Here is a 115343-nt window from a genome sequence, read left to right on the forward strand (position 1 = left end):
AAAATAAAAAAAATTCACAAATGTGAATTTAAAATTTTTTAGCAACTTCAATAATTTTATCTGCAATTTGACCAATTGCTTCATCTGTGTTCATTGTTGAAACTGGCGCAATTTTTGTTCCAGCAAATAATATTGGTTCATTCACTGTTGAACCAACAAATTCTCAAGTTCCTTTTAAGAATTCTGTGTGATTACCTCATGGATATCATCCAAAAGGGGCACCTTGTGTTGTTAAAATTTGAACTTTCAAGTGATCTAATAAACCAATTGCGTCACCTTTTTTAACATATTTATATGAAAATGTTTGATCTGCAAGTAAAACATGATCTAAATAATTTTTAATTAGTCCACTTACATTAAAATTATTCATTGGACTTGAAATAATTACTTTATTCACTTCTTTTAATTGATTAATATATTTTAATGCATCAGCTTCATTAAAATAATTTCCAAAATTATCCCTTGAAATTGTTTTTTGTGCCATTGGTTCGTTATTTAAATCCAATCTAATAATCTCATCATTAGGATTTAATAAACTATATTCTTTTATAAATCTATTTGTTAATGCCACTGAAAATGATTTTTCCAGTGGACTTACAGTACCTGTTATTACTAATACTTTATTTGACATATTATTTTTCCTCCTGATAGTTTTATTTTATAACTAAATTATTGAAAAAAATTTTTATTATTTTAGAAAATTCTATTTATATTTTCAAAAAAAGTTATAAAATAAAAATTAGTAATAAAGGAAATAAGAAATGCAAAAAGTAACTATTATTACGATTGCTGGGGGAAGTGCTAGTGGTAAAACTACTGTTGCACAAGCCATTGCAAATCAAATTTTTAAAAATGAACCAATATGCCATATTTCAATGGATAATTATTATAAAGATTTTAGCAACCTTTCTTTTGAAGAAAGGCAAAATTTAAATTTTGATCACCCAAATTCTTTAGATATTGATAGACTTTGTAAAGACTTAGATGATTTAAAAGAGAATAAGTCAATCGATGTTCCGCAATATGATTTTAAAACTCATTCTCAATCAGGGAATTTTACGACATTGGAACCATCAAATATTGTAATTTTAGATGGAATTTTATCATTACATATTGAAGAAATAAGAAAACGAAGTGATATTAAAATTTTTATAAAAACAGATGATGATGTTAGATTTATTAGAAGATTGTTAAGAGATGTTAATGAAAGAGGGCGTCAATTAAATGATGTTATTGCTCAATATTTAGAAACTGTTAAACCAATGCATAAATATTTTGTTGTTCCTTCAATTGATTATGCCGATGTTATAATTCCATATTATGAAGGAAATACAATAGCAATTGATTTAATTGCTTCTAAAATTAAAAATTTACTAAAAATAAATTCAACTACAAATTTAAATGTAGCAATTAACAAATAATTATTTATTGAAATATACAGAAATGTATATTTTTATTTTTTCAAGTTTTAAAAATGTTAAAATTATTATTAGTTATAAAGAAATTTTGTTTTATAAAAAATATTTGAGGTGAGTTATATTAAAAGGGGTTTAAATATTAAAAAATTTTTAATTATTCCTGCAATATTATTTCTTTTTTATTCTATAATAACATTTTTTATTTCTTGAAAATGAGACTGAGAAATTCAATCATATGTGGGAAAAATGAATTATAGTGTTTTTGAAAAAATATTTGAAAATTTTTATGATGTTTTTGGAATTTTTCCATTGCTTGTAGTAATTTTTATTCTATTAGCAGTAATTTGAGAGTCATTTATCTTTTATAGTAAAAATAATGCAAAAAACAATATAATAAGAAATAATCGATGAATTTCTTATTTATTTTATATTTTTACTTAATTTTGTTGAGTAATTGTAACCGCAACTTATATTTTTATTAAATTAACAATGGATAATGGATAATGGATAATGGATTTGGAATTGGAGTAGATACTAGAATTTTAGATACAATTTGGTATCAAATTGGAGTAACAATAGCTATTAAATTAATTGAATTGGCAATTATTACTTATACAACTTATTACTTAAGAGTGAAATTTTCAAAAAGAGAAGATGTTTTGCAACAAGAATTTTGAATCGATAGTATGAAAGGTTTAGTCTATATAATTATTTGTTATATTATGATTGGTTTGTTTAAAACTATTTTTGGTCACCCATTTTATTACTCAACAATTTTTGATCAAATATTAGTGCAAGCAAAAAATCTTGGTTATAATTACACAGTTTCAGTTATTTGAGGTTCTGGACCAGAAGGAACAGAAGCTGTAAAATATTATGAGTGATGACAAGTGAATAATTTTTTGGATAATATAAAATATTGATTTGATTTTGACAGCTCAACTAAAATGACAGAAGGATGATGAAATCGAGATTTTCCATCTGGCCATACAGTATCAACATTATCAATACTTAGTGTTATGTTTTTATTTATAAATCCAAGTAAAAATAGAGTTTTAAATAAAAATAAAATAAGTTTTATATATTTTATTGTTTTTATTCATCTCACTCTAATGAAATATGCTTTAATGTTGTATAAAGTTCATTGACCAACAGATTTAGAATTTTCATCAATTTATGGAACAATTGCTTTTTATTTTGCTATTTTATTTACAGATAAAATTTTAAGATTAGCTATTAATAGTTTTAAGACTAAAAGATTAAAACAATCTTTAAAAGGAACAATAATTTTTTAATTCTAGAGTTGGATATTTTTTATATGGTAAAAATAAAGAAAAAAATTACAAAAATTTTAAAAAAATATAAAATTATAGAACATGAAACTAAAAAACAACACTTCAAAAGAAAAGCTTGAATAACTAATATTTAATTTTTTAATTAAAAAAGTTCTTTTTTTGAGTAAATTTGAGATAAAAAAAACATTTTTGAACAAAAATGGTTAAAGTATTTAATGTTTTTTTACAAAAAAAAACATTTTTCTATGTATAAAGCTAGTTTTTATGGGGCTTTTTCAATAAAATTTATTTTTCCTAGAAATTATGATATATTTATTTTACTATATATAATGAGGTAGAGATATGGCAGAAAATAGTAATTTAAATTATACAGAAGATAGTATACAAATTTTAGAGGGTCTTGATGCTGTAAGAAAAAGACCAGGAATGTATATTGGTTCAACAGACTCAAGGGGATTACATCATTTAGTTTGGGAAATAGTGGATAACTCAATTGATGAGGCACTTGCAGGAATTTGTACTGAAATTAATGTATCAATCGAAAAGGATGGTTCGATTACTGTTAAAGATAATGGTAGAGGAGTTCCAATTGGAAGCTATAAAGGGACAAATCAATCAACGCCTGAAATTATTTTTTCAGTTTTACATGCTGGGGGAAAATTTGGTGGAGATGGTTATAAAACTTCAGGAGGCTTACACGGAGTGGGCTCTTCTGTTGTAAATGCATTATCAAGTAAATTTAAAGTAATTATTCACAGAGATGGTTTGATCTCACAAATAAAATTTGCAAATGGGGGAAAACTTGTTCAGCCTTTAAAACAAACAGGTAATTCAAAACAAACAGGAACAACAGTTAATTTTTTACCAGATGAAACAATGTTTTCAACTGTTAAATTTTCTTTTTCAACAATTTCTGAGAGATTAAAAGAATCTGCACTTCTAAATTCAGGATTGAAAATAACTTTAAGAGATAATAGAAGTGATAAATATGTTGAGTATATTTATGAAAATGGTCTTACTGAATTTGTAAAAGAACTAAAAGGTGATCAAAAAGAAATAATTAGTCAGCCAATTTTAATTAAGGGAAATGAACAAGAAATTGATGTTGAAATTGCCATGACTTATACAAGTGATTTTTCAGAAACAGTTTTAGGTTTTGCAAATAACGTTAAAACAAGTGATGGAGGTACTCATATTACAGGTTTTAGAACTGGATTAGTAAAAGCATTAAATGATTATGGTAAAAATCAATCAATTCTAAAAGAAAAAGATAAAAAATTGGATTCTACAGATATAAAAGAAGGTTTAATAGCAATTGTAACTGTAAAAATTCCAGAAAATTTAATTCAATATGAGGGACAAACAAAAGGTAAACTTGGAACTGTGGAAGCCAAAACAGCATGTGAAAGAGTTACAGAAGAAAGCATTAATTTTTGGTTGCAAGAAAATAAGATAATTGCAATTTCGATTATTGAAAAAGCATTACTTGCTCGTAGAGCGCGTGATGAAGCACGTAAGGCTCGTCAAGCAGTAAGAGATCAAAAAAATAAATTAAAATCTAGAACAATGCTTGGAAAATTAACTCCAGCACAAGGAAAAAATAAAACTTTAAACGAATTATATTTAGTTGAAGGTGATTCAGCTGGTGGTAGTGCTAAATCGGGTAGAGATAGAAAATTTCAAGCGATCCTGCCATTACGTGGTAAAGTAATAAATGCTGAGAAAACTAAATTAATAGATTTACTAAAAAATGAAGAAATTACAACAATTATTAATGCAATTGGTGCAGGAATTGGTAGTGATTTTGACATTTCGGATGTTAATTATGGGAAAATAATAATAATGACCGATGCTGATACAGATGGTGCTCATATTCAAACATTACTACTAACTTTTTTTTACAGATATATGAAAGAATTAATAATTAATAAAATGATTTATATTGCTATGCCTCCATTGTTCAAAATTACAACAAGTTCAAATAAAAAGGATTTTATGTATTTGTGAACTGAAGAAGAACTATCACAACATATGAAAAAATCTAAATCTAAAATAGAAATTCAAAGATATAAAGGTTTAGGTGAAATGAATGCAGATCAATTATGGGAAACAACAATGGATCCAGAATATAGAAAATTGATTCAAGCAACAATTGATGATGCTCTATCTGCTGAAAATGCTTTTAGAACATTAATGGGAGATAATTCTGAAAAAAGAAAAGAATGAATTGAAGAAAATGTGAAATTCACTTTAGAAGAAAATGTTGATTTTATTTAATATAAAATAAAATTGGAGGGTAATTCAAATTATGCAAGTTTTAACTTTTCAAAAAAAAATTAATTATATTTTAGAAAAAATTGCAGAATATAATAAGATAAATAATGATATTAAACGTTTTGGTATTTTTAATAGTTTTAATATTTTTCATGAAATTGATGGTGAAAATTTGTATTTTGATATGAAAAATACAGACGATGAAGGTGGTATTTCATTAGCTTCTATAATCTCAGAACAGTGGATTCAAATTAATACTTCATTAGATAATGAAATTAATTGATTGATAAAAACAATTAATCGTTTTATTGAAAAAGCAAAAGAATCAATGAAAAAAGCAAGAGAACTTGCAAAACCACATGTAGGAATATTGATTTATGATGAATTTACCGATTCCTATTATTTAAATCCAATTACAGGTCCAATTTTATTAAGATCTAAAGAAATTGCAAAAGAAATTTCTTCAACAAGAATAGATATCTTCAATATTTTTATCAATTTGAAATCAATTTTTCTGGAAGATCATCAATTGGGAGAGATTATTGGAAAATCTTCAGAATTCATTATTGAAAAAATACATAAATCTTTAAAATTTATTAAAGAATCAGAACTAAAACTTGCAAGAATTGAAGGAATACCAAGATATGTTGCCAACTTAATACAAAATAATGATAAATTATTATTTAATTCATATGCAACTGTTGATTTTGGTCTAGAAATAATAAAAATAAATAAAGTAAATGAAGTTTTAATAGAAGCTGAAAAACTCAAAATTGATCAATTAGAAAAAATATATCTTCAAGTGAGAAGAGATGAGGAAGTATCAAAAATCATGATTGATTTAGCTAGAAGTTTAATTTCAAAAAATGATCCTAAAATGTATTTTCAAGAGGGGTCATCAGGGTTATGGTTTCTTTCAAAAGAAGGAAAAAAAACAATTCAAAATTTAAATATCATTGATTTTATTGATAATGATATTAATGAAATTAATTTTGAGATTAACTAGGAGGAATGAAAAATGTCAAATAATAAGGAAAAGGGAATTTTAAATTACTCACTTGAGGATTTGATGAGTGATAGATTTGGAAGATATGCAAAGTATATTATTCAAGAAAGAGCACTTCCAGATGTAAGAGATGGCTTAAAACCTGTTCAAAGACGTATTTTATTTACTATGAATGAATTAAACTTAACTCATGATAAAGCATATAAAAAATCAGCACGTATTGTTGGGGATGTAATTGGTAAATATCACCCACATGGAGACACTTCTGTTTATGACGCATTAGTGCGTATGTCTCAACATTGAAAACTTAATGTCCCATTAGTGGATATGCATGGTAATAATGGTTCAATTGATGGTGATAGTGCAGCTGCTATGCGTTATACTGAAACAAGATTATCAAAAATAGCAAGTACTTTACTTGCAGATTTACAAAAAAATACAGTATTATTTGCTCCCAATTATGATGATAGTGAAAAAGAACCAACAGTTCTTCCAGGTTATTTTCCAAATATTTTAGTAAATGGTGCAACAGGTATTGCAGCAGGTTATGCAACAAATATGCCACCTCATAATATTGGAGAAGTAATTGACGCTACAATTGCAACAATAAAAAAACCAAATATTAAACTTGATGAAATTTGTAAAATAATAAAAGGGCCAGATTTCCCAACAGGAGGAATTTTAATGGGCCAAGAAGGAATAGAATTTGCTTTTGAAACCGGTAAGGGAAGAGTTATTCTTCAATCAAAAATGCATAAAGAAGAAAATAAAATTGTAATTGATGAAATTCCTTATGAAGTAGTAAAACAAGATTTGATCAGAAAAATTGGAGATGTAATTGATGCAAATCAACAAATTGAAGTAAAAGAAGTTAGAGATGAAACAGATAGAACTGGTTTAAGAATTGTTATTGAGTTATCAGAAAAAGCAGACTATGATTTAACAAGAAAATTTTTATTAAAAAATACTCCTTTGCAAATTTCTTATAATTATAATAATGTTGTAATTGTGGATAAACAACCAAAGCAATTGGGAATAATTTCAATATTAAAAGCTTATATCAGCCATTACAAGGATGTTTTTACAAAAAAAACTAAATTTGATTTAGATAAAGCAGAAAAAAGATTAGAAATAATTGATGGTTTAATTAAAGCAATTTCTATTTTAGATGAAGTAATTAAAATAATTAGAGAATCTTCAAACAGAAGTGATGCTATTTTAAATTTAATTAATAAATATCAATTTACAGAAACACAAGCAATTGCAATTGTAGATTTAAGATTATATAGATTAACTTCAACTGATGTTGTTAAATTAGAAGAAGAAAAAAATGAACTTGTTAAATTAATAAGTGACTTTAAACAAATTCTTGGAGAGCCAAAAGTTTTAGATAATAAAATTATTAAACAATTAACAGAAACTAAAAATGAATTTAATGTTGCAAGAAGAAGTGAAGTTGTAAAAGAAATCGAAAATATTGAAGTAGAATTCAAAAAAACAATTGTTGAAAAAGATTATACAATTTGAATATCACAAGATGGATATTTAAAGGCAATTGAAGATTCACAATTAGGAAAACATCCAATGAGTGATTTTAAAAGGAAGCCAAATGATATTTGAATATCGCAAGTTCCTGCTTCAAGTTTAGATTTTTTATTGCTTGTTTCAAGTGCTGGAACTTACTATTCAATTCCAGTTTATAAAATAACTCCAAGTAAATGAAAAGAAACAGGAATGCATATTAATCAAGTAGCAACAATATCAGGACAAGAAAAAATTTTGGCTGCTTTTGTTGTTCATAAGTTTGCAAATGCTAAACAAGAAATTCTTTTAGCAACAAAAAAAGGAATGATAAAACGTACTCCTATTGAGGATTTAGAAACAAAAATGTTTTCAAAACCTTTTAGAATTATGAAATTACAATCAGAAGATGAATTAGTATCTGCATCATTGGTTACTTCAAAAACAAAAACAGTTACAATGTTAACAAGAACTGGTTTTGCTGTTAGATATGACATTTCTGAAATTCCAAGTGCAAGTGCAAGTGCAAAAGGTGTCAAATCAACAGTGGTAAAAGATGAAGATATTGTTGCAGGAAAAGCATTTTCAGAAGGTAATATTTTAATTATTACAAACAAAGGAAATGTTAAAAAAATTAAACAAGATCATGTTCCAATTATGAATAGACCAAAACGTGGTGTAAGATTGTATCCTTGAAATAAAAAACGAGATGAATTTGCTACTTTTTTATATAATGTACAACAAAATGATATTTTAAACATTTTAGATGAAGAAGATAATTTAACTCAGTTACATGTTAAAAATTTTAAATTTGCAGATTCAGAAGATGTTCCTGAGGATTTGGATATACCTGAGATTATAACTTCAACTTTGGAAAAATCATTTATAATTAAAAATGGTGATATTCCACCTGCTCCAAAAAGTGGTGATGATGAAAATAATGGAAGTAAGGGACATTCAACACCAAGTTCAAGTAGAAATTTAAAACTAGAGAATAAAGAAAAAACTAATCAACCAAAAGGTGATAAAGTTTTAAAATCAAAAACAGAAGAAATTGTAAATATTGTATCAGAACAAAAAGAATTAAAAACAATAAATGATGAAGATACAAGTGAATTGAAAATTGATGTAGAAGATTTAATATAAAATGACAAATAATTGTCATTTTTTTGTTTTTTAATAAATAAAAATTTTTAATTATTTTAAAAAGATAATTTACAAATAAAATGGTATAAATAATATGGACTAAAAATAGCACATAAAAAAAGAAAGACTTTTGTCTTTCTTGCCTAAAAGATCACGTACTTAACATACGTTTAAAATTCAAAGTTTATTTGATTCTCCCTAAAAATCTTTAAATAATAATAAATAGAATTTCAAAAAAAGTCAATAGAAAAAGGTGTCAAAGAAATGTATATTTCAATTGATGAATCTGGTGTTGATAATCCTGTTATAAATAATTATATGATTATAGGAGGTTTTTTTGTAAGAGCATTTCTCAAGCTAGATCTATTCATAAAAAAATTGAAAAGGAAATTAAATTAAAAAGAGGATGAATTGTTGAAAACTCAAAAGAATTAAAAGCAAAAAATTTGAATTATAAGGAAAAGATATTTATCTTAAATGAAATTACAAAAATTAAAAACTTTGTCCCATTTTGTATTTATTTTGATACAAAAAATAAAAATTTATTAAAAAATTTAAAAATCCAAATGAAAAGTATAATTTTTTATTAAACCAATTATTAGATAATTTATACTTTGAACACTTAAAAATTAATAATATTGTTAATTTAATAATTCATTTGGATAATAGAACAATAAAGACAAGTTTCAAATTATCTGTAAAAAAATATATTTCAAATAATTCAAATTTAGGATATAAAATAGAAATTTTAGAAGCAAAATTTTTAAATTTAAAAAATAACAGAGATATTCAAATAGCAGATTATATTGCAATTTATTATTTTGGAAAACTAAATTATCCACTAACAGATAAGGTCTCAAAAGATATTGATTCAATTTATAAAAAATTTATTTATAATTATCCATCAAATTATATTAAACATCAAACAATTATAACCAAAAAAGAAGTTGGTAATAATTTTGTAGTTTTAATTAAAAAAATGTAAATGAATATAGCTAATTTGAATTTGCAAATATCTATAGAAGATATTCAAAAAACAGTGTATAAAATGGAAAATATAACTTTAACAAAATTTGCAAATAACACTTTATTAATTCAAGGGAATAAATTAAAAATTAAAAATTTTTTTAAAGAAAATTTTAGTGATTTATTAGTAACTTTTAAAAAATTATTTTTTTAAATTTATTGTACTTATTTAATAAAAATTAATTAAAATAAAAAAGATGTTATTAATTTGGAGGTATTATGAAAACTTACAAAGGAAAAATTAATAAATTTCTTTTTAAAGGAAGCAACGGCTATGGCGTTGCTCTTTTTACTTTGTTTGAAAATTCAAAAAAAGCATTAATAATTGTTGGTACAATTTCGACAATGGAAAGTGAAGTTATTTATGAAATAACAGGAACAGAAGTTGAAGATTTTAAAAGAAAACAAGTTAACTTTAGTGTAACAAGTTTTAAGCAAACAAAATCATTCGATAAAGAAGGGTTAATAAAATATTTAAGTTCACCTTTATTTCCTACAGTTGGTAAAAAATTAGCAGAGCAAATCGTTGAGAAATTTAGCGAAAATATTTTTGAAGAAGTTCTTGAAAATAAGCAATTATTATTAGAAGTAAGTGGAATGACTGAAGCAAAAGCTGAAATAATTTATGATGTAATTGAAAAAAATTTTAGTGATAAAAATATTTTAAATATTTTTATTCAAAATAATTTAAAAATAGAATTTTGAAATGAATTAAAAAATGAGATTAAAGATGAAAATTTAATTGAAGATATTTTAAAAACATCATTTTATCAATATGCGTATGATCATAAATTTTTTCCTTTTGAAGAAGTTGACAAAGTTGCCTTACAATTTGGTCAAAATATTAAAGGTGAAGAAAGAGTTGCTTGATATTCACACGAAATAGTAAAAAAAATATTATTTTCTACAGGTAATACTTATACTAATTTTATAAATTTATATAAAGAATTTAGTTTAAAATTACCATTAAATATTTCTCAAGTAGAATTTGAACAATTTTTAGTTTATGCAAAAACTCAAAAAATATTGTATTTTAAGGATAAAAAAATATATACAAAAGAAAGTTTTGAAGATGAAGTTTACATTGCAAAAGAATTAGCAAACTTGAAAAAACGTTCTTCTTTTATTAATAATGATTTTGATTTTGACAATTTATTACAAATTGTTCAAGAATTTTTTAGTAATAAAATGAATAAACCTGACTTTAAGTATAATGTTGAACAAATTGAAGCAATTAAAAATTTTGTAAATAATGGTGTTTCAATTGTTACTGGTGGTCCTGGAACTGGAAAAACTACAGTTATTGCAGCTATTGTAAAAATGTATGAATTAATTTTTAAAAATGCTGAATTTGCAATAACTGCACCAACTGGTCGAGCAGCTGGAAAAATTAAAGATGATTCAGGTTATAAAACTTCAACAATTCATCGTCTATTACAGTATACAGGAAACGATAATTTTGAGGCAAATGAAACAAAACCAATATATAAGGATTTAGTTATAATTGATGAGTGCTCAATGATTGATAATCATTTATTTGCTTCTCTTTTAAAAGGAATAAAAGGTATTAAAAAAATAGTTTTAGTTGGTGATGTTGAGCAACTTCCAAGTGTTAGTTATGGGAATCTTTTTGAAGACTTAATAAATTGTAGTGAATTTTCTACAACAAAATTGAAAATTAATAATAGACAAAAAGAATCAGATGGAGGAGAAAATTTAATAATTAAGCTTGCAAACGTAGTAAGAGATGAAGAAATTGAAAATTTCGATTTTATAAATTCATCTAATGTGAATTTTTTATTTAATTCAGAATCAATGGAGTTATTAAAAAAATTAAAAACTAATTATTTAAATTTAAATCCGAATTCATTACAAGAACAATTAACAGATATTCAAGTTATTGCTCCAATGTATAAAGAACAGTTAGGAATTACAAATCTTAATAAAATTCTTCAAGGTATTGTAAATCCAAATAATTTAAATTCATACAAAAGGTTTGATTATGAATTTAGATATAATGATAAAGTAATGTACACAGAAAATGACCCATTTTTAGAATTATCAAATGGTGATGTTGGATTTATTAATAAATTTGAATATTTAAATAATAAATTAAGAGAAGCTGTTTTGACATTTAGTGAAAGAAAAATTGAAATGGGTTTAAAAGCCTTTAATAATGTAACATTAAATTATGTTTGTTCAATTCATAAAACTCAGGGTAGTGAATATAAAAATGTTTTTATTGTTTTAGACAATTCAAATAGAACAACAAATTTTTTTGTAAATAAAAAAATGATTTACACTGCGATCACTCGTGCAAAAGAAAAATTATTTATTCTTTCAGATAAACAAACTTTTATAAATGCTTGTTTAAAACAATCAATTCAAAGAGAAACAACTCTGAAAAATTTTATCATTGAGGAATTTAAAAATTATTTATAATAAAGAAGAGGTAAAATAAATGAAGAATAAAAATATTTTCATTACAAATATAATTTTGGCAATATTGATTATTATTACTCTTATAGTTACATTAGTACAATTACTTTCAATTGATGTTTCAAAAGAGTTAAATATTTGAAGTTGTAAACTTAATGATTTTTCAAAAAAACTTGAAACAAATATTTCAAATCCAATTGATTTAGCTTATTTTTTATTTGGGTTTATTGGATTTTCAGAATTAATAGCACACAATTCAATTTCAATGATTTTATTTGCTATTGGGTGAGTTGTATTTTTACCAATTTTATTCATATTATTTTCATTTTTTTTAACAACATATATAACATTATTTTGTGTAAAAAGAATAAGAAGAGAAATGGATTATAAAACTGTAAAGACTGCTGGAAAATGAGGAATGTATGCTTCTTTTTTATCTTCAATATTATTTTCATTAATAGCATTGCTTTTAGTTTCTTTTTTAGAACCTTCTTTTAATAAGAGTCAACTATCAAGCAATCTGCAATTAACTAAAAATTATGATGCTTTTTCAATAATTACTTTACTAACTTATTTAACAAATTCAACTATTTTTGGAGCAGCATCAAATGACTTTTTAGAATTTTTAGGTCAAAATTTTAATCTTCCTTTATTTATTACAACAGTTATATTTTTAGTAATTTTTTTACCAATTAATGGTTTAGCATTAGTATTCTTTTCTTCAATGTGAGTTTCTACTTTCATTACTGATAGAGGTGGAACACATTCTAAATTTTGATTGTGATTAAAAAATATTAGAATTGATTCAAAAAGAGAATATTATGGTCTTGTATTTAAAAATATTTGATTATGACTTCTTGTTGTTAGTTTCTTTATTACAATTTTAATGCCAGGCTTAATACACCCATATGAAAATCTAACTCAAATATTAATTGCAGTGTTTTTTATAATAATAGCACCATTAGTTTTTTTACCAATTATGGTAGGAATTTATATGGCTGCAAAAATTAAAAGATTTAATTATAATTTATTAATGTTTGTACAAATACTTGTTTTATTATTTACAGTTTTGGCATTACAAATTAATATTTGAATTTTTTTAAAAGCAGATATAAATGTATCAACAACAATTAGTTGTTTAGTACCGTTAATAACTATTTCTTTAGCAATGTTTGGATTTTTTGGATTTATAAAATTTCAAAAAAGATAATTAATTTTTAGAAACAATATCATTAATTGTTTTTCTGGTATTAATGAATCTTTACTATTTAAACAAAAATAATATTAAATAAACCTTTTAGGTGATTTTTTCTTTTTTTGATCTTTTTAAATTTATTGTCTTAAAATATTAAAGATAGGAGTTTTAATATGATAATCAAAAATGCAAAAATTGTTTTAGAAAATGAAATTATTGAAAAGGGTTGAATTGAAATAGAAAATGAAATAATAAAATCTATTAATAATGGAGAAACTGATTTAGACGGAATTAATGCAAATTTAAATTGATTAGTTCCAGGTTTTATTGACTGCCATGTTCATGGAGGATATGGAGTTGATTTTGAGACTGGTACTATTGAGGGATATAAAAAATTTGCAAAATTAGTAGCTCAAGAGGGAATTACAAGTTATGTCCAAGGAAGTGTAACTAATTCTAAAAAAAATAATCATAAATATTTTACTGAATTTAAAAAATTTATGAAAGATCAAGAAAAATTGAGTTCAAAATGTTTGGGATGTCATTTGGAAGGCCCATTTATTTCACCAGAAAAAAAAGGTGCTCATGAATTAGAACTATTAGAACTACCAAATATTAATTCATTGCAAGAATTAATTGAACTATCAGATAATAATATTAAAATTGTAACTTTTGCACCAGATCTTCAAGATGGTACTTTTACAAAATATTTAATAGAGAATAAAATAATTCCAAGTGCAGGTCATACAAATATTAGTTTTTCAGATTGTCGAAAAGATTTTAATTTAGGTGTAAGACACATTACGCATTTATTTAATGGAATGAGTGGTGTTTCACAATATGAACCTGGTTTAGCAACATGAGCTTTATATAACGATGAAATTTTGTGTGAATTAATAACAGATGGTATTCATATTCACCCAGATACCTTAAAATTAATTTATAAATTAAAAGGTCCTGAAAAAATTTGTATAATAACTGATGCAATGAATGCAAAAGGTTTAAGTGATGGTGAATATAAATTAGGGAATTTGGAAGTTATAAAAAAAGGAATGAAAGTTTCTTTAAAAGAAAGTGGTCTTTTAGCAGGTGCTGGGGCTACATATGATCATAATATTAGAGTAATGAAAAAAACAATAGAAAATTTATCAATGAGTGATTTAATAAAAATGACTTCAATTAATATTGCCAAACAATTAAATATTTTTGAAAAAACAGGAAGTATTGAAATAAATAAAAAAGCAGATTTGGTAATTTTGAATAAAGATTTATTTGTTGAAAAAACAATTATTGAAGGTAAAATTTCATATGAAAAGTAGTTCAATAAACCCCAAAAGTTTTTTAATAGTAAAATTTTTATTAACTGTTAGTTTATTTTTAAATTACACTATTAATTTAGTTGTTTTGTTAAATGTATTAAAAAGTCAATATAATAATTTTTGAATTGATAGAAATCTTTATTTTTCTTTACAAATTGTTCTATTTATATTTTCTGTAATTGCTTTTTTATTATTTATACTAATTAGATTTCACTTACACAAGAAAATGCAATATAAATATAACAAAAAGGAACTTATTCAAATATTTTTACTTTGTATATTTGTTTTTCTTATCATAACAATGAGTCTTATTGTAATTTTTATAGATAGTTATTATTCTATTAATAAACTTGCATTTGTAATTTCATTAACTATAATTGAAATTGCTTTTGGTATTACTTCTTCAATTCTTGAAAGTTTTTCAAGAATTAATGAACAAGCAATTGTTAATAGAGAATGAAAATTAGAACCAAAAGACAATTTACTTGAAGAGGAAAAAAATGAAATAAAATCTACACAAAAAAATAAAGTTAAAAATCCATTTTTAGAAGGAGAAGATATAGATGATTAAATTTGCAACTATAGGAACTTCAATTATAACAGAAGAATTTATAAAATCAGCAATTAAAAATCCAAATATTAAAATAACTTGTTGTTATTCAAGAGATAAAGTAAAAGCAAAAGAATTAATCAAGAAATTTCAATTATATGCAAAAGCAGTAGATCAATTTGAAATTTTAGTAGATGAAATTGATGCAATTTATATTGCTTCTCCAAATGGTTTACATTATGAACAAGCAAAATACTTTTTATTGCAACAAAAACATGTTTTTTTAGAAAAACCTTTAACATTAAAATATGAACAAGCAATTGAATTATTTGAAATTGCAAATAAAAATAATGTAATTTTAATGGAAGCTTATAAAACAGTACATGCTCCTCAATTTTCAAATTTAATTGAGTTTGTAAAAAATTTTCAACCTTTTATGGCAAGTTTTAATTTAAATAAATATTCTTCAAGAATGCAAAAAGTTAAACTTGGAATATATGATTCTGTTTTTGATGCAAATTTAGGGAAAGGTTCAACATATGATTTATTAGTTTATCCAGTTGAATTAAGTATTGCTTTATTTGGACCTGTAAAAGAATTAAAAGCAATGGGACAAAAGTTACCAAATGGAAGTGGTTTAAATGATTATGTAATTATAAAACATGAAAATGATGTAATTGTGAGTATAGTTTGTAGCAAAGCAAGTGAAGGGAAAATTAATAATCAAATTTTATCTGATAATGCAACATTAGTATTTAATAATGTAATTCAGTTGGAAAAAGTAGAACTATATAACAATATTGATTCTAGTAAAAAGGTATTATTCGTAAAAGATGAAAATCAAAATTTATTTGATTATGAATTATCTGTATTTTGTAAAATGATATTGACAAATAATTTTGATTTAAGAGATTATTTACTTGAGACTTCATGTGAAGCAGTAAGAGTTTTAAATTTGATTGAAAAAAATCAAGAAGAATTAGGAGAAAATTAAAATGAATTTAAATAAATATATTGATCATACATTATTAAAAGCTGATGCTTCAAAATTTGAAATTGAAAAATTATGTAAAGAGGCAATTGAATTTGATTTTGCAACAGTTTGTATAAATCCTGGAAAAGTTGCATATGCTAAATCAATTTTAAAAGATACAAATGTTGGAATAACAACAGTTATTGGTTTTCCACTTGGAGCAACAACAACTGAAGTAAAAGTTTTTGAAACAAAACAAGCATTAGAAAATGGTGCAACAGAAATTGATATGGTTATTAATATTGGTGCAGTAAAAGATAAAGATTGAGAATTTGTTTTAAAAGATATGAGAGAAATTAAAAATATTGCACCAAATAATAAAGTAAAAGTAATTTTAGAAAATTGCCTATTAACAAAAGAAGAAATTGTAAAATGTTGTAATTTAGCTCTTGAAGCAAATCTTGATTTTGTAAAAACATCAACTGGTTTTTCAACTTCTGGGGCAACCTTTGAAGATATAAAATTAATGAAATCAATTGTAAATGATAAGGCAGAAGTTAAAGCAGCTGGGGGAGTTAGAACTTTTGAAGATGCATTAAAAATGATTGAAAATGGAGCAACAAGATTAGGAACAAGTGGAGGAGTTTCTATAATAAAAGGTCAAGATAATAAATCAACTTATTAAATATTTTAAAAAATAAAAGAGGTGAAAAAATGAAAGAAATTATTTTAGCTGCAGGTTGTTTTTGAGGAACTCAAGCATATTTTGATAGAACAACAGGAATTGTTAAAACTGAAGTGGGTTATGCTAATGGTAATAAAGATAGCATAACTTATCAAGAAGTTTGTAAGGGAAATACTAATTTTGTAGAGGTATGTAAAGTTATTTTTGATGAATCAAAAATAACTTTTGAAAAATTATTAGAGGATTTTTTTTCAATAATAAATCCCACATTATTAAATAGACAAGGCAATGATATTGGAACTCAATACAGAACAGGAATTTATTATAATGGTGATGATAAAAGTTTTTTTGAAGAAAAAGTAATTAGTAAAATTTCTCAATTAGAAGAGAAATTATCTAAAAAAGTATATACAGAGTTTTTACCATTACAAAAATATGTTAAAGCAGAAGAATATCATCAAAAATATTTGGATAAAAATCCAAATGGATATTGTCATATTGATATTACAAAAGCAAAATAATTCATAAATGTTTTTTATGTTTAAAGGTCTTTATTTTCTTCAATAAATAAAAGCCATTTTTTGATATAATTATAGTGATTTTAATCATTTAAGGAGCTTTTTAATGAAAAAAAGTAATAGTGAACATCTAGATTTTGAATTAGATTCATCAATTAGAAAAAGAATTGATGCTTTAGTTGATTTAAATATAAATCCTTCGACAATTAATTTAATAACTGCTGAATTTGCAACATCAAGTGAAAAAATAAGAGAAAATATTGGAAGATACATTGCTAGATTACTTGAAATTGAATCTGCTAGATTGACAGAACAATTTAATAGAGATTCAAAAAATAATAACTATATAAATTTAAAACAACAAATGAATTTAAAAAATCGTGAAACAAATTTATTAAGAATTCAACAAGTTTTTGTGAGTAAAGATAAGCAAAAAAATGATGAAAGTTTTAAAAATAAATTACTTGTTAATAATAATCAAGATAAATTAATAGCAAATATTGATTTTAAAAATGCAATGATTGTAGATAATCAATTAATTTCTGAAGATGAATTGTTAAAAAATAAATTACAAGATTTAGCTAATAAGAAAAGAAAAATTGAATTGGCAATTTCAAATCAAAAACAAAATATTATTCTTGCAAAAAAGCAATATGAAAAAGCAATAAGTCAAGATGATCAAATAACACAAGAATTAAAGTTAAATGTTATTAAATATGCAAATCAAAAATTATTTGAAATTTCAGAAACTATTAAAAAATATAGAACAGTTAATGCGATTCCAGATGAGATAATTATGAATTTTACTGCTATGAATAATTATGAGTATAATGATAATCATACAAATATTTTTTCTAGTAATAAAATAAATTCAAATAATAATCAATTTGAAGAAGTAAAAAATAAAACATATACAAATGAACAACAAACACAAAAAACTTTTGATATTGATCTTGAAACTTTTTTTGATGTTCCAGGTTTTGATGAAGAATTTGAGAGAATTTTTTCACAAACTCCTGATATAACTTCAAAAAAAACTAAATCTTTAAAAGAAAAAAATATTAAAGAAACTTCAAAAAAAATAAGTAAAGAAAATAATAAAAAAATATTTGAAAATAAGAAAAATGATTTGTCAATTAAAAAAACTAATGTAGAAACAAAGTTAACAAATGAGAATACAAATTCTAATATTGAATTAAAGTTAAAAAAAGAAGACCAATATACTGTAGAAAAACCAAAAACAAAAGTTGAAGTTATATCAAAACCCAAAAATGTTAAGCAAAAAGAAAATATTTTAATTGATAAAGATAATCATGTTTCAGAGCTAAAAAAACCTTTAAATAATTTAGTTTCAGATGAAAAACTTAATGAAATGGATTCAGAAAAAATTATTAAGAAATTCAAGAAGAAAGCTAGAGCAAAAGATAGACAAATTGAAAAGATTACACGTGAAAAAGAAAAAATCCTAAAAGAACTAAAGAAATTAAAGGAACAAAATAAAATTGAAGAGTTAAGAAAATTTGAAAATAAGAAAAAAGAGTCAATTGAAAATACTGAAAGAATTCTAAAAAAAGATAAAAGAAAAGTGGAAACATCATTTCAGATATTAGAAAAAAAATGAAAAGCATTGGGTATTAGTAAACAATTATTTTCAAAACAAAAAGCATTTAATGCCGTAAAACATATTAAAGAAAAACAAGCATTAATAGAATCAGAAAAAATAAATGAAAATCCTGGTGCTTTGATTAATTTTATAGAAAATAATTTAAGTGTTTTAAATGAAACAATAAAATATGATATTGAAAAAAAAGCAGATGAAGATATGCTTATAGTAACAGAAACTTTTGATGATGTTGTTGAATTTGATAACAATAAAGAAAATAACTCTTCAAATATTAATAATACTTATGAAAAAATTAGTTTTTCAAATAATCTAAATGATGAAGATTTTGAATTTGAAAATAAAAATAATTGTATTAATGAAAGAATTAATTACTTACAAAAAAGAAAAGATTTAAATATAATTAATTTAGAAGAAATGAAAGAATTAAAAAATAAAAAGAAAAAATATAATCAACATTCAAAAAAACTTAATTTATCAAAATATAGATTAGTAATTAAATAAGGAGATTAACCTTGTTTTTTTATGCTAAAATGATTTTGTAGATTTTAGGTGAATTATGAAAGAACAATTAGAAATAAAAGATTTTAGCTTATCATGATATACAAAAAATAGTATAAAATCATTTTTTAAAAAAGTTGGACATTCTTTTGGTTTCGTAATAGTTTTAATGCCCATTTTTGGAGTTATATTTTCAATTGGAAATATAATCGCAAAGTATGAAAGTGAAGCAAATATTTTTGCCAAATTATTCACCTCAACAGGAAGTATTCTATTTTCAAATATTGGATTGTGATTTACAATTGCAATTATAATTGGTTTTACATCAAATAAGGGTGTTGCAGTTTATTCAGGTATAATATTTTACTTAATCTTTAATATTTTTATTTCATCTTTTATTTCAATAAAAAATGCGGAAAATAATTTATTTAATATTTGATTTTGAAAAAATCTTAATCAAAAAACTTTATTAACAAATTTCTTTTTTGGTAATATTAAAGTTTTTAATTCAGGAGTAATTGGAGGAATAATAATTGGTACAATAGTTACTATTTCTTATAAAAAATTTAAAAATATTACACTTCCAAAAGGACTAAGTTTTTTTGAAAAAGAACGTTTTGTTTTATTAATTACTCCAATTTTTGCTTTTATATTAGCATCATTGTTTATAATCATTTGACCATTAATCGGTATTGCTATGTCATTTTTTGGTTCTGCAGTGGCAAAATCCCCAATTGGTCTTGATGCTTTTATTTTTAGAACAATTCAAAGAATGTTAATCCCATTTGGATCTAGTTTATTGTGACAATCACCAATGTGATACAGTCAAATTGGGGGAGAATTAGCAAATTATCAACAAGATTTATTAATTGAATTTTTATTAAGACATTATGGTGAATCTTCATTACAATGAAAAGATATTTTAAAATCATTACCCCAAATTGATTGAAATTTAGCAGATTTACAAGAAAGTTTTAGCTTAGCATTAAGTCAAAACTCTATTTCTGTTCCTCAAGATTTTAATGAACAAATTAAAATTTGATTTGAAAATACTCAATACATTTGAGATAGAAATCCTGTGGGAGATCAGTTTATTTCAATTGAAGTTTTATCAAATAATTACATAACAATTGATGATTGTTGAAATGTTGGTCTTAGAGTAACAAGGTTTTTGACAGGAGGATTTGTAAATTCAATGTTTACTTTGCCTGCAATTGCTTTTTCAATGCTTTTAGTAACACCAAAGGGTCAAAGAAGAGCAGAGGTAGGAATGTATATTACAGCTTCTCTAACAGCATTTTTAATTGGAGTTACAGAACTAATTGAATTTTTATTTTGTTATTCATTACCTTTATTTTATTTTGCAATTTATTGTCCTTTTAATGGACTTATAGCTATGATAACTTCATTATTTAAAGTAAAAATAGGAACAACTTTTTCAACTGGTTTAATGGATTTTACTTTTAATGGAGTAATTCCAACAGTAAATGGCCAAAATACAAATATATGAATATTGCCAATTATTGGTATATTTTCTGCAATATTAATTTTTATTATTTCGCAATTATATTTCAAAAAGGTCAAGTTTAATCCAAGTAAAATTTTGGATAATAAAAACTCAGATAAGGATAAAGTTTTAGAAGTTTTATCAATTTTTGATGGAATAAAAAATATAATCAAAATTGAAATTAAAGATAATAATTTATTATTAACTCAAAAAAATCAAAAAATAGATGAAAATTGATTAAAATGATTTGATAGTATTAAAAATCAAAATCATGAATTGGCTTTGGAATTTAAACAGGATAAGACTAAAATAATTGAACTATTTGTGGTTTCATTGAATTCAAACTTTAAAATTAGAGAGTATAAGAAACAAGATTTAAATAAGTATAAAGAAATTAAAACAATATTTAAAAATAAGCAATAATTTTGCTTATTTTTAAATATTTTGATTAATTATTTTTATAATTTCTTTTGCAATATTTGATTTATGCATTTTTGTAATGTTGATAACTTCTTTAGTTTTTGTAATAATAATTTTTAATTCATTGTAGTCTGATTCAAGAGCATTTACTAAATTTATAATAAGCATATCCAAGTTTTTTTCATTTATTTTCACTCATGCTTTATTTAAGTCAAATTCATTTGATAATGAAAAGCCAACAAGAAATTGATTTTTCTTAATTTTACCAAGTTCTTTTAAAACATCGATAGCTTCAACTAAGTCAATTGAATTTAATTCATTTTGTTCTCTTTTTTCGATTTTTTTATTTATATAATTTTTAATTTTAAAATCATATAAAGCAGCAGAACAAATAACTACATCAGAGTTGTAATAATTTTCTTTCATTTTTTCAAGCATTTGATTATTTGTTTGTACATAAAAATTTTTATCATCACTTTCAATAGGTATTTGAGTATCTCCAAAAACAGTAATTAATTCTTTTGAATTAGAAGAAAGAATTTTTTTAAGTTCTAAACCCATTTTTCCACTACTTGAATTTGTTATATATCTAACTTTATCAATATAACTTCGTGTTTTTCCAAAATTTAATAAAACTTTTTTATCTTTAAGATTTTCAAATTGAGTTTCTTCATTAAAATAATCATTAATTATTTTACAAACATCTACAGGTTCAATTGCTCTTCCAATTCCATTATGTCCACTTGCAAGTCTTCCTATTGCAGGTTCAATTCAGTCAACATTACTTGTATTTAAAAGTATTTTCTTATTTTTCTCTAAAATAGGATTTAAATACATATTTGAGTTCATACTAGGAAATAAAATAGTTTTAATATTTGTTATTGCAAAAATTAAAGAACAAATATCATCTGCAATACCATTTGTGATTTTTCCAATATAATTATAAGTTGCAGGATAAACAACATTTAGATCGCTGTTAAAAGCAATTTTTACATGTTCTGCATAATGGTGATTATCAAAATAATATTCTTTTTCAAAAATATTGTCTATATAATTAAAATCTGAAAAATTGACAAATCTTTTTGCGTTTTCACTTAAAATAATATTTATATTATAGTTAGTTATTAATAATTGATAAAGTTCTTTTGCTTTGCTTGCAGCAATTCCTCCAGTAATTATTAAATTAATTGTTTTTTTCACTTTTCCACCTCATTATATAAGAAAAATATAAGTTTATTTATATAATAAATGAGATTAAAAAAAATTAAAGTTTTTTTCATTTTTTTTAAAAAAATATGGAAACTTTTGAATAATGTCTTTATAATTACATTGACTAGGAGTTGAAATTAATGGCAAGTGTTGTTGTGCGCGAAGGAGAGCCTATTGAAAAGGCTTTAAAGCGTTTTCAAAAAGTAGCTGCTTCAAATAAATCTGAAGCAAGAAAACGTGAATACCATTTAAGTAAAAAAGAAAAACGTATTTACAAACAAAAGCAAAATAAAAAATTTGGTTAATTCCAAATTTTTTATTTTTTAATACATTTAATTAATATATAATAATATTGTTTAAAAATCTGTACGAGAGGTAAAAAAATGGCAATGAACAAAGAAATATCAAAAAAAACAAAGAAAAATGTTGTTTTAATTTTAAAAGAAGTTGGTGATGAAAAGAAAATGTTTGTGGGTAGAAAAGTTCAAAGACCATCTGTTTTAAAAAGCAATTATAATAGAGTTGAATTAGCAAAACAAACAATGTTAAATTCAAAAAAGGGTAAAAATGTTACAGTGGAATTGCCTGTTGCAATTCAAGATTCAGTTAAAAATAAGGAGAGAATTGAAAACATTTTAAATCTTAGATCTTCAAATTCTCCTGAAGATATTAGAAAAAAATTATCAATTGAAACAAAACCACTTACAAAAAAAAGAGCTGAGGAATTAAAAGAAGAAAGAATTGCTTTTTTTCAAGCAAATATTAAAAAAAATCAAAAAGAAGTTTCTTTAACAAATTCTAAGTCAAAAAGAAGTTCAGTAACTTCACAAAAAGTAAATAAAGAGTCTAAGAAGTCTAAAACTACAAAAGCCAATGTAACTTCAAAAAAAACAGTTGCAAAGAAAAAATAATTTAAATGAGCTAGCTCATTTTTTTTATTTTTACTAGAAATAACGATAATACTAATTAAGGAGGAAAATATGTATTATTTAAAAGCAAAAGTCATATGACAAAATGAAAATGATTTAGTTGTAGAAACAAACAATATTGGTTATAGAGGTAAAAAAATATTTAATGAAAATCTGGAAATAGAAAAAGAATATAAGCTTTATTTAATAACTTATCATAATGATTTTATTCATCAATTATTGTTTTTTAGTGATAAAAAAGTGAGAAATTTGGCTAAGATTCTTTTAAATATAAAGAATATTGGCATTTTAACAATCATAAAAATTTTTAAAAATTTAAACATTGATGAATTTCTTATAATTTGCAAAGAACAAAATATTAATAGTATTATGATAAAAACAAGAATAAGTGAAGGTCTTTCCAAAAAAATTGTTCAAGAAATAAGAAATAGAATTTTTAATTAAAAATATAGTTCAAAGCAAATGAATATTATTAATTCATTGAATAGATTAGGCTACAGAATTTCAGATATTTATAAAGCAATTGATGGAATTGATATAAATTTTAAAGAAGAAATTATTTTAGAAATGGCAATTCGCAAATTAAATTCATATGAAAAATAATTTTTTTAGACCTTATTCTTTTGATGAATTTATAGGACAAAAAAATATAATTTCAAATTTAAAAGTTTTTATGGAATCAGCCAAAAGAAGAAACAAAAATTTAGATCATATTATTATTCATGAAAATAATGGGCTTGGTAAAACAAGTTTAGGATTATTAATTTCAAAAGTACTAAATTAAAAAATTTATATTCTAAATGGACCAAGTCTACAAAAACCAAGTGATATTATTTCACCGCTTACTAATCTTAAAGAAAATGAAATTATTTTCATTGATGAAATTCATGCAGTTTCAAAAGAAGTTCTTGAAGTACTTTATCCTGTTCTGGAAGATAATAAATTAAGTATTATTATAGGAAAAAAATATAATTCAAAAGTTGTGAATTTAAAAATTCCACCTTTTACATTAATTTGCGCAACAACAGAAATAAATAAATTAACCTCTCCATTTGTAAATAGATTTCCAATTAACTTTCATTTTCAACATTATAATGAAAAAGAAATTGAAAAGATCATAAAAATAAATTCATTAAAATTAAATATTTTATTGGAAAATGATGTTATTAGTTTTATTTCAAAGTATTGTCAAAATAATCCAAGAGTTTCAATAAACATTTTAAGAAGAATTTATGATTTTATTATTTTTGAAAATATTTCAAATATTAATATTAATTTTATTAAAAAAATTAAAAATATATGATTATGGATTAAATTCACAAGAAGTAGAATATTTAAAAATTTTAAGTAAATCAAATTTTTTAGGAATTGAAAGCTTCAACAAATTTTAGGACTACAACAACAAATTATAATTAATAATATTGAACCAATTTTAATTAGAAATTTATTAATTGTAAAAACATCCAAAGGAAAAAATTTAACAGAAAAGGATTAAAATTTTTAGAATCATTAGATAAAGAAACAATTGCTAATTAATGGTAAAATAAATTTATATTTAATAGATAGGGATTTTAAGATGAAGTTAGCAGTTTTTCATGTTTCAAACTTTATTATGCAAAATGAAATTGAATATAAAAATTCAATTAATTTTTTTGAGGAAAAAGGTTTTAAAGTAATTAGGCCAATAGAAGAATTTAAAAAATTTGATAAGGAAATTGCTTTACCATTTGAGTTTAATAAAGTTATAAAAAGAGATTGTGTTTTAGCACTTCCTTCTTTTTGCGAAAAAGATACAGATTACTTTTTAGATAAAATTGATTATAAAGATATTTCAAAAACCCAAACAACATTTTGTGGAAATTCATTTGTTACGCCAATATTAAATGCTATTTCAATTAAAAGTAAAAATCCAGTTTTTTATGGTCCAAATTTTATTACTCAATTTAATTTGGAAACAAAAGAAGAATTATATATTGATTTAATTCAAAAATTAACATCAAAAGAACAGTTAAAATACTATAAAGATGAAAACTACTTATTTCATGGAAGTAAAATAATTAAAGGTATTTTAATAGGGGGAGAAATTAATTCTTTAATAAAATTTTGAAATACTAAGTATAGTTTTAAAATAAATCAAAATTCAATTTTATTTATTGATGGAATTATTAATAATATTGATGAATTAACCAAAATATTAACTTTTTTAGATTTAAATAATGTATTTAAAAAAGTAAAGGCAATTATTTTTTGTGAAACAATCTTAGATGATAGAGTTATTTTTGAAATGTTAATTAAAAAATTTAAAAATATTAATAAAGCAAATTTGGTAGTTGGATTTTCTGGAATGTTTTCTAGTAAAATATCAATTATAAAATTGAATTCTGAAATTAAAATTGACTTTAAAAATAAAGTTATTATTCAATAATTTTATTTTTAAAACTACTTTTATTTTTTGAAAGTAGTTAAATTTTTTATTTTTTTTTTCAAATTAATGTTATATTATTAATTTGTTATGGAGGATGTATAAAATGAAATGATGATTTTCAAATTATGATGGTACTTTAAGAAGGGGGTCGGGTACTAAAATTGAATCAGAAGATTTGAAATTTATTGAAAAATTTCAAAGTCAAAACAATAAATTTAATATTGCAACAGGAAATATGCTTTGTGATATGAAGTCAGTTTTACCAGAAAACTTAAATTATGAATTTATAATTACAAATAATGGAAATTGTATTTGAGATAATAATGATAAAATTATTTTTTCAAAATCAATTGATATTGAAGAAAGAATTAAAATTTTGGAAATATTACAAAATTTAAATGAAAATTTAATTTGTACATTTAATTTATTAAATGAAAGAAAAAGTTTTATTTTTAAACCAAGTTTAGAAGTAAGCTCAAAAATGAGTAGATCAAAATATTTTAATATATTTTTACCAAAAATTGAAAATGAATCTGAAGCAATTGAGGAATTTTTGACTAATGAAAATATTAATTGTATTTCAATTTGAGGAGATGATGAGATTGTTAAAAAAATTTTAAATATTTTAAAACCAAATCTTATTAGAACAAAAGTAATGTATGTGAAACAGAATCTTATAGAAATAATTGATGTAAACACTTCAAAAAAAACAGCTATTGAATACTTGCAAACTATATATAATTTTGATAATGATCAAATCATTACTTCAGGTGATGGGGGAAATGACATTGAAATGTTAAAAATGACAAAAAATTCTTTTGCTATGTTGGACGGAAGCAATGTTGCAAAAATTGCTGCAAATCATATTATTTCACGAGTTCATGAAATAGATAGATATATGAAATAGATTTTTAAGCAAAGTATATTTATAATTTATATTTACTTTCAAATATAAAAGAATACTATATAAAAGAGGTGAAAAAATGTCAAAAAACTTAGATAATGTTATTGAAATTCTAGATTTCACTAAATATGATTTTGATGAAATTAAACAATTTTTGAATGAGGGAAAAACAATTAAAATTGCACTTGAATTGGGTGAAAATGTTAAACGTTCTTTAACAAAAGGTTATAGTGATCATTTTGATGCAAATATTGAATTAATTGAGGAAAAAGAAAATTGTGGAGTTTGTGGTTGTGGTAAACCAGCAAATGCTTTATTTTATTTTTATAAATAAAATAAAAAATATTTTTTAACATAAAATCTTTTTTATTTTTTTGTTACTATATTAAATATTGAATTTTTTATTTTCTCTATAATAATAAAAAGTGTTATTCATTTAAAGGAAATATAAAATGAAAAAATAAAGATTTTACTTTTTAAAAATGCATTCAAAATAAGTTGGAGAAGCCCATCACAAATAATTGGTCTTTCTGCATTAATAATGTTAGTATCAATGATAATTTCTTTATTGTCCTCAACAGGAACAAGAATTACAAATGCATATGAAGAATTGATAGTAAAATCAAATTTAAGAGATGTAGTAATGGAAATTGATTCAAATACATCACGTTTAAAAGAACCTCTTGACTATAATTTAAATATAAATAGTCAAGAGGTTTATCAACAGTGAATATTAAATAATTTATCAGATAAATATAATTTTTTTTGATCAAGAACTGATGGTAGAGTTTTTTCAAGTGCTATTTTAAATAATGAAAAACTTTTATTAAAAGTACTAGCAAAATTAAATCAAGAAGCTAATAATTCAGTTGATAAAATGATAATTTCTTCCGGAAGTCATTTAAACCCTGATGAAAAACTTGCAAGAAGAGAAATTATTGTTGGAGATTCTTTTGCAATTAAAAATAATATTAAAATTGGAGATATCATTAGAGTTCAAAAAGATGAATATGGAAGTGATTTATTTGTGAAATCAAATCCTGAAATTGCAAAAATAATTAATTAATGAGATTCATTTTATGAAATAGAGGATTCAGAATTTTTGGGAATGAATTGATTTACAGTTGTTGGTTTTGAAACAAGTGCAGATTTTACAATTTTAATTATCAATTCTTCAACAGTTTTACCAAATGTTTCAACAGAAGCAATTATGTATGTTCATTCAAGTTTATTTGGATTTTCAAAATTTAACTATGAAAATAATAATCTTCAAAAAACTTTATATACTTTTGAAAATAAAAATTCATTACTTTCAACTTCTTCTTCATCAGATGAAGAAATTTATTATTCTTTAAAATTTGAAAACAAAAATTTAGATGATGATTTAATTTTAAATTTAAATGATGATTTTAAAATTAATGGGGGAATTGAAAAATAAATTTCTTTTTTCTATTTAAATAATGATGGTGATTATAAATTTAGTTTAAGAACATCAACATTAATTCCAGTATTTAAATAAATCAAATCCCCCCCAAATAATTTACATGATCTTAAGTGCTTTTAATTTGACAACAATTGCATTATTAATAATAATATTATTAATATCTGTTTTTACAATTGTTTTAATTACAAGAAAACAAATTGATAACATGAAAAGGCAAATTGGTTGTTTAAAATCTCTTGGTTATAAAAAAAATGAAGTTATAATTAGATTTATTTCAACACCTTTAATTGTTTCAATCATGGGAACTTTATTGGGTTATTTTATATCTATTTTCATAAGTTCAGTTATTGTAAAATTTTTCTCCAATTATTTTAATATAGCGTTTATTGGATTTAGTTTTAATATTTTTGCTTTAATTTTATCAATTTTATTTATTTGAGCATTATTAAATTTTACTGTAGTAATTATGGCAATTTTTACAATAAAAAATTCTGCTTTAAATTTATTAAAGGGAAATGCAAGTAAAGGTATTTCAAAATTTGGGTTTTTCATTAAAAAAACTTCACCAAAATGAAGTTTTAATTCTCATTTAAGATCTGCACTACTAACAACATCATTGGGAAAATTTTTTGGAGTAAGCGCAACAATGTTGCTTGGTACTTTTATGTTAACAACAACAATCATAGCACCAAAAGTTTTAAAAGATAATAAAACTGCAACTTTTAATGGTTTAAATTTTGAAAATTAAATTGAATATACTGCACCAATTTCTTCTAATCCTTTATCTTTTTACAGAACATATAATTCTAATTTTGAAAGTGAAGATTGAGGATATAGTGATGAAAAATATGTAGAAACATATGCAGGAAAAGACAAGATTATTGCAAAAACTGCTTCACCAGTTACTAATGATGTAATTCCAAAAATTGATAGTAAAAAAATTATTTTTCAAATTTCTTAAGGAAATATACATTCATAATTTTATAATATTGATATTTTTGGTGATAAAACTGGTTTAAATAAAAACCCTTATTCTTGAAGTGTTATGAGTTATTTAAATTATAAAAATTTATCAACTTATTTTTTAAAAAATTTAGATCTAATTCATTTGGAAGAAGGATTAATAAATAATATCGGATTAAATATTCTTTTAAATCAATGAGTGGATTATGGAATTTTTAAAAGTGAAATACAATTATTAACTTCTCCTAAAGAATTAGCAAAAATTTTACTTTGATTTTATAAAAAATATACTTCAGGAATTTCAATAACTTTTAATCCAAATTTTACAAATGGTTTTGATTTATTAAATTGGGATAATTGAAATTGAAAAAGAGAAAATATTGATGATATGTTTAAAAAGAAAATTGATTTATGAAATGGAAATGATCAAGATATTTTTGAATTAACAAATAAAAATTTTATTCCTGATTTAAATAAAAAAAATAGGTATGGCTGAAATTAACTTTTATAGCAAAGATATTAAAAATATGTATATTGATAATTTTTCAGAAGTAGAAATTTTACAACTAAATCAGGCATTGGTTATGTGATATACAGCAGTTTTTCAAAATAGATTGGGTGTTGTTGTATTAGAAACAGTTTATTCAAGAGCACTTTATTTTGTGCAACAATATTTAAAACAGGCATATGAGAATGATGAATTATATAATATATCATTTAATTTAATTCCTTATGATCAATATTCAGAAGAAATTGGAACATATTTTGATGCTAACTTTTATAATAGAAACAATATTTTAGAAGATGCAAAAATATATGGAATTAATAGTGATACAAAATTACTTGATCTTAGATCAAAAAATGGAGAAATTTTAAATAATAACCTATTTAATCAAAACTTGGAGGAAAATGTTATTCCAATTATTATTAATGAAATAATTGCAAAAAAGGCAGGTTATCAAATAAATGATATTATTGATATTCAAGTATTGAAAGATGAAGTGTATCAAAATAATAAAAAATTAACAATTGAAGATTTTTCAAAAAATAATCAAGATTATTTTAATGAATATAGATCTAAAACAAATAGAACATATTATTCAAGTAGTGGAAAAAGTTTTGTTGATAATACAATACCAATAATAGGAAATGTTGAACCATTAAGTAATGTCAATAAAGAAACTGCATTTACTTCAACAAACACTAATCCAATTCATTTAAGTATGCTAGAAGGAAAAACTTATTTAACCAAAACAAGTCAATTATATAAAAATTTTAAAATTGTTGGAATTCAAAATGGTTATGGAAAGCCTCAAGGTTGAATTTCTAATGATGATGCTAATGAAATTTTAAATTACAATAAAATAAAAAAATATAATTTTAAAAATTATTTTATAAATGAGTGAGCTCACTTACCTGAATTTAACTCTATTTTCAATGAAGAAAAAGTAAAAGATTTTTTTCAAAATTCACCAGAATATGAAGATTTTTTAATAAAACTATCATTAACTCAAAATAACAAAAAAATATTTGAAATAAAATTAATGATTTTTTTAATAATTTATATCCTATATTTAATTATAAAAATTCATCAAATTCAGAATTTTTAGATTTAACACAAGGTTTTTCTTCTACTCAAAAATTTGCAGATTTCAGTTCTAGGGGTTTAAATGGAACATATTCAGAAGATAATGAGAGAAATATTCTTGAGTTTGTTGAGGGTCTTGGAATTGGTTCATTATCAACAATGATGCCATTAGAAAAAACAAGACAAATTTTAGATCAAATTACTCAAATTGTTAATATAACTATGATTCTATTTATGGTTATAGCATTAATTGTTTCAATTACAATAATCTTGCTGACAACAGGGTTAATAATTTATGAAAATAATCAATTTATTGCTACTATGAAAATACTTGGTTATTCAAACAAATATATTGTAAGACAAATTTTAGGAATGTACTTATTGCCAATAGTATTAATGTTTATTTTAGGAGTTACTTTAGGTTGATTTATTTTTGCTTATGTTGCAGATTTACTTGCTTTGTCAACTTCTTGGGTATTGCCTGTTACTTTTGTATGATGAATTCCATTAAGTGTTTTTGCAATTATTATGGCAATTTATATAATTAGTTTTGCAATTGGTTGAAAGAATATTCAAAAAATAAATCCACTTGAGGCATTAAAAATAATAGATTAATTATTTAATAGATAAATTTTGAAAATTGTTTAAAAATGCTTAAAACTATGTATAATATTATTTATTAGAAAAAACTTAAATTTTTCAATATCAAATTATAAAAGAACAAAATATATTCAACATATTGTTTTCAAAGAAGGGGATAATAATTTAAATTTAACACTATTTTAATTTTTTAAAGAAAAGGAGAAAAAAAGTGAAAAATTTAAGTAAAAATTTAGAAAAAAAGAAAATGTCATTTCGGTTATTGATTTAAATAAACAATTTAAGTCAGGTTATGGTATAAAAGATATTAATTTTTTAGTAAAAAAAGGAGCAGTTTTTGGTTATTTAGGTCCAAATGGGGCTGGAAAATCCACAACGATTCGTTCTTTAATGGGGTTTATAAAACCAAATAGTGGAGCATCAAAAATATTAGATTTAAATAAAAAAACAGAAAATATTGAAGAAATAATTTCTTATGATTCTTGAACTGATAGTGATAAAATTCAAAAAATAATTGGTTATGTTCCTGGGGAAATTGCTTTTCCAGAAAATATGACTGGAATTGAATTACTAAAAATGGTTTTTAAACTTAGAAATATGTCAGATTGAAATGATGTAAAAAAACAAATTTATTATTGAAAATTTGACCCAAGTTTAAAAATTAAAAAAATGTCAAAAGGGATGAAACAAAAATTAGCTTTATGTATAGCATGAATGCATAATCCAGATATTATAATACTTGATGAACCAACAACTGGTTTAGATCCTTTAATGCAAGAAAAATTTGTAAATCTTGTTAAGAAATCAAAAAAAGAAGGAAAGACAATAATTTTATCTAGTCATATTTTTTCTGAAATTGAAAAACATGTGATTATGTTTCAATTGTAAAAAGAGGAGAGATAATTTCAACAATAAATATTTGAAGATATTCAATATAATGATAAAAAAACTTATGAAATCAAGTTTAATAATGAAATACCAAGTAATATTTTAAAATCAGATAAATGAAATATTATATCAAATAATAAAAATTCATTATTTATTTCTGTTAAAAATATAAATGTAAATGAATTAATAAAAGAAATTAATAAAAGTGAAATAGAATTTTTAAAAGAGCATCCATTGGATTTAGAAAAATATTTTATGAAATATTATCAAAATGAAATAAAAAAAGATATTGTAAATACTATTGAAAAACATAGTGAAAAAATTTCAAATTCAAAAAAAATTCAAAAGCAATATTTGAAGTAATAAATAGATCTTACAAATCAATGTTAGTAATGTGATCTTTTTTAACTGCAATTACTTTAATCATGATAGTTGCAATAGTAGTAACTTTAAAAATAAATGATTCTTTTGTCCCAGTTCCTGATCCAGAAACCGGACAAACAATACCAGTAGATATTTATGTCAATAATTTAGTTCAACAAGTTATTGGAGATATGGTATTTGGAAGTATGGGTTATGTTTTAATTGTTGTTTTCGTTTTAATGAATTCTTCAAAAATAGTTGCTTCAGAAGTGGAAAAAGGAACATTAGTAAATTTATTAACAACAAATTTAAATAGAAAATCAGTAATTTTATCAAAAATGAGTACATTTATTAGTTTAATTTTTATTTCAATTCTTAGTCAATATTTAATAACAATTATTAGCTTACAAATAGTAAATCAATTACAATATGTTGATTTAGGTATTTTTACTTTAAAAGCATTTGGAGCATTCCTACTTTTACTATTTACTTCAGGGTTTGCGTTTCTTTTTAGTACATTATTTAATAGAAATTCACAAGCATTAGGATTAAGTGGGGCAATTGTAATAATTTCATGAGTATTTCAAATAGCTTCAAGTTTTAGAACTCTGGATTGAATGAAATATTTATCTTTAAATTCCTTATTTATTCCAGCTAATATTACAAATATAAGTGAGTTTTCAAATTATCTTGGACAATATTTAACTCTAGGAATTGGTTCAATTGACTTATATATTGGTGCATATTTTATCTTTATTAAAAAAGATTTACCTTTATAATATAAATTAAACCTTATTAAGTAGTCATTAAAAAAATTTTAAAAATGATGTATAATATTCTTAATATATTTAATGAGGTAAGTGTAATGGAAAATAAAGTTTATAATTTAAAAAAATCAAGTTTGGGAAAGATGGAATTTGTAGAAGGTACATCATTTTTAATGATCGCTGGAATTGGAGATAATGATAAAATATTTAGAGAAATTTTAATTGTAAAATCATCAGAAGATGCAATTAAAAAATTTCCTTCATGATCAATGGAAACTATCTATACTCATATTTCAGATAAATCAAATTTTCATAATTCTGTTGTAAATTGATTAATTGAAAATTGATTAGATGAGGGTATTATTACTTTTAAAAATTCAATGTATGAAAATTTTGGATATGATGAATTTAAACAAATGGATCCAATTGAATTTATTAAATCAGAGCCTGAAATGGTTCCATTATGTTTAGTGCATATTGCAGTTAGATTTACAAATGGTTATTTAAAAATTCCAGTCAATGAATTGGAAATATCAATAAGATTTGTAAAAAATGTTTTAGGAATTAATTTTTGAGAAGAGGGAAATCCAAAATCAAATGAACCTCAAATGTAAGAGATAATATTATCTCTTTTTTTATTTGTTATAATTAGTTTAAAGGTGAAAAAAATGAAAAAATTATTAACTGCAATATCATCAATTAATATATTTAGTTTATCTTTTTATGTTATTTCTTGTGGAGTTGATCCAACAGAAGTTAATTATGATAATGCAAATCATAGATATATTTTAGAAAATTCTTTTTTTAATGGAATAGAAGAAAATAAAAAATATTTTAAACTTTTACCAAATTTAGAAACAATTAAAGAAGAAAGCCAAAGCTCTCAATTAATTTTTAGTGATGATAATTATTTGAAATTTGATTGTAAATTATATAATTGCTCACCAGATGATTTTAATGGGGTTAATGTTTCAACTGATGAATATAATTCACCAACAGATTTAACTGATTTTAATCAAATTTTAAAAATTCAAACAGCATATGATGAATTAGCTTACTGATTTCAAATTATGCCATTTTCGAGTGAGGAAAAATATATTATTTATGATTTTTCCACATTATCTTTGAATGTTGATTATTCAAAAAATTTATATTTCTTTGATAAAACAGAAGAAAATTTTATTAAATTATTTTCTCAACAAATTTTAAATATTTCAAAACAAGCTGAAATAATAACTAAGGAATTTAACTTTATTATGGAAGAAAATACTTTAAATGTGGATTTATTTAATAAATACCTTTTAAAATCAACAGCAAAGTTTGATTCTGATTCAAAAGTTCTTATTTTTCAACCAAAACCAAAAAACCAAATTAATGAATTAAGTGAGCAAGAAGAAATAGAACAGGTTGAATATTACTCACCTTCTGAGATAGAATCAGAAATTAAAAGAATTTTATCTTTTTATCAACCAAATTTGGCTTTTAAAACTGAAGAACAAAAAAATAGTGATGAAAGCAATGAAGAAATTCAATTTTATGTTTCAAAAAAATCTTCAAATTTAGACTTTTTTAATATTAGTGATTCTGAAATTGTAGAAAATATTTGAATTGAAGAAGCAATAATCCCTGATCCTGAAACACCTGATCCTGAAACACCTGATCCTGAAACACCTGATCCTGAAGTAAATACAATAAGATTAAAAATTCCAAAAGCAAAAGAATTTTTATTTATAAATTATGAACAAAAATTTATTTTAAATAAAAAAAGTGATGGGGGAAGTAAATAATATGAAAAAATTACTACTTATATTTTCTTCATTTTCAATATTTTCATTTCCAGTTTTAGTTACAGCTTGTGAAGCAATTGAAACTTTTCCTTCAAAAAATTTCTCAACTACAACTAATGTTATTAATAAATTTTTTAGTGAGGAAATAAATAAAATAAAGCCATATAATTTTAAATATTTACAATTAATAAATAATTCATGAGAACATATTGGATTTGAATCAAATCTTTCAACTCATAAGGCAAATAATGTTATTTTTGATTCTAGTAATTTAACTATCGAGGAAAAGTCATTCGTAGATATTTTATCAAGCCTTTATAACCCAATAATAATGGATGATGAAATAAATTTTACAGGATTAACTTTTGCAATTGAAAATATTTTTTTAAATTCAATTACTTTGAATAAAGAATTTGAATCAGTTGCACAATCTGAAATTGCAATTACAATTAAGAAAGGTTGAAAAATATCTGGAAAATTATTATTAACATTGGAAACATCAAGTAATGATTTAATTCCTAAAGAAGAGACTTTTCAATTTATAAATAAAATTATTGAAAGTTTGAAATTTAATTTTAAAATTCAAGAAAATTATGAATTTGAGGAAACTGAAGAAATTGCAGATGATTACGATTTTTATATTACTGGTAACATTGATTCAATAATATTTGATTCTTTTAGAGAAGAACTATTGAAAAAACAATTTATTTTAAATGGTTTAAATTTAAAAAATAGTGATATTCAATATGAAGAAATTGAATCAAATGGGGAAGATTTAATAAAAACAATTACAATTGCGGGAATTAAATATAGGTTTGTATAAAAAAAATAAAATATTACAGTAATATTTTATTTTTTAAATATTACTTTACTTTCTAACATTTTATTAATTAAACTTAATTTTGAGTATAATTCATCACAGATCATAATTCCTTTATTAAAAATAATGATTTTTGAATTGCTATTTAAATTTTGAGGATTTAAATTAGTTATTTCATTTTCATCAATATCTGCACCAATGATTGTATTAAAATAATGTTCAATAATTTCACTTGCCATTTTTTTCTCTATAAAACTCTTATCTGATTCTAAAATTTCTAACTCATCTTCATAATTTTTGCTTTGAATTGGATTTTGTTTTGATCATATTTTTAATTTTTCTAAACTTATTTTATAATTTTCATTAATTATATATTCTATATCTTCAAGTAAAACATCTTCAATTAAAGTATCTTCTCCAATTTTACTTAATAGTGTTTCTAGAGTATCAACTGAATATTTAATATTTCTTGTTATATTATTTATTTGCATTTTAATTATAATTTCTGTTATTTTTTCTTGAATATTGTTTGGATTTTTATTTAAAGTTTCAATTAGTTCTGATTGAATTTCATCCCCGATAATTTTTAAATTTCCTTTTGCATTGTTATTAAAACTATATTTTGCAATAAAGGCCTTTAATTCTTCTAATGAATCAATATTTGCAACACTTTCTTTTATTCCATTTAAAATATAATTCATTATTTTTATATCAGGTTTAAAATCACCAAAAGTTTGATCTGAATTTTCTAAAAAGCCAAGACGCAGACTATCAACTTTTTCTAAGAAAAAATCTTTAAATCATTGACCTGAGATATTATTTATGAATTCTTTTAAAGTAGTTATTTTTTTCATTTTTTTCACCTTAGAAATATAATATCTTATAAAACAAAAATTTTATATATTATTATTATGTTATTATATTTTAAAGTAGGTATTAAATATGAAAAAAAATTCAATTCAAATCATTGATGATGGTTTTTTTTTATTAAATGAAAGACAAAATTTTAGATTTGATAAAAATATTGCAAAACAATTACTTGAAAACATTCAATTTCCAATAATTGTTTTAGATACTGAATTTTTTAATCATTCACATGATATTGGTGAGTTTGATACTAAATTGTATGATGAAAAAAATAAGGATTTAGTATATGTTATTCAATATTCTTTTGCAAAATCTTTAAAAGAAATTTCAAATAGAGATAATAAAAAAGCAATAAAATCAATAACAATAAAAAGAGGATATAGAGACTATTCATATGATTTTCATAGTCAGTACTCAAAAATGATTAAATCTTTCTTAAATATGTGCCGTAATAAAGAAATAAGAACAATTGTTTGTGCTGGAGCAAGCAACGATGTTAAAATTATAAATCAATGAATTAATGATAATAAAAGTTTATTTACAAGAAAACAATTAAATATGGCTTTTTATAATAAAGAAAAAAAAGAATTAAATGCAAATTACTTTGATATTTATCAAATATTGGAAAATTCATTTTCTTTTTCAAATACAAGAAAAAATGGTCTTGAATTTTGAAATAAAAATAATTTGCCTGTTGGAAAACAAAATGATGAGATGATTTCTTTAACAAGTACTAAAAAATTTTTTGATTGATTTGAAGAAATAAATAGTGATATTTTTAAAGCAGAAAAAGAAGAGATATATTCAATGTGCTGTAGTGCCTATTCTTTTTTTTCAAGACCTAAAAAAATGGATATGAGTTTTGAACAATATAAATTAATGAATAAAAATATTAAAAAAGTAATTGATCATTGTTATAACGATGTTTTAAAAGTATTAATTTTTTTAACATTTATCTATGAATTTACTTATCAACCCTATAATAAAAATAGTTATATTCAAAAATAAAAGGAGAAATTATGAAAATATTATTTATTGGTACAGGTGCAATGGGTGAAGCAGTTTTAAAGTCAGTTACTGATAATTTAAATAATGATGAAATTTCTATTATTAATAGAAATTTATTAAAATCTAAAAAAATTTCAGAAAAATATAACTGTAAGTTTTTGACACAGTTTGAAGAAATTAAGTCAATTAAATTTGATATTTATATAATTGGGGTTAGACCAATTGACATCAATCAAGTATTGATTGATTTAGATAAAATTGATATTTCAAACAGTTTGATAATAAGTATGGTAAATGCTTTATCAATAAGTACAATTCAATCTGCATTTATTAAATCAAAAGATATTTCGATTATTAGAATGATACCAAATATGAACGCTATAATTGGTAAATCATTAACTAGTTATACAACATTTGGAAGTGATATTAAAATAATTCAAAAAGGAGTAAATATTTTAAAAACTTTTGGCGAAATTTTTGGAATTAATGAAGAAAATTACCCATCATTTGTAACTTTAACAGGAACATCTCCTGCATATATATTTGCTTTTTTAAACGCTTTTGAGGAATTTGGTATTGAAAATAACTATGAACCAAAATTTTTAAAAGAACTTATTGCAAAACAATTTATAAACACAATTGAAAATTGAAAAAATAATGATAAAAAAACTGTTGAACTAATTTCTGAAATTTGTGTCCCTAATGGTTCAACAATAGCAGGCTATGAGGTTCTATTAGAAAATAAATTTAATAATATTGTTAAAAAATGTCTTAATAAATCAAAAGAAAAGTGTTAATTTTAGTTAAAATTTTATTATTTGGTTTACCTTAAAAATCAAACTTATTTATTTTATTGATTACGTGGAAAGAAAAATTTAGGGGAAAAATAACTGAATAAAGCATATTAAAACTACCACAAAATGGCAGTTTTTTTGTTTATGAAAAAAGGTTATTTGTTTTTGAAAAGGAGAAAAGCAATAATAATGAGGTAAAACTTTTACCGCTAAATCTTAGATATAATAAGATTAATAATATTAATATTAGAGACTTAAATTCAAATAAAGATAGTTTTAGAGAAAGTACTTAGAAGTAACAAAGGAATTATTGAAATATGAAGATATTTTACAAGATATGATACAAGAAAAAAAAATAATAAATTATGCCTAGATGATAATCATAAAATTTATAGATATATAGTTTTATGTATCAATATTTATTTTCAATATTTGAAATAATTGATAAAAGTTCAATATTAGTAATGGTTATTAAATATGTTTAGAAAGTAAATAAAATTTATCCTTTGATAAAATATGAAGTGAAAACTTATGTTATAAAATTAATAAATTAACTATAGTTAAAATTTACACTGAATCAATTAATCAGAACAAAAAATCTACTAATTCAATGTGAAATAGAGTAGAAAAATCAACAAGAATTGATAAAAATTATATATTGAAAAAATAATTATTTTTTAATATTTTAAAGTAAACTTCAAAATATTTAAATTTAAAATTATCTATTATATTTTTAATAAAAGCATATTAAAAATAGCAAAATATAGATTTTGAATACCTATATAAATTTAAAAAGTTTACAATTATTTATTTTTTTTGTATGATACTTATAAGTGGAGGATAAAGAGAGGAAAACTTATTTGAAAACATCGAGCAAAATAAAACATCGTTGTTATCATTAGATAATAAATTTGATGTTTAATAAGCACCAATATGTTGTTGTACATCAAGTAGTTTAAGTTGCTAGTTACTATATAATATTTGAGTTAGCTCAAATATTATATTTTTATAGTAGGAAAAAATGAGTTTGAATGAGAAGAAAATTAAAAAATCTATGTCAATTAATTGCAAGACTCAGTATATTTTAAAATAGGCTGGCAAAGTATTATCAAAACAATATTATATAGAATAGCAATGAATTTTTTGAAAAGAAAATTCTGAGCTGTTATCGTTGGATTTTACAAAAACTTTAAACAATAGAATACTGAAGATAATTATTTTAAATTAATATTTAAAAGAAAAAGTTCAAGATATTTTTATTCAAGTAAAATTAATAACTTGGATAAAGGAATTTATAAATATAATAAGTATTCACATTCAATAAGTTTAGTTAATCAAACTGAAATTAATTTGGATAAATAATTTTTTTAAATAAAAATATAGAAAATAGGTCTTTAATATTTTTTTATTTTTTTAATCAAAATATTAATTTGTATAAATATCAAGATTTGAGTACAATACTTTTTTTGAGAAGCAGGAGCAATTTCACAAAATGTTTCATTAATTGCTTAATCTTTACTTTTAGGATCTTGTGATTATGGTGGAATGATACCGTAAAAAATTGTTGACTTTTTAAAATTAAATAAATATTTTAATCAATCAGTAATTGGATTTACTCTAATACGAAAGACAGAATAGATGAAATATGTAAAATCTATAGATACTAATATTTATATAAAAGAAAATTTAATTTTCAGTTAAGTCTGATGAGCAAGTAAATGAAGACTACTTCTATGTAATAGATAATCAGAAACTTTGTGAAATTAATAAATATTTTTTAAATAAAAATTTAAAAGTTTTTAATGTCAGAAATTTTATTGAAATTAAAAATAATGGAATACCTATATTTATACTGAAAAATTTTAATTATAAAAATTGATTAAGCATAAATTAAAGTCTAATTTCAAAAAAAAAATAAGCGTATATTTATTTAAACTTATAATTAAATTTTAAATATAATTTACTATTATATGGATTATTGTTACTAATACTTTTTTATTTATTAAATATATTTAGAACCAATTTCATAGATAATATATTTTTTCAACCTAATTTTTATTTTACCTATAACGCAAAGCAAAATTGAAGTTAGGATTATGTTTTTATTAGAAAGCATAATCATGAAACTTTATACAAATAATATTAAAAGAAAATTTTCAAAGGAGGATAAATATGCTTAAAATTACTAATCTAGAATATTCAATTAAAAAGAAAAAAATTATAAGCATTCAGAAACTAAATATTAGAAGTGGAGAAAAATTGGCAATAATGGGTTTGAACGGCTCTGGGAAAATAACTCTTGTTGAAATTATATTAGGAATAAGAAAAGCATAAAAAGGAATTTTAGATTTTGATAGTAAATATATTTTAAATGCTGTTTTTCAAGAATCAAGTTTTGTAAATGATATAAGTTTAAAAGAAATATTTTACTTATATTGCAGTTTGTATAAAGTTCAAAAAAATCATATGAATTATTTTAAAAAATTTAATTTACTTGATATAGAAAATAATAGTTATAAAAAAATATTTGGTGGTCAACAACAAAAATTTAAATTTTTAATTTCATTATTAAATGAACCTAATTTACTTGTTTTAGATGAAATAACAACATCATTAATATGTCAGGAACAGTTTCAAAAGAAAAAACACAAAAAACTGGGGGAAACTTATTAGGAATGAGTGCAAATCCTTTCTTAAAAGCAAGTGAATGAGGATGACAAATTGATGGTCAAGGGTTAAGATATACTTTAAATGATTTATGAGATAGATATTATTTACCATTATTTATTTCAGAAAATGGTCTTGGTGTTGATGAGAAATTAAATGAAAATAACACTATTGAAGATGATTATAGAATCGATTATATGAAAGAACATTTTATTGCAATAAATGACGCAATAAATGATGGTGTAGATGCTATGTGAGGAGTTATTGATTTAGTAGCTGCTTTAACTTGTGAAATGTCAAAAAGATATGGATTAATTTATGTTGATTATGATGATTATCATAATGGAACTGGAGATAGATTTAAGAAAAAATCATTTAATTGATTTAAAAATTTTAAAGAAACATATGAATTATAGTTTTTTTACGGCTATTTAGTGAACATCTAAAATAAGATTAATAATATTTATTATTAACCTTATTAAAGATGTTGTTTTTAATAAATAAAAACCCATATAAATTTTGTATAGGGAATACTCGACTTTTTTAATCAATACAATCTTTTGTTACTATTAAATCAAAATTATTATGTAAAGTTAAAATAGTTGCTGATCATTTTTCACTAATTTTTTCAGAAAGCATCATTTTAATTGCTTCTTTTTTTTGAAGTTCCATTGGCAATCATTATTAATTTTTTACTGCTCATAACTTCTCTAGGACCAATTGTTACAAAATCACCACTAATTTTTTCTTTTAAATTTAAACTTTCTTCCAAACTACTTAATTAATTTTGAGGGATTTTAATAAGTCTTATTTTGGATCCAAATTCCACTTCACCTGATAAATTTCCACAAAAATGCCCATCAGCCCCTAAACCAATAAAAATAATATCTAAACCTCCATTAGATTTAACAATATCATTTCATTGTTCATAATTTTTTGTATTTAAATGAATAAAACTACTTTGAGATAAATCAATTTTATCTAAAATTATCTGTCTTAATTCATTTTTAGTTGCACCAAATTTTATTTCACTATTTTTATATTCGATTTCATCAAAATTATAAATTTTTTTATTTACAATTTTCTTATTCTTTAACATTTCTGCAAGAATTTCATAAGCTCTAATTGGTGTTTTACCCCCAGTTAAAGCAATATTTAATGGTTCGTTTGTTATTAAAATATCATATAAAATTTTTGCAGTATATTCACTCATTTCTTCATAATCATTTTTTACAATTAAATTCATATTTTTTACTCTTTTCTTTCTATAGATATATTTTAATAATAAAAGTATATAAAGTAGTTTATAAAATATAAAATACTTTACTTTTAGGAAAAAATTCCAAACAATTTGTTTTTTTCAGTTTATTTTAATGTATAGTTAGAGTAAAGGAGAAAACACATGGATAAAATTGTAAAAGTAACTATTACTAAAATTGTTGACTTTGGTGCATTTTGTGATGCAAGTATCGATGGAAAAACTTACAAAGGGTTAATTCATATTTCTGAAATAGCTGATAGCTTTGTGACTAATGTTTCTGACTATGTAACAGTAGGGCAAGAAGTTGACGGTTATGTTATTTCAATCGATGATAACAAAGATCAAGCAAAAATATCATTAAAAAGAGTTTAAACGATTTATTCACTGTTAAGTTTATATATATAATTGATCTTATTAGTATTTTTTATTAATGTGTTATCTTATATAAAAATTTAAAGTATTTTAATCAGTATAAAATTTAATGAAAAAAAACTTATAGATAAACCTATAAGTTTTTTTATTTGTTTTTATATACTATAAACTTCCTAGTATATCTGCAACTTTTGCTCTATATTCTTCAAGCTCTTCTCTTAAAGCATTATTTTGCTCAAGCAAATCTGTAATAACTTCTTCAATTCTTTCAAAAGCTAAATCACTTGTATTTTTTAAATTATTTAAAGAATCTCTAATCTCAGTAGAAGATACGTCTCTTTTACTTGACTTTGCCATATTGTGTTACCTCCGTTAAGTTCTTCCCTAAACATAAATTTATTATATATTAAATTACTATTAAATTCTAGATTTTATTTTATGTTATAAAAATTATTAAAATCTATTTTATAACATAAAATAATATAATTACCTTATAATTATTGTATGTAAGGATGTAAATAAAATATGGAATCAATATTTGAAAAATTGGAAAATACCTCAAAAGATTTTAAAGATACAACATTTAAATTAATAGCAAATCAAATTTTAAGTTGTTGGCAAACAGGTGCTTTTAAAAATCAAGAAACTTTGAGTAAAGAATGTTTTGTTTCTAATTCAATAATAACTAAATTTTCAAAAGGATTAGGTTATTCAGGATATAGAGAATTATTGTTTGAACTTAAAAGAGAGTACAATCATTATAGTTTTAAAAATGAAAATTTTGATGAATTTAAATTTGAAAACTTTATTTACTCATTAGGTGAATGAATAAAAGAAAATAGTAATTTTATAAAAAAAATTTCTAAGAATTTAATTAATGTTAAATTTGTGAAAATATATTCTTCTTATCAATCAAGGCTTGCAAGTAAATATCTATTCGAGCTTTTATTAATGCTTGGAAAAGTAACAGTTATTATTGAACAAGAATATAGTTTACTTGGTAATCCAATTGCTGATGAAAATTCATTAGTAAATATATTAATTTTAGCAGGTAGGGATAATGATACTTTAATTAGAAAATTTAATAATGATGTAAATAAAAATTCAAATTGTTATTTAATTACTACTTCAAGACAAGTTCAAAAAATGGAAAATTCATTTCAAGAAACATTATTAATAGACTTTGAATTTGATAACTCAAGTTTCTTTTATAGAAATATTGCGTTAGAATTATTATTTTTAGAAATTTTTCATCAAATAATGTAAACATTATTTTAAAGATTGTTTTAAAAAATATTAAAAAAGTGAGTTTTTGAGCTCACTTTTTATTTAATAAAACTTAAAGTAGTATTTTTATAGTTTTCTAAATTCATATGCATTGAACTAGAATGCTTTGCATTATCATAAATCACTATTTGACTAATTGGCTTTAACTCAATTTTAGTTTTTAAATAGTGCATTACAATTGAATTATGATACATTATAAAATCATCTTTTTTACCATGAATAAATAAAATTTTTAAGTCTCTTATATTTTGATTAACTAGTAGTAAATTTACATCTTTAATATCTGATTGAGTATATCTTCTAAAATTATAATTAATTCCTAATGACATCAGTCATCATGGAAGCTTCAAATATTTTTTTAAAAAAAATCTAATTTGAGGGACTGCTTCAGCAAATCCACAATCTGCAATCATTCAATCAATTTTATTATTTTGATAGTATTTATTTGCAAAGTATAATGCTGAGGAAGCACCCATACTAACTCCAAAAACTCCAATTTCTTCAACTTTATAACAACTTTTAACTCAATTTATAACTTCATTTAAAATTTTTGAATTTGATCAACCAAAATCAGATTTTGTTCCATAAGTTTTACCATGAGCATAAGCATCAAAAGTTATTATATTATATCCTTGTTCATAAAAATGGGATACATTTCTTAAACCAATATATTTATTTCTCTTAAAACCATGTAATCCAATTACTCACTTATTTGAATTTTTATTTCTTACAATTAATGCACTTATTTGTTCTTTAAACAATCCAATATTAAATTCCTTTATTTGTTCTTCTGAAATATTAAAGTTTTCAATATTTTTTACTTTTAAATCATAAATAAGATGTTCGTAAGTATTTAGTTCTATATTGTGTTTGTTTTTTCCACTTCTTTGATATTTAAAGAGATAGCCAAGAAATAATAGAACACATAATCAGCTCATTAAAAGAACAATAGGAAAAAATATAATAGTTAAAGTAATATTAAATCAATTATAATGATATTTTTTTATTTTTTTTAAACTTTTTTCATAGTTCATACCAAATCATTCCTTTTTTCTATTTTAGCAAATATAAATAAAAAACAAATTGATAAAATGAAAAATATTTTTGAATACTTTTACAATATAATAAATTCATTATTAAAAGGGGATAAATAAAAATGAAAAAGTTTTTAATTTTTTTTGGAGTTGTAGGAAGTTTATCTTCATCATTTTTATACACATCTGAATTTATTAATGAAGCAAAAACTAATATAGATTATATAAAGAAACTTAGAATTATTAACAATTTAGAAAGTGATGAAAAAATTGAATATAATAATTTTATAGTTCCTAAAACTACAGTTAATGGTGAAGAAACAGTAATGTATTATGGAAGAGTTTTGAAATACTTTTTTGCAAATAGTGTAGAAATTTCTAATGAAGTTTTGGAAAATCTAAAAAATCAATTTTCAAAAAAAAGTGAATCAATAAGTGCACTTTCAATTCAAAATTTATTAGCTTCAACAATAAATTTAAGTATTTATGGCTCAAGTAGTGATGCAGAGTTTTTTGCAGAATCTTTTGCAAAATGATTAGATACACCGGATGAATTAAAAAATAAAAGTTGAGAAATAACAAATAATTTTTTTACAAATATTCTTCCTGAACTTTTGAAAACAGGTGCAATTTTAAAAGATCAAGATACTAATGCTGAAAAAACTATTGTTAATTTAGTTTCTAATAATATTTCAACTATAAAATACAATATCAATTTAGAGGTAAAAGATTCAAATCCAGTTGATCTAAAGTATCAAACAACAGATTTAATTTTTTCTCAATCTTATTGAAAAGGAAGTTCTAACTATAATGGAGCATTAAATTACATTGCTAAGCAAACAAATAATCAATCAGTATTAGAAACATTTGAAATAATTAAAACTTGAATTAATGATAACTATACCCGTGCAAGTGAAGCATCTATTCAAAAATTTAATGATTTTAATAAAAATAATTTTAAAAATTTTGATGAATTAGATAAGGAATTAGTTAAATATTCAATTGATAATGAAGGAGTTAGCAGATTACCTTTTAAAAAAGTTTATGATAATTTAGAAGAAAATTATTTAATAAGTATTCCTAGTTACTTTAATGATTCAGAAAAATGAACAACAACAGATACAAAAAATTTAAAACAGTTAACTTTATTTTTATATAATATTCTTTCATCTTTAATTGAAAATGAAATTTGAGTTAGAAATCTACTAACAGGATTTATAATATCACCCGATTACCCGCTAATTGGCGCTTCAAATGGAACAATGGGTTATACAAGTACTGCAGGTTATACAAATAGAGCTACTGGTAAATATGCTAGTACTACATACTCATATATAGTTTTGACAGGAGTTAGTTTAACAATTAAAGAATTTAATAGTAATTATAAAATGGGATTTTGAAGTTCACCTATAAAATATAATGTTCTAATTCATGAATATGGACATGCAATTGATGCTTTTGGAAGTAGATTAAATGAGAACAGAAATACAAATTATAGTAATGATATTTCCTATAAAGAAATGTATTCTGGTAATATTTTTGGAGATTATAAACAAACTTCAACTTCAAATTCATATTCTGTAAAAACTTGAGTAATTATTGTTCTTGGAGTAATTGGCTCTTCAATTTTAATTATTGGAATAAGTTACACTGTTAATATAATTAGAAGTAAAAAGAAAAAAGTATAAAAATGAAATAAAACACTTTTTATGGTGCTTTTTTATATACAATAATAAAAGGGAGTGTTTTATGAATAAAAATGTTTTTTTCAAAAAAATTAATGAGATATTAACAAAATCTGGTTGTACACAAATAGAATTTTATGAACCAAAAGATGTAACTGTTGAACATCAATTTAAACAAATAAAATTAGAAAGTATTTTTAAAATTCATTATTTAAATACAAATTATAAATTTATAAATTTATATATTAAATTTAATGAAATTGATTTTTTATACAAGGCAAGTAATCAAAAAGATTTAACTCTTTATTTAGATTTAACAAATAAAACTATTGAAGAAAAACAAGTTTTATTAGATTCTTATTCACAAAGGGACAGTCAATTGGGATTAACAAAATTAAAACCAAGTTTACAATTTGGGCCAATTCTTTTTTTGGAAAAATTTAAAGATAATGAGTTTCATATATATATTGAAATTCTAAAAAATAAAAATATTTTGGATCAAAGTAATACCAAATTAGATTTTTTATATTTTGATACTGATTTTGAATTTTTTAATAACTTTTTACCAATTTTACTTTAAAAATTAGGAGAAGAAAATATGTATAAAAAAATAATTAATAATTTATATTTAGGTGGAATGAAAACAATTCCAAATGATGCTGATTTAGTGTTAAGTTGTGCTGAAGAAATTTTTAATGATATCAATGACTCAAATGAAGCCAAAAAAATTATAAAAAATAGTGTAAAATCAATATATTATAATTTTGAAGATTATCCAAATATTCAAGATATGGATATTAGTCTTATAAATGATGCAATTAATCAAATAGAATTAAATATTCTAAATAAAAAAATATATGTTCACTGTGTATGAGGAGTAAATAGGAGTGCTAGCATTGTTTTCATGTATTTGGTTAGAAATAAACTTATTGGTGGAAGAAACTATAAAGAAGCACAAAATGAATATTGAAAAATTTATCCAAATCATAGCCCAAATCCTGGATGAAAAACTTTTTTAGAATTTAATTTTCCATATAATTTCATAAAAAAATAATGCAATTTTATATTTTAATTGCATTATTTTCTTTTTTAATTTTTTAAATAAGCTATTAAAAATAGTATTCCACTAATTAAATTAAAAGATATACAAGTTGAAATAACATTTCATAATGAAACACACTTATTTTTTTAAATATTTTATTGTAACTAAAGCAAAACTGATAATTTGTAATACTGTTGAAAATAATAAAAAAATATTTTAAATATTTTTCATAAATCTCAAATATTTTTTATTTCATCATTGTTTATTAATTATTGAACAAATGTAATAAAAATTAATACTATAACAATAAAATTAATAATTAGTCCAGCAAGTATTAATTTTCTAATTTTTCTAATTTCATTATTTGTTTCCATTCATAAATTATAACAAATTAATTAGTGTTGATGCTATAGGAAATAATCCTGAAATACTAATATTTATTTTAAAAGTAGATAAGAGTTATAATTTTTATATTTTTTTTAATTTATAAAAATTATAATTTAAAAAGATTGCATTTTAAATTTAAACCAATATAATAAAAAAGTAATTAAATATTTTTTTACTAAAGATAAAAAAATTTTAACTTTACTTTTAGAAAAAAAATATATTAATTTTTTTTCATTAATATATAAAATTAAATCATTAGGGGGTAAATATGAAAGCTTTTAACTTTCAAATAAACTATAAATTATTTTTTGGATTTTTATCTTTTATAACAATATTTTCTTGTTATCTTTATAAAATAATTGATGGTTCAGAAGTAATAAATAACTATTCAGGAAACTATGAAATATATACAATTGATTTTTTTACAACGTTTACATTATTATCTAATGTTTTTGTTCAAGTTTGATTTTTATATGCTGGTTTCAATCATAAAAATGAAGGAAAAACTAAATTTCTAAGTCATACTACAGCAAATAGTTTAGCTACAATGATAACTGTAACTTTTCTTGTTTATAATTTTGTTTTAGTACCAATAGATACTGGGTTTCCAAAAGCACATTTTGATAGATATGTAACTGTTGTTGATCATATGATTACACCAATTGCATTTGTTATTTATGTAATATTTTTTATGGCAAATAAAGAAAAAATAAGTTTAAATCAATTTTTTATTAAAAAATTTTGAACACAATTTACTTTAGTTTTAGGATATTGTATTTTTGCAATGCTTAGAGGTGAATTAAGATATGGTTCAAATTCAGATCTTTATTATAAAGAAGAAAATGGTGAGGTTGTAAGAAATATATTTTATCCTTATTTCTTTTTGGATGTACATCATCAAGGTCCTTTAGGTCTTAGTGGTGCTGTATGATTTATAATTGCGTTTGTTTTAATTGTAAGTATCATGATTGCATTTAGTTATTTATATAATTTTTTAAGTAACATAATGATGTCAAAAAACTATTATAAAAAAATTTCAAAATAAAATTTAATAAATATAAAAAACTTCTCAAGATGAGAAGCTAAATTAATAATGGAATTTATAAATATTATTTGATAAATTCATTAAATTTAATTGTATAAATACAAATTTTAAATAAATGAAATATTAATTAATCTTTATAATAGATATATTTCCAAAAGTTATCATAAACTTGGGAGGGCTTATAACAACGACATAAGTGTCCCTAAGGACATTATTAATATAACAAAAAAGTAATTTAAATTCAAATTTAACTGATTTAAATATGTATTTTTCAATACTAATATAAATTTTTTAAGTGTTTTTTTGGATAATTTTATTTATATTTAAAAATACTTAAAATTGTGGGTGTTTGGGTGGGATTAGGAAAAATACAAGTTAAATGCTGCTTGTAATAGCTTTTTAAAAAAAGCAAATAAGTACCTGTAAATCAATTTAAAAGTTGCTAAATTTAAAATTATTTTACCCTTAAATAGTTTTTACCTAGAGTAGTGATACTCTAGGTTTTATTTTCCCTTTATTATTAAAAATAATAAACAAAATTTATTATAACTTAATTTTTTTTTGATTTTTTGATTTTTTGATTTTTTTAAATTTGAAAAAAATTTTTACAACAAAGATTAATTAATGAAAATCATTCATAAAAACTAGTAAAAATCATTTTAATATTAAAAAATAAATAAATTTTAACTTCAGCAAAGTAATAGAAAAAATCAAAAAAATAAATATAATATAGAAAGTTAGTTATGTGTCAAAAAAAGACATAAAAGATTAATCATCTTTTATGTGTAGGGTGGGGATAGGGAAACTAACTGAAAAGTTAGTATTTAATATTTTTTATAATAAGTATGTATAACAACAAAAAAAAAAAAAAATTCAAATAAAATTATTATTTTTACCCTTAAATAGTTTTAACCAAGTGTCTCGAATCACTTGGTTTTTTTGTCCACAAATTAATTTTAACAATGTTTTTGCATTTTTTTTTGAAAAGTTAAGTTTTATTTTTCAAGTAGTATATTAAATAAAACTCAGTTTAAAAGAAGAGAAAATTATTGTATAATTACTTTATAAATTATTTTTACTTTTATAAATTATTTTATTTAGATTTTTAGGGGAATTTTATGGCAACAAAATCAAGAGTATATGATAGTATTCCATTTTTCCATTTTTTAACTTAGTTGTTTTTACTATAAAAAATATTTTAAAAGAATTATCATTTATTGTTTTAAATATTTTTTTAGTAATATTCTTTTTAATATTTGCATTTTTATGTGGATTTTTAACAACTGGGGCAAATATTATTATTTTCTTTAATTTTTTTGTTCTAATATATATATCATGTTTTATATTTATATTTTCATTACGTATGATTCAGTTTTATTTTTATAATAAATTTGAAGATAAAACTACTTTTATTGCGATCTCTAATCAAGTTTCAAGAACTAAATTCTTTTTTAGTCAATAATTTGTGATATTTACTACTTTGATTGCAAATATTTTTTTAGTTATTTTATTGTAAATATAATTAGTCTTATTTTTAATTCAGATTTAATCTCACTAGTTTTTAGAGTTACTACAGTTTTTTTAGTTTATGGCTTATTAAGCACATTTTTAATAATGAATTTTGTAATTTTTTTAATTTTTACATTTTCACTTCAATCAACAACAATCATTTGTACTTTATTATTAGCCTTTTCTTTTATTGCAAATTTACCAACAACTTTTAATGAACAAAAAGAAGAGCGTTTAAGGTTAGGAGTAAATTATAATGGCGAAAATCCATTATACTATGTTCCTGATATATATGAAACTTTTGACCTTCAAAAGAATGTAAATGAGGGAAAAATAAGATACAAATATCTTTCAAAATATATTAATGACTTTTTTATATCAAATTCTTTTTCTTTTGCTACTTTTAATGATGATGAGTCAATAATTGCACAAAGAATTGATTATTTATGAGGAATTAATGGACTTGGTATTACAAGAACAGAGCCATATAGTTTTTCAACATTTTCTGGTAGATTGAATTCAATTCCAAACGATTATGCTGATTTTGATACATTTTCAGATGTAACAATTTCTATTAGTTTAAATAATACTTTTATTTCTCTAGATGAATTAAAAGTAAGAATTGATTCTTCAATAAATATAGATCAGAAAAATGTATTAAATGACCTATATAATTTTAAAAATGAAATTGTAAAAGAAATTGGTGGATCATCTTCTACAGATTCAAATCAATGACCCAGAATTTTTCAACAACAGAAAAACGAATTGTTAAAAGATTTTATTTTTATAAATAAAGCAACAATGACTCAAGCAAATAATGAAATAGATTTAGGAAAAGATGATATTGATTCTATTTATAAATATGAACTTGTAGGAAGAAATAACTCAAATACTTTAACTTTAGAAAGTGGAATTGCAGATAATTTTGTAAATGAAATGTATTTTTCATTATTATTTGCATCAAGAATTTTAGAACAATATTTCATTGATTATACAAGCAGGTACATTATTTTAACTGAAAGTCAAATTAATAAAACTGATACAGATTGAAATAAGTATGTTAACTCAAGAAAAGTGCTAAATGGAACACTATTTGTTAATCTTTTTTCACAACTATTAACAAGTTATACTCTATATTCAGGTTTTTCATATGATGATTTTTGATTTGATGTATTTTCAACTTCAAAAATAGAGTTTGAAGCTCAAAAAAATTTATTTCTAGCTTATCCTCAATATACTTTTAAACTTAACAGTGAAGAAGTAATTGAAAAGGATACATATAATAACTATATAAATCCTATTTATTACATAATTATCTTATTTATATTTGCATTATTTTGTTTAATATATGCAGTTGCTAAATTCAATTTAATTAATTTTAAATAGAAAGGAAAAAAAGTATGTTTGAAAATTTGGAAGAAAAAAATGTAAATGAAGAAATAATATTAGAAAATCAAGATATTCAAAATTTAATTTCGTCTGATTCTAAAAATGCTATTGAAGTTTCAACTTATTTGAAAAAATTCAAAAAAAATAAAATTGGAGAATTATCTTTTTCAATAAATAGTTCTTCAATTACAGCAATTTTAGGAAGTAGTGGAAGTGGTAAATCAGTTCTTATAAATTCAATTATTGGTGCTTTAAAAAGATACCAAGGTGAAATTAAAGTGAATAATGTAAAAATTAAAAAAATAAAGGTTTTATTGTTAATAAAGATATTGGTTTTTATACGCAAATTGATTTTTCCTTAATAAATGTAAGCTTATATAGTTATTTAAAAACAATGTGTATTATTATGGGAATTCGAAAAACTTATGTAAAAGAAAGTATTGAATATTGAGTAAATTTTTTTGAACTTGAAGAATCATTAAATAAAAAATTGAAAAATTTTTCATAAGAAATGAAAAATAAAGTTAATTTAATTTTGGCTTTTATAAAAGATCCAAATATTATAATACTTGATGAACCTAGTGCAAACTTGGATTCATATTGAAGAAACAAATTGAAAAAATTACTAATAAATTTAAAAAAAGTGGTAAAACTGTTATTATTACTTCTCATAATATTGATGAGTTATTTGATATTATTGAATATTATGTTGTAATTGATAGTGGAGAGTTATTATTTGAAGGGTCTACAGAAAAATTAAATATTTATACTAAATATAAAATTTTATTAAATGATTCTTTTGATAAAGAAGGTTTTGTAAAATTTTTAAATACATTAGATATTGAATTTTATAAATTTGATAATGAAGAAAATGCAGTTACAATTTCTATTAGAAAATATAAACAAATTAACTATTTATTCCTTTATTTAGTTAAACAAAATTTACCTATAAAAAATTTAAGAAAAATTCCAATAAATATGGAATCAATTCATAAGGCAATTGAAGATTATAATAAACATAGTTAATTTTTATTATAATTTCTTTTAAAGAATTATATTAAAAATATTTTAAAAATGTAAAATATTTTTAATAATAATATTATAAGTTTTTGTAGTTAATTATTTAGAGGTGTAGAATGAAAAAAATATTGACATTATTGAGTACATTTTCCATTGTAAGTGCTCCAACATTAGCTTTTGTTGTAAGTTGTGGAACATCAGATGAAGAAACAAATGAAGATAGTATTGGTGCTTTATTGCAATTAATTGAGAATTATAAAACAGATATTTCAACTATTATTGAAAATTTTGTAAAAACAAAAATAGATAATTTGTTTATTTCAGTTGGATCAACAACTGAAAGTAAAAATAAATTTTTACAAAGAGATGCATTAACAATGATTGTTAGTGCTAATGGTAATAATAAAATAACTAAATATTCACAATTAAATACTACTCAACAAGCAAATTTAAGAAATGATTTTGAGAACTTAATTAGTTTTTCAAGTCTTTCAAGTACATTAAATTCACAAATAAATAAGAACAAATATAATTCAATTGTTCAAGGAATTAGTGATGTTTTACCATCTTATTCAATTGATGAAAATAATTTTAAAATAAATTATGTTACTTCTGGAAATGTTTCAATTGGTTTTAGCTCATATGTAAAAATGAATTTTAATTTTAATATTAAGTATATTAATGCTAATAAAATTCAAGAAACATATGAATACAGTAAAAAATTTACATTTAATATTTCAAGTGGTGAAGCTGTTTTAGGAAATGTTAAAAATTTTACTAAACAAATTGATACTTTTTTATTAAAAGAATACGATACATCAAGTTTTCAATATGGTTGACTTGATCAAACAATGATAACAGATTCTAAAAATGGACTTTCTTATTCTGATATAACAAATAAAGGAAAAATTTTAAAACCTAATTATAATTCAATAAAAAATTTATTCACTCCTAATAAATTTAAAACAGAAATTAATGAGCAATTGCAAAATAAATTTTTTCAAGGATTACCAAATTTAGAAAATATATTTCAAAATACACAAGTAGTTGAGAATTCGACTTCAATTGAAGGTTATTTAAAAAATGCTTCAATTTCATTGGTGAATGCTATTAAACCAGAAGGTGTTAAATTATATAATCTAATTTTTTCTAAAAATTCAGATTTTTCTACACTAGACGATAATACAAAAAATATTTTAAAATTAAATTTAGGACTTGAATTTGAAAATTATAAAAAAATTTATGATGCAAAATTTATTAATTTTTTAGATAGTCTAGAGGAAAAAAGCACAAGCAATGATATTGGTGATAAGGATTTTAGAAATAAACTTGATATTGCAAAAAGTGAAATTGCAACAGAGGGTTATAAAACTCTTGATCCTTTTACACAACAAATTTTGAGATCAGCAGGGTACATAAAAATTTCATTTGATAAAATAGAGATTAAATTAACAAGTGAATATATAATACCAATTGAAGATTTTTCTACATATGTTTCTATTACGTCAAATAATAATGATAATGTTTTATCAATGCTTGAAAAAAGTAATAATTACACTATTATTCAGATTTATTCTTAAGTATTTTTGATAATACAATCCTTGCAATTCAAAATTTTCAAAAATTATTTGGAATTTAAGAGAGATTAGGTATTTATGGAGAAAATCAAGAAAAATTAATTGAAACAGGTTTTCCATTTGTAAGATTTAATGGAAAATATAGCGAATTTCCAAGTGATATTGATAATTTATGAAATTTTTGAAAAAATGTAACTAGCGCAACAGATCAATTTTATAATTCAACAATAAATAATTTTTTATCTCTTAGATATCAAGATAGTACAAGTTCAACTCCAGAAATTAATAAATTTTATAAAAAATTATTAGAAATAACATATCAATCAAGTTTTAATTGAGGCTTTTTTGAAAGTGGAGCTCCTTTAACTCAAAATAATCCATTAATAGGTAATATAATTGCTACATGAAGTTATGATACATCAGAAAATAAAGGTATTTATTTGTTAAGAACTCCTAACAATAGTACTTTAACAAATATAAAATTTAGTTTTGATTTATTAAATATTCGTTTTGATGTGGGTAATTGATATAGTTATAGAAATCCAGGAACTGGATATAATTCAAGTAATTTAGGAAATTACTTTATATGGAATGGTTAATTTTCATAAAAGAAATGAGGTTTTATTATTAAAAAGATATTAAATATTTTTTCAGTTTTTTCATTATTATTTGCACCTGTTTTTTATGTTATTTCATGTGGTAATAAAGAAGCAGAAAATAATCAAGAAGCAAATACTGTAAAAGTTGTAGAAGATAAAATTGAAGTATTAAAAACTAGAATTTCTACAATTATTGAAGATCATTGAGATAACTCTAATTTTTTAAATAACTTATTTCAATTTTCTGAGTCTCCCACAATTTCAAATTTAAAATTTTTCACTAGAGAAAATATTATTAAATTAGTTGAAAATTACAGAGATGAAGAAAATTCAAAAGTCATTTTAAATCTGGATCAATTAGAAAACAGTGCTGAATTAAAATTAATTTTTTTTAATAATTTTGAAAAACTGATAAAAATAGATGAATTGGAAAAAAATATTAATTTTTTATCAAATTCAACAGAATTTTCAATAATTAAAAATTCATCAGGAATTTTTTTTGATAGTATTTCAATTGATTATTCAAATGTAGAAATGAACTATACAAGTAAACAACTTCAAAATGACCTAAAAAATCAAAATAAAAATGCTGATGCATTTAATGGAAACATAATATTAAATATCAAAGTAAATTATAAATATCTTGATGCACTAAAAGTTAAACAAATTGGTAGTTTTGAAAAAAAATATAATTTTGTTATTTCTTCACAAGAAGCATTAATTGATGCTTCAAAAAATTTTCAAAATAATATTGAATTAAACTTTTTGGAATCTGTTTTAGATTCTGCGTTTTTAGATTCTAGTTTTTTTGGTTTTTCAGCACCGGAACTTTTACCATGAATGCATAATTTAAGTTCAGATCAAGTTTCTGCAAATTTAAATACAAAAGAAAATTTTAAAGAGAAATTGATTAATTTTGTAAATAGTACTTATTTTAATGAATTAGGTTCAAATATACCTTTAGAATTTAGCAATAAAAATTCTATATTTAACAGTTTTTCTACAATTGAAACATTTTAAAATACTTATGCCACTTTTTACAAGCCGGAGGAAATAGCTTTTAATCAATTATACCCATCAATATTTAGTGAGAGAAATAGTGAAAATAATACAACAATTGAATTAGAAAATTATTTACTAAATACACCTTCTTCAAGTGAAAATAATTTGACAAAATGACATGGTGATTATTTGGAAAAAATAAATACATATTTAATAGATAAAAAATTTAATTTAAATGATAATGTTGCTAAAAAATTAAGTAAATCAATAATGCTTGCAAAAATTCAAATTACTGGCTTTCAAATAAATTTTGATTCATTAAATTATGTATATCCTTTAAATGATTTTTATGTATATATTTCATTTGCAATAAATAATGAAGAAGAGAATATATATCAAAAAGAAAGTAAGTTTTTTAATTCAGTATTAAATAATGCAATTTTAGGAATTACTGAATTTCAAAAAGTTTTTGGTATAAAAGCATTGGATTATAAAAATTCACAAAGTGGGGGAACTTTTAAAAACTCTATTTTAAATATGAGTGGAACTAGTACTTATTTTCAAAATTCAGTAGATAATTTATGAAATAAATTTGAAGCTATGGAAGAAGGAAGCGACGATTCTCAAAATCTAAATAATTCATTGAGTTTAAATGATACTACAACGACTTCTTTTTCTAAGTATAAAGATAAAATTTTAAATACTGGAAAACAAAGAGATTTTATTTTTCAAATTAATGATAGTGGTAACTCATCTGGAACTTATGAAAATGTTATAAAACCTCAAAATAATTCAGATTATAAATATGATTTTATTCAAGATAATAAAATGAATAGTATCTTATCAATAAAAAAGAAGATGGCTTATATGTTACAAGCAAAAATTATACATATGAAGATAAGAACTTGTTTATAAATTTTAATATTAATTTTATTAATATCATCTTTGAAATAAAAGGTGAAAATCTAGTTAAAACTGATGAAACTTCTGTTGCACTATTTAAATATATAACTTAATATTTTTAATGACATAATTTTAATAAAATTATGTCATTTTTTATTGAGTAAATTATATGTATTTAAAGTTTAAAAATTATAAAAAAATGATATAATTATATAGAAATTAATAGAAATAACAATATTTTTTAGTAAAAAAAATAAGTTATTTCAGTACACGGAGGTAGGTATATATGTATTACGTTTTTTGAAGAGAAAATAGTTTTTATGTAATTGATAAAGATATGAATGTAGTAAATAGGTTTTTTTCAATGGATGAAGCTCAACAATTATGTTTTTATCTAAATTATAATAACAGAATTTATAATAATAATTTTTATGAAACTCCTGCTATTTTTACAAAAACTACTAATTCATCAGGATTTCCAAAACAAAGAGAAGAATTAACAAAATTAAATACAACTTTCTCAAATGAACCAAAAAATGTATTTAGTTCGCTTACTCCAGGAGTAAGTTATGGTAATATAACAATTAATATTCCTCAACATGAAAGTTATTCTCACAAAAGAGAAGAACCTGTTGAAAATATTTTTACAAATGATTTTGTTGTAAAACCGAAGAAACAAAAAGTAATTGACAAATCTTTATATGAAGATGATCAAAGTATTGAGGATGATTTAGAATTTACAAAAATTAGAAAAAAAATTGAACTAGAAAAGTTGAAAAAACAGTTAGAATTAGAAAAAACAGCGACTAATTTAGAATTAGAAAAATTTAAAAAAGAATTGGAATTCAATCAAACTTCAAATAACTTAGAATTAGAAAAAACAAAAAAGCAACTTGAACTTGAACAAATGAGAAAACAATTAGAATTAGAGCAAAATGCCTCTAATTTAAATGCTCAAAAAATTAATAATAATTTAGAATTAGAAAAATTATCAAAAGAACTAGAATTGGAAAGAGCAAATAAGCAAATTGAACTTGAAAGAATGGCAAAAGAGCTAGAATTGGAAAGAGCAAATAAAGGTAATGTAAATAATGAAAATGATTCATCATTTATATCCGCAAATGAAATTAATAATTTCATAAAAAAACTTGAAGAATAATTAACAAAAAGGAAAATAAAAATGAAAAAAACCCAATTTATACTTTTATATTTAATTTAAATTTTATAATTTTAATGCTATTTATAAATCTTATTTTACTACTTTTAAAAATTGATTGAAACATAATATTATATGTCAATATTCCAGATTTATTAGTATATATATTAAATATTAATCTTCTATTCTTATTTAATAGAAAAGAAGAAAAACCACAAAAGATAGAACTAATTCAAAAAGAAGAAAAAAAAAATTAATTCTTTTGAGTTAGAAACTAATGAAAATTTAAGAAAAGAATGAGAAAAAAAATTATCTGATTCAAAAAAAATAAAGTAGGTAAAGAAATATTTTAGTTTTAAAATAAGCTTAAAAATATGCTTATTTTTTTATTTTAAAAATAAAAAAATACAAAATATTAAATATTAGATATTAAATAAAAAAAATATTAAGATATAAATATTTTATGTATTTAATTTTTTAGGAGTATTTTTATGAAGACAGTTATTGTAATTGCAAACCCAAAAGAAAATAGTTTTAATCATGCTATCGCTGATGCTATTATCGAAGGTTTAAAAATAAAGAATAAGGAATTTAAGATTTGAGATTTAAATAAAATGAATTTTAAACCTGTTTTAAGTTCAGAAGAGTTTGAAAAATTTGGTTATGGTAGTGTTTGTCCAGATTTACAGAATTTTTTAAATGTTTTAATAAAAGAATGTGATCAAATTATATTTATTTATCCATTATTTTATTTTGATTTTCCAGCAATTTTAAAAGGTTTTTTTGATAGATTATTTATTGGAACTTTAATTAAAGATGGTTTAGAACCTGTAAATTAAAAATCATCAATTGATATTGAAGAGACATTAATGATTCAAACATCTTTAGGAGATAATTGGAGTCTTTCACCTGAAGTTTCAAAAGAAACTTTTAATAAGGCTATTAAACTTTTTCTATATAAAATTGGTTTATATAATACTGAAATTGTTCATTATAAAAATATTTCTAAATCAACAGAAGAAGAAAGAAAACAATTTTTGCAAAATTTTAAAGATAGATTTTCCAAATAAAATATTTTTTAAAATCACTTATGTGATTTTTTTACTTGTTATAATAGATTTGAATGGAGACAAAAAAATGGATAATAAGACATTGTTAATAATTATAATTATTAGTATATGAATTATTAGTCTTTTAATTGCAGGAATTCTTGCATTAATTTTTAAAGAAAAATATAAGAAATTGAAAAAATTTAATGGAGAAATAATAGCAAAACTAGAAAATTTAGAAAAAAATTTTCAATTAAAAGAGGTAAAAATTGAATTCGAACTTTCAAAGAATGAAAAATGTTTTTTCTATCAAAGAAATATTAACGCCTTTCAAATTAAAATTAAGTCAAAAAATATAAAAAGAAAATTTAAAAATTTTAAAAGTAAATTAAATATTTATGTAACAAATAAAAGAATATTATTTGAAACTTTTGAAGAATACTTACAATTTCCAATAAGTAAAATTAACTCTTATTATAATTCACCAATTTATTTGAATAAAAATTGAATTAATGGACTAACTTTATTTTTTCAAGAGAATAAAATTGTAATAGAAAATGATAATAGCTTTAATTTATTTTTAACACTTAAATCATTGAAACAGGAGAGAAAATATGAGTGCTAATTTAGTTAATATAATAATTGGTTTTATTTTAATTATTTTAATGAATATGGTTTCTATTTATTTCTTTTTGGATTTTTTCATAAAACTAAAAAAAATAAGAAAAATAAAAACTGAAGATTTTTACTTAAATATAAGAGTTTTAAATTTTTTTTTAATTTCATTCTTATTGTTGCTTCCAATTTTACTATTAATTTCAGTAATTCTTTTTATTTTGAGTTTGACTTTTTTTAGAACAATTGGCTATATTTATATAATTTTTACCTGTTTTTATTTTTTAGATTGTATTTTTATTTTTAGCTTAATAATTAAACTAAACTTATATCAAAGATCAATTTTTTTATTAAAATTTGAAAATAAAATTGTGTTAATTGATGAAATAATTGATATTTCAAAAATAAAAGAAATATCTAATGATTTAAAAAGAAAATCAATTTTTATTAGATTTTTAAATGATAAAAATGAACAAGAATTTTTAAAACTTAAATATAATTGGAAATTAAAAGATTGAATTTATAAGTAAAATATTATAATTTTAATAAATCTTTTTAATTTATAAAAATTATAAATTAAAAAGATTTATCTAATTTATAATTTTTATATCTAATAGAAATATTAGAAATAGAAATAAGGTAAGAATAATGAAAAAAATATTAACATTTTTGTCAGTTTTTGGAATGGTTACAACTACAAGCACAACAGTTATTTCTTGCAAAACTGAAAACTCAATTGAAAATACTATTAATAATTTACAAAAAGCTTTAAATAAAATAGCTATTGCTAAAGAAGAAGAAGCTATTGAAGCAATTAAATCTACTTCAAAGGGAATTGAAAATGTAATTATGGATGAGAGTACATTACCATCAAAATCATTTGAAATTTTATTTTTAAATGCAGAAAAAGAAAATGATGATTCACATGACGAATTAAAATTTTCAAATTTAAATCAAAAGGCAGGTCATGCACATATTCACTACATTATTACTTATAAGAAAGCAGAACTATTATCAACTACAAAAACAGAATTTGGTTGATCAAGTGATAGTTTTAATTTTGAAGTTGAATTACATGTTGGTTAATTAAATTAAATATTTAATTAATAAATCTTAACCCTTCAAAACTAAAACAATTTAAAAATTTTATTTTTTTTCTAATATAATAATATTATACAAAGGAGTTATACATATGATTGAAAAATTCCTAAATAGGGAAGAAAAGAAAATTTTTTCAAAACGTTATTTAAATAAAATAAAAAAAGAAGATTTTTTCAGTTATTTAGAAATGGAAGAAGCGTTGTTAGAGTCTTTGAAAGATAAGTATAAAAGAGATAATTATGAAAATAAAATAACAGAAATAAAAATTATGAATCAACAAGAATATGTTGATAAATTAAATTTGTATTATTATGATGTTGTTTTATTAAATAAGAATTCTTCAAAATCAGAAGAAAAAATTACACAAGAATTTGATGATTTATTGAAACCATTTAAAAAAATTCAAAAGTAATTATATAAAATGGAGAAAAATTTATGATAAAACAAGCAAAATTTATTACTTCAGCTGCAAATAAAAGTGGTTGAATAAATGATCAAATTAATGAAGTTTGTTTTATTGGAAGAAGTAATGTTGGTAAATCAACTTTTATTAATGCATTAACAAATCAAAATAAATTGGCAAAAACATCTTCAACCCCTGGAAAAACAAGACTATTAAATTTTTTTGATATAAATAATAGTCAGTTTCGTATTGTAGATGCGCCAGGTTATGGTTTTGCAAGGGTTAGTCAAGAACAAAAAATTGCTTTTGCAGAAATGATGGATGAATATTTAACAACAAGAGAAAATTTAAAATTTGTTTGTCAACTTGTAGATTTAAGGCATAAACCTACAAATGATGATATTGAAATGTATCATTTTTTTAAACATCATAATATTAAAGTTTTTATAGTTGCTACCAAAAAAGATAAGTGTAAAAAAAATGATATTTTGAAAAATGAAAAGTTAATTAAGCAAACTTTAAATTTAGATAATAATGATAAGTTTCTATCAATTTCTTCAACAGATAAATTAAATCTTGATGAAGTTTTAAATATTTTTTATGAACTTTTTAAAATTCAACCTATTTAGGTTGTTTTTTAATATAAAATCAAGATAGTTGTCTAGGAAAGGTAGAAAAACTATGGAAATAAACAAAATTGCAGCAACCGATTTAGATGGTACCATTATTTTTGAAAGAGATAGAATTAGTGATGGTAATAAGGAATTATTATTAAAATTTCAACAAAAAACAAATAATAAATTAACGATTGTAACAGGACGAAGCTATTTTTTAACAGATTTTGCAGCAAAGGAATTAAATGTTAAATTACCTGTAATTTGCTCAAATGGTGTTAGTGTGATTAATCCAGAAACTTTTGAATATATTGCTAAAAATCACTTTACAGAAAAAGAAATATTAAATTTAATGAAACTTTTTATTCAAGAAAAGATTGATTTTAGTATAGCAAATGATTTTACAACACATTTTGTAAAAGGAATTGGATGACATTCTGAGTTTTTTTCAAACGAAAATTTATTTAATTTTCATAAATTACCAGTTGATAGAGTTTTTCATGAATATAATTCTATAGAAGAGTTAAGTCAAGAATGTGTTAAAACTGATTCAACTTTTGTAAGTATAGTTTTAGAATGTAATTCAGAAGAAAAATTACAGAGAGCAAGAATTCTTGGAAAAGAACTAGAGTTAGAATTATTAGAATTTAAATATCATAATGGAGAAATTGGAAGAAGAATTGAAGTATATAAAAAAAATTCAAGTAAAAGTTGAGGATTAAATGCTCTTGCAAATTACTTAAATATAACAAAAAATGACATTTTTATTTTTGGAGATGAGCATAATGATTATGCGATGTTTGAAGATTTTCCCAATTCGTTTGCAGTTGGAAATGCAATTGAAGGAATTAAAGAGCTTGCAAGTGAAGTAATAGATACAGTTTATAATTGTGGAGTAGGTAAAAAATTAAATGAAATTATCAATAATTTCATTTAAAAAATATTTAATGTAAAAAATATTTTTTTTATATTTATTAAATAAGTATAATTAAAAAGGAGTGAAAAAAATGAAGAAAATATTACAAAAAACTTTAAAATTTAATAATGGATTAGAAATACCACAAATAGGTTTAGGAACATATAAATTGGAAGATGAAAATGAAACACTTCAATCAGTTAAAGCAGCAATTGAGAATGGTTATAGACATATAGATACTGCTTCTATATATCATAATCACAAGATTATTGCACAAGCAATAAAAGAAAGCAAAATTGATAGAAAAAAACTTTTTATTACTTCTAAAATTTGAAATAGTCATCATGAATATAATTTAGCAAAAATTGCAGTTGATGAAATTTTGGCTGAATTAGAACTAGAATATATAGATTTATTACTAATTCACTGGCCCACAGAAAATAGATTAGGATGTTGAAAAGCGCTTGAAGAAGCAGTTGATCAAGGAAAAGTCAAATCAATTGGAATAAGTAATTTTCAACCTCATCATATTGAAGAACTTTTGAAAAATTGTCGAATAAAACCTGTAATAAATCAATTTGAATTACATCCAGCTCTTCAAAATTTGGAAGTTGTAAAAATATGTAGAGATAATGATATTATTGTTGAATCTTGAGGAACAATGATAAGAGGTAAATGTTTTGAAATTGAACAAATTCAACAATTAGCAAGTAAATACAATAAAACTGAAGCTCAAATTTGTTTAAGATGAGGATTTCAAAATGATTATGTAATAATACCAAAATCTTCAAAGCCAAAAAGAGTTATTGAAAATATTGATATAGAAGATTTTGAATTAACTGCAGAAGATATGAAAATTTTAGCAACAATTACAGAGCAAAGAGATGGTCCAGATCCAGATAATTTTAATTTTTAAAAAATATATTTTAAAAAAAGGAAGAACTTAAAAAAATGGAAGAACTTAAAAAAATGTTACCTTTAATTGAACTTGATAGAATTATTTTAAGAACTTTTAAATTTGAAGATGCAAACGATATTTATGAATATTGTTCAAATCTAGAAAATATTAAATGAATAAGTGTTGAACAACATAAAACTTTGGAAGATTCTATTAATTCAATAGAAAATTACTTTTTAAAGCCACATTATGGAAAATATGCAATTGTTTTAAAAGAAGAAAATAAAGTAATTGGAGCAATTGATATAAGATTAAAAGAAAATATGATTTATGATATTGGTTATGTAATTAATTCTAAATATCAACAAAAAGGTTATGGAAAAGAAGCTTTAAAAGGTCTTATTGACTCTTGTTTTTCTTTAACAAATATAAAAGAAATTTTAATAAAAGTTGATATAGAAAATAATGCATCAAACCATTTAGCAAATACTGTTAGTACAAAAATTATAAGGCAAGAAGAACAAAATAATCCTAAATTTAGTGAACCAAGAATTTTGAATATTTACCAAGTATTAAAAAACCAGTTTAAACTGGGTTTTTTAATTTATATATTTTAAATTCAAATACTATTTTTTCTAAATTTTTATCTATAAAGATAAACTAAAGTATTTGCTGGTTTTCCACAACCACAAACTCCACAATTATCTTTTTCTTCTTTAAATTTAATATTTGCAAAGCCATCATTCATTTTTCCTGTTTTTAGAGCTTCTTCTAGTAAAGGACCTTTTTCTAAAGCAGCTAAAACAGTTTTTCCATTATTTAATTGTTGGCTTATTTCATTAAAATCTCCATTATTTATTTCAACAAGATTATTTAAGTCAAGTGCCATTTTTTTCACCTCCATTCATTGATATAATATCTATAAACAAATTGTTTTGTAAGTAGGTACTTAAAAGTAACCTAATAGTATAAGGGAGTCAAAATATGAATGAATGTCCAGTTGAATTTAGTTTATCTATTCTAAAAAATAAATGAACAATTTTTATTATTCGTGAATTATTAGTTTCAGAAAAAAGATTTAATGAGTTAAAAAGAAATTTGTCAGGAATATCTAAAAAAGTTTTAATACAAACCTTAAAACATTTAGAAAAAATAAAATAATTATTAGAAATTCATTTGATTCATTTCCACTTAAAGTTGTATATTCTTTAAGTAAACTTGGTAAATCCTTAAAACCAGTTTTGGATTCACTTTCTAATTGGGGATTAGAAAATTTTAAAAAAAATCAAGATTTGTATTAAAATTTTTATGGATAGGGAGAATAATTTATGAGAGATATATTTGAAAGAGATAAGAATGGTGAATTAATTTCGTTTTTTTGATCCAGAAAGTTATAAAATAACAAAAGAAATTATAAAAACACAAAAACAAATTACAATTTTGAATAATAAAGCAAATATTACAGCAAAGCAATTAAAAATGTTATCAAAAATTACTAATAAACCAATTCCTGAAGGTTTTTGATTTTTAGCCCCAATTTATATTGACTATGGTAAAAATTTAATTTTAGGTAAAAATAGCTTTATAAATTTTGGATGTTCATTTTTAGACAGAGGAGGAATTGAAATAGGAGATAATACTTTAATTGGCCCAAATTGTAATCTTATGACAACAAATCATCCAATAGATCCAAAAGAAAGAAGATCTACAATTTCTAAAAAAAATAGTTTTTGAGGAAAATGTTTGATTAGGTGCAAATGTTACAGTGTGTCCAGGAGTTACAATTGGAAAAAATTCAATAATAGCTGCTGGAAGTGTTGTTACAAAAGATATTCCAAAGAATTCCATAGCTGGGGGAATTCCTGCAAAAATTATTAAAAATATTGAGTAATTATTTATTTTCTTTTTTTATTTAAAAATATTTTTATTGATTTTGTCTTTATATTATAATTATATTAAATTTTTTTATTTAGTAATATTAAAGGAGAACATAGGAATGAAATCAATTTTGCAATTAAAAAATGTTTTTAAATATTTTGGCAAAAAAGAAGTTTTAAAAGGAGTTAATCTTAATATAAATTTTGGTGAACGTTTAGCTCTTCTTGGAGGAAATGGTCAAGGAAAATCAACTTTAATTGATTTAATATCACAAGTGGAAAAGCCAAGTGGGGGCGAAATTGATATTGCCATTGAAAAAGATATTAAAAAAGAAATAGGAATTCAATTTCAAAATGGAGAATGACCAAGGGGTATTACTTCAAAAGACATGATAATTTTATATAGATCTATTTTTCCAAAATTTAATGAAGAGTGAGAAAAACAATTATTAGATGTATTTGAAATTGATGAATTTATAAATAGACCTCTAAATAAATTAAGTGGTGGTCAAAAACAGAGATTTAATTCAATGATTTCACTAATGAATCAACCTGAAATTGTTATTTTGGATGAATTTACAACAGGATTAGATTTAAAATTACAAATAAAATTAATGAATTTTATTAAAAAATATTGTGATGAAAAAAATAAAACTCTATTAATAGTTTCACATTCTCCAGAAGAAGTTGAATTATTATGTCAAAGAGTTGCAATTTTGTTTGATGGAAAAATTATATTTGATAATTCTATTTTAGAAGTAAAAAAACAATTTGGTAGTGTTAGAAACTTAATGAATAAGCATTTTGCAGGAGAAATATAATATGGAAACTAAAAAAAATAAGAAACTTCTTAATTTAGTAACAATTGAAGAAAAAAATAATTTTAAATCAGGAAAACTTTTATTTTGAAATTTATTATTAATAATTTCAAAAGCTTTTATTAGAAGTCCTAAAAATATTATTTTTACAATTGTAGTTCCAATTGCATTGGCAATTATGTTTTTCTTTATTATGGGAAATAAATTTGGGGGTCATTATTCTTTATTAGTCTATACACTTTTGCCTTCAATAACAGTAATGCTATCTTTATCAACTTCAATTGTAGAATGAAAGAATTCAATTTTTTTAAAAAGAATTGATAACACAGGTGTAAAGAAAATTAACTTTTTACTTGCTTTGTGACTTTTTTATAGCTTAATTGTTATATTAAGTTTTTTTATAATGTTAATAGTTATGATAATAATTGGTTCAGCTGTTAAACCAGCTGCTAATTTTCAAGGAGCAAATGAAATACCAGAAATACAATATTCTATTTTTCAAATTCTTTCTAAAGTTAATTGATTTTATATGTTATTAGCATTTATTTTAGTTGGTTTTACATCAATTACAATAGCAACTTTTATGGGAGGTATTTTAAATCAAGAAGGGACTGTAAATGGTATTAACTTATTAGTATTATTTTTCTCTTTATTTTTTAGTGGTTTGGTAATTCCCCCAAATTTAGCAATAAGTAGTGAAATAATGAAGATTATTACTTATTTTATTCCTTTTAAATACTCTGTATTTTTATTTTTTTATATTTCACAAAGAAAAATAACTCAACCTGAAAATGGTTGAAATGCACCATTTAATAATCACGGTCAATCAGTGGGATATGATTTTACACAAACTTATCAGCCAATTTTAGCTTCAATTGCTATTATAATAATTTTTATTTGCTTAACATTAGTGACTTTCAAATGAGTTAGCAAAAAATAAATATTTTTTTATTATTTATAATTTCTAAAAAAAATTGTTATAATCAACTACAAGAAAAGGATTAGTGGAACTTTATAATGGACGAACATCTGTCGAGCAATATACAAAAACTAGAAGAATTATTTGAAACAAATATAGATAAAGGGTTAACTTCAGAACAAGTTGAAGAAAAACTTAAAAAATTTGGCAAAAACAAACTACCTCAAGGTAAAATAACTCCTTGATATATTATTTTTTTAAAAACATTAATTGAACCAATTGTATTGGTTTTGATGGCAGCAGCAGTAATTTCAATTATTGCTCCAATAATTGACAAAGCAGCTAGTGGGGCAAAAATTGAAGTATCAATTGAAGAATTTATTGATGCAATTGTAATTTTTTCAATTGTTTTAATTGACGCTATATTAGAAACAGTGCAAACACTTAAAGCAAGAAAATCAATGGATGCTTTAAAATCACTTTCTAAACCAAAAGCTGTGGTAATTAGAAACGATTCTCAGCAAGAAATTGATGCATCACAACTAGTTCCTGGAGATATAGTTGTGTTAGAAGCAGGAAAATATGTTCCTGCTGAATTGAGAATTGTTCAAGCAAGTGATTTAACAATTGATGAATCACTTTTAACTGGTGAATCTTTGCCTGTTGAAAAAATTGCAGATCCTTTAATGGAAACAACAACAATTTTAGCAGAAATGAAAAACATTGCATTTATGTCTACTTTTACAACAAATGGTAGAGCAATAGGAATTGTAATAAAAACTGGTAAATTTACTGAAATTGGTAAAATTGCAGAATCAATTAATGAAAATGATGAACAAGAAACTCCTTTAGAAAAAAAATTACATTCATTTACTTATTGAATTTCTGCTTTAAGTTTTGGATTGGCAGTTTTAATATTTACAACTTTATTCCTAAGTGGAAGTCAAGCAGCATGATCAAATTACTTAATGATTGCAATTACATTAGCAATTGGAGTAATTCCTGAGTGTTTAGCAGCAGTTGTTTCGATTACTTTAAGTATAAGTACAAAAAAAATGGTAAAACAACACGTAATTATAAAAAAATTACAAGCTGTTGAAACATTGGGAAGTGTAAACATAATTTGTACAGATAAAACTGGAACTTTAACCCAAAATAGAATGACAGTTAAAAGAATGATTATGGACAATAAAATTCTTGAGTCAAAAATATATGCAAAAGAAGCAAATGATAATCATATGGATTTATTCTTAAAATCACTTGTTTTATGTAATGACTCAGTTACTGAGGGAACTGAAAGAATTGGAGATCCAACAGAACTTGCACTTGTAGATTATGCAGAAATAATTGGCTATGATGAACAAGATGCAAGAGATACTTGAAAAAGAATTGATGAAATTCCTTTTGATAGTGAAAGAAAAATGATGACAACTGTTAATAGTATAAATGGTATTAATACAACTTTTACAAAAGGGGCAATTGATCAATTATTAAAAAAATGTACTAAAATAATGATTGATAATGTGGAAAGAGAAATAACTCAAGAAGATATTAAACAAATTCTTCAAATTTCTGAGGAATTATCAAGTAATGCACTTAGAGTTTTGGGTTTTGCTTTTAATAATAATTATGATAATGAAAAAGATAAAGATCATTTAGAACATGATCTAGTATTTTTAGGTGCTGTTGGAATGATAGATCCAGTTAGAGAAACAGCAGTTAATGCTGTAAAACAAGCACATAATGCTGGAATTAAAGTTGTAATGATTACAGGAGATCATGCTTCAACTGCACTTGCAATTGCAAAAGATTTAGACTTAGCATATTCTACATCAGAGGTAATGAGTTCAGTAGTTTTAAATAAAATGTCTGATGATGAATTATTAAAAATAATTGAACAAATTAAAGTATTTGCAAGAGTTAATCCAGAACATAAGGTTAGAATTGTTGATGCACTTCAAAAAAATGGAAATATTGTTTCAATGACTGGAGATGGAGTTAATGATGCACCAAGTTTAAGCAAGGCCAATATTGGAGTGGCTATGGGAATAACAGGTACAGATGTTGCAAAACAGGCTTCTGATGTAATTTTAACAGATGATAACTTTGAAACAATCATTCGAGGAGTTAATGAAGGAAGAAACGTTTATCAGAAAATTAAACGTGCTATTGCATTTGTAATTGGTGTTAACCTTGCAAATGTACTATCAATTTTTATTCTTTCTGCAATAAATACAGTTTCACCACTTGAAGCAACAAATATTTTATGAATGAATTTAATTGTAGAATCAATTGTTGCTCTTTCAATTGGAATGGGTTCAAATGATGATACTTTGATGAAAATAAAACCAATTAAAGGTAAAAATTCATTATTTAAAGGACTAAATTATACATTTGCAAAAATTATTATTTTTACTTCAATGACATCAATTGCAGGATTTTACTTTGGTATGTCATTTATTTCAGAGCAAGAAGTTTTAAGTTTGACAAATAACACACATACCACTTGGTTTGCTGCATTTAGAGATGCAAATATTAATATTAATAATAAAATTGAACTTGGAGATCACGGAAGAACTGCAATGTTTATTGTTATAACTTGTGCACCATGTTTTTATGCAAATTTTATTAAACTTTCAAATTGAAAATCAGATAAAAAAATTAAATTAGTTATTAATAAACCACTATGAATTGCAAGTATTGCAGCAGTTATGTTAAATCTTATTGCAGTTTTCATTCCTGTACTTAATAATGATGTTTTAGATTTAATTAGTTCAAATAGCTATAATAATACTAATTGATACTTAGTTCCTTGTGCTTTATTAATTTCATTAATACCAACAATATTAATGCTATTATTAGACTTTGTTACATTTTCAACATATCATTATTTGCCAGATCCTTGAAGAAGAAATCGCCTAATTACTCAAGAAATGGTGGAAAAAGATAATATTGCAAAAATTCAAAAAAATAGAAAATCTAAAAAACCAATAGATTAATAAATAAAAACATATTGTATAAATATGTTTTTATTATTTTATTATTTTTTTAATTTTACTTTAAAAATTATAAATAATTTTCTTATTTAATTCATAAATATTTTTTTATTGCTTTTAATAGCCCTTTATTGTTTAATCATTTCATTGGTTTATCCAATAAAAAGAGAATAAGAATGAAAAAATTACTAAGTTTACTAGCATCAACATCGATGGTTACAACAGCTACTGTTAGTGTTGTTGCTTGTGGAAACAAAGAAGGTTCAGATACAAAACCACCAGTTCAACCTGAACAGGATTTGACTGCTTTAATTGCAGATTTTAAGAAAGATATTACTGCAATTAAAGATGAATATTGAAATGAAATTAATAAAAGTTTTTTTTCATTAGTTGATGTTAATCAACAAATTTATCAATTATTAACAAAGGAAAAAATAACTCAATTAGTTACAGAAAATGGTAATAACGCTGTAACTAGTTTAAATGAAAATGATCAAAATTTGTTAAAAATTGATATTCAAAAAATTATTAAAGTAGAAGATTTAAAACAAAAATTTATTTCAAAAATTAATAAAGAAAAATATTCAATTTTAATTAATGAGTTAAATTGATTTACAGGATTTAGTATAGATTGATCAACTTTGGAAATAAATTTCACAGGTGATGAAATACCAGAACAAGCAAATCCATCTTCAAAAAGTGATTCATTTCTTTCATATGTGAAAGTGGATTTAAAATTTGAATTTAAATACTTAGATAAAAATGGACAAGAAACAACTTTTAATATAAATCAAAAATTTATTTTTACTTTAACTTCAAATAAAGTATTAATAGAATCAATTCAAGCATTGAAAACAACTATTAAAACTGATTACTTGTTGGATGGACAAAAATACAGTTTTATAGATAAAAGTGAATTAGGAATTAGTTTAAATCAGGGTTCAGGAAAAATATTTGGAAATGACTTAAATTTTAAATCAGTATATGAAAGTAATGGATTTAAAAATGACATAATTTCATTTATGAAAAACAATTATTTTGATAAATTTATAAATATTTCTTTATCATTTGAAGGAAAATTTAAAGGCAGATCAATTGAAAAGCTTAAATATAAATGAAATTAATTTTAAAGCATTGTACAATACAATCTTTAATAATATCACTGAAACTGATACAACATTGTTTTTTGGAAGTCAAGATGAGAAAGCAATTAATACACATGTTTATACTTATTTAAAAGATAATTGAAAATTATTTTATAAATCTTATAATGATAAAATAAATAAATTTATTTCTGATTTAGAAACAAAGACAGCAAAAAAAACTAGAAGAAAGTCAAAAAGATGTAATAGCAAATTCATTTGCATATGGAAAAGTAAAATTAACAGGTATTTCAATTAATATTGGACAAAGTTATGAACACACGATTAATGATTTATCAATTTTTACATCATTGGCTGTTACAAACAATGAAACAAAAGTTGATAGAGAAATAGAGGTTAAATCAAATTTATTTGGTGCAATGTATTTAATTTAGTTGATGGAATAAAATCATTTCAAGACACTTTTGGAATAGTTGATAGAGAAGATAATTTGCAAGAAGGAATAGCACTTCCAATTGTTAAATTTACAGGTTCAAGTAAAGATAATACAGATCCTTTAGAAAATATTTGAAATGGTTTAAAAGTAGGCGATGGTTCATATGTAAATCAATTAAACGATAGTTTAGGTCTAAGAAATCCAGAGTTAGCAAAGTATAAAGATAAATTATTAGAAAATGGAAATCAAAAAGAATTTAATTGAAATCTTTTAGGTAAAAGTTATCCAGAAGATAATCAACATACTAAAACAAGGTTTAAAATTACAGATACTGGAATTATAATAGATGGGTATTATTTGATGTGATGAAAGTTTAGATATGAATTTTTATCAAAATTTTATTAATGTTAATTTTTTAATATCAGGAATTTGAACAGATAGATATTCAGTTGTATTTGAAAAAGCAACTGTAGAATAAGAAAACCTCATACTTATATGAAAAATAATTTTTTGTTATACAAATAAATACCATTTAGAACATTATTATTATTTAATATTAAAAGCATTTTTCATGAATTAGTATTTTTAATATTAAATTTTTTATTAGTAATGAGTTCATTTGTTTTTGCTATCTTGTCAATTTTCTTTGTAACTCAAGCAGCATTGATAGTAGCTTTTAATTTTTATATTTTACTTTATGTATCTTGTTTATTATTTATTTTAATTTTAAGAATAGTACAATTCTTTTATCATAACAAAATTGAAGATAAAATAATTTTTATAACATTATCAAATCAAGTTTCTAGAATTAAACTTTTTATTAGCATTTGAATCTTGATTTTAATTATATTTGTATCAAATTTTACAATAACATTTACAGTTATAAATTTAATAAATTTATTTGCAAATAGTTTAAATGTAAATTATTTGCTTTTAAAAATTACTACAACTTTCCTAATTTATGGAATTTTTTGTAGTATATTTTTAGTTAATTTTATAATATTTTTAATCTTCATTTTCTCGTTGCAAACAACAACAGTTATTTGTACTTTGCTTTTATCATTAACTTTTATTGCAAACTTACCAATGAGTTTTCAACAAACCAATGAAAAAAATATGACAATAAATTTGCAAAAAAATAATGGTGAAATACAAGTAAAACTTTGAAAATTATATGATTCATTTTATTTACAAAAATATGTTAATGAAGGACATATAAAATATAATTATTTATCTAAATGAATTAATGATAATTTTGTTGCCAATAATTACTTAGTCAATGATTTTTTCACTGATGATATTTCAGTTCATGCAAAAAGAATTGATAATGTTTGAAAACCATTAGGCATTATAAATTCAAGTCCAAGAATTATTAATGAAAATAATTTGGAAATTAGAACAGTTCCATCGAATGATTCAAATATTACATCTGATTGAATTAAGGGTGATTTAACAAATATTGAATTAAGTTTGGTAGAACTTTTATTTCCTTAGAAGAATTACAGCAAAAAATTTTTCAAGAATATGATGAAAATATGAAATTAATTTTGCAAGATTTATATAATTTTTCAATTTATATAAAATCTGAATTTTCTGACTTTCAAAAAGAGAAAGTAAATTTATTTGATAAGTTTATTTTTGTTAACTCAGATAGCAAAATTATAAATTTAGAAAAAAATTCCAATTCTATTTTATTTAAAAAAGAATACTTAAAATCAATTTACAATTATAAATTAGATGGTACATATAATGGTGATTATTTTACTTTTACAGATAATAGTGTAACTAATTTAGTTAGAAATGACCTAAATTTTGAATTAATGATTGCAGTAAGAATTTTAGAACAATATTTTATAAAATATACAAATAATTACTTAAATGCAATTTATAATTCAGTTTCTTTTACCTAAGGCGATTGAAGTAAGTATAGTTCTTCAAGAAAAAAATTAAATTTAATTTATTATTTAAATTTTTTTAATGGAATTTGATCTAATTACACTTTATGTTCTGGATTTTCATATGATGATTTTTGATTTTTACCAAATTCAGAGTCATTAATTTCTTTTGAAGAACAAAAAAATTTATTTTTGGGTTACCCTGAATTTACTTTTAAAATTGATAAGCAAAATGTAATTACTCCTGACTCTTATAATAATTATTTAAATCCTATTATTTATATAATTATTTTGTTAATTTTTTCTATTTTAACATTTATATTTATTTTAATTAAATTTCAAAAGATTGATTTAAATTAAGGTAATTAGAATGAAAAACGATGCAAATAAAATAGAAAATATAATTGAAGTAAAAAATTTTAATAAAAAGTTTAGGAAAAATACAGTTGGAGAGTTTTCATTTAATATTAAAAAAGGAGAAATTACAGCTTTACTTGGTGTTAGTGGAAGTGGAAAATCAGTATTAATTAATTCAATTGTTGAATGTTATAAAAAATATAAAGGTAAAATTTTTATTAATCAGAAATCAATAAAAAAAATGAAGAGTTATCAGCAAAATGTCAATATTGGTTTTTATACGCAAATTGATTTTTCACTTCAAAATATAAGTTTAAAAAAATACTTTGCAAATATGTCATTAATAATGGGTATCAGAAGAAAAGAAGCAAGAAAAAGAATTTAATATTGAATAAACTTTTTTGAATTAACTAGTTCAATTGATAAAAAAATTAAAAATTTCTCATGAGGAATGAAAAATAGAGTTAATTTAATATTAGGATTACTAAAAGAACCTGAAATTTTGATACTTGATGAACCTGATGCAAACTTGGATTCATATTGAAGAAATAAAATTAAGAATTTATTAATTCAATATAAAAATGAAAGAAAACTGTAATTTTTACTTCTCAAAGTATTGATGAAATTAGTGATATTATTGACAACTACCTAATTATTGAGGAAGTAAAATTGTTATTTAATGGTTCTACAAAAAAACTAAATATTTATATGAAATATAAAGTTTTTTTAACAGAAAAATATGAAATTGAAGAATTTAGAGAGTTTTTAAATAGTAAAAAAATTAAATCATTTAAGTATGATTCTATTGAAAATTCAATTACTATTGCAATTAGTAATTATAAACAATTAAATTATGTATTTTTGTATTTAATTAAAAATAATTTGCCTTTAAAAAATTTTGTTAAATTACCAATAAATATGGAATCGATTCATAAAGCTTTAGAAGATAATATTTAGAAATAAAATAATAGTAAATATTATTTAAAAAATTTTTAATGATTTTTCTTATTTAATTCATAAAAAATTTTTTTATTATATTAAATAAAACTTTATAGTTTAATTTGCCTATGGGTGTACTCATTAAAAGGAGAATAAGAATGAAAAAATTATTAAGCTTATTAGCAACAGCTTCATTGATTACAACAACTACTGTAAGTGTTGTTGCTTGTGGAAACAAAGAGAAATCAGGTACAAAACCCCCAACAGAGTCAGACCAAGATTTGACTGCTTTAATTTCTGATTTTAAGAAAGACATTACTTTAATTAAAAATGAATATTGAAATCAAATCAATAAAAGTTTTTTTTCACTAGTTAATGTGAAGCAAGAAATTTATCAGTTATTAATAAAACAAAAAATGACTCAATTAGTTACAGGAAATAGTAATAATGTTGTAACTAATTTAAGTGAAACTAATCAAAATTTGTTAAAAATTGATATTCAAAAAATTATTAAAATAGAGGATTTAAATCAAAATTTTACTTCAAAAATTAATAAAGAAAAATATTCAATTTTAATTAGTAAGTTAAATTGATTTACAGGATTTAGTATAGATTGATCAACTTTAGAAATAAATTTTACAGGTGATGAAGTATCAGGAGAAACTGATCAATTATCAGAAAATGCTTCATTTCTTTCGTATGTGAAAGTCGATTTGAAATTTGAATTTAAATACTTAGATAAAAATGGACAAGCAACAGCTTTTAATATAAATCAAAAATTTATTTTCACTTTGACTTCAAATAAAGTATTAATAGAATCAATTCAAACATTAGGAAAAACTATTGAAAGTGATTATTTCTTGAGTGGACAAAAATATAGTTTTTTAGATAAATCTGATTTAAAAATTAGTTTAAACCAAGATTCAGGAAAATATTTGGAAATAATTTAAATTTTAAATCAGTATATGAAAGCGATGAATTTAAAAATAACATAATTTTATTTATGAAAAAAATTATTTTGATAAATTTACAAATATTTCTTTATCATTTGAAGGAAATATTATATTCAACGAGTTTATATTGCAAGATAAAATTTTTGCAAATCAAAGCCAAGAATTAAATTTAAATGAAATTAATTAAAAATCTTTATATAATGCAATATTTAATAATATTACTGAAACTGATATAACATTATTTTTTGGAAGTCAAAACGGTAGAGTTATTAACTCACATGTTTATACTTATTTAATGAATAATTGAAAAACATTTTATAAATCTTACAATGATAAAATAAACAAATTTATTTCCGATTTGGAAACACACAATGGTAAAAAAACTACAAGAAAGTAAAAAAAGATGTAATAGCAAATTCATTTGCTTATGGAAAAGTTAAATTAACAGGTCTTTCAATTAATATTGGACAAAGTTATAAACATCCAATTAATGATTTATCAATTTTTACATCATTGGCTGTTACAAACAATAAAACAAAAGATGATAGAGAAACAGAGGTTAACTCAAATTTATTTGGTGCAATGTATTATAATTTAATTTCTGGAATAAAATCATTTCAAGATACTTTTGGATTAGTTGATAGAGAAGATTATTTACAAGAAGGAATTAATGGTCCAATTGTTAAATTTACAGGTTCAAGTAAAGATAATACAAATTCTTTAAAAAATATTTGAAATGGTTTTAAAGTAAATAATAATCAATATATATCTGCACTCAATAATAGTTTGTCATTAAGACATTCAGAATTAACAAAATATAAAGATAGATTGTTAGAAAATGGATATCAAAAACAATTTAATTGATCATTTGAAAATGAACCTGAAAATGGGAATGGAACAGTTTATACTTATTTTGGTGTTACAGATAAAGGGGTTATAATAGATAATTACTCTTATTCTGGTGATGAAAAGTTATATATAAATTTTTATCAAAACTTTATTAATGTTAATTTTGTAATATCTGGAATTTGAAAAAATAAAAAATCTGTTATTATTGAAAAAGTAAATATAGATTAAAAAATATTTAAAAATTTATAAAAATTTGAATTTTTATTAAAAAATAGACATTAAAATTTATTAATTTAATCTAAAAAATTGAAAAAAACGAAATTTTTAATTTTTCAAAAAAAACTAAAAATTTATTTGAAACGTTTTTAATTTATAAATTTAAATAAAATAACAATTTTTAAATACATATTTAAATAAATAAAGGAATTATAAAATGAAGTTTATATCTTTTAAAAGATATAAACTTCATTTTTTTATTAAACATAAAATTATTTTTATATAAACAAATGTTTTATTTTTTGTAATTAAAAATTAATTTTATTTTTTGAATTATTTATAAAATTTTTTTAAAAAATGTAAAAAATCAATATTTTGGTTTTCATAAATTATAAAATAAAAATGTATTTATAAAAATACAGTCATAATTTAAAAAGGGAAAATAATAAAAATACTTGTAATTGAAAGAAATAATTTTAAACCATTGAGAGCTATTAAAGTTTTTAGAAATAATAGACTAAAGATTTAGAAAATACTTTACAAAAGAATTACATTCATTTTTTAGTTTCTTAAAAAAATTTGTATTATGTATTCGTATTTTAAAAAATAAATGTATAAATTATAAATACTAAAATATTTTTAAAATATAAAAGTATTTTAGTATTTATATAAGATTTTAAAAGTTTGGTTATTATTTTAATATAAATAGTTTATATAGAAATAGGAGAAATCATGTTTAAAAAAATATCATTAAACTCATTATTTAAAAAATTTTCAACTAAATCAAAAAAAATAATGGGAATTTCAATATTAACTTCAGTATCATTTTTTTGATTACTTTCTTTAATATTAACTATTCCAGGAATGGGAATTCAGTCTTTACAATTTATTTCATCAGTGGAAAAACAAATTACAAAAATTATGCCAAAAAATAAATTTGTTGTCGATCCAAATTACTCTCTTTATGAAACTGTAATGGACTCTGCAATAAGATCTTCATATATTGCAGATGCAGTATCTACAATAAATCACAACGATGCAGAAGATATGGCACAACATAGAAAAGTTTATGAAGATTTTGCAAATAACTGATTTAATAATAAATGAGGAGAAAAAATTAAAAATAAGGAACAAATTGATTTATATGATGTTGGTTTAGATGTTATTGAATTTGACCAAGAAATTGCCAAACTTTATCATTCATATGGATTTGTAAATACTGGAATTCAATGAATGTTTCATAAAAACGGAATGAAGGAAATATTTTCAGATTCTGTTTCAACAATGGCTTTAAATAATCAAACAATTATTGACCAAGAAATTTACAATAAAACAGTAAAGTCAGAAATAGGAATGACAGGTTTATCTGTATCTTATTCTCCAGGAACAATGATTTTAAACAACAAAGTTTGATTTTTAAATCAACAAATTGAATCATTAAAATTTATTTTAAATTTACCAATTAAACCTTTTATGGATAAAACACTAACAAAAGATACTTTAAATAATTTAGAAGTAACAGTAGATGATTTATTTGTACCTAATTTTTTAGCAGGTATGCATTTAGCGCAAGCAGGTTCAATTATGTTTATAATTGCTTTAATTATTGTAATTCCTGGACTTATTATTGGAACTGTAGCAATTTTAGAATATAAGAAAGAAAAATAGGAGAAATAAATAATGAAAAAAATGTTAGCAAGTTTAGCTGTTTTATCATTTTCTGTTTCAATTGGTTCTCAAGTTGTTGCTTGTATGCCAAAACAGGGAAATGTTTTACCTGAAAATGATCCATTATTATATGGAAAAGATATTGATAAATCAAAAGCAATTGATGATTCAAAACAAACAGAATCTGGTTATACAAATTATTTTATAATTGGAGATAGTTTAAGTGATGTTGATGGAGTTACTTCATTTTTAGAAAAAAAACTTTCAAACTTATTAAACGAAATGATTGATTTAGATATTAATTTTGGTGGAAAATATGGTTGAAAAGATGAAAAAACTGAAATTTGACATAGTGCATTTACAAATGGAAAACCCGCTGCTTATCTATTAGGAGAAGAACTTGGATTTGGTGAATTAAAACCAAGTAATCAATTTTTTACAGAACCTTATGATCAAACAGAAGGTTATGGAAATAACTATTCAGTTGGAGGAGCAACTGCTGCTAAAGTTGGGGGAGGATTGATGAGTGTTGATGATGTTACAATTGATACTCAAGCAAGAACTCTAATTGAACAACATAAGTCAAGTGCAAATGATTTAGTTATTTTTGAAATTGGGGGAAATGATTTGTTTGCTTTAAATGATTTACAAACAGATCCTAAAAAACAAGTTTTATTAATTAATGATGGTTTAGAAAGACTTAGAAAAGCATTATTTACTTTGTTAAATCAAGGTATTGAACATGTTGTATTTATGACTCCACCAAAAATGGATTATGTTTCAACATATACAGATAATAGCTCTGGAAAATCTCCAGTTTTTGATAAGGATGGAAATCCAATTGCAGGAAAAGAAGCAGAAGCAGAATATATACAAGATATTGGCTTGGAATATCAACAAAGACTATTAGATTTAATTGAAGAAATTAAATCATACTATCCAAATAATTTTCAGACTTATGATTTATATTCAGATTTTAAAGACTTAAAAACTAGGTTTGAAGCAACTGTTGCTGATGGAAAATATAATGGACATAATGCATTTACAAATAAAAATGAAATATCAATTAAATTAAATGGCAATGATCTTGAATTATCTGGTGGTTTAGATTTTTCAAGTTTAACACCAGAATTTATTCAAAATATTTTAAGTGAACTTGTTGGAAATAGTGAAGAAAAACCAAAAGTTGAAATTACAATTTCTGCTATAAGAGAAGAAGAACAAGGAAATGAAGAGCAAAATATTGATAATTACTTTTTTACTGATTTTGTTCACCCAACTGCTGGAGTTCATAAAATGGTAAAAGATATATTTTTAGATATTGTTAAAAAGGAAGTGAGTAAATAATGAAAAAATTAATAATCTCATTAGCTTCAGTTACTTTAACTGTTGGTTCATCTGCAAGTGTTTTGGCATATGCAGTTAATGCAAACAATATTAAAATTAGTGAATTAAATGCAAAACAAAAAGAAATTAGTTTAACTTTAGAACAAGTGGCAAAGTCTCTATCATTAAATTCATCACAAAATGGGGGATATCAATTTGATTATTTATTTAATATTGTTGCTAAAAATCAACAAATTAAGTGATTGAATTCTTCAATTACTCTTGATGAATCTTCAAATTTAACTAAAAATAATCGTTTTTATGAGTTATATAATAAAAATTTTAATAGTAATTTATTTTCAAATGATTTTGTTTTTGAAAATACAGATTCTAAAAAGACTTTTTCATTAAAATCGGGAATAGCACCTCAAGAAGCTCCATTAGGTTCACTTGTTTCAACTTTGTCAAGTTTACTTCCAATGGTAACTCAATTTATTGCAAATAAAGATATTTTAGGAATGGTTTCTTATTTATTACAAACTTTTATTTCAGTTAATCCTGAAATCATTTCAGAGTTTTCATTATTAAAATTTGCAAAAGCAATATTAAGTGATGAAAAAATTGAATCTTTATCAAATGCATTTGATAAAGATAAATATGCAGATTTTAGTGTTCAAGAAGCTTTAAATTCTTCAATAATTGGTTTAGTTAATGGATTGGGAAAAATTACAAATACAAAATCGGAATTTGAAAATTCTACAGTACAGAAAACTAAGGATAACTTTGGTGCTGCTATGAAAGAATTAGAAGTTATTTCTTCTTCTTTATTAACAAAAATAACAACTTTAAACTTTGATTTAGTTGAAAGTTTTGATGCAATAATTGAGGTTGTAAACTTTGGAAGAGTTTTAATGGTTTATTTAAATGGATACATTAATGAAGTTAACTCAGGAAGTTTAAAAGATGCTGATTTACAAAATAAAACTATTAGTTTTGATCAATTAACAACATTAAGAAATAAAAAATTTAGTGATTATTCAAATTCACTTGATATTAAAGAATTTTTAAAATATATGCAAACAATGTTGGCAAATGATAGTGGAAATGGTTTAAAAAATTTAATTGCTTTATTATTTGTCGAAAAACCAAAAGAGGATTACATAAGTTCACAATTACAAATTTCAGATACTGTTTCAAAATTTGATGTACTTGGTGCTGTACTTGGATCTGAAGGAATTGGTTCAATAGTTGAACCAGCATTAGATTTAGTTGGATCATTAAAAAACTTTATTGCTTCAAATTCTAAAACAGATTATTCTCAAAATTATGGTTTATCTTCATTATTTAAAGCAACTTTAAATGGAATAGCTGATGTTAAATCAATTCTTTCATCACTTCCAGAAGATTTTAAACAATATCTTGATGTAATTGATACATTACTTGGCTTGAGTAATGCAAAAATTGGAACAATATTAACAAATATATTAGCAATGATGTCATCTGATATTTCAATTATGTCAAAAAATGTTAAATTATTTACTGATTTGCATGCAAGTTGGGGATTAATTGAATTTGCAGTTGGATCACTATTTCCTGAATATAAAGAAATTATTACAACACTTGGAAAAATTATAAAATTTAATTTTAATGAAATTTTAGCTCCAACTAATGCTGATGGAAAAGAACAAGATTCATTCAAAAACTTATGAAGTGGAAAAGCAGATTTTAGTGGAATTTTAGAACTATTAGGAATGAATGTTGTAACAGGAGGAAAACCTTTTAATTTAAAAAGTGTCTTTACTTTACCAATTACAAATATATTTAGTTCAGGTCTATTAGGTTTAAATAGTGATAAAGCAATTTCAACAATGCTTGATGAAATTATTGAATCAATGGGGGATAAAAAATTATCTATAAACTTTGATAATGCCAAAGGTCTTGTTTTAAATCTAAAAGGTATAATCGATGTTGGATTAAATGATCCTACAAAATTAATGGAAAAATTAGGTTTAAATTCTGATAAGACAATTAAAGAAAATTCTGCATTAGATTATCTATCAAAAATATTTGCAGATTTGGATGGAATTGGTGCAATTGCAGAACAATTAAAAGCAGCTGCAGATTTTTTTGAAAAACAACAAGCTCAAATTAAGTTAGATGTTCAAAATAAATTTAAAGAAATTTCAGAAAGTAAAATTACAATTGATGTTATTGATAATTATAACTATACTTATTTAATTGGGGTAGATAAATTTGAATTTACAATTAAAGAAGAAGCAAATAAATTTGTAATTTGAAAAATTGTTATCAAATAGTTTATATTTACATTATTTATTTAAATATAAGTATGAAAGGATTTTAATATGAAAAAACTTTTAACTTTATTTTACTCAATTAGTGTAACTGCAATTCCTGTTTCAACAGTTGTTGCTTGTGCTGAAAAAGTAGACTATAGAATCGATTTAAATTCTATAATAAAAAATGTAGCACTTGGAAATCAATTGGAAAATTGAGATGATTCAATTATTATTAACGCTGTAGTTGAAAAAAATCAAATAGAAAATGTAAGCTTTAAAGATGAAATAGTAGTTTTAGATAAAACAAGTACTTCAGCAATAATAAGTGCAAAATCAAGTTCACAAACTTATAGATCTTCTGTTAAAGTAAGATTCACTCTAAGTAATAGTGCCGTAAATATTGGAAAAGATATAGATAGATCAAAAGCAATTGATGATACAAAAAATACAAGCTCAGGTTATTCAAATTTCTTTATAATTGGAGATAGTTTAAGCGATGTTAATGGAATTACAAATTTTATTCCAAGTAAATTTGGGTCATTATTAAATTTATTTAATATGAAAGTTGAGGCAAACTTGACTGGAAATTATGGTTTTGATAGAAATGGAAAACATTATAGTGCATTTTCAAATGGTCCAACAACTGGTTTTCTATTAGGAGAAAAACTTGGTTTTAATGACTTAAAATCAAGTAATCAATTTATGGATCCATATGATCAAACAGAAGGTTATGGAAATAACTATTCAGTTGGAGGAGCAACTGCTGCTAAAATGGATGAAGATTCAATAGGTATGAGTGCTTTTATGAGTGTTGATGATGTAACAGTTGATGAGCAAGCAAAAGCATTAATTGAGCAACACAAAATTGGTTCAAATGATGTTGTATTATTTGAAATTGGGGGAAATGATATTTTTGCAATTGAGGCAAAATATAGAGAAGGTAAACCTAATGAAGAAGCTGCTCAAAAGTTAATTGATGATGCAATGGTTAGAATTCGTCAAGCTTTATTTACTTTGTTAAATCAAGGAATTAAAAAAATAATATTTATGACAGCACCTCCAATGCAAACTGTACCAAAATTTTCAACTTATTTTGATGTATATAGAGATACATATTGTGAGGGTTCAACAGATTGTCAATATATAAATACTGAAATAAAACCAGATGATGTATATTATGTACAAAAAGCAAAAAATATTCTTAATAAAGGAAAAGAATTTCAAGATAGAACAAAAGAAATATTAGACGAAATTAAAGGATATTATCCTGATGGAATTGAATTATATGACTTATACACTGAATTTCCAAATTTAGTAGAACAATTTAAAACTGATTCATCAGTTAATCCTTCTGAAGTAAACGTATTAGATCAATATTCAAATATGGAAACTGGAATAAGTATGATAGCTGAAGTTGATGGAGAAAAAATATTTGAAATTCAAGAAGGTAGTGGAATTGGTGGAGATGAAATGAATGATTTGGTTTCTAAATTATTTGGCTATTTGGGTTCAGATGAAGAACATAATCTAAAAGTTAATATCAATATTGGAACTGATGCTGCAGCAAAAGATAAATCAATTATTAATTATTTCTTTACTGATTTTGTTCACCCAACAAAAAGAGTTCATGAAATAGTTTCAGATTATTTATATAATACATATCTAAAATAGATTTTAAATCTTTTTTTTAATATTTTGTCCATAAAACACAATAAGGAGAATTTATATGGTTGACATTAAATATATTGAACAAAATTTTGATACTGAAAGAAAATGTATGGAATTTTCAATTCAAAAAAAACAAACATTAAATTTAAAGTATTGTAAATGTGGATGTAATTTAAGTAATCTTAAATGTTATGAAAGTAGAAGTTGTTTTGTTTGTTGTTGTAATAACTTTATTTACCCAAGAAAGGATTTAATTTTTGAAAATTCAAAATTACCTTTAAAAACATGGTTTTTAGCTATTGCTATTTTTCTAAATAATTCAAAAATTACTGCTGAAAGGCTTAGATTAGAACTAAATATTAATTATAAAAGCGCATATTATATGTTAAAAAAACTAAAAAATGAAAAAAATTTAATATCATTTTTTGAATAAAAAAGGAAAAGAAATATGAATAAGGAAATTAGAATTTATATTGATGCATTAGATTGTGCTTCTTGTGCAGTTACAATTGATAAAACAATGCAAAGATTAAATATTCAAGATTATAATGTTTTGATTCCATTAAAAGAAGTTCAAATCTCTTTTGATGAACAAATTGTTAGTGAAAAAAATATTTTAGGGAAATTAAAAAAAGCTGGATATAAAGGCGAAATCATTAATGACTAGAAAAGTTAAAAATAGAATTTTATTTTATTGTTTAATACTACTTTGATTATTAGGTATTTGAATTGTAGTATCAATGTTTTTAGCAAAATCAAATAATTGATTTATTATGATAGGTCATAATAAATTCTTTTTATTATCAATTGCTATATTTGTTATTTATTTTTTTGGGTGAAAGTATATTCATAGATGTTATTTAGAAATTTTTAAATGAAAAAGAATTGGAATGAACTTTCTAGTAACTATGTCCACTCAAATTGCACTTTATTTTTCAATATACGAAATTGCAGTGGGGTTATTTCCAAATTTAATTGAAGTTTCAATTTTTGTAATTTTATTTTTACAAACAGGAGATATAATTAATGACAAATTAAAGAAAAAAATTTCAAATGAATTGAGTGAAATTACAAAAATTCAACCAAAAACAGTAAAAGTCATTTTAAATAATGAAATTATTGAAAAAAATATTAAAACTGTTGAAATAGGAGAAATTATTTTTATTGAAAAAAATTTTGTAATTCCAATTGATGGAAAATTGATAAATGAAAAAGCTTCAGTTTTAACCCAAATAATTGATGGTGAAAATGATTCAAAAACTTTTTTTAAAGATCAAAACTTATTTGCTGGAATGCAAAATTTAAATCAAGATTTAAAAATGGAAGTAAATAATTTATCAAAAGACTCTTTATTAAATCAAATGATTTCAAAAATATTAAAAATTCAATCTACAAAATCTGGAATGCAAAATTTAGTAGATAAATTATTAATTTATTTCACACCATTTCTAATTTTATGTTCAATTATTGGATTTTTAGTTTCATATTTTTGATTAAATCCAAATAATCTTTATTTTGCAATGCAATCATTTGTAACAATTTTGATTGCAGCCTGTCCTTGTGCAATTGGTATTGCAATTCCAATAGCAGTTGCTATTGGAGCTTCAAATGCTGGAAAAAAAGGAGTAATTTTTAATAAACCTGATGCTTTTCAAAAATTAATTGGAATAAAACATATTGCATTTGATAAAACAGGTACTTTAACTCAAGGACAAGTAAGTGTTAAAAACTATCAAGGAGAATTCAAATATTTATCAATTATAGGACTTATTGAAAAAAACCAAATACATCCACTTGCAACGGGTTTTATGAAATATTTAAAGGAAAAAAATATTGAGCTTAATTCTAATAGAATTATTGAAAAACTTGGAGAATTAGAATACAAAATTGATGAAAAAATTTATAAATTAGTTTCATTAAATGATTTAGATAAAAAATTGGATTCAGATATTAGTATAGATTATTCTTATTTAGAAAACACAACTTCTTTTTTACTTGAAGAAAATAGGGTAGTTGCTTATATTGAATTTAGTGATGAAATTAGAAAAAATGCACTTATTTCCTTAGAAAAATTAAAAAAACAAAATTACAATTTAATAATGATTACAGGTGATAATGAAATTATTGCTAATAAAGTTGCATCAACTTTAAAAATTGATGAAGTATATTCAAATCAAAAAGCAAATGACAAATATGAAATAATAAAAAAATATCAAGAAAAAAATCAAAAAGTGGTTTTTGTGGGTGATGGTGCAAATGATGTACTTGCAATTCAACAAGCAGATTTGTCAATTTCAATAATATCACCAACAACTTATTTATCATTAGATTCAGATATTAGTTTAATAAAACCAGACATTGAATTAATTGTAAATGCAATTTACTATACTAAAAAAACTAGAAATATTATTTTAACCAATTTATTTTGAGCTTTTGCATATAATTTTACAATAATATCGTTAGCAATGTTTGGATTTATAACTCCTTTAGTGGGTATGATTGTAATGTTTTGTTCAACTTTATTAGTTTTATTAAATTCATTGTTATTTAAAATTTCAAAATAAAAAGTAGAAAGTAAATTTCTACTTTTTATTATTTTGTTAATTCTAAGATTACATTTGCATATACTTCTAATGCTCTTTTTAAATTTTCAATAGAAACTCACTTATAACTTTTATGAGCAGATAAATTTGATAAATCTTCAAGAATTCCACATAAAATAATATTTGGTACTACTTTTGCGTAGGTACTTCCTCCCATTGCAACAGCTTCAACATTACAATTTTGTGAAATTTGTCTATATATTCCAATTCTAATATTATATTCACTTGTATATTTTTCTAAAGGATCAATTAAATCTGTTTGTATCATTTTTGTTACAGGAAGTCGATTATTTAGTCCTAAAATAAATTTTTCATTATCTAAATCTATATAATCAAGTCTTGTTGTCAAAAAACCACTTTCATTATTTAAATTACCAACTAATTCTTTTAAAGAGAAATTATTTGATAGGTATTTTTCACAAAATTTAATTAATGGATGTTCTACATTAATTGAGCTTAAAGCTTTTATTAATCAAATAACGGCATTTACTTTGATTTCAATACCATTTTGTATGGCTTTTCCTAAAATATTTAATTCATTTTTTTCTATATAATATTTTATTTTGTATAAGTCCAAATAATTTTTTATATCAGTAATTTTTTTACCAGTATAAATAATATGCTCTGAAATATTCGATAAAAACTCATTTTCTGGTTTTTTAATATTAAAATCACATTTAAAACTACCAGTAAAATTTAAATAACAAACTGATTTTTCAGCATAAACACATGGAAAAATCCATCAGGAGTAAAACCTAATGTTGGTGCTCCAAAGTCTTGTATGTATTTTTTTAAACATCTCATTTCATTTTCTTCATCTAATCCAAAAACAATTTTTACTATAAAATTATTTGGTTTTCAATTTTGATCAATTAAGTATTTTAAAGCATAGATTGCCATAAAAGCAGGGCCTTTATCATCATTTATACCTCGTGCATATATTTTATTTTTTTCAATTTTAGGAATAATCTCTATATTATTGAACTTCTGGTCTTCTGGAAGACTTACAATATCAAGATGGGTTACTATAAGAAAAATATCTCTTCCTTTTCCATATTCTAAAAAGCCATAATGTCCTTCTGGTTTAATATAAGTTTTTCAATTTCATTTTTTGCTAAGTCTAAAGTAAAGTTTAAACTTCGATTGTTTTTAATCCAAATATTGCTCCAGGTAATGGTTTACTTTGTATACTTAGTATTTTTAAAATTTCAATTAAATTCTTTAATGCTTCATCAAAATATTTAGTAGTGAGTAATTTATTATCAATTATCATTTGCTTTCTCCTTTATAAAATAAAATAAGCATAATACTCAGCTTAAAAACATTAAACTTTATATTATGCATAGACAATTATTGAATTAAAATTAATGTTTTTAAATGAGTATTTTTATTGTTATAAAATATGTATTTTTGTATTTATTTTTGTATGTAATGGTTTTTTATTTGTATGAACATTCTATTAAGTTTTTTCACTCCTTTCATAATTAATTCTATATTTAACACTATGAAAAACTTGTTCATTCCAATTTTTTATTTTTACAAATAATAACATTTTTTTGATAAATTTATGAATTTTTTTTCATTCACTTTAATATAAAAGCTAAGGTAATAAAAATATTATTTATTTTACTAAAATCAATATTTTTGAAAAAATATTGATTTTAGAAGTTAAAAAAATTAAATAAATACATTATAATTAAATTAATCTATTAATAGGAGATTTAAATGGAAAATTCTATAGTTAAAATAAAGCAAAAAGTCTTTAAAATAATGGCATCTTCAATTTTTTTATTTTTTTTATTTTTAATTTTAGCTATTATTGTTGGTTTTTGACTATCAATTAATATAAGATGATATAAAATTGGTTTACTTTTTATTTTTAGTATAGCAACACTGTTTTGTTTTTTATCTTGAATTGGAGGGTGCATTTTTCTTAAAGTTAATAAAAATTGAAAGGAAATAAAAAATATTAAAAGAAAAGCAGCTTTGGATTGAGGAATATTTTATTTTTCAGTCTTAAATAAAATTGAAGCATTACTTGAAAAAAATTTAGATAATCAAGATAAAAATATTTCGTAGATAGATAAGGAAAATTATTTTAGTAATATAATTAAAATAAATATTGTAAAATATGTAAATAACTTTTATTTTAGCTCAGCTTTTTCTAAAATAAAACTTTTACATTTTTATTGATTATCAATAGTTTGCTGTATTATAATGATAATATTGAGGTTAAAAAGTTTTATGAATTCAAAAGATTTATTAAAAGATTTTAAGGGAATATTACTAAATAGCGGTAAAAATACCTCTATTTTTTATGATAAATTTAAAAAAAATAGTACATCAATTAATTTAATGAAGTTGGAAAAATACAATCTTCTAAGACGTGGTAGAAATGACAAAAACCCTATAAGTTTAAAGCAAGCAATGCAATATGATGAATTTTTTATCTCATTTATGGATATTAATCAATCTGATAAAGATTATAAGAATGCATTTAATTTTTTATATGAGATAAATAAAATTTTAAAAAAATTTAAGGAATCTTATGAAGAGACAAATTTACATACATTATATATGGGTAGATACTATATTGAAAGTGCAATAATTGAAAGAGTAAATAAGGACTATTTTAGATGTCCATTGATTCTTCAATCAGTCTCTTTAGAAAATGTTACTCCTAAGATTTTTAAAGTTTCAATTAATGAAGATAAGATATTAAATAATCCATTATTTAATATAATAGCGACAACCAGTAAAAAAACATACGAATTCTTGGAACTAGATGATGAAAAAATTAATGATTTTGAAAGTATCAAAAAATATCTTACCAATTTACTAACAAATATAGGATATAAATTTAATAATATAGATGTATATTTAAATGCATTTGAAAATCAGTATGATTCATATGTAGCATTAAAAACAAAAGATGATGAAGCAAAAAGATTTTTTGAAAAAAATATAAATATACTTGATAATGTTTATGCTTTAAATTTATGTAGTATAGGAATATACAATATTGCAAGTAGTAGTATTTTATCTGCATATAAAAAATTGGAAGAATTAGATGATGGTTTTATAGACGAATTACTAAGTGAAAGTGGAGATAGCATTGGTTTAAGAAATGAGGAATTTAGTGAAAATGATATAAAAACTATATCTACATTAGATTATTCACAAAAAAGTGCTATAAATTCTGCATTAAAATAATCAATTTATTTGTTTGGGTCTCCAGGTACAGAAAAATCACAAACAATAGTAAATCTAATTGCAAATATAATTGATAGAAATGAAACTTCCTTATTTATTACTGAAAAAAAAAGTGGCCTCTGAGGTTGTCTATAATAAATTGGAAGAACTGAATGATTTTGTATTAATGATTCATAATAATGAAAAGGTCTCAAGTATTTATGAAAAACTTAAAATATTTGTCACAAGAATTGAAGATTTTTACAATACTCCAGAAAAATATAAAAGTATTTACAATCATTATGTAGAAAGAGAAAAATATAAAGACATTGATGATATTTTTAATAAGGTAAATACATATAAAAAAATTATGAATAGTGAGCAAGGAAAAACATATCAGAAGTTTCAATGAATATCTAGCAATTATAATGGAAAAATATATAATATAAGCAATGAAATTTTTGATTTTTGCAGACATGAAGTAAAGTTTTTACTGACAATAAATATATATTAGATTCATATATTTTTCTTAGAGAATATCTAGGTTTAAAGTCAATAAAAAATTACCAGTTAAATGCACTTTATGAAATCGAAGTAAAAACTAATGCATTTTTATTTAATACACTAGTACTAAATAAAACTAAAACAATGGTCTTGATGCTGAGATAAATAGTGAATCAAAAAATTTATTTGAAGGAGAAATGCAAAGAATTGCTATTGCAAGAGCATTAGTTCACAATAAGAAAATTATGATTTTAGATGAAATTACTGCAAATTTAGATAAAAATAATCGAGAAATTATTGAAAATTTAGTAGGTGATTTAAATAAAACAATCTTGTATATTTCTCATAATACAAATTCAGATGGAAATAAAAATTTGGATCAAGTTATTAAATTATAGACAAAATTAACTTAAAAAAACTTTATTTTTAAATGAAGTTTTTTTATATTTTCTTTGTTTATTAAGGAAATATTAGTTCTTGTATCTTCAAAATAATAAATATGACTATATTCATCGTGAATAGTTAGTATAAGTGACAAATTAGCACTCTTATACAACCCAACATTTTCTAAAATTTGCAATATTTTCTAAAATTGTTTATTATAAGTGTAGTAGGAGAATTTTTTTATGAAAGTAATAGGAAAATCTAAAAGAATTATTAAAGATTCTAAAGGAATTATATTACTTTATGCAACAATTGGTATCTTAGTTGCACTTTTTTTGTTATCTCCATTATTAGATCATTATGTTGAAACTGTATGAGAATCTAGAATGCTTATATATGCTAAGCTATTATTGGGATTTTTTATTACTGCTTTAATTTTAAGAAAACTTTTTTTTGAAATGGTAAGTTTTATTGAGAATTATGAAATAAAACAATCAATTGTAAAAGATTATAATTGAATAATTAAAAGAGAAAACCTTTCAATTTTTATAAGATCAATTTTAATTTTAACTCCATTTATTGCATTAAGTTTTTACAACATAATAGCTGTAACAAATGAAAATCTAGAAGTTAATCAAATTCAAACTTTTGATATTTTTGAAAAAGTAATGGTAAATTTTAAAGAGGATAGCTTTAAAATTGTTTTAAATAAATTATTTATTTTAATTTTTTCTGGATTCGTATCAATAATTTTTGGAAGTATTGTTTTTGTTTATTATAAAATTTCTATGAAAATGTTTTATGAAGATATTGATCAACAACTAAAAATTATTTCAAAAAAAAGCAAAAATGAAGAAAATAGAAAACAAATGTTTGGTGAAACAAAAGAAATCTTTATTAGAGAAAAAGCACAAAGTCAAAAAGCATTTTTATTTGAAAGAAATGGAAAAATTTTAAATTTTATTAAAAGTTTAGAATCTGATAAATGAAAGGAAATTAAGAAATCAACATGTCCACCACTATATAGATTTAACTCATTAAATTTATTTAGTTAAAAAACAAGTTGATATCTTATTATTTTATTGTCGGATTTAAAATAATAGAAAAAAGACTATATAAAGTAGTCTTTTTTATTTATTTATTTGAAAAAAGACTATTATTACTTGCTATAATTATCTTGTAATAGCTTATAAGGTTTCAGAGAACTGATGTTTGGTGTGAATCAGTATTTAATTTTATTGAAGGTTGTATAAGCATATAAAAGTTAATATTTTTTGAGTGGACTTGAAATAGTCAATTAGGATGGTACCGCGAATTGAAAAAAATATTCGTTTCTATTTTTAATTTATAAATTAAAAATAGGAATTTTTTTATGGAGGTTTAAAATGAAAGAATTAGATAAAAAATATAATCATTTAGAAGTTGAAAAAGATAAATATAAAAAATGAATCGATTTAAACATTTTTTGTGCAGAATTTGATTTAAAAAAACCTGCATATTCTATAGTAATTCCTCCACCAAATGTAACTGGAAAATTACACCTTGGTCATGCCTGAGATGGGGCATTACAAGACTTTTTGATTAGATTTAAGAAGTTAAATGGTTTTGATACTCTATGAATTCCTGGAATGGATCATGCAGGCATTGCCACTCAAGCAAAAGTTGAACAAAGATTAAAAGAACAAGGTATTTCTAGATATGATTTAGGAAGAGAAAAGTTTATTGAAAAAGTATGAGAATGAAAAGAAGAATATGCAGAAAAAATTAGAAAACAATGGGCAAAACTTGGTTTAGGGCTTGATTATTCAAAAGAAAAATTTACATATTCAGAAGACTTAAATAAAATAGTTAATTATATTTTTGTAGAAATGTATAAAAAGAAATTAATTTATAAAGGTAAAAAAATAGTAAATTGAGATTCAATTCAAAAAACAACAATTTCAAATATTGAAGTAATTTATAAAGAAACAAAAGGAGCAATGTATTATTTTAAATATTTTTTAGAAAATGATATAAATAATTTTTTAACAGTTGCAACAACAAGACCTGAAACAATGTTTGGAGATGTTTGTTTAGTTGTAAATCCAAAAGATAAAAGATATCAAAAATATATTGGAAAAAATGTAATAAATCCTGTAAATAATAAAATAATTCCAATAATTGCAGATGAATATGTGGAAATTGATTTTGGAACTGGTGTAATGAAATGTACTCCAGCACATGATGTTAATGATTTTGAATTAGGAATAAAATATAATCTTGAACAAATAAATGTTATGAATGATGATGCAACAATGAATGAATTTGCAAATGAATTTATTGGTTTAGACAGATTTGAAGCAAGAAAAAAAATAATTATTAAATTAGAAAAAGAAAATCTATTTTTGAAAGAAGAAGAAATAATTCACCAAGTTGGTTATTCTGAAAGAAGTAATGCTATTATTGAACCACTTATTTCAGATCAATGATTTGTAAAAATGAAACCACTTGCAGAAGAAGTTTTAAAACTTCAAAATTCAAAAGATAAAATTAATTTTTTTCCATTGAGATTTTCAGACACATTAAATAAATGAATGGAGTCAATTCATGATTGAGTAATTTCAAGACAATTATGATGGGGACATCAAATACCTGTTTGATATCATAAAAAGACTAATGAAATTTATGTAAATGTAAATCCCCCAGAAGATATAGAAAATTGGATTCGTGACACTGATGTTTTAGATACATGATTTTCAAGTGCTTTTTGACCATTTGCAACAATGCAATGAAGTCCAAAAGATTCTTCAGAATTAATGCAAAGATATTTTCCTACTTCAACTTTAGTAACAGGTTATGATATTATCTTTTTTTGAGTAGCAAGAATGATCTTTCAAAGTCTTGAATTTACAAATCAAAAGCCTTTTCAAGATGTTTTACTTCATGGATTAATTAGAGATGAAAAGGGGCAAAAAATGTCAAAGTCACTTGGTAATGGAATTGATCCAATGGAGGTTATTGAAAATTATGGAGCTGATTCACTTAGATTTTTCTTATTAACAAATTCAAGTCCAGGTCAAGATTTAAGATATAGCGAAGAAAAAATAATTTCAACTTGAAATTTTGTTAATAAAATTTGAAATGCTTCAAGATTTGTTTTAATAAATATTGATAAAGTTTATTCTGATACTGAGTTTAAAGAAATTATTAAAAATTTAAAAGAAGATAATTTAATTGATAAATGAATTTTAAATAAATTATATAAATGTCAAAAAGAAGTTTATGAAGCTGCGAATAATTATGAATTTACAGTTGCAGGAAAAATTTTATATAATTTTATTTGAACTGAATATTGTTCTTGATATATTGAACTTGCAAAAGTAAAAATGTTAAGTGATAAATTTAACTCAAAAGATATTGAAATAACAAAAGCAACTTTGGGATATGTTTTGAAACAAATTTTAGTGATGCTTCATCCTTTTACACCATTTGTTACAGAAGAAATATATTCAACTTTAAATTTAAAAGAAACAATTTTAAAAGAAAGTTGATTGAAAGAAGAATACAATTTTAAATTAGATGGATTTAAACATTTAAAAGATATAATTTCAGCAATTAGAGAATTTAGAGCTTCACAAAATATTAAAAATAGTATTTTCTTAAATTTATTTTTAAATTTAGATAATTCAAAAAGTAAAAAAGAAATTGAAAGTAAATTTGAATTCATAAAAATAATTATTGAAAAAATTACTAATTCAAAAATTATATTAAATAAAAATGAAATAAAAGATTTTACATCAATTCAGATTAATGATTATTTTATAGAAATTTCTAATGATGATTTTTTAGATAATGAAAAAATTATTTTTAAATTAAATGAAAAATTATTGATCTTAGAAAAAGAAATTAAAAGAAGTAAAAAAATGCTTTCAAATGAAAATTTTATAAATAAAGCAAGTTTAGAAAAAGTAGAAATAGAAAAACAAAAATTTGAAGATTATAAAAATCAGTATGAATCTCTTTTAACTAAAATTAATAAAATAAAATAATGTTTTATTTTATTAAAATATTTTACACTTTAAATTAAATTAATTTTTAATGAGTATTTAAAATAAAATTAATTTGGAAGTTTGTGATAAATTTAAATTTAAAACTTCTAAACAAATAGGATTAAGAGGTGTAGAATATGGCATTAACAGCAACATGCAACTACTCTGGGTGTATTGCTAAAACAAAAAAAGTATCATTAGGGAGTTACTATTGTACTTATCATTTTAAATTAATAAAAAATACTGGAAAAAAATAAAAAAAAGATAAGTCAAATTTTAGCTTATCTTTTTTTAAAAAAATTTATTTAAAAGTTTCTTTTAAATTTTTTATTTCTTCTTTTAAATTTTTTATTTCATTTATAAAATAATTTTCTTCTTTAAATGTTCAATCCATTTGTTTATTTTTATTTTTTAATTTTTGATTTAATTTTAAAAATTTTAATTCAGTTATCAACTGTTCTCTATAATACATAATTTCTTGAAGTTCTTTAATATTTTCATTGTCTTCATTTAAATTCATTTTTTTTGAAATATTTTTTATTTGAAAATCAATTGATTTTAAAATTGTTCTTTTATCAATAATAATTTGAGAAAATTGAGTTTCTTCAAAACTGGAAACTTCAAAATCATCTTTAACATCAATAAAAGTTGCTTTGTCAACTTTTTTTCATTTTAAATAAAAAATAATTCCTGCAATAATGGCAGCAGGCATTTCTGCAAATGAATAACATAAAAAGTATAATCAATCTTTTGAACCATCATTTGATGCTGCTTTTGCTGCATAATAACCAATAAATACAAATGCTAATTGAAATACAAAGGTTCTAATAACTGCAATAATTGTTGAAGTTGTTCCTTGTGTTGTTCCATTAAAGTAAAGCATGATTGTATAGGTTACTGAGGGAAATAATAGACAAGAATTATACATTACAAATCATCAACGCTTGTCGTCTCCAGATCAACTTCCAGTTGTTGGTCCTGAAAATAATTGCATCATATATGCTCCAAAGAAAATTAATATTAATAGAGCAGATAATAATCAAGATATATTAACAATTGCTGCAGCTTTAACAATTTTTAGCATTTTTATATTTTTCTTTGCCCCATAACTATAAGCAACAGAATTTACTCCTCCTTGCATAATTCCAATTACAGGTGCATATAGAATAGTAGATCATGGAAATGAAGAACTTAATACTCTAACAGCATTTGTAATATACTCAGTGTTTTGAGTACCATTTAGATTTTTTGTATCAGCATAAAATGTAAATTTAATAGCTTCATGATCTAAATATAATTGATTTCCATCTTGAATTGTACCAATCATTCTTGTTGAAACAGCACTAATAATTGCAAGTGATCCACTTAAAACAAATGGACCAACTCCGTTTAATCAAATTTCACCATTTTCTTTTAGATTAAATTTGTAACTACTAAATTTTGGTTTTAAAAATGTATTTTTTGAAAAAACAATAACTATGATTGATGCAATAATCATAAATGCTCAAGCTACCATTGAACCATAAACAGCACCAGCCATTCCAAGTTTTAATATATCTAAAAAGATGTAACCTAAAACCATATTTATAATTAATGATATTGATTGAATTGCTATAACAGTATAAATTTTGCCCTCAGTTCTTAACATTGTTGTAAAGAATGTTCCAAAACTAAGTAGTGGAAAACCAAAGACAAACATTTTACAATATTCAATCGATAAAGAATATGATAATGCAGAGTCCTTATTTGCAAAATCAACTCCTGATTGAAAAACTAAGATATATTGAGATAGAAAATACATTATTAACATTATAAAAAATGATGAAAAAAATGTTTGAATAATTCCATTAATAAATGTTTCATTCATTTTATTTTGATTTCTAGCCCCCATGTGTTTTCCAAAACTAATTGCAGTACCTACAGCTGTCAACATTGATATTGCAGATAACAATACTACAACTGAATTTGAATATTGTGTTGATACGTTAATAACTTGTTTAAAAATATCTGTTTGAGATTCATTTACTAGAGAATCAGCATAAATATTAATTCCAGGTCCTCCAGTTTGATTTAAAAAATTTTCATATAATTTTTCAACTTCACTAATTGCAAAGTTTAAAGTTAGTTGTTTATCAACAATTCCATATAGTCCATTTACTAATGTAATAATTATCATTGGTCCTGCCATAAACATTAAAGCAATAAATGGATTTGAATATCTTAAAATCCATTCTCTTTTTGTTAAATGAACTGTTGCTTTATTTTCAAATTCAATAGAATTAAAATTCAATTCATTTTTTTGTTTTACTTTTTTTCCATATTTTTTCCTTTCTGTTTTAAAATAGAAACTTAATAAAATTAAATAATAAGTACTCTCTTAATAATTATAAAACTTAATTTAGAATATAAAAACATATTTATATTTTTTTTATATTCTAAGAAAATAAGCGATAAAAATTAGGAGGTGAAAATAATTTGAAAAATTTTAAATATTTTATTATTTTATTCATATCATTATTGGATGGAGTTGTTTTCTATTTATTATCTAATTCCTCAAAAGAAGAAAATAGTCAAATTACAAATTTAGAAACTTATCAAGTTTATTTTAAAGTAAAGTATGATATTAAGTTAAAACAGAATCGATTGTTACCAATAAAATTAACAAATGAAAATAAAATTAATGATCTTGATAATTTTATTGAAGAAAAGAAAATTGATTATTTATATAATTTTTTTAGTATTGATAATAATAAAGAATTACTTAAAAAAAATGAAATTATAGTATATCCACTTGAAAATACTGAAATAGTTAAAACAAGTAGATATATAGTGAATTTTGAGTTTTTTAAATCTAAAGATGTTAGTGAAAATATTTCTAAAAAAACTGTTCTTATTTTAAATGATATAAAAAATGATTAAGATGATTGCTTAAAAAAAAATTAAAAAAATCTATGTAGGAAGTAATTTTATTAATGAATTTTATTCAAAAGATATTCCAAAATTGCTTTTTTAATTTTCTTTTTTTAACATTTATTTTAATTTGTATTTTTGTTTATTTTGTATGTTGAATACCATATATTTTAAAAATAAAAAAGAAGTATAAATTTTTTATATTACTTATTTTTTTTGAAATATTTTTTAATTTTTTATAAATTTGATGTAAATATTTTTATAAATTCAAATACTTATCAAGTGAGTGAAGTAAAGGAAAAATATATTTTATTTAAAAAAATATAAAAGTCTATATTATTTACAAGTAGGGGAGCAAAAGTTCTCAGTAGGGGAGTATGTAAAGGCAATAGGGGAATTTAAAAAGATCAGTGTTAATGCTAATTATTGAGAATTTAATTTTAATAACTATCTTTTAAATAACAATGTAAAATAAAAAATCCAAAATGCTAATTTATATCAAATTAATAGATATGGAGTAAAATATTGATTTTATAAATTGATAAATGAATCTAATTCTTTAACAAAATTATTTGTTTTTCAAAGAAGAGAAAATAACGAAATATATTTAGAGTTATTAGGTTTAGGTTTAAGTTATTTAATAAATTTTAGTGATCTAAATATTTATTTATTAAGTTATTTTTTAAACAAAAAAGTTTTTAAATTTTCAAGAAAACAAAAAAAATATCGAATAATATTAATAATATTTTTTTTATTTTATAGCTGAATGCTTAATTTCAAATTATTTATTTTAAAATCTGGTATTTTGCTATTAATTGAATGAATTGAAATAAATTTTAATTTTAGGGAGAATAACAATAACTATGTTATCAGGTGCTGACACCTTTACCGGTGGAGCTGCTGGAACAGCACTTAAAATAGCTAAAAAAACAGGGGGAGCTGTTGGTTTAGCTGCTATGGCTCTTTCATCTATTTATTCTGCTAAAGCAAGGTCTGGAATGAGTGCTAAAACAGCAGGTTTTAGAAACTCATTAGCACAAAAAAACAAGCTGTGCAAAATTGAGTTAAGCAAAATTCACCTATAGACAAAGATCCTGTCAAAAGAGCTAAACAGGAAGAAATTCGTAATGCTAAGTTAGAAGCTAAAAAAACCAAAAAAAGCAAAAACTTTGAAGAATACAAGTCAAATATCCAAGACAAAATTTCTTCTACAGATTCAGGAATGCAAAAACTCTTATACCAACAAGAACTTGCTAAAAAAGAAAGAAAACACAAAAAACAACAAGCAAGATACGACTATCTTAAATTTAGTTCATCAGATTCTAAAAATGATAATGCTCGTAGGATTCATAATTGAAGAAAAACTAAATTAGAATATAAAGCAGCTAAACATGGTGATTTATTCCCTTCAAAAGCTCAATCTAAATTACAAAAATTTAATTCAAAAGAAGAAAACTGAATGAAGAAAAAAGGAATTGATCTAAATTTAGATAAAAAAGGTCAAAAAGATGATTTCAAAACTCTTTCTTCAATGAATAGAAACAGTGAAACTAAAAAGGATATTAATTCTATTTTAGAAAAATACACTGCAAATGATAAAGATAAAAAAGTTAGAAAACAAAATCAAAAAAATATAAATAGAAACTTAAATAAAGAACAATTAGAAATTTTAAGAAAACACAAAAATCAGAAAAAAGAAAGTCACATTAAAGATGAATTTAAAAATCAAAACTATCGTTTTGATGAAAAACAAGGAAAATAACATTTTCAAAACATACTTCGTATGTTTTTTTTGTTTTTTGATGGTATAATTAATTTATAAATAATCTAAAAGAAAGGTTTTAAATCATGGTGAGACTTAGAACAAAAAAAATATACTAACAATTTAACAATTCCAAATGATTGATTAATTCCAAATTATAATCATAAAAATTGGATTGATTCATTTCAAAAATCAACGCGTAATAGAAAACTTTTAGAGACAGGTGAAGGTATTTCAGCTGATTTTTTATCAGAGTTGAGATTTTATTTTCTTTTAATAAGAGAAAACGCTGCAATTGATGATTGTAGAAAAACACGAGATCTAAGAGCTAAAAAAGGTTATCAATATGAAATTGATGAAATAGAAAAAGGTGTTGAAATATTTAATCGACTAATGCATGGTGCTCCTATTCAAATTCCAAGTGATTCACCTATTTGAGATGGTTTTTTGAGAATACATTGTTGCTCATGGAACGTTGAATGATCCATTGAGTGTAGGAATTAGGTGACCAACACATGAGTCAAACACACACCAACCTCATACTATTAATTTATCAATTGAATCAATTCAACAACACAAAGATTATAATTATATAACTGGACTTGCTTATTTGTGAGCAGACTTTGTTTCACAAAAAGAAAAGTGAAATGAAGAGATGAAAGAAGAAGGTGAATACTATAATTTAGGATATGGTGTAATAGAACCTTATAGATCAACAGCTTCTGAAGTTGTATTTAATTTTATAAACATAGCTTTTTGATATCACCACCCATTTTTCAATTATCCCCCACTTTATAATACTTATCCTTCAACAACAAGACCAGATGATGCAACAATCGAAAGAGTAAAACAAAATTGACCTAATATAAGATTGAAAGCAGAAGAATTATTTAAAAAAGAAGTTGAATATTTACAAGGTCCATATTATATTGAAACCCATAAACCTTTAACAGATGAGAATTGAGAAAAACATTTATTGTATGCAAAAGAAGTTGAATTTATTAAACAACAAGCTGAAGCAGCAGAAAAAGAAAAGTGAGAAAAAATGAAAAGACAACAAGAGGATAGAGAAATTTCTCAACCTCACAATGCTAAAAAAGAATTTGAAAGTTTACCGATTGATGAACAAAAAATTATTTTAACAGCTTCTCAGTATAATGAAATAAAAAGAGTATTTAAATCTCAAAAAGAAAAAATACTAAATGATGAAAAGTTGATAAATGGAATATTTGGTTCAATTGACCGAGAATTAGAATAAAGGCGGTGAAATATGAAAAAAACTGAGTTTGAAAATGTTAAATATTTCAATAAAATTATAGGTATAGAAAATAAAACGGATGGAACTTTATTTATATATCCTACTCCAAAAGATAAAAAGTTAGGAGAAAAAATAAGTAGAAAACCAGACGGATATTATTACATGGATGGAGTAACTTTCATATTAGATGCTAAAGCAGAAGGTAATGAATTTTCTGGGCAACTAGAAGATTATTTGAAATTAGAACAAAATAAAAATAATGTTGGTTTTAAATATTCTGGCATTTTTTTTCAATGTTTTATTAATGGTGTTTTAATGGAAGAAGAAATAGAACCTAAAAATGCTGAATATTACATTTCGAAATATTTCAATAATAAAATAACTAACGAAGATATAGTTAATAACTCTGCTAAGAAATTAGCAAATATGTTTAGAGATTCATCAATAGATAAACAAATGAATGTCCCATTTATAGGTTCCGTTATGCTTTGTCAAAAGTTTGGTAAAGATATAAGTGGAGATAGCACTAAAAACATTATCAGAAACATTAAATCAGCTATTGAAGAAATTATTTTAAATGAACCAAAAACAAGACAAGAAAAAAAAGAATTTATAAAAACAATGTTAGATGATCCATCTTTGAATAAAACAAAAATAAGCGATATTATTCAAATAATTTCTGAAATTTCAACAGTTTACAATTTCATTAATGTATCTGATAAAAAAGGTCATGACACAATGAATAGTTTTTTGAAAATTTTTAGAAAATGAAATTCAGCTAACTCTAATGAAAAAGGTGAGGTTTTTACACCAGATCATATAGCTCAACTTATGTATAAAATTATTGATATTAAATTTAGCGATACTGTTTTGGATCCTACTTGTGGATCGGGGACTTTTTTAGTTAATGCTCTAACAAATATGCTAAACGAAACTGATGATGAAAATGAAAAAAAGAAAATAATGGAGGAAAGGGTTATAGGTATTGAAAATTTGAGTTTCAATGCAACTTTGGCAGGAATAAACATGTTACTCCATGGTGACGGTGCAAGTAATATTTTTGAAGAAAATTGTTTTAAAAAGTTACCTCAACTAAAAGGTGAGTATAATAAAGTTTTAATGAATCCACCTTTTTCTCAAAAAGATAAAGAACTTAAATTTGTTTTAGAAGCATTGAATAATATGAAAGAAGGCGGAAAACTGGCAACAATATTACCTATAAATTGTATTTTAGGTAGAGGTGATAAGCAAAATGATAATTTAAAACTAAAAAAAGAAATTCTTTCAAAACACAAAATTATAAAATCTGTAAAATTACCTAATAAACTTTTTGAACCAAACGCTAGTACAGAAACTTGCATAATTGTTTTTGAATCTCACGCTAAATTAGAAAAACAAGTAATAGAATTATATGATTTTAGTAATGATGGGTATGAAATTAGGATGAGATCGGGTAGAGTTCCTATAAATGAAGAGGAAGCTATGATTAGTTTCCAAAATCAAAAACCTATAATTAAAGAAGTCACTGAAAAAGATGATTGACTAATAGAACCTACACTTGATATAAATTCTTTTTCATCAGAAATTTTTCAAGCAGCAAAAATAGATTATGAAATGAGAGAGAAAAATTTAATAGAAATTTTGTATAAGAATGAAGGCAAAATAGATTTAAAAATCAGCACTAAATTCAAAGAAATGAGTTCTTATAATTGAAAAGAGTTTTTAATTTCTGATATTTTCGAAATTGAGGGAAAAGGTTTAGATAAACCATTGTACAACTTTGATGATGAAAATAAAATAGCTTGCATAAATGCTAAAAAAAATAACAACGGTATTGGTGGTTATTGTTATAACCCTAAGAAGATTTTTAAACCTAAAAGATTTACTGTTGTTTCACAAGGCGATGGAGGAGCAGGGATGACTTATTTTCAAGATGATTATTTTTGTGCTACAACATCTGTTTTTGTATTAAAACCAAAATTTGAGGTTAATGTTAATGTGGGTATTTTCATAGCAAAAATTTGTAGTTTAAAGTGAAAAAGAATTTATTCACATGGTAAAACAATTACTAGGGAAGTTTTGTTGAAACAATCAATACCTTTACCTGTATCAGATGAAAATAAAATAGACTTTGAAACTATTGAAAATATAATGAAATAAAAATTAAAAATTCTTAATTTTATAATTTGATTTAAGCGGAAAATATTTTTAGTAGTCGTTATAATTAAATAGACAAGCATAGCACATATTGTCTCAATCAAAAAATATAACAGAATTAAGAACTTTTAATTCTTGGTTAAAAGATGGGATAAATGTTAAAAAGGGATCTAAAGCTTTTTATGTATTGTCACATTTAAAACTCTGTAAAGAACATCAATATGCCAAAAATTGCCCTTTGGAGTGTAAGGAACAATTTTTTAAATACAAAAAGGTTGTTTTGTTTGATGCAACACAAACTGATATGAAAGAATTAGAAATAAACAAAATAATGAAAATAAAAGAAGAAAAAATTAAAAACAATAAAGAATTCACCCCATTGGTTAATTTCTTAAAAAGTGTAAAACCTTTTGATTTGGAATTCGCAATGTCCACCGAAGGGGAAGGAGGGTTCACCAATGGGGAAAAAATAGTTATATCCTTGGATTTAAAGGATGAATATAGATTCAACACTCTACTTCATGAATTTGGTCACCATTATTTAGATCACGCTGTTGATGGTAAGGGTTATGAAGGACATGTAAGAGGCATAAAGGAAAGATTTTATATGAAATTAATTTATATTCTAATGATAAGCAAAATAAAGATTGAACTTTTAATATTGTTTATGATTCTGAAATTAAAGAATTTAGATATAATTTAATTCATTATTATGAAAATAAAGTTGATAAAAGCTTTAGTGAAAAATTAGATACTCATTTAAATTCAAATAATTTTTTTAGGTATTTTTTTTACACCTTTAATTGAAAATCAAAGTCCATACTTATTTAATGCAAATAATTTAGTTTTTAATTTTATGTTTTCAGATTATTTAAGAAGTATTGCTAAAGAAGAAATGGCAAATTATTATGAAAGTTTTTTTGTTGATTTAACTAAATATTTTTTTGAATTAAACCCATTAACCTCTGTTGAATTTATAGTTCCTAATTATAAAGATAAAAATGGAGTTTGGAAAAAAATAAATTTAAATTATAATATGTTCATTAAAAATGGGTTTAATTTATACCCTAAAACTTTATTAATAAGTAGATTAGACTATAATGGTGGTAATGCTCCTTACCCACCAAATATCAATTTAAATTATAAAAATATTAGTAATATAAACTATGATACTAATTTAAATTATTATAGTTATTTAAATTCCAAAGATATAATAGGTCAGTATATAAAAGTCGGAAGTACAAATTATTTGAATGAAATAAAAGCTTATACAATTGATAAAAATGTTCAAGGTTTTAATTCTGTTACTGCTAAAATTGAATCTACCGTACTTAATACAGGTAATGCTAATAATATAGAAAGTAAAAAATCTAATTTTTATGGTTTTAATTTTGTTATTTATAATAGTGATGATTGAAATAATGTTGTAAATTCTCCAGACCAATTTTTTAATATTCCTTACCAAAAATGTGGAATAACAAATATTATGGGTTGTATTGCAAATGGGTTTATATGAGCCGTAAATACATTAATTGATTTTACAGGTTTTAGTAAATTTGTTTCTCCTATTGTAACTGCAGGAGTTGCAACAACAGATTTATTGAAATCAATTCAAAACTTATTTGCATTTAATGTTACTTTTTCAATTATGATTTATTCTATTATGACTTTAGCAATTATAATTGCGATAGGAAAAATATTTTAGAAAAAATTTCTAGCATATATATTTAATTTACTATAAACATTGATTTATTTTAATTATCGATTTTCTACATGATAAAAATTTCTATGGTTCTCAAGAATGGTGAAGAGATTATTTAAACAATTTATTTGATTTAAATTTATAAAAATTAAAAGCGCAAAAAACATTTATGTTTTGCGCTTTTTTTGTTATATTATAGATAGTGTTGTGTACTTGCCCGAAAGGGCAAGATATTAGAAAACGAGCGAAGCGAGTTTTCTTACTTGAGGAGAATGGATTAATGAAAGAGGAAAACAAAGAAAGTTTAAAAATCTTATTTTTGAATACAATATCATCAATTTTTTGCAGATTAACATATTTAATTCCAGTTTTAATTATTGGTATTTTTTTCAGATGAACATCATGAAATATGTTTATTTGATTAACATCATTTCAATTTTTACCAATTACTTTAATAGTAATTTCATTAATTTATCAATTAAAATTTTTAAAAAATATTAATAAAAATGGCTATAAAATATTATTTATTTTTTTACCACTTGTTTTTTAATAATTGTTTTAATAAGTAAACAAGATTTATTAGTAAATAAAGAAAATAGCAAAAATTATAAAAAAATATTTACTGTTTTATTTATCATCTTATTTGTTTTTATTTCAATTAGTTATTTATTAGCAATTATTTTTTCATTTGGCTTTATTGATACAGTTACTTTAAAGGATATTTTAATTTTATTATTACTTCTCTTATATCTTTTAGTATTACCAATAGTATATATTGGAATTAATGAATTTATTTCAAAAATAATTACTAAAAATAAGAAAAAATTAGTTGTTGAGAATTAAATAAAATTATAATTAAGTAAAATATATGCTTACTTAGGAGATTATTAATGTTATTATTTCAATGGTGATAAATAATGAGTATTATACAAGTTCAAAATTTAAAAAAAGAATTTGGTAAAAAAATTGCTGTTTTTAATCTTTCTTTTGATGTTTATGAAGGAGAAATTTTTGCTTTATTAGGAACTAATGGTGCTGGTAAATCAACAACAATGGAGATAATTACTAAAATGATAAATAGTACTTCAGGTTCTGTTAATATTTTTGGAAAAAACATTAATACAAACTGAAATGAAATCTCTCCAAAAATAAATATAGTTCCACAGGAAAACGCAATTTCTGATAATCTAAATGTCAGACAAAATTTGGAGCTTTTTTATGATTTATATAATTTGGATAAAAAACAAAAGGGCGAAATTTTAGATAAACTAATTTTAGATTTTGAATTAACTGAGTTTGCAAAAATAAAAGCAAAAAAATTATCTGGGGGTTTAAAAAGAAGACTTAGCATTGCTGTTGCTTTAATAACTCAACCAAAAATTTTAATTTTAGATGAACCAACAACAGGGTTGGATGTTATAAGTAGAAAACTACTTTGAAAACAATTATTATCACATAAAGAAAAAAATAAAATGACAATAATTATTACAACCCATTATTTAGAAGAAGCAGCAGAATATGCAGATAGAGTAGCTATTATGCATAATTCATACTTAAAAATTATAGATACAGTTGAAAATATGTTAGAAAAAACAAAAACTTCTAGCTTTGATGATGCTTTTATTAAAATAACGGAGGGCATTTAAATGAATTTTCAAAGAATATTTGCTTTTTCTAAAAAAAATTTAATTGAGTTATTAACTGATAAAATTGCAATTTTTATGACAATTTTATTTCCTTTTATATTTTTAATATTTTTTTTAATTATTGGTGTTTTAAGAATTCCTGAAACAAATCATTTGGAATATTTTTACAGAACACTTACAATTAGTACTTTGTTTGCATATGTTTTATTATGTTTATATATTGTTAGTGCAATTTCTAAAGAAAAAAAGACAGGTCTTTTAAAAAGAATTGCAATTTCACCAATAAAGCCAGTGGAAATAATAATTGGATATTCAATTCCATATATTATATTAGGATATTTTGAATTTTTATTTTTATCAATTATTACTTTTTGTTTTGGAATGAACTTTAATGTATCATTTTTATTAAATTTTATTATTTTAATTCCAATTTTATTGTTTTTTATTTCTTTTGCTATTTTGTTTGGTTCACTTGTAAATGAAAAAATGGCAGGAGTAGTTGGAATAATAGTAACGGGTGGTATTTTTATTTTTACTCCATATTTTTTAGATATTTCAATAAATTCTGTTGATGCTATGAGTATAATTTCATATATTTTACCTTTTGCAAATATTTATGATTCTATATTTAAATCAATTACATCAGAATTTAATTTTATTATTGTAAATATTTTTATAACTATTATTTATTCATGTTTATTTGTTTGAGGTTCAGGAGCAGTTTTAAAATTAGTTTTAAGAAAAAAATAAAAAACACATTTTAAATGTGTTTTTTTAAAAATCTTTATAAATTATATTATTTCATAAGTCTAGATTTTTCTCTAGCTGCTTTATTTGCTTTGTATATTCCTTTAGTAACTGATTTGTCTATTAAACTAACAGCTTCACTTACTAAAACATCTTTTTCTTTTAAATCCTCAGATTTTGCAACTAGTGCTTTTTTTATAGCAGTTTTAACTTTACTTCTAAATGCTTTATTTGCAAGTCTAGATTTTTCATTTGTTAAAATACGTTTTTCTTGTGATTTTATATTTGCCATTTTAATACCTCCTTTAAGTAAGAATTATATATACAAATAAAGTATATAGTAAAAATGGTTATTTTTTAAAAAAAATTAAAAATATTGTATATTTTTAATATATTATTTAAGTAAATAGTTAAAAAAAGGAATGTTATAAATGTAAGAAATAAAATTATTTTTTATTTTAGTAATTAAGTATATAAAGGTGATTTAAATGATATTTGTTCAATCAAAAGATGATTTTTTAGTAAAAAAACAAGTAAATAAATTAATCGAAAAAATAAATATTAACAATCAATATGAAATTTACGAATACTCATTAATTGATGATTCAGTAATTAAGATTCTGGAAGAAATTAAAACATATTCATTTTTTTCAAATAAAAAAATAATAATAATTAATGATTGTTGATTTGTTAATGAAAGTAAAATTAAATTGCATAAAGATTTTGATATTAAATATATTGAAGAGATTTTTAATATCAAAAATACTGAAGTAGAAATAATCATGTCTTTAAATTCTGAAAAATTTTCAAAAAAATTAAAGATTGCAAAACTTACAGAACAAAATGTTAGATTATTTAAAATTGAATTGCCTACATATAATCAAAAGAAAGACATTTTTATAAGAAAAATGCAAAAAGCAAATATTGATTTTGATCATAAATCAGTTGATTTATTCATTGAAAAAATACCAGAAAGTATGCAAATTTTTTCAAATGAAATTGATAAATTATTATCATTAAATAAATACATTGATAATAATTTAATTGAAGAAATTGTTTCAAAGTATTATAGCTATGATACATTTGAAATTGCAAATTGTTTTATTTCAAATGACATAAGTAATTTTTTAACTCAATGAAGTTCTTATAAGCAAATGAATAATGATATTTTTTCATTTATAGCATTGTTATCAAGTAATTTTATTTTATTAAGAAATATTCTTTTATGTAAAAAATTAAATTATTCAAATAATGAAATTTTTTCAAAATTAAATGTAAATCCATATAGAATGACAAAATTATTGGAAAAAAATAGATTAAATATAGAGCAGATAAATGATAAAATCAAGGTGATGTATTCTTTAGAAAAGAACATTAAAAATGGAAAATATGATAGCAAAGTTATTCCTGAAATTAAATTTCTAAAGATGTTTTTTTAATCTAATGAAATTAGATTAAAAACAGAAGGGAAGAAAAAAATTGGAAGCTAACAAAATATACCAAAATTCAATTACAACATTAGCTAATCTAATTAAAAATGAGAAGTTAAGAACAAATCTTTTGTATTTAATTGAATTAAAAACACAATCAATTCAAATTATAAATAATTTATTAGTTTTAGAATTAGAACATGAATGTACATTTAAAGATAAAAAATGAAGTGCAATTTTTGGAAAATCACTAGTGAATATTTTAAAAGAAAAAATTAAATTTGAAAAACAAGATAATAAAAGTTTAGAAGATATTTTATCAGACATTGTTTTTTTTCAAACATATTGTTTTAATAACCTACAAGTTTCAAGAGATGAATTGACCAATGAAAGTTTTGAAATAACAGAAGACTTTGTTAAGGAAAATTCAAAAATAACAGAAGAATTAAAAGCAAAATATGGAGAAACTGTTACTCCTGAACCTGAGGTTGTTGATAAACAAAAAGAAAAACCAAATGATAAGAAAAGTAATAAAACAGCGGGTGCTGGAATTGGGGGAGGACCCATCCCGGGATTTAATAGTCAATTTAATAATACTTTTACCCAAAATGGTAATCTTCCATTGCATCCACTTCAAGATCAAAGATTTTATCCATATAATGGAAAACCAAAATATATGAAATATTTTAAATGAGGTTTAGGGGTTTCTTTAATTTTAAGCGCATTATTTTATTTTGTTATTTCATTGTTTATAACTTTTGATTATTTTACAATAAATAAAGATACTCTAAATGGTTTAAGTTCAGTTGATCAAACTGTTTTGGAAAAATTTACTTCAATAAAATGAACTTTAAGTAATTCAATATATTCTAGTGGAGCAAATGGTATTTTTGGAATAATAATATTAATTTTGATGGTTTTAATGATTGGATGGATAGTTTATACAATAGTTCAACCACCAAAAATATATAAAGAAAAATTTATGATTCCAGGAATGACACTTGTTGTTCCATCAATGTTTATATTTATGATGATTTTTTCTTTTCTAAATGGATTTAAGTTTTTGTTTGGAACAGATATACAATTAAGTGTTCTGGCAAGTTATTTTGGTAACGAAATTTTGGGCAAAGAGGGCGATGCACTAAATACTTGAGCAAATGAAAATAAAGCTTGATTGACAGAACTATCTTCATTATTGGATGGAGAATTAAACTTTACATTATTGCGCGTTTTATTATGATTATTCTTTATTTCATTAATTGCATCAGGAGTTATCATTGTTTTAATATTAATTCTAAATCCAAAAATTGATAGACAAAAACTTTCTTTTGCAAATGAAGAATATCAAAAAATGATTACAGCTGCAATGCAAGGACAAAAATATGAAATTGATTCATCAATTTATGAACCTCAAGATGAAATTGATGCTTTTAATGAAGAATTAAAAAATCGTCAAGAGAAAAAAAAATACGATCAAGAAGATGAACAATAATTAAAAATATTTTTAGAAATAAACTAGTACAACTAGTTTATTTTTTTATCTATAATATATATAGAGGTAAAGAAATGAGTTATTATTATAAACATAAATACGGTTTTTCAACGCATTCAATTCAAAGAATAAGGCAAAGATTAAGTTTGCCTGATGAAGAGGAATTTAAGTTAAAAGATAAAATTATAAAACTTATTGAAAAATCAACTTATAGCTTTGATACTTCAAAGTTTACTTATATTAAAACTCCAAAAAAAGATGTTTATTTTGTAATTGACATAATTACAAATACAATAATAACAGCAACCCCAATTAGTGCAAGTAAACAATTATGATTGATTGAAAATGAATAGATGAGGTAATTTAAAAATGAAGAAGCTTAAGAAAAACTTAATTCTTCCAACAGATTTTTTAACAAATTGGTTAAGTGAAAATGATGATGGAACTCTTTCTTTTAAATATATAGATTTTGCAAGTGATAATATTGAGGAAATTGAAATAGAAAATGAACCATTTATTAAAGTTTTATTTGATAATTTTGATAATTTTGATTCAAACAAGATTTTAAATCAATTTAATCAAATAGCAAAAGTTGCAAGAGCAATTGTTATTAAAAGAATAAAAAAAGCTAATGGTGAAATAAATTTAACTGGTAAAGAAGTTTTATTTTTAAAATACTTTTATTTTTTAATTACTCTAATTAATGGGGAATATAAATATGCATTTGAAAATGTAAATCAAAAATATAGAGTTTTTGATGTATTGAATGAAGAAGTTGATTTAAAAATAAGGGTTACAATTTTAAATGTTTTAAGTTATGTTTTATTTGAAATGTATGACTATATTTTTAGTCAAAGAACATTTGAAAGTTTATATGAATATGTTGAAAATTCATCAGTTAATTTTGATTATCAAGAATATCAAAAAAGAATTATTGTACCAATTGAAGCATTAAGAAATCAAAACTATAAATTTGTTGATGTTTATTTTCATAATATTGTTAATAATACTTTTTTTAAATTTTTTGAAGTAAATCAGTTGGATAGAAGTGGCTTTTTATTGACAAATAAGACAATTGCAAATTTTATTGACGATAGAACAAAATTTAATATTTTAAGTTTATTCGTAGTTGATCCAAGATGAGCTATAGGAATAGTTAATTTAGGGCCAGGAAGAGGTGAATATAGACCTATGTTTAAGTATTTAACAAATAATATAATTAATAAAGAAATTATTCCAAATTGCTTAGTTCCTGAACATAAAATTGAAGAAAACGGAATATATTTATCTGGGGAACAAAGATTTTCATTTACAGTATTTGAATTAGTAGAAAATCAAGTAAAACTAATTAATGATTGTTTAACATATAGAGATTTAAAAACTGATTTTGAGCAGTTTTTAAAATATTAAATTTTTTATACTTTTTAATTAGCACTCAAAATTCATTATGGTAAACTAATTATATGCTTTATAGGGAGGAATTTGAGAATTATGAAATTATCATGAGCATTTCTTGTAGGAAATTTTTTCTTACTAATTATATTTTCAATGTTATTTTATCTTTTACAAGATAGTAAGTTTTATATTTATGAATGATTTTGGGGAAGTAGTTTTCCAGGAAATCAAATAAATATTTGACCTGTAATTATAATTGTATTTTCATGAATTGGTGCTGCAATAGGAATTTTAATTTTATTTTTAAATTTTAGAGAAAATGTTGATTTAAATAAAATATCGATATATATTATTATTGCAATTAATATAATAATTTTAATTTCAGCAATATTAATTATTACATCAGCTATTATGTGAAAAAGTGATAAAAGATTATCATTAGTAGTTTTTTCATTTTTATCAATTTTTTCAATTTCGACTATTGGAACAACTTTTTGAGTTGTTAAAAATGAACTTTTAAAAGGAAAAACTAAAATTAAAAATGATATTGAAGAATCAAAATAAAATTTTAGTTAGATTAATAAAGGAAAATTTTAAATAAAAAAGTTACTTTTTTATTTAAAATTTTTTTATTTCGTAAATGAACTGTTAATTTTGCTGTTTTAAAAGTTAATAAAATAGTGTATAATAATTATAATTCTGAGGAAATATACATGGATAAAATAAAATTATTATCAAAAAATAAAAAAGCAAAATTTATGTTGTGATTTTTATTAATTTTTTCTTTAATTTCTTTTTTATTTGGTATTTTATTATTTATTTCACCAGCCATTAACGACGAAAATATTAATAATATAAATAATTTATTTTTAAATAAAGAAGATCAAACTCAAGGATATAAATCTTTTTTTCTGATTTTTTTAGTTAATTTAAATGGTAATTTTGTTATTATGACAAGTACTATTTTAATTATTTGACTTCCTTTTGCATTTGGATTAATTGGAATAATTTTATTTTCATCTAGATTTATTATTCATTTAGTTGGTTATAATTCAAAGACAAAAAATGGTGTTGCAAGAATTGTTAAACCAATTAGAAGTTATCAATTGACAATGATTTTTGCTTGAATATGACTTATTTTATTATCTTTTATATTATTAATTGCATATTTATCTGCCTCACCGTTTCTAGTTGGTTCTACTTGAGTTTTTAGTTTTACAGGTGCTCCTGTAATTTCTCCTGAAAGTTTGGAAATACCTAATCTTTTACAAGGCCAATTTTCAAATATTTATTGATTAACTTATTCTTTATTTTCTGAATTAAATTTGGGTATTACAGCTGAAGTAGATTCTGGAAATAAGTGAATGTGAGTTTTAATGCCTGTAATTATTCAACTAATTTTTTTATTTTTTTCATTTATTGGTGTAGTTTTAGGTGAGTGTAGTTGGTGATCAATTAACTTAAAGGTTTTAGAAAGTATTGACTCACAAGTTGGAACACAATTATCTCATGAATATACTAAAATTGAAAAACCTATAATTAAAAAGGAAAAAATCAAAAAGACAAAAGTTAAAAAGGAAAAAGAAATAATAAAAGATCAAACAGATAATGATATTGTTACTTCAGTTGTTAAAATAAAGAAAGTAAAAGAAAAATATTCTAATAAAAAATTAGAAGCAATTTTATATTATAAAAAATTAATAAAGTTACTTGAAGAGTCAGGCAATTTAAATTCTTCTTTATATAAAAATGCAATAGAAAAGTTAGATATTTTTAGTAAAAATGAAATTAGTGATTGAAATGAAGTAACAAATCAAATTGAATTGGAAATGGAAAATTATACATCAACAGATCAAAAATTTATTGCTTTAATTGAACAATTAATGGAAAATTCAAAAATTAATTTATTTGGTAAATATAAACATGACCTGGTTAATTTAATAAAAGAATATAATAAAGCGTTAATTTCTAAAGACTTATTTGAAGCTGAAATTAAATTAGAACAAATATTTGCAATTACTTTTAGAAAAGAAGAATTATTAGCAAAAGTTGGATTTTGCTTAAAAAATAGGATACTTACAAATTATAAGTATATTGATGAAAATTTAAATGTAATTAAAAGACTAAACGAAGCAAGAGAATTTGATGATATTGATGGTTATAGAAAAATTTGTTTTGAAATAATTAAGCAAATGTCACCAATTAAACCAATAATTAGTAGTTATATTGAGAAAATAATTTATAATTAATTAAAAGAAAAATCATATTATTATGATTCTTTTTTTAAAGAAAAGGTGTTTTTAATGATAATTATTGGAGTTAGTGGTGTGATTGGTTCTGGTAAATCAACAATGCTAGAACATTTAAATAAAATGGATGGTGTAAAAGTAATTGAAGCAGATAAAATTTCAAAGCTAGTCTTAAATGATGAAAGTATAAAAGAGTTTTTAAGAGACCAAATTTCTGAAGTAATTGAAAATAATGAAATAAATAGATCATTGTTGAGAAATAAGGTTTTTAATGATCATGAATTAAATGAGAAATTTACAAGTAAAATGTGACCTTTGATTTCAAAGGAAATTAATAATTTAATTTCCAAACTGAATTTGAATTATTATAAATTAGTTTTTGTAGAAGCAGCTGTAATTACTGGATTGCAAGTAAAATTTGATAAAACTATTTTACTAGAAAAAGAAAATAATAAAAGAATTAAAAGTGTTCAATTTAGGGATAAACGAGATCATCAAGAAATTGAATCAATTTCAAAATTTCAAATGGAAAAAATAAAAAATTATAAGTTTGACTTTATTTTAGAAAATAATTCAAATAAGGAAAAATTCTATAAAGATATTGATAATTTAATAAATAAAATTAAGAAATAAAAAAGCAAATGAAATAAATATAATAATTATCTATTTTTCGTTATTTTCTTTTTTTGTTTTATTAACTTGACTATTATTCTTAGTTTGTAAGTTTTTTGAAATGGGTGCTTTACTTGAAGAAGTTTTCTTAATATTTATATCTTTTTTCTTTTTTCCACTTTTCTCGTCAATTATTCCAACTTGTATTAAAGCTTCTTTAACAGCATCTTGAATTAATTCTTGTGTTTCTTCTTTTGTAAAAAGTTTTTCTCTATTTTCTTTAGTAGTAGTTGCTTTTTTTGCATTTGCATTTTTTTTAACTAAATTAGTAGATAAATTTTTAGAATTAGTTTCTTTTTTGATTGAGCTCTTTTTAATAGCTTTTTTTGTGATAGGGGGGACTAAATTTTCTTCTTCAGAGGAAAGGGGGGAGTCTCCTGACATTTTTGCTCTTAAAGCAGCCATCCTATCACCTATTTCAGATTCAATAACAACTTGTCCTATTTCTTCATTAACATTGTCTATTCCCACAATGTTTTTTTGTTCTTGAATTCTTTGCTTAGCTTTTTCTAAAATATCTCCAAGTGTACCAGGTAAATGCTCTCTTTTTTTATCTTCAACTTTTAATTCTTCTTCGGTTTGTGTACCGTGTAA

The 115343-nt window shown here is 22.3% G+C and carries 124 protein-coding genes and 4 pseudogenes (1 of these 128 cut by a window edge); 113 read left to right on the forward strand and 15 right to left on the reverse strand.

The genetic code is table 4. The annotated features are described in order from the left end of the window. Window positions 1-28: 28 nt before the first annotated feature. Window positions 29-631, reverse strand: a complete 603-nt coding sequence (locus STAIW_RS02320; RefSeq protein ID WP_020834253.1) for an FMN-dependent NADH-azoreductase — start codon at window positions 629-631, stop codon at window positions 29-31. Window positions 632-761: 130 nt separating this feature from the next. Between STAIW_RS02320 and udk the strand changes: the two genes are divergently transcribed. The 17 genes from udk (at window position 762) to STAIW_RS02405 (ending at window position 21417) form a co-directional block, all read left to right on the forward strand. Then, the gene (udk, locus tag STAIW_RS02325; protein ID WP_020834254.1) at window positions 762-1421 is read left to right on the forward strand and encodes a uridine kinase; all 660 of its coding nucleotides are present in this window, start codon (window positions 762-764) and stop codon (window positions 1419-1421) included. 243 nt (window positions 1422-1664) lie between these two features. Next, window positions 1665-1859, forward strand: coding sequence for a hypothetical protein (locus STAIW_RS06065; RefSeq protein ID WP_148285968.1), 195 nt, complete (start codon window positions 1665-1667; stop codon window positions 1857-1859). A gap of 62 nt (window positions 1860-1921) precedes the next feature. Next, entirely contained in the window at window positions 1922-2713 is a 792-nt protein-coding gene (locus tag STAIW_RS02335; RefSeq protein ID WP_041618828.1) for a phosphatase PAP2 family protein, read from the forward strand. A 342-nt stretch (window positions 2714-3055) separates the two neighbouring features. Next, complete coding sequence (parE, locus tag STAIW_RS02340; RefSeq protein ID WP_020834257.1) at window positions 3056-4990, forward strand: DNA topoisomerase IV subunit B; 1935 nt, start codon at window positions 3056-3058, stop codon at window positions 4988-4990. Between the two features lie 31 nt (window positions 4991-5021). Beyond that, on the forward strand, window positions 5022-5993 hold the full coding sequence (locus STAIW_RS02345; RefSeq protein WP_020834258.1) for a hypothetical protein: 972 nt from the start codon (window positions 5022-5024) through the stop codon (window positions 5991-5993). Between the two features lie 12 nt (window positions 5994-6005). Next, a complete protein-coding gene (parC, locus tag STAIW_RS02350; protein WP_020834259.1) occupies window positions 6006-8660 on the forward strand; it encodes a DNA topoisomerase IV subunit A in 2655 nt (884 codons plus the stop codon). Between the two features lie 658 nt (window positions 8661-9318). After that, window positions 9319-9645 (forward strand): hypothetical protein, encoded by a 327-nt coding sequence (locus STAIW_RS02355; protein WP_020834261.1) that lies wholly within the window; start codon window positions 9319-9321, stop codon window positions 9643-9645. Then, the gene (locus tag STAIW_RS02360; RefSeq protein ID WP_020834262.1) at window positions 9646-9840 is read left to right on the forward strand and encodes a hypothetical protein; all 195 of its coding nucleotides are present in this window, start codon (window positions 9646-9648) and stop codon (window positions 9838-9840) included. A gap of 65 nt (window positions 9841-9905) precedes the next feature. Next, window positions 9906-12128, forward strand: a complete 2223-nt coding sequence (gene recD2, locus STAIW_RS02365; protein WP_020834263.1) for an SF1B family DNA helicase RecD2 — start codon at window positions 9906-9908, stop codon at window positions 12126-12128. Between the two features lie 19 nt (window positions 12129-12147). Continuing rightward, complete coding sequence (scm1, locus tag STAIW_RS02370; RefSeq protein ID WP_020834264.1) at window positions 12148-13335, forward strand: motility-associated protein Scm1; 1188 nt, start codon at window positions 12148-12150, stop codon at window positions 13333-13335. A 158-nt stretch (window positions 13336-13493) separates the two neighbouring features. Then, window positions 13494-14639, forward strand: coding sequence for an N-acetylglucosamine-6-phosphate deacetylase (gene nagA / locus STAIW_RS02375; RefSeq protein WP_020834265.1), 1146 nt, complete (start codon window positions 13494-13496; stop codon window positions 14637-14639). Further along, window positions 14629-15210, forward strand: coding sequence for a hypothetical protein (locus STAIW_RS02380; RefSeq protein ID WP_020834266.1), 582 nt, complete (start codon window positions 14629-14631; stop codon window positions 15208-15210). The genes nagA and STAIW_RS02380 overlap by 11 nt, the downstream gene beginning before the upstream one ends. Then, window positions 15203-16183: a Gfo/Idh/MocA family protein gene (locus tag STAIW_RS02385; RefSeq protein ID WP_020834267.1), complete on the forward strand. Its 981-nt coding sequence runs from the start codon at window positions 15203-15205 to the stop codon at window positions 16181-16183. Before STAIW_RS02380 ends, STAIW_RS02385 begins: the two co-directional genes overlap by 8 nt. Continuing rightward, complete coding sequence (gene deoC / locus STAIW_RS02390) at window positions 16179-16847, forward strand: deoxyribose-phosphate aldolase (protein WP_041618829.1); 669 nt, start codon at window positions 16179-16181, stop codon at window positions 16845-16847. Before STAIW_RS02385 ends, deoC begins: the two co-directional genes overlap by 5 nt. 29 nt (window positions 16848-16876) lie before the next feature. Further along, window positions 16877-17368: a peptide-methionine (S)-S-oxide reductase MsrA gene (gene msrA / locus STAIW_RS02395; RefSeq protein WP_020834269.1), complete on the forward strand. Its 492-nt coding sequence runs from the start codon at window positions 16877-16879 to the stop codon at window positions 17366-17368. 103 nt (window positions 17369-17471) lie between these two features. Next, a complete protein-coding gene (locus STAIW_RS02400) occupies window positions 17472-19490 on the forward strand; it encodes a hypothetical protein (protein WP_020834270.1) in 2019 nt (672 codons plus the stop codon). A gap of 55 nt (window positions 19491-19545) precedes the next feature. After that, on the forward strand, window positions 19546-21417 hold the full coding sequence (locus STAIW_RS02405) for a PTS transporter subunit EIIC (RefSeq protein ID WP_020834271.1): 1872 nt from the start codon (window positions 19546-19548) through the stop codon (window positions 21415-21417). A 12-nt stretch (window positions 21418-21429) separates the two neighbouring features. Here the strand turns inward: STAIW_RS02405 and coaBC are convergent, their stop codons facing one another. Beyond that, the gene (gene coaBC, locus STAIW_RS02410; protein WP_020834272.1) at window positions 21430-22614 is read right to left on the reverse strand and encodes a bifunctional phosphopantothenoylcysteine decarboxylase/phosphopantothenate--cysteine ligase CoaBC; all 1185 of its coding nucleotides are present in this window, start codon (window positions 22612-22614) and stop codon (window positions 21430-21432) included. 149 nt (window positions 22615-22763) lie between these two features. Here coaBC and rpsU point away from each other — a divergent pair, with 149 nt between their 5' ends. The 22 genes and pseudogenes from rpsU to STAIW_RS02500 all read left to right on the forward strand — a co-directional run bounded on the left by rpsU (window position 22764) and on the right by STAIW_RS02500 (window position 36104). Next, window positions 22764-22928, forward strand: a complete 165-nt coding sequence (rpsU, locus tag STAIW_RS02415; RefSeq protein ID WP_020834273.1) for a 30S ribosomal protein S21 — start codon at window positions 22764-22766, stop codon at window positions 22926-22928. A gap of 78 nt (window positions 22929-23006) precedes the next feature. After that, window positions 23007-23534 carry a hypothetical protein gene (locus STAIW_RS02420; protein WP_020834274.1) on the forward strand — a complete coding sequence of 176 codons (528 nt, stop codon included), beginning with the start codon at window positions 23007-23009 and terminating at the stop codon, window positions 23532-23534. 69 nt (window positions 23535-23603) lie between these two features. Continuing rightward, a complete protein-coding gene (locus tag STAIW_RS02425) occupies window positions 23604-23996 on the forward strand; it encodes a Holliday junction ATP-dependent DNA helicase RuvA (protein ID WP_041618830.1) in 393 nt (130 codons plus the stop codon). A gap of 18 nt (window positions 23997-24014) precedes the next feature. Continuing rightward, window positions 24015-24155, forward strand: a complete 141-nt coding sequence (locus tag STAIW_RS06190) for a hypothetical protein (protein WP_020834275.1) — start codon at window positions 24015-24017, stop codon at window positions 24153-24155. Continuing rightward, window positions 24145-24576, forward strand: a pseudogene (locus tag STAIW_RS06490) (AAA family ATPase); the annotation flags it as partial. The gene STAIW_RS06190 and the pseudogene STAIW_RS06490, both read left to right, overlap by 11 nt. Before the next feature lie 126 nt (window positions 24577-24702). Further along, entirely contained in the window at window positions 24703-24903 is a 201-nt protein-coding gene (locus tag STAIW_RS06495; protein ID WP_236608533.1) for a hypothetical protein, read from the forward strand. A 78-nt stretch (window positions 24904-24981) separates the two neighbouring features. Continuing rightward, the gene (locus tag STAIW_RS06815; protein ID WP_408640668.1) at window positions 24982-25047 is read left to right on the forward strand and encodes a hypothetical protein; all 66 of its coding nucleotides are present in this window, start codon (window positions 24982-24984) and stop codon (window positions 25045-25047) included. An 81-nt stretch (window positions 25048-25128) separates the two neighbouring features. After that, complete coding sequence (locus tag STAIW_RS02435) at window positions 25129-25977, forward strand: S66 peptidase family protein (protein WP_020834276.1); 849 nt, start codon at window positions 25129-25131, stop codon at window positions 25975-25977. A 103-nt stretch (window positions 25978-26080) separates the two neighbouring features. Continuing rightward, window positions 26081-26884, forward strand: a complete 804-nt coding sequence (locus STAIW_RS02440; protein ID WP_020834277.1) for an HAD-IIB family hydrolase — start codon at window positions 26081-26083, stop codon at window positions 26882-26884. 76 nt (window positions 26885-26960) lie between these two features. Next, window positions 26961-27215: a hypothetical protein gene (locus tag STAIW_RS02445; RefSeq protein WP_020834278.1), complete on the forward strand. Its 255-nt coding sequence runs from the start codon at window positions 26961-26963 to the stop codon at window positions 27213-27215. Window positions 27216-27422: 207 nt separating this feature from the next. Then, on the forward strand, window positions 27423-27947 hold the full coding sequence (locus STAIW_RS02450; protein ID WP_041618832.1) for a hypothetical protein: 525 nt from the start codon (window positions 27423-27425) through the stop codon (window positions 27945-27947). A gap of 42 nt (window positions 27948-27989) precedes the next feature. Beyond that, a complete protein-coding gene (locus tag STAIW_RS02455; RefSeq protein WP_148285969.1) occupies window positions 27990-28319 on the forward strand; it encodes a hypothetical protein in 330 nt (109 codons plus the stop codon). A gap of 106 nt (window positions 28320-28425) precedes the next feature. Further along, entirely contained in the window at window positions 28426-29073 is a 648-nt protein-coding gene (locus tag STAIW_RS02460) for an FtsX-like permease family protein (RefSeq protein ID WP_084676577.1), read from the forward strand. Window positions 29074-29370: 297 nt separating this feature from the next. After that, window positions 29371-29790 carry a hypothetical protein gene (locus STAIW_RS02465; RefSeq protein WP_020834279.1) on the forward strand — a complete coding sequence of 140 codons (420 nt, stop codon included), beginning with the start codon at window positions 29371-29373 and terminating at the stop codon, window positions 29788-29790. Further along, on the forward strand, window positions 29777-30898 hold the full coding sequence (locus STAIW_RS02470; RefSeq protein ID WP_041618835.1) for a hypothetical protein: 1122 nt from the start codon (window positions 29777-29779) through the stop codon (window positions 30896-30898). The genes STAIW_RS02465 and STAIW_RS02470 overlap by 14 nt, the downstream gene beginning before the upstream one ends. Before the next feature lie 137 nt (window positions 30899-31035). Next, complete coding sequence (locus STAIW_RS02475) at window positions 31036-31491, forward strand: FtsX-like permease family protein (RefSeq protein WP_084676578.1); 456 nt, start codon at window positions 31036-31038, stop codon at window positions 31489-31491. Window positions 31492-31782: 291 nt separating this feature from the next. After that, window positions 31783-32364 carry an ABC transporter ATP-binding protein gene (locus tag STAIW_RS06360; protein WP_269077215.1) on the forward strand — a complete coding sequence of 194 codons (582 nt, stop codon included), beginning with the start codon at window positions 31783-31785 and terminating at the stop codon, window positions 32362-32364. A 234-nt stretch (window positions 32365-32598) separates the two neighbouring features. Further along, a complete protein-coding gene (locus tag STAIW_RS06675; protein WP_269077206.1) occupies window positions 32599-32727 on the forward strand; it encodes a hypothetical protein in 129 nt (42 codons plus the stop codon). Between the two features lie 20 nt (window positions 32728-32747). Continuing rightward, window positions 32748-33506 carry an ABC transporter permease subunit gene (locus STAIW_RS02485; RefSeq protein WP_020834280.1) on the forward strand — a complete coding sequence of 253 codons (759 nt, stop codon included), beginning with the start codon at window positions 32748-32750 and terminating at the stop codon, window positions 33504-33506. An 86-nt stretch (window positions 33507-33592) separates the two neighbouring features. Beyond that, on the forward strand, window positions 33593-34108 hold the full coding sequence (locus STAIW_RS02490; protein ID WP_020834281.1) for a hypothetical protein: 516 nt from the start codon (window positions 33593-33595) through the stop codon (window positions 34106-34108). Between the two features lie 54 nt (window positions 34109-34162). Further along, the gene (locus tag STAIW_RS02495; RefSeq protein ID WP_020834282.1) at window positions 34163-35281 is read left to right on the forward strand and encodes a hypothetical protein; all 1119 of its coding nucleotides are present in this window, start codon (window positions 34163-34165) and stop codon (window positions 35279-35281) included. 1 nt (window position 35282) lies between these two features. Further along, window positions 35283-36104 (forward strand): hypothetical protein, encoded by an 822-nt coding sequence (locus STAIW_RS02500; RefSeq protein ID WP_020834283.1) that lies wholly within the window; start codon window positions 35283-35285, stop codon window positions 36102-36104. A 26-nt stretch (window positions 36105-36130) separates the two neighbouring features. Here STAIW_RS02500 and STAIW_RS02505 read toward each other — a convergent pair whose 3' ends face one another. After that, complete coding sequence (locus STAIW_RS02505; protein ID WP_020834284.1) at window positions 36131-36955, reverse strand: hypothetical protein; 825 nt, start codon at window positions 36953-36955, stop codon at window positions 36131-36133. A gap of 88 nt (window positions 36956-37043) precedes the next feature. Between STAIW_RS02505 and STAIW_RS02510 the strand changes: the two genes are divergently transcribed. The 4 genes and pseudogenes from STAIW_RS02510 to STAIW_RS02525 form a co-directional block, all read left to right on the forward strand. Beyond that, window positions 37044-37976 carry a hypothetical protein gene (locus STAIW_RS02510; protein ID WP_020834285.1) on the forward strand — a complete coding sequence of 311 codons (933 nt, stop codon included), beginning with the start codon at window positions 37044-37046 and terminating at the stop codon, window positions 37974-37976. Window positions 37977-37987: 11 nt separating this feature from the next. Continuing rightward, window positions 37988-38773, forward strand: a complete 786-nt coding sequence (locus STAIW_RS02515) for a pyrroline-5-carboxylate reductase family protein (RefSeq protein WP_020834286.1) — start codon at window positions 37988-37990, stop codon at window positions 38771-38773. A 2265-nt stretch (window positions 38774-41038) separates the two neighbouring features. After that, window positions 41039-41443 (forward strand): annotated as a pseudogene (locus tag STAIW_RS02520) (ATP-binding cassette domain-containing protein). Further along, window positions 41428-41853, forward strand: a pseudogene (locus tag STAIW_RS02525) (family 1 glycosylhydrolase); the annotation flags it as partial. The pseudogenes STAIW_RS02520 and STAIW_RS02525, both read left to right, overlap by 16 nt. Before the next feature lie 227 nt (window positions 41854-42080). On the opposite strand, the gene STAIW_RS06680 reads toward STAIW_RS02525, so the two are convergent. Both STAIW_RS06680 and STAIW_RS02530 read right to left on the reverse strand, forming a co-directional pair. Next, window positions 42081-42209, reverse strand: coding sequence for a hypothetical protein (locus STAIW_RS06680; protein ID WP_269077207.1), 129 nt, complete (start codon window positions 42207-42209; stop codon window positions 42081-42083). Window positions 42210-42218: 9 nt separating this feature from the next. Further along, the gene (locus STAIW_RS02530) at window positions 42219-42683 is read right to left on the reverse strand and encodes a 6-phosphogluconolactonase (RefSeq protein ID WP_041618839.1); all 465 of its coding nucleotides are present in this window, start codon (window positions 42681-42683) and stop codon (window positions 42219-42221) included. A 156-nt stretch (window positions 42684-42839) separates the two neighbouring features. Between STAIW_RS02530 and STAIW_RS02535 the strand changes: the two genes are divergently transcribed. Then, window positions 42840-43070, forward strand: a complete 231-nt coding sequence (locus STAIW_RS02535) for a S1 RNA-binding domain-containing protein (protein ID WP_020834287.1) — start codon at window positions 42840-42842, stop codon at window positions 43068-43070. 162 nt (window positions 43071-43232) lie between these two features. Here STAIW_RS02535 and STAIW_RS02540 read toward each other — a convergent pair whose 3' ends face one another. Further along, a complete protein-coding gene (locus STAIW_RS02540; RefSeq protein ID WP_020834288.1) occupies window positions 43233-43427 on the reverse strand; it encodes a hypothetical protein in 195 nt (64 codons plus the stop codon). Window positions 43428-43595: 168 nt separating this feature from the next. Here STAIW_RS02540 and STAIW_RS02545 point away from each other — a divergent pair, with 168 nt between their 5' ends. After that, window positions 43596-44336, forward strand: coding sequence for a MurR/RpiR family transcriptional regulator (locus tag STAIW_RS02545; RefSeq protein ID WP_020834289.1), 741 nt, complete (start codon window positions 43596-43598; stop codon window positions 44334-44336). A gap of 59 nt (window positions 44337-44395) precedes the next feature. Here the strand turns inward: STAIW_RS02545 and STAIW_RS02550 are convergent, their stop codons facing one another. After that, window positions 44396-45391, reverse strand: a complete 996-nt coding sequence (locus tag STAIW_RS02550; protein WP_020834290.1) for an alpha/beta hydrolase — start codon at window positions 45389-45391, stop codon at window positions 44396-44398. 122 nt (window positions 45392-45513) lie between these two features. Between STAIW_RS02550 and STAIW_RS02555 the strand changes: the two genes are divergently transcribed. The 9 genes from STAIW_RS02555 to STAIW_RS06195 all read left to right on the forward strand — a co-directional run bounded on the left by STAIW_RS02555 (window position 45514) and on the right by STAIW_RS06195 (window position 55644). Next, on the forward strand, window positions 45514-47079 hold the full coding sequence (locus tag STAIW_RS02555) for a hypothetical protein (RefSeq protein ID WP_020834291.1): 1566 nt from the start codon (window positions 45514-45516) through the stop codon (window positions 47077-47079). Between the two features lie 61 nt (window positions 47080-47140). Then, window positions 47141-47656, forward strand: a complete 516-nt coding sequence (locus STAIW_RS02560; protein ID WP_020834292.1) for a hypothetical protein — start codon at window positions 47141-47143, stop codon at window positions 47654-47656. 18 nt (window positions 47657-47674) lie between these two features. Continuing rightward, entirely contained in the window at window positions 47675-48130 is a 456-nt protein-coding gene (locus tag STAIW_RS02565; protein ID WP_020834293.1) for a dual specificity protein phosphatase family protein, read from the forward strand. Window positions 48131-48773: 643 nt separating this feature from the next. Next, the gene (locus STAIW_RS02570) at window positions 48774-49550 is read left to right on the forward strand and encodes a Pr6Pr family membrane protein (protein ID WP_020834294.1); all 777 of its coding nucleotides are present in this window, start codon (window positions 48774-48776) and stop codon (window positions 49548-49550) included. Between the two features lie 1614 nt (window positions 49551-51164). Next, window positions 51165-52445, forward strand: coding sequence for a hypothetical protein (locus tag STAIW_RS02575; RefSeq protein ID WP_020834295.1), 1281 nt, complete (start codon window positions 51165-51167; stop codon window positions 52443-52445). Between the two features lie 14 nt (window positions 52446-52459). Then, on the forward strand, window positions 52460-52810 hold the full coding sequence (locus STAIW_RS02580; RefSeq protein ID WP_084676582.1) for an ATP-binding cassette domain-containing protein: 351 nt from the start codon (window positions 52460-52462) through the stop codon (window positions 52808-52810). 238 nt (window positions 52811-53048) lie between these two features. Then, window positions 53049-53474, forward strand: coding sequence for an ATP-binding cassette domain-containing protein (locus tag STAIW_RS02585; protein ID WP_041618840.1), 426 nt, complete (start codon window positions 53049-53051; stop codon window positions 53472-53474). 110 nt (window positions 53475-53584) lie between these two features. Beyond that, a complete protein-coding gene (locus STAIW_RS02590; RefSeq protein WP_020834296.1) occupies window positions 53585-55048 on the forward strand; it encodes a hypothetical protein in 1464 nt (487 codons plus the stop codon). Window positions 55049-55485: 437 nt separating this feature from the next. Continuing rightward, window positions 55486-55644, forward strand: coding sequence for a hypothetical protein (locus tag STAIW_RS06195; RefSeq protein WP_169522260.1), 159 nt, complete (start codon window positions 55486-55488; stop codon window positions 55642-55644). A gap of 83 nt (window positions 55645-55727) precedes the next feature. Here the strand turns inward: STAIW_RS06195 and STAIW_RS02595 are convergent, their stop codons facing one another. Further along, window positions 55728-55925: a hypothetical protein gene (locus tag STAIW_RS02595; RefSeq protein ID WP_041618841.1), complete on the reverse strand. Its 198-nt coding sequence runs from the start codon at window positions 55923-55925 to the stop codon at window positions 55728-55730. 145 nt (window positions 55926-56070) lie between these two features. Here STAIW_RS02595 and STAIW_RS02600 point away from each other — a divergent pair, with 145 nt between their 5' ends. The 13 genes from STAIW_RS02600 (at window position 56071) to STAIW_RS05655 (ending at window position 64918) form a co-directional block, all read left to right on the forward strand. Next, complete coding sequence (locus tag STAIW_RS02600; RefSeq protein ID WP_020834297.1) at window positions 56071-56664, forward strand: hypothetical protein; 594 nt, start codon at window positions 56071-56073, stop codon at window positions 56662-56664. Between the two features lie 147 nt (window positions 56665-56811). Next, window positions 56812-57561 carry a hypothetical protein gene (locus STAIW_RS02605; RefSeq protein WP_020834298.1) on the forward strand — a complete coding sequence of 250 codons (750 nt, stop codon included), beginning with the start codon at window positions 56812-56814 and terminating at the stop codon, window positions 57559-57561. Window positions 57562-57835: 274 nt separating this feature from the next. Further along, window positions 57836-58708 carry a hypothetical protein gene (locus tag STAIW_RS02610; RefSeq protein WP_020834299.1) on the forward strand — a complete coding sequence of 291 codons (873 nt, stop codon included), beginning with the start codon at window positions 57836-57838 and terminating at the stop codon, window positions 58706-58708. Between the two features lie 488 nt (window positions 58709-59196). Next, complete coding sequence (locus tag STAIW_RS02615) at window positions 59197-59544, forward strand: NAD(P)H-dependent oxidoreductase (protein WP_053228507.1); 348 nt, start codon at window positions 59197-59199, stop codon at window positions 59542-59544. 30 nt (window positions 59545-59574) lie between these two features. Further along, the gene (locus STAIW_RS02620) at window positions 59575-59775 is read left to right on the forward strand and encodes a hypothetical protein (RefSeq protein WP_041618842.1); all 201 of its coding nucleotides are present in this window, start codon (window positions 59575-59577) and stop codon (window positions 59773-59775) included. 67 nt (window positions 59776-59842) lie between these two features. Next, window positions 59843-60379, forward strand: a complete 537-nt coding sequence (locus STAIW_RS02625) for a hypothetical protein (RefSeq protein WP_020834300.1) — start codon at window positions 59843-59845, stop codon at window positions 60377-60379. Next, a complete protein-coding gene (locus STAIW_RS02630) occupies window positions 60369-60899 on the forward strand; it encodes a hypothetical protein (RefSeq protein ID WP_020834301.1) in 531 nt (176 codons plus the stop codon). Before STAIW_RS02625 ends, STAIW_RS02630 begins: the two co-directional genes overlap by 11 nt. Before the next feature lie 118 nt (window positions 60900-61017). Beyond that, window positions 61018-61455 (forward strand): lipoprotein, encoded by a 438-nt coding sequence (locus STAIW_RS02635; RefSeq protein WP_020834302.1) that lies wholly within the window; start codon window positions 61018-61020, stop codon window positions 61453-61455. A gap of 106 nt (window positions 61456-61561) precedes the next feature. After that, window positions 61562-61882: a hypothetical protein gene (locus STAIW_RS02640; RefSeq protein WP_020834303.1), complete on the forward strand. Its 321-nt coding sequence runs from the start codon at window positions 61562-61564 to the stop codon at window positions 61880-61882. Window positions 61883-61905: 23 nt separating this feature from the next. Continuing rightward, on the forward strand, window positions 61906-62502 hold the full coding sequence (gene yihA / locus STAIW_RS02645; RefSeq protein WP_020834304.1) for a ribosome biogenesis GTP-binding protein YihA/YsxC: 597 nt from the start codon (window positions 61906-61908) through the stop codon (window positions 62500-62502). Window positions 62503-62554: 52 nt separating this feature from the next. Then, window positions 62555-63424 (forward strand): HAD-IIB family hydrolase, encoded by an 870-nt coding sequence (locus tag STAIW_RS02650; protein ID WP_020834305.1) that lies wholly within the window; start codon window positions 62555-62557, stop codon window positions 63422-63424. A gap of 70 nt (window positions 63425-63494) precedes the next feature. After that, the gene (locus STAIW_RS02655) at window positions 63495-64319 is read left to right on the forward strand and encodes an aldo/keto reductase (protein WP_020834306.1); all 825 of its coding nucleotides are present in this window, start codon (window positions 63495-63497) and stop codon (window positions 64317-64319) included. Between the two features lie 35 nt (window positions 64320-64354). After that, window positions 64355-64918, forward strand: a complete 564-nt coding sequence (locus tag STAIW_RS05655) for a GNAT family N-acetyltransferase (protein WP_020834307.1) — start codon at window positions 64355-64357, stop codon at window positions 64916-64918. Window positions 64919-64944: 26 nt separating this feature from the next. Here STAIW_RS05655 and STAIW_RS02665 read toward each other — a convergent pair whose 3' ends face one another. Continuing rightward, the gene (locus STAIW_RS02665; protein ID WP_020834308.1) at window positions 64945-65190 is read right to left on the reverse strand and encodes a hypothetical protein; all 246 of its coding nucleotides are present in this window, start codon (window positions 65188-65190) and stop codon (window positions 64945-64947) included. A 95-nt stretch (window positions 65191-65285) separates the two neighbouring features. Here STAIW_RS02665 and STAIW_RS06820 point away from each other — a divergent pair. The 22 genes and pseudogenes from STAIW_RS06820 to STAIW_RS02765 all read left to right on the forward strand — a co-directional run bounded on the left by STAIW_RS06820 (window position 65286) and on the right by STAIW_RS02765 (window position 87182). After that, window positions 65286-65602 (forward strand): annotated as a pseudogene (locus STAIW_RS06820) (winged helix-turn-helix transcriptional regulator). A gap of 464 nt (window positions 65603-66066) precedes the next feature. Further along, window positions 66067-66192: an LbetaH domain-containing protein gene (locus STAIW_RS06505; protein ID WP_321163248.1), complete on the forward strand. Its 126-nt coding sequence runs from the start codon at window positions 66067-66069 to the stop codon at window positions 66190-66192. A 105-nt stretch (window positions 66193-66297) separates the two neighbouring features. After that, complete coding sequence (locus STAIW_RS02680) at window positions 66298-66999, forward strand: ABC transporter ATP-binding protein (RefSeq protein WP_020834311.1); 702 nt, start codon at window positions 66298-66300, stop codon at window positions 66997-66999. Window position 67000: 1 nt separating this feature from the next. Continuing rightward, window positions 67001-67936 carry an ABC transporter permease gene (locus tag STAIW_RS02685; protein WP_020834312.1) on the forward strand — a complete coding sequence of 312 codons (936 nt, stop codon included), beginning with the start codon at window positions 67001-67003 and terminating at the stop codon, window positions 67934-67936. 77 nt (window positions 67937-68013) lie between these two features. After that, window positions 68014-70914 (forward strand): cation-translocating P-type ATPase, encoded by a 2901-nt coding sequence (locus tag STAIW_RS02690; protein WP_020834313.1) that lies wholly within the window; start codon window positions 68014-68016, stop codon window positions 70912-70914. A gap of 173 nt (window positions 70915-71087) precedes the next feature. Then, window positions 71088-72035: a lipoprotein gene (locus STAIW_RS02695; RefSeq protein ID WP_020834314.1), complete on the forward strand. Its 948-nt coding sequence runs from the start codon at window positions 71088-71090 to the stop codon at window positions 72033-72035. Further along, window positions 72007-72312 carry a hypothetical protein gene (locus tag STAIW_RS02700; protein ID WP_041618843.1) on the forward strand — a complete coding sequence of 102 codons (306 nt, stop codon included), beginning with the start codon at window positions 72007-72009 and terminating at the stop codon, window positions 72310-72312. The genes STAIW_RS02695 and STAIW_RS02700 overlap by 29 nt, the downstream gene beginning before the upstream one ends. A gap of 192 nt (window positions 72313-72504) precedes the next feature. Then, a complete protein-coding gene (locus STAIW_RS02705) occupies window positions 72505-72855 on the forward strand; it encodes a hypothetical protein (RefSeq protein WP_020834315.1) in 351 nt (116 codons plus the stop codon). Window positions 72856-73059: 204 nt separating this feature from the next. Beyond that, entirely contained in the window at window positions 73060-73944 is an 885-nt protein-coding gene (locus tag STAIW_RS05965) for a hypothetical protein (RefSeq protein ID WP_020834317.1), read from the forward strand. Between the two features lie 41 nt (window positions 73945-73985). Continuing rightward, window positions 73986-74360 (forward strand): hypothetical protein, encoded by a 375-nt coding sequence (locus tag STAIW_RS05970; RefSeq protein ID WP_020834318.1) that lies wholly within the window; start codon window positions 73986-73988, stop codon window positions 74358-74360. 355 nt (window positions 74361-74715) lie between these two features. After that, the gene (locus tag STAIW_RS06365; protein WP_063623135.1) at window positions 74716-75087 is read left to right on the forward strand and encodes an ATP-binding cassette domain-containing protein; all 372 of its coding nucleotides are present in this window, start codon (window positions 74716-74718) and stop codon (window positions 75085-75087) included. Window positions 75088-75153: 66 nt separating this feature from the next. Beyond that, a complete protein-coding gene (locus tag STAIW_RS06370; RefSeq protein WP_201764818.1) occupies window positions 75154-75300 on the forward strand; it encodes a hypothetical protein in 147 nt (48 codons plus the stop codon). 110 nt (window positions 75301-75410) lie between these two features. Next, window positions 75411-75659 (forward strand): hypothetical protein, encoded by a 249-nt coding sequence (locus STAIW_RS02720; protein ID WP_148285972.1) that lies wholly within the window; start codon window positions 75411-75413, stop codon window positions 75657-75659. 140 nt (window positions 75660-75799) lie between these two features. Next, entirely contained in the window at window positions 75800-76591 is a 792-nt protein-coding gene (locus STAIW_RS02725; protein WP_020834319.1) for a lipoprotein, read from the forward strand. Window positions 76592-77107: 516 nt separating this feature from the next. Next, window positions 77108-77671: a hypothetical protein gene (locus STAIW_RS02730; protein WP_020834320.1), complete on the forward strand. Its 564-nt coding sequence runs from the start codon at window positions 77108-77110 to the stop codon at window positions 77669-77671. Between the two features lie 720 nt (window positions 77672-78391). After that, a complete protein-coding gene (locus STAIW_RS02735) occupies window positions 78392-79327 on the forward strand; it encodes a hypothetical protein (RefSeq protein WP_020834321.1) in 936 nt (311 codons plus the stop codon). Window positions 79328-79339: 12 nt separating this feature from the next. Then, a complete protein-coding gene (locus STAIW_RS02740; RefSeq protein WP_020834322.1) occupies window positions 79340-80674 on the forward strand; it encodes an SGNH/GDSL hydrolase family protein in 1335 nt (444 codons plus the stop codon). Beyond that, the gene (locus tag STAIW_RS02745) at window positions 80674-82968 is read left to right on the forward strand and encodes an MOLPALP family lipoprotein (protein ID WP_020834323.1); all 2295 of its coding nucleotides are present in this window, start codon (window positions 80674-80676) and stop codon (window positions 82966-82968) included. The genes STAIW_RS02740 and STAIW_RS02745 overlap by 1 nt, the downstream gene beginning before the upstream one ends. 48 nt (window positions 82969-83016) lie before the next feature. Next, window positions 83017-84621: an SGNH/GDSL hydrolase family protein gene (locus STAIW_RS02750; RefSeq protein ID WP_020834324.1), complete on the forward strand. Its 1605-nt coding sequence runs from the start codon at window positions 83017-83019 to the stop codon at window positions 84619-84621. Window positions 84622-84676: 55 nt separating this feature from the next. Continuing rightward, the gene (locus tag STAIW_RS02755) at window positions 84677-85051 is read left to right on the forward strand and encodes a hypothetical protein (protein WP_020834325.1); all 375 of its coding nucleotides are present in this window, start codon (window positions 84677-84679) and stop codon (window positions 85049-85051) included. A 15-nt stretch (window positions 85052-85066) separates the two neighbouring features. After that, the gene (locus STAIW_RS02760) at window positions 85067-85285 is read left to right on the forward strand and encodes a cation transporter (RefSeq protein ID WP_020834326.1); all 219 of its coding nucleotides are present in this window, start codon (window positions 85067-85069) and stop codon (window positions 85283-85285) included. Then, window positions 85278-87182, forward strand: coding sequence for a heavy metal translocating P-type ATPase (locus STAIW_RS02765; protein ID WP_020834327.1), 1905 nt, complete (start codon window positions 85278-85280; stop codon window positions 87180-87182). The genes STAIW_RS02760 and STAIW_RS02765 overlap by 8 nt, the downstream gene beginning before the upstream one ends. 28 nt (window positions 87183-87210) lie before the next feature. Here STAIW_RS02765 and STAIW_RS02770 read toward each other — a convergent pair whose 3' ends face one another. The 3 genes from STAIW_RS02770 to STAIW_RS06075 all read right to left on the reverse strand — a co-directional run bounded on the left by STAIW_RS02770 (window position 87211) and on the right by STAIW_RS06075 (window position 88494). Next, entirely contained in the window at window positions 87211-87798 is a 588-nt protein-coding gene (locus tag STAIW_RS02770) for a zinc-binding metallopeptidase family protein (protein WP_020834328.1), read from the reverse strand. Window positions 87799-87917: 119 nt separating this feature from the next. Further along, entirely contained in the window at window positions 87918-88310 is a 393-nt protein-coding gene (locus tag STAIW_RS05980) for a M20/M25/M40 family metallo-hydrolase (protein ID WP_084676583.1), read from the reverse strand. A 43-nt stretch (window positions 88311-88353) separates the two neighbouring features. Continuing rightward, a complete protein-coding gene (locus tag STAIW_RS06075) occupies window positions 88354-88494 on the reverse strand; it encodes a hypothetical protein (RefSeq protein ID WP_020834330.1) in 141 nt (46 codons plus the stop codon). Window positions 88495-88946: 452 nt separating this feature from the next. Between STAIW_RS06075 and STAIW_RS02780 the strand changes: the two genes are divergently transcribed. From STAIW_RS02780 to STAIW_RS02805, 6 genes are all read left to right on the forward strand, one after another. Further along, the gene (locus STAIW_RS02780) at window positions 88947-89300 is read left to right on the forward strand and encodes a hypothetical protein (protein ID WP_020834331.1); all 354 of its coding nucleotides are present in this window, start codon (window positions 88947-88949) and stop codon (window positions 89298-89300) included. A 165-nt stretch (window positions 89301-89465) separates the two neighbouring features. After that, window positions 89466-90434: a DUF4011 domain-containing protein gene (locus STAIW_RS02785; RefSeq protein ID WP_020834332.1), complete on the forward strand. Its 969-nt coding sequence runs from the start codon at window positions 89466-89468 to the stop codon at window positions 90432-90434. Between the two features lie 79 nt (window positions 90435-90513). After that, window positions 90514-90927 carry a hypothetical protein gene (locus tag STAIW_RS02790; protein WP_020834333.1) on the forward strand — a complete coding sequence of 138 codons (414 nt, stop codon included), beginning with the start codon at window positions 90514-90516 and terminating at the stop codon, window positions 90925-90927. A gap of 151 nt (window positions 90928-91078) precedes the next feature. Beyond that, entirely contained in the window at window positions 91079-91315 is a 237-nt protein-coding gene (locus STAIW_RS02795; RefSeq protein ID WP_148285974.1) for an ATP-binding cassette domain-containing protein, read from the forward strand. A gap of 228 nt (window positions 91316-91543) precedes the next feature. Continuing rightward, window positions 91544-92356, forward strand: a complete 813-nt coding sequence (locus tag STAIW_RS02800; RefSeq protein ID WP_020834335.1) for a hypothetical protein — start codon at window positions 91544-91546, stop codon at window positions 92354-92356. Between the two features lie 330 nt (window positions 92357-92686). Next, on the forward strand, window positions 92687-95329 hold the full coding sequence (locus STAIW_RS02805; RefSeq protein WP_020834336.1) for a valine--tRNA ligase: 2643 nt from the start codon (window positions 92687-92689) through the stop codon (window positions 95327-95329). Between the two features lie 301 nt (window positions 95330-95630). Here STAIW_RS02805 and STAIW_RS02810 read toward each other — a convergent pair whose 3' ends face one another. Beyond that, a complete protein-coding gene (locus tag STAIW_RS02810) occupies window positions 95631-97619 on the reverse strand; it encodes an MATE family efflux transporter (RefSeq protein WP_020834338.1) in 1989 nt (662 codons plus the stop codon). 185 nt (window positions 97620-97804) lie between these two features. Here STAIW_RS02810 and STAIW_RS02815 point away from each other — a divergent pair, with 185 nt between their 5' ends. From STAIW_RS02815 to STAIW_RS02870, 11 genes are all read left to right on the forward strand, one after another. After that, on the forward strand, window positions 97805-98248 hold the full coding sequence (locus tag STAIW_RS02815) for a hypothetical protein (protein ID WP_020834339.1): 444 nt from the start codon (window positions 97805-97807) through the stop codon (window positions 98246-98248). 854 nt (window positions 98249-99102) lie between these two features. After that, window positions 99103-99324: a hypothetical protein gene (locus STAIW_RS02825; protein WP_020834340.1), complete on the forward strand. Its 222-nt coding sequence runs from the start codon at window positions 99103-99105 to the stop codon at window positions 99322-99324. Continuing rightward, window positions 99291-100001, forward strand: coding sequence for a hypothetical protein (locus tag STAIW_RS02830; protein WP_020834341.1), 711 nt, complete (start codon window positions 99291-99293; stop codon window positions 99999-100001). Before STAIW_RS02825 ends, STAIW_RS02830 begins: the two co-directional genes overlap by 34 nt. A gap of 255 nt (window positions 100002-100256) precedes the next feature. After that, window positions 100257-100505 carry a hypothetical protein gene (locus STAIW_RS02835; RefSeq protein WP_041618847.1) on the forward strand — a complete coding sequence of 83 codons (249 nt, stop codon included), beginning with the start codon at window positions 100257-100259 and terminating at the stop codon, window positions 100503-100505. Beyond that, window positions 100441-101259, forward strand: coding sequence for a hypothetical protein (locus STAIW_RS02840; RefSeq protein WP_020834342.1), 819 nt, complete (start codon window positions 100441-100443; stop codon window positions 101257-101259). Before STAIW_RS02835 ends, STAIW_RS02840 begins: the two co-directional genes overlap by 65 nt. A gap of 12 nt (window positions 101260-101271) precedes the next feature. After that, window positions 101272-103419 (forward strand): N-6 DNA methylase, encoded by a 2148-nt coding sequence (locus STAIW_RS05820; RefSeq protein WP_020834343.1) that lies wholly within the window; start codon window positions 101272-101274, stop codon window positions 103417-103419. A gap of 301 nt (window positions 103420-103720) precedes the next feature. Beyond that, window positions 103721-104119 carry a hypothetical protein gene (locus STAIW_RS02850; protein ID WP_169522261.1) on the forward strand — a complete coding sequence of 133 codons (399 nt, stop codon included), beginning with the start codon at window positions 103721-103723 and terminating at the stop codon, window positions 104117-104119. A gap of 153 nt (window positions 104120-104272) precedes the next feature. Next, window positions 104273-105121 carry a hypothetical protein gene (locus STAIW_RS02855; protein WP_020834345.1) on the forward strand — a complete coding sequence of 283 codons (849 nt, stop codon included), beginning with the start codon at window positions 104273-104275 and terminating at the stop codon, window positions 105119-105121. Between the two features lie 277 nt (window positions 105122-105398). Continuing rightward, on the forward strand, window positions 105399-105668 hold the full coding sequence (locus STAIW_RS02860; protein WP_020834346.1) for a hypothetical protein: 270 nt from the start codon (window positions 105399-105401) through the stop codon (window positions 105666-105668). Between the two features lie 367 nt (window positions 105669-106035). Beyond that, window positions 106036-106764 (forward strand): ABC transporter ATP-binding protein, encoded by a 729-nt coding sequence (locus tag STAIW_RS02865; RefSeq protein WP_020834347.1) that lies wholly within the window; start codon window positions 106036-106038, stop codon window positions 106762-106764. After that, window positions 106765-107514, forward strand: coding sequence for an ABC transporter permease (locus STAIW_RS02870; RefSeq protein ID WP_020834348.1), 750 nt, complete (start codon window positions 106765-106767; stop codon window positions 107512-107514). It begins immediately after the preceding gene. Between the two features lie 46 nt (window positions 107515-107560). Here the strand turns inward: STAIW_RS02870 and rpsT are convergent, their stop codons facing one another. Beyond that, complete coding sequence (gene rpsT / locus STAIW_RS02875) at window positions 107561-107803, reverse strand: 30S ribosomal protein S20 (protein WP_020834349.1); 243 nt, start codon at window positions 107801-107803, stop codon at window positions 107561-107563. A gap of 196 nt (window positions 107804-107999) precedes the next feature. Here rpsT and holA point away from each other — a divergent pair, with 196 nt between their 5' ends. From holA to coaE, 7 genes are all read left to right on the forward strand, one after another. Further along, complete coding sequence (gene holA, locus STAIW_RS02880; RefSeq protein WP_020834350.1) at window positions 108000-108950, forward strand: DNA polymerase III subunit delta; 951 nt, start codon at window positions 108000-108002, stop codon at window positions 108948-108950. A 40-nt stretch (window positions 108951-108990) separates the two neighbouring features. Beyond that, window positions 108991-110433, forward strand: a complete 1443-nt coding sequence (locus tag STAIW_RS02885) for a hypothetical protein (RefSeq protein ID WP_020834351.1) — start codon at window positions 108991-108993, stop codon at window positions 110431-110433. A gap of 74 nt (window positions 110434-110507) precedes the next feature. Beyond that, the gene (locus STAIW_RS02890) at window positions 110508-110786 is read left to right on the forward strand and encodes a hypothetical protein (RefSeq protein ID WP_020834352.1); all 279 of its coding nucleotides are present in this window, start codon (window positions 110508-110510) and stop codon (window positions 110784-110786) included. 16 nt (window positions 110787-110802) lie between these two features. Next, window positions 110803-111843: a hypothetical protein gene (locus STAIW_RS02895; RefSeq protein WP_020834353.1), complete on the forward strand. Its 1041-nt coding sequence runs from the start codon at window positions 110803-110805 to the stop codon at window positions 111841-111843. An 81-nt stretch (window positions 111844-111924) separates the two neighbouring features. Beyond that, complete coding sequence (locus tag STAIW_RS02900; RefSeq protein WP_020834354.1) at window positions 111925-112392, forward strand: hypothetical protein; 468 nt, start codon at window positions 111925-111927, stop codon at window positions 112390-112392. 149 nt (window positions 112393-112541) lie between these two features. Then, entirely contained in the window at window positions 112542-114077 is a 1536-nt protein-coding gene (locus STAIW_RS02905; RefSeq protein WP_020834355.1) for a hypothetical protein, read from the forward strand. A 54-nt stretch (window positions 114078-114131) separates the two neighbouring features. Next, entirely contained in the window at window positions 114132-114710 is a 579-nt protein-coding gene (coaE, locus tag STAIW_RS02910) for a dephospho-CoA kinase (RefSeq protein ID WP_020834356.1), read from the forward strand. A 30-nt stretch (window positions 114711-114740) separates the two neighbouring features. Here the strand turns inward: coaE and STAIW_RS02915 are convergent, their stop codons facing one another. Further along, window positions 114741-115343, reverse strand: partial view of a hypothetical protein gene (locus tag STAIW_RS02915; RefSeq protein ID WP_020834357.1) — the 3' portion only. Its footprint extends 120 nt past the window's final position; 603 of the gene's 723 nt are visible here — the last part of the coding sequence; its start codon lies beyond the right edge, outside the window — the gene reads right to left on this strand; it ends in the stop codon at window positions 114741-114743.

The sequence above is a fragment of the Spiroplasma taiwanense CT-1 genome, from assembly GCF_000439435.1.
Taxonomy (GTDB): Bacteria; Bacillota_I; Bacilli_A; order Mycoplasmatales; family Mycoplasmataceae; genus Spiroplasma_A; species Spiroplasma_A taiwanense.